Below are 115,343 nucleotides of genomic sequence, written 5' to 3' on the forward strand. Positions count from 1 at the left end.
CTGGCATCTGCTGATCGGCGACGAAACCGCGCTGCCCGCGATCAGCCGTCGTCTGGAAGAGTTGCCGGCCGGCACACGTGTCGCAGCCGTGCTGGAAGTGCGCGATCCGTCGGCGCGCATCGAGCTCGCGACGCAGGCCGATCTTTACACCGTGTGGTGTTATCCGGACGACGGCGAAAGCACACTGCTGAACGCGGTGCGCGAAACGTTCCTGCCGGAAGGCGAAGGCTACGTGTGGGCAGCCGGCGAATCGGCGACGATCCGCGCGGTGCGCCAGCACCTCACCACTGCATGTGGCGTCGACAGATCGCGCATCCGTGCGGCCAGCTACTGGAAGCGCGGCGCGGTGGCCGTCCACGAAGCGATCGACGACTGACGATTCGCGCCGCGGGTCATATCGACGGCTACGGCACGAACGGCTGGGCGGCCGTCGCGCCCGTGCTGGTGGCCTTCGCGTGGATCAGCCGCGTGAAAGCCGTCGATGAGCCGGTTTCACCGGCCAGTCTGGAGCGCGCCGGCGTGCAGGCGAACCGGTAGACGTTAGCCGGTAGCGGGTCCGGGACGCAACGTGGAGACGCCCGGCCAGCCGGCCAACGATCAACCCGCGTCCCGATCCGTGCGATACAGCTTGATCACCGCCGAGAAGTCCAGCCGGCCCGCGCCCCTCATGCTCATCGTCTGATAAAGCTGCTGCGCGAGTGCGCCGAGATAGACAGGCTGGCGGGCGAATTTCGCGGCGTCGGTGGCGAGGCCCAGGTCCTTGAGCATCAGATCGGTGCCGAAGCCGCCGGTATAGCCACGCGACGAAGGTGCCGTTTCGATCAAACCCGGGAACGGGTTATAGGTATCCGAACTCCAGCAGCGCCCTGTCGATGTATTGATGATGCCGCCCAGCACCTTCGGATCGATGCCAAGCGCCTCGCCGAGCGACATCGCTTCCGCGACGCCGGCCATCGTGATGCCGAGCACGAGGTTGTTGCAGATCTTCGCGACCTGCCCCGTGCCCGTGTCGCCGCAATGCACGATGTTCTTGCCCATCGCCGAGAGCACGGGCTTGACGTGTTCGTACGAAGCGGCGCTGCCCCCCACCATGAACGTCAGCGTGCCCGCCGCCGCGCCGCCCGTTCCACCCGACACCGGCGCATCGACGAACGTGTTGCCGTGTTTCGCGGCGATTTCGGCGCAGGCCTTGACGGTCGCGGGATCGATCGTGCTCGAATCGATGATCGTCACGCCTTTCGGGATGCCCGCGAGCACGCCGTCCTCGGCGGTGAGCACGCTGCGCACGTGGGCGGCGGCCGGCAGCATCGTGACGACGCATTCGACGCCGCTCGCGGCCGCTTTCGCCGAAGCCGCCGCGCTGGCGCCCGCGTCGACGAGCGACTGCACCGCCTGTGCGTTCAGGTCGAACACGTTGACGGTGTGGCCTGCCTTCAGCAGATTGAGCGCCATCGGCGCGCCCATATTGCCGAGTCCGATGAAACCGATTTTCATGATGCTGTCTCCGTTGCCTGCATTCGGGATCGCGGCCTAGCGCAGGCTGATCGTCGTGTTGACGCCGTCGTGTACGGTGGCGTCGTCGAACCAGCGCGCGATGACGGTTTTGGTCTGCGTATAGAACTGCACGACCTGCTTGCCGTACGGCCCGAGATCGCCAAGCTTCGAGCCGCGCGAACCCGTAAAGCTGAACGCCGGCACGGGCACCGGAATCGGAATGTTGATGCCGACCTGGCCGATGTCGATGTCGCTCTGAAACTTGCGCGCCGCCGCGCCGCTCTGCGTGAAGAGCCCCACGCCGTTGCCAAACGGATTGCGGTTGACGAGTTCGATCGCCTCGTCGAGCGTCGGCACGGTCACGATGGACAGCACCGGTCCGAAGATTTCAGTGCGGTAGATTTTCATATCGGTCGTGACGCCGCTAAAGATCGTCGGGCCGATGAAGTTGCCTTTCTCGTAGCCCGGCACCTTGACGCCGCGGCCATCCAGCGCGAGCGTCGCGCCTTCCTTCACGCCGGCTTCGATCAACCCGAGAATGCGCTCCTTCGCCGCGCGCGAAACCACCGGGCCGATGTCCGTATCCGGCTCGCTGCCCGCGTTGACCTTCAATGTCTTCGCTTTTTCGACGAGATCGGGCAACCACTGCGCGGACGCGCCGACCAGCACGACCACCGACGTCGCCATGCAGCGCTGCCCCGCCGCGCCAAAGCCCGCGCCTGCCAGTGCATTGAGCGTCTGTTCGCGGTTCGCATCGGGCAACACGACGGCGTGATTCTTCGCGCCCATCATCGACTGCACGCGCTTGCCATGTTCGCTGCCGAGGCGATACACGTGCGTGCCGACCGCCGTCGAACCGACGAACGAAATCGCCTTGACGAGTTCATGCGTACACAGCGCATCGACGACATCCTTGCCGCCGTGTACGACGTTCAGCACGCCCTTCGGCACGCCGGCTTCGAGCGCGAGTTCGACGAGTTCCATCGTCGACATCGGGTCCTGCTCCGAAGGCTTCAGCACGAACGTGTTGCCGCAGACGAGCGCCATCGGGAACATCCACAGCGGAATCATCGCCGGGAAGTTGAACGGCGTGATGCCCACGCACACGCCGAGCGGTTGACGCAGCGTATACGTATCGACGCTGCCCGCGACGTTCTCCGCGAATTCGCCCTGCTGCAGGGTACCGATCGAACAGGCGTGCTCGACGACTTCGAGCCCGCGAAAGATATCGCCTTCCGCATCGGGAAGCGTCTTGCCCTGCTCCGCGCTCAGCGTCTTCGCAATGCGCGGCATATGCTCGCGAATCAGCGCCTGATACTTCAGCATGATCCGCATGCGCGCGCCGATCGGCGTGTTCTTCCATGTCTTGAACGCGTCGTGCGCGGCGCGGATCGCGGCGTCAACTTCGCTGGCCGTGGCGAACGGCACGCGTGCGAGCACGTCCTGCGTCGCCGGGTTGACGATATCGCGCCATTCAGTGGATTTCGATTCGACGAATTCGCCGTTGATCAGCAGTTTGACGGTCGCCACGCCGGATGCCTTGCTGGCGAGGGTGGATGGATTGGCACTCATCTGGATTCTCCTTTACGTTTGGCCGCTCGCGCAGCCGCACGGCAATGCAAACAATGAACGATGTAATCAGGTCGCAATATGTATCGTGTCTAGCGTTTCGGAACGGATTCACGCAGATCGGGGAAATCCTCTTCCCAGTACTCGCCAGGCAGGCGCGCGGGTTCCGCGGCGCGCTCCAGTTCGCGCCGTCGCAACTCGACGCGGCGGATCTTGCCCGAGATGGTCTTAGGCAATTCGCTGAACTGCAGCCGGCGAATCCGCTTGTAGGGCGCGAGCTTTTCGCGCGAAAACGCGAACACCGCGCGCGCCAGTTCCGGACCTGCTTCGTAACCCTGGCGCACCGTGACAAACGCTTTCGGCACCGACAGACGCAGTTCATCGGCGCTCGGCACAACCGCCGCTTCGGCGATGGCCTCATGTTCGATCAGCACGCTTTCGAGTTCGAACGGGCTCAGGCGATAGTCGGACGACTTGAACACGTCGTCCGCGCGGCCGACATAAACGTAGTAACCGTCGTCGCGTCGCATCGCGACATCGGACGTGTGATAAAGGCCGTTGCGCATCGCCTGAACCGTGGCCTTCTCGTTGTTCGCATAGCCGGTCATCAGGCCAAGCGGGCGCCGATCCAGCGGCAACGCGATTTCGCCCTCGGTGGCCGGTTGATCGTCGGCATCGACGAGTTCGATCCGGTAGCCCGGCAACGGTCGTCCCATCGATCCCGCCACGACCGGCTGGCCCGGCGAATTGCCGATCTGGCAGGTGGTTTCCGTCTGGCCGAAGCCATCGCGAATGGTCACGCTCCACGCATGACGCACGCGCTCGATAACCTCGGGATTGAGCGGCTCGCCCGCGCCGACAATCTCGCGCAGCTTGACCGGATATGACGCGAGCGGCTCCTGCACGAGCATGCGCCAGACAGTCGGCGGCGCGCACAGCGTGGTGACGTTAAAGCGCACGAGCGCGTTGAGGGTTTCCTTCGGCTCGAAGCGCGGCGTGTTGAAGATGAACACGCACGCACCCGCATTCCACGGTGCAAAAAAGCAGCTCCACGCGTGCTTGGCCCACCCCGGCGAGCTGATGTTCCAGTGAACGTCGCCGGGTTGAAGACCGATCCAGTACATCGTCGACAGATGGCCCACCGGATAGCTTTGATGCGTATGCTCGACGAGCTTCGGCTTCGACGTGGTGCCGGAAGTGAAGTACAGCAGCATCGGATCGGTCGCGTGTGTCCGACCATCGGGTTCGAATGACGGCGATGCGTCAGCGGCGCGCGCAAGATCGATCCAGCCTTCACGTGGCGTGCCAACCGAAATGCGCGTGACGCTGGCATCGATCGCGTCGAACTTCGCCAGCTCGCCGCTATCGACCACGACATACTGCGCGCCGCCGATCTGCACGCGATCGCACACGTCGTCCGGTGACAGTTGTGTGGTCGCGGGCAGCACGATCGCGCCGAGCTTCATTGCAGCAAGCATCACGTCCCACAGTTCGACGCGATTCGGCAGCATCAGCAGCAGACGATCGCCGCGCCCGACGCCGGTTTCACGCAGGAAATTCGCCGTGCGCGCCGAGCGCTCCGACATCTGCGCATACGTGTAGCGCGTGCCTTCGCTCGCCGCGCCGTCGACGATCATGAGCGCCGGCTGGTTGTTATTCCGCGCGAATGCGTCGAAATAGTCGAGCGCCCAGTTGAATTCGCCGAGCGTGGGCCACGTGAACTCGCGATACGCACTGTCGTAATCCGTGCGATGGCGAAACAACAGGTCGCGCGCCGCCAGAAAGCTGTTCGCTGCAGTCATCGTTGTCTCCTGATTGGCGCATGCGCGCTCTGTATCGGATTATTTTGCGCTCAAACGTACCGCGCGATCACCATTCTTTGTACCTCGCTGGTTCCTTCGTAAATCTGCGTGATGCGGGCATCGCGATAGTGACGCTCCACCGCGTAGTCTTCCAGGTAGCCGTAGCCGCCGTGAATCTGGATCGCTTTCGAGCATATGTCTTCGGCGATTTCGGATGCGTACAGTTTCGCCTGCGATGCCTCCGACAGGCACGGCAGCCCCTCGGTGCGCAACCGCGCCGCGTGATGCACGAGCAGGCGCGCCGCGTTCAGGCGCGTCGTCATGTCGGCGAGCATGTTCGCGATCGTCTGATGGTCCTTCAACGCCTTGCCGAACTGGACGCGCTCGTTCGCGTACGCACGCGCCGCGTCGAACGCCGCGCGCGCGATGCCGACGGCCTGCGCCGCGATGCCGATGCGCCCACCTTCCAGGTTCGACAGTGCGATGCGCAGACCCTCTCCGGACTGGCCGAGCAGATTGGCCTCGGGCACCGCGCAGTTGTCGAACGAAATCGGGCAAGTATCTGACGCGCGGATGCCAAGCTTCTTTTCCGGCTTGCCGACGTTGAACCCCGGCGTGGTGGTCGGCACGATAAACGCTGAAAGACCGCGCTTGCCGCGATCCGGATCGGTGACGGCGAACACGATTGCAATATCGGCGCGCGAACCGTTCGTCACGAACTGCTTGCTGCCGTTGATGATCCACTGGCCGTCGCGCAACACCGCGCGGGTGCGCAGGTTGTGCGCCTCGGAGCCGGCCTGCGGCTCGGTCAGGCAGAACGCCCCGATGCGTTTTCCCGTTGCCAGATCGTGCAGATACTGGTCTTTCTGCGCATCGGTGCCGAAGTTCAGAATGGGACCGCAGCCGACGGAGTTATGCACGCTCATCAGCGTCGCGCACGCCGCGCAGCCCGCGGCGATTTCTTCGATGGCGAGCGCATAAGCCACATAATCGCTGTAGGAACCGCTCCACTCCGCCGGCACGATCATGCCCAGAAAGCCGAGTTCGCCCATCTGCGTGACGATTTCCGGCGGCAATGCGCCCGCGCGGTCCCACTCGCCCGCATGCGGTGCGAGACTATGGGTCGCGAAGTCGCGTGCCGCGTCGCGGATCATCCGTTGTTCGTCGGTGTAGAAATCGTGCATGGAGTCCGCCTTGCCTTATGAGCGAATGGGGCGCATGGGTTCGCGCATGTTACGTTCGGTCTGTGCCATGCGCGGCCGTGATGTCGCGCATGGCGCGCCGGGACGGGCTGGCCGGCTTTGCGCCGCGTTGTTGCGGCGCAGCGTCACGACGCACGCGCGGCGGCACCTGATCAGAAAAGTGTAGGCAGTCCACAGTCCAGGTTCGATGCTCAGCCCGCTCAATCTCGGTGAGCGCATTTGCCATAGTCAGGATGAAAAGCGAAAAAGGCACCATTTCCGTCAGTCTCGTCGAGGAAACACTCGCCCTCGCCCGTGTACGCGGGCTCGACGTGCAACCCGTTATCGAAGCGGCCGGCATTGCGCCACAGGTGCTGGCTTCGCCGAAAAGCCGCGTGACGTCGGCGCAATACGGCGCGCTGTGGGCCGGCATCGCCCGCGCGCTCGACGACGAATTCTTCGGTCAGGACTCGCATCCGATGAAAAGCGGCAGCTTCGTCGCGATGACGCACGCGGCGCTCACCGCGCGCACCGGCGCGCATGCGCTTGCGCGCGCGGTCGGTTTCATGCGGCTCGTGCTGGACGACCTGCACGTGCGAATCGTGAAGGACGCCACGCGCGTGAGGCTCGAATTCACGCATCGCGAAGGCACGCCCGCACCCACCATGTTCGCCTGTGCGACGTATTTCATCCTCGTCTACGGCCTCGTGTGCTGGCTGGTCGGGCGACGCATCCCGCTCCTGCAGGCGCGTTTTCGCTGCACGGCGCCGCCGGCGGCGCACGAGTACCGGCTGATGTTCTGCGACGACATGGCGTTCGACCAGGATGCGTCCTTCGTCGATCTCGCACCGGCGTTCCTCGATCTGCCGGTCGTGCAGACCGCGAAATCGGCAAGAACCTTCCTGCGCGACGCGCCCGGCAATTTCGTCGTGAAGTACCGCAATGCCGGCTCGCTGGCCGCGCGCGTGCGCAAGCTGCTGCGGGCGCTGCCGATGTCCGCGTGGCCCGGCTCCGACGACATGGCGCGGCGCCTGCACGTCGCCGAAGCGACGATGCGCCGCCACCTGAAGCTGGAAGGCTATACATACCAGTCGATCAAGGACGACCTGCGGCGCGACATCGCCATCGGTGAGCTGCAGGACACCGACCGTGCGGTCGCCGACATCGCGGCAAGCGTCGGTTTCGCCGAACCCAGCGCGTTTTATCGTGCGTTTCGCAAATGGACGGGCATGCGCCCGACCGATTACCGCGTCACGTCGCTCACACAGCCCGCGGAAGCGGACTAAGCTATAGCTATCAGGCCAGTCCTTTCCGTCCGGCGCTTGCCGACAAGGTGTGCCGGCTGTCCGCGATGAGAACGTACTCGTTCCTCCTGCTCCGGCAGTCTGGTCCGCGCCGTCATGTACCCCGTGGCGGCCTTGCGGCCCGGTGTTTGAAGGTTCTGCGCGGCGCGGCCGCGTCGGGACTGCTGATGGCATTCGCGGCCCTTCTGCCACATTCCCCGTCATTCGCGGCGCCGGCCTCGAGAAGCGTCGTCGTGATTCCGGTCAACGGCGCAATCGGCCCGGCAAGCGCGGATTTCATCGTTCGCGGCCTCGCGCTGGCGGCGAGAGATCACGCGCAACTGGCCGTCATCCAGCTCGATACGCCTGGCGGGCTCGATACCTCGATGCGGCAGATCATCAAGGCGATCCTCGCTTCCCCCGTGCCTGTCGCCACGTTTATCGCGCCAGGCGGGGCGCGGGCCGCGAGCGCCGGCACCTATATCGTGTACGCGAGCCACATCGCGGCGATGGCACCGGGCACCAATCTCGGCGCGGCCACGCCGATTCAGTTGGGGATCGGCGGCGCTGCGCCGCAACAACCGGGCGCGTTGCCGGCACCGGGCGACGGGAAAGCCGCTTCGTCATCCGGCGCGGCGTCTGAGCCAGGCGCACTCGATACGCAGTCGACCGAGATCCGCAAGCAGGTACACGACGCAGCCGCCTATATCCGCGGACTCGCGCAACTGCGCGGACGCAATCAGGACTGGGCCGAACGTGCCGTGCGCGAAGCCGTCAGCCTGTCGGCGCGCGAGGCGCTCGACCAGCATGTGGTCGACCTGATCGCGCGCGACGTTCCCGACCTGCTGCACCAGCTCGACGGCCGCACGGTCAACACCATGGCGGGCGACCAGCACCTCATGACAAACGGGGCGTCTGTCGTGACGCTCGAGCCCGACTGGCGCAACCGTTTTCTTGCGGTCATCGCCGACCCGAACGTCGCGCTGATCCTGATGATGATCGGCATATACGGCCTTTTCTTCGAATTCGCCAATCCGGGTTTCGTGCTGCCGGGCGTCGCGGGCGCGATCAGCCTGCTCGTCGGACTCTTCGCGCTGCAACTGCTGCCGGTGAACTTCGTCGGGCTCGGGTTGATCTTTCTTGGCATCGCGTTCCTGATCGCCGAGGTTTATCTGCCGACCTTCGGCACGCTTGGCTTTGGCGGAATCGTCGCGTTCGTGATCGGCGCGTTGATGCTGATCGACACCGACGTGCCCGGCTACGGTGTGCCGGTTCCGCTTATCGTCTCGCTCACGGTTTTCAGTGCGCTCTTTATCTTCACGGTGTCGAGCGTGGCGATGCGCGCGCGGCGGCGGCCGGTCGTAACGGGCAGCGAGGCGATGCTGGGCAGCATCGGCATCGTGCTGGACGACGGCGTCATGCCGCCGGATGGCACGACCGCGAACGAAGCCTGGGCGCGCGTGCATGGCGAGCGCTGGCGCGTGACGAGCGCGGAGCCGCTTGCCGCGGGCCACGAAGTGCGCGTCACCGGGCGACGCGGCCTGCTGCTGACGGTCGTGCCGCTCGTGCGCCATCCGTCACCCCTATCACAACAGGGAGAACACTCATGATCGGTTTCACGTTCGGCTTTAGCAGCATCCTGCTCCTGGTGGTGATCGTGCTGATTGCGTCGTCGGTGCGCATTTTTCGCGAGTACGAACGCGGCGTGGTGTTCATGCTCGGACGCTTCTGGAAGGTCAAGGGGCCGGGACTCGTGCTGATCATTCCAGTCGTGCAGCAGGTGGTGCGCATGGATCTGCGCACGATCGTGTTCGACGTGCCGCCGCAGGACGTCATCACGCGCGACAACGTCTCCGTCAAGGTGAACGCGGTGATCTATTTTCGCGTCGTCGATCCGGAGCGGGCCGTGATCCAGGTGGCGCGCTATTTCGAGGCCACCAGCCAGCTTTCGCAGACGACGCTGCGCTCCGTGCTCGGCAAGCACGAACTCGACGACCTGCTGGCCGAACGCGAACAGCTCAACGCCGACATCCAGAAGGTGCTCGACGCGCAGACCGACGCGTGGGGCATCAAGGTCTCGAACGTCGAGATCAAGCACGTCGATATCAACGAAACGATGATCCGCGCGATCGCGCGTCAGGCGGAAGCCGAGCGCGAACGACGCGCCAAGGTGATTCATGCGCAGGGCGAGCTGCAGGCGGCCGCGCATCTGCTGGAGGCGGCGCAGACACTCGCGCGCCAGCCGCAGGCCATGCAGCTGCGTTACCTGCAGACGCTCACCACCATCGCCGCCGACAAGAACTCGACGATCGTTTTCCCGCTGCCCATCGACCTGCTGACCGCCGTGGTCGACCGGATGGGGAAAGCGTCGAATGTCTGACATGCAAGGGTCTTGAAGGCAGGAACCAGGCGGATTCATCGCATTGCGCGCAACAATGCATTGCCAGATGACGTCTTCCGGTTCGCCGGTCACACATCTAGAATGTAAGGGTTATCCCTTATAAAATCACCGCTACCATGAACATCCTTTCCCGTATCGCTGCCGGCGCACTGCTCGGCACGCTGCTCGTGCCGGCTGTATTCGCCCAGACTGCGGCGCAGACATATGATCCTTCCGCGCCGAAAACCCGCGCCGAAGTGAAAGCCGATCTCGCCGCCTGGCGCGCGGCCGGTTACGACCCGCTCGACTGGATCAACTATCCGGCGAACGCGCAGCAGGCCAGCAAAATTGTCGCGGCGCGGCGCGCGCAGTCGGCAGCCAGCGTGCAATAACCTGATAACAGGCCCCATCCTGTCGCATCGATCGCGCTATCCTGAGTCGGGTATCATCACGCCCCTTCGACTCCGGAAGCCGACACGATGCAAATCTGGGTAGACGCGGACGCCTGTCCGGTCGTCATCAAGGACATGCTGTTTCGCGCCGCACGGCGCGTCAGCGTGACCGTCACGCTGGTCGCGAACCAGTTCCTGCGTGTTCCCCCTTCCCCGTTGATCCGCACGATCCAGGTGCCGGCCGGCTTCGACGCCGCCGATGACCTGATCGCCGAACGCGTGGTCGCCGGCGACCTCGTGATCACCGCCGACATCCCGCTCGCCGCCGCCGTGCTGCAAAAAAACGCGCACGCGCTCGATCCGCGCGGCAACTGGTACAGCCCCGGCACGATCGAAGAACGCCTGCGCATGCGCGCGATGCTCGACCAGTTGCGCGGCAGCGGCGTCGACACGGGCGGCCCGTCCGCCTTCAGCGCGCGCGATACGAAGACCTTCGCGGGAGAGCTCGACCGGTGGCTCGCGCGTCATGCGCCGCGCACCGTTGCGCCTGGCTCCCTGCCGGCCGGTACGTCCACGCCCGACGGCGACCCGCAAGGTCCGCACGAAGGCTGAAGCGCGTCAACCGGTGTTGCACCGCCTCCACGAAGCACGCGACGAACTGCTACTTCACGATCAATCGTGTTTACAATCCGCCCGTGGCATGCGGTCGTGGCTGGCCCGCGTCCGGTTTCGTTTGCCTTGCAGCCGGAACGCGGCGCCCGCCCATTACAAGAAACCATCAGCACACAACGAGAGACGCACTCATGGACTCCGTAAAACGCTATTTCGGCTTCGACGAAGCCGGCACCAATCTGCGCACCGAAGTGCTGGCAGGCGTGACCACGTTCCTGACGATGGCCTACATCATCTTCGTGAATCCGGCGATTCTCGGCGATGCGGGCATGCCGAAAGAATCCGTGTTCGTCGCCACCTGTCTTGTGTCCGCACTCGCCACGCTCATCATGGGGCTGTACGCGAACTACCCGATCGCCTGCGCGCCGGGCATGGGGCTCAATGCGTATTTCGCGTACACGGTCGTGAAAGGCATGGGGTTCACGTGGCAGGCCGCACTGGGCGCCGTGTTCATTTCCGGGTGCCTGTTCCTGATCGTGACGCTGTTCCGGGTACGCGAAGTCATCGTGAACGGCATCCCGCATTCGATCCGTATCGCCATCACGGGCGGCATCGGCCTCTTTCTCGCGATCATCTCGCTCAAGTCGGCGGGTATCGTGGTGGCCGATCCGGCGACGCTCGTCACGCTCGGCAACCTGCACGACGCGCATGTGGTGCTCGCGATCGTCGGCTTTTTCACGATCGCGACGCTCGACTTCCTGCGCGTGCGCGGCGCGATCCTGATCGGCATCGTCGGCGTGACCGTGCTCAGCTTTTTCTTCGGCGGCAATCATTTCAACGGTATTGTGTCCGCGCCGCCTTCGATCGACGCGACGCTCTTTCACCTCGATATCCGCGCTGCGCTGTCGGGTGGGGTGCTCAACGTGATTCTCGTGTTCTTCCTCGTCGAACTGTTCGACGCGACCGGGACCCTGATGGGCGTCGCGAACCGCGCCGGCCTGCTCGTCAAGGGCAAGATGCATCGCCTGAACAGGGCGCTGCTCGCCGACAGCACCGCGATTCTGGCGGGCTCCATGCTCGGCACGTCGTCGACGACGGCGTATATCGAAAGCGCGTCTGGCGTGCAGGCCGGTGGCCGCACGGGCGTGACGGCGATTACCGTCGGCGTGCTGTTCCTCGCTGCGCTGTTTTTCGCGCCGCTCGCGGGCGTCGTGCCGGGATACGCCACCGCGCCGGCGCTTCTCTACGTGTCTTGCCTGATGCTGCGCGAAATGGCCGACCTGCCGTGGGACGACGCCACGGAAGTCGTGCCGGCCGCCCTCACCACGCTGCTGATGCCGTTCACGTATTCGATCGCAAACGGCGTGGCGTTCGGCTTTATCTCGTACGCCGGGCTGAAACTGCTGACGGGTCAGGCACGCCAGGTCAAGCCTGTTGTGTGGATCATCGCGGCCGTTTTTCTGTTCCGCTATTTCTATCTGGGCGCCGAATAGGCGCTTGCTGACCCAACCTCAGGGACATCGCCACGTGCAAAACTCCACCTCACAGGACCGCTATTCGAAGCCTGCCGTGTTCTTTCACTGGGCAATCTTCCTGCTGGTTGCGCTCGCGTATCTGGCCATCGAGATTCGCGGCCCGAAGGGCAGCGATAGCCGCATTTTCTGGAGCGACGTGCATTACTGGGCCGGCACGCTCGTGCTCACGTTCGCGGTTTTCCGGCTGGTGTGGCGCCTGTGGCGCGGCGCGCCCGATGAAATAGAAGTCAACGCCGTGCTGACTTTTTTCGCGCGACTCGCTCACCTCGCGCTGTATCTGTTCATTTTCGTGCAGCCGCTGCTTGGCATTCTGACGATCAATACGGGTGGGCATCCGCTGACGCTGGCCGGATTGAACGTCGACATCACGCTGGTGGGAAAAGACACGATTGCGCGATCCGCCATCAAAACCGCGCATGAGTGGATTGGCAATGCGTTTTACTTCGTGATCGGACTGCACGCACTGGGCGCGCTCACGCATCACATCGTATTCAGGGATCGCACGCTGCGTCGCATGCTTTGAGCGCGTCACGGACGTAGTCCGTCGACGCAGACTTGACAGTATCCGCCTTCATCGCGGCGAACGTCGGGGCGAACTTCAGCGCCGCCATATCCGGTGGCGGCGGTCACGCCGGTCCGCTCGCGCGTCACGCGCCCGATACCCCACAACCTAGTTGCGCAGGTTCGCCTCGTAGAAACGCACGTAACCGCTGCGCAGCACGAGGCACTGCGCCCGTGTTTCCGACAGCAGCCTGCGCGTCGCGGCCTCGATGTGTTCACGGTGCGTGGAAAATGCGCCGACCATGTCCTCGAGACGCGTCGATGCGGCCCCGTAGTGGTCTTCCAGCGTTTCGGCGGTAATCATGCACTCCACCCTCTCGCCATCGACCATTACCGGGAATGCCAGGGTAAGTTCTTGTCCCGAGTATTCAGGGGTTTCGTTCAGGAAAATGATCTGCATGGGAATCGCCTTTCGGGTGACGAACAATCAATCGGGGCCACACATGTCTGCTAAAAGCGCCTCCTGACCGGTTACATGCGCGGATGACAGCCGCACGTCCGTAACGTGACACGCCGGGCGGCTGATTTTATTCACTGTAGACGACTTCTGCCGGGCTGCAAGTTTTCCATTTCGCGCTCACCGTCGCGGTGCGATTCATTTGTAGCGCCGGCCCGCGCCGGCCGTGGATTCCCGGCTTTTCTCGGGCATTTCCCGGCCGGGTGCGTCGCGGCAGGTGGCGAAACGTCGTCACCTGTCGCGCCCCCCGTTTTCTCCCGCATGTGAAGACCTGGACGCATCTTGTATGATGGAGAATCTATCCGCCTTCATGCTGCAGTGCGCCATGAACAGCGATGGCGATTCGCGAGGCTACGCATCTCGCGGGCGCGTTCGGAAAGAACCGGAGACATGCATTGACGCAACGCTATTCGACGCCGCCCGCAACGGCGCTTCCGGATGTCATCGCAACGGCCCACGCGCGCTCGTTGAGCGTCGGGCTGCGCGCAGCCGAAGCACCCGATTTCCATCCGCTGCGTCGCCCCGCTTTGCGCGAACTCGTCGAGAGCAATCACGCGCTGTGTACCCATGCGTTGCCGGTGATGGAAACGCTCTATGCGCAGATCGTCGATACGCAGAGCATGGTGCTGCTCACCGATAACGAAGGCGTCATCCTGCACACCTTTGGCGACAGCGACTTCGTCGAAAAAGCGAATCGTGTCGCGCTGTGCGCGGGTGTGTCGTGGGCCGAATCGGATCGCGGCACGAATGCAATCGGCACCGCACTCGTCGACGGACAGCCGACGGTCGTTCATGCCGACGAGCATTTTCTTCACGCGAACCGGATTCTCACCTGCTCCTGCGCACCGATTGCCGACCCGTTCGGGCGCACGATCGGCGCGCTCGACGTAAGCGGCGACACACGCGGCTTTTACAAGCACACGCTGGCGCTCGTGCGGATGTCCGCGCAGATGATCGAAAACGTGATCTTCACGAACCAGTTCACCGACGCCATCCGCATTCATTTCCACGCGCGCGCCGAATTCATCGGCACGCTGTTCGAAGGACTCGCCGCATTCGCACCGGACGGCCGGTTTCTCGCCGCGAATCGCAGCGCGCTGTTCCAGTTTGGACGCCCGCTCACGACCCTGCAAACGCAGACCTTTCCCGAACTGCTGGGCATGACGCTGCCGGCGCTGCTGAACCACGCGATGCACCGGCCCGGCGAATGCATGACGCTCACGCTGCCAAGCGGCGTGCGCGTCATCGCGCGCGGCGAATATGCAGCCGGCGCGCGACAGGTGTTTCGCGCGCCGGCCGATGAAGGTTTCGAAGCGGGCGCGCGGTCGATGCGTCCCGCACGCCCGGCAAACGCGCCGGCCGAGAACGTGACGTTCGCGACGCTCGATACCGGCGACGAGCAGATGTCGGCGGTCCTTCGGCGTGTCGAGAAAGTGCGCGGCCGGGACATTCCGATTCTCGTGCTCGGGCACACCGGCACCGGCAAGGAATGGCTTGCGCGTGCGATCCATAACGGTTCGCCGCGTCGCGATGCGCCGTTTGTCGCGGTGAACTGCGCGTCGCTACCCGATACGTTGATCGAAGCCGAACTGTTCGGCTACGAAGATGGCGCGTTTACCGGTGCAAAAAAACGCGGCAACGTCGGCAAGATTGTTCAGGCAGACGGCGGCACGCTTTTTCTCGATGAAATCGGCGACATGCCGCTCGCACAGCAGGTTCGGCTGATGCGCGTGCTGCAGGAGCGCAACGTCGTGCCGCTTGGCGGAACCCGTGCGATTCCGGTCGACCTGCGTGTGGTCTGCGCGACGCATCGCAACCTGCGCGCGATGATCGAAGCCGGCACGTTTCGCGGTGACCTGTATTACCGCATCAACGGGCTTGTCGTCACGTTGCCGGCGCTGGGTGAACGAACGGATCTCGCCGCGCTGGTCGCACGCATGCTCGATCTGCAACGCGACAGCGACGCCGCTCCAGCGCGTGTTTCGAATGCCGTGCTCGAACGCTTCCAGCGTTGCCGCTGGCCAGGAAACCTGCGGCAAATGGCGAACGTGCTGCGTACGGCGGCCATCATGGCGGAAGGCGAGGACGAGATCGGGCTCGAGCATCTGCCGGACGATTTCCTGCAGGACTGCGACGCCGTACCCAGCAAAAGCCATGTGTCGCTGTCGATGTCGACACTGCGAGACGCCAGCGCGATGCCGGGGAACATGCAGGACTGGCAGGCGACGCTGATCGAACAGACGCTGGGGCGCAACGCAGGCAACGTATCGGCGACGGCGCGTGAGCTCGGGCTCGCGCGAAATACGGTTTACCGTTATCTGCGGCAGCGGCGCGCGCACTAAAACCAGCGGCGCACACAACGCAGACCCGATTCACATGACGCGGCGGCTTAAGCTAAGCTTGCGCGTTCTCGACACCTTCCCGTGATTGCCGGGCAAACCCGTCATGGCCTGCCGACCCTTTTCCGAACCTGATTCAAGCGCCAGCGTTGATAACGACAACGACGCGCGAACGTTCCTAGTGCGCATCGAGCCGTTGGGAAAAACATTTGATGCGCCGGATTCGCTGACCGTGCTCGAAGCCGCCGGCTTCGCCGGCTTGCGGCTACCGAGATCGTGCCGCAACGGCACATGCAGAACGTGCATGTGCCAGCTGAAGGAAGGCCGGGTGCGATACACGATCGAATGGCCCGGCCTGACCCAGGAAGAAAAGGCCGAAGGCCTGATCCTGCCCTGCGTGGCGATTGCCGCGTCGGATCTGGTGATCGACGTGCCTGATATGGTCGACGCAGTCGAACTCCAGCAATCCTGAGCGCGAACTTACATGCGCGAACCCAGTGCGCGCTCGATCTTCTGATCGGTCTTGTACTGGCTCAGTGCGTACACCGACCAGATTGCAGCCGGAATCCAGCCGATCAGCGTGATCTGCAGGATCAGACAGATGATCCCGGCGAACGGACGTCCGATCGTGAAAAACTGGAACCACGGCAGGATGATGGCAAGCAATAGACGCATGTCTGTTTCTCTTTCTGCAAGTCGCGCGCTTTCGACACGCGGTTAATCAATCGATCGGCGTAAACCGCGAAACGGTCATGCCTTCGTGTTCGACAGGCTCGAAAAACACCGAAGCCGGACGGGTCCAGATCGTACCATTCGCCGCGCGGTAGACGATCATCGTCACGCCCGGGTCCGATTCCAGCGTCGCCTCGCAGACCAGTTCATAGATGCCGCCCTTGTAGTGCCGGTAGCGCACGGATTCACTCCTCTTCAGATCGTTGCAGCAGCATATAACGCACGGGTTCAGCTCGCGTTTTCCTTCATCTGCTTCAGATGTTTGTAGACGGTCGCGCGTCCCATGCCGAGCACGGCGGCCACATAGTTCGCCGAACTCCTGCCACGGAACGCGCCTTCGGCATGGAGCGCCTCGACCAGTTCGCGCCGGTGGTCGCGCGTGAGCGCATTCAGGCCGATCTGCCGCTCGCGCAGCCAGCCATGCAAAAACGTGTTGATGCGATCCTGCCAGTCGTCGCGAAACAGTTCGTCCGGCTGCGCGACGATGCCCGCGCCCTTGATGAACAGATCGAGCGTGGAGCGCACGTCTTCGAATACCGCGATATTGAAATTGATGCACATCATGCCCGCTGGCTTGCCAGCGTCGTCGAACAGCACGTTGCTCACGCAACGCATGCGGCGACCGTCCCAGTTCAGCTTTTCATACGGGCCGATCACCCGTTCGCGCGCCGAGTGGTCGACTTCCTCGAGCGCCGAATCGTCGCCGATTTCGCGTCTCGACAGGTTGTTCGCGAGGTACAGCACCGTCTGGTCGCGCAGATCGTGGATGACCACTTCGGCGTACGGGAAAAAGAGCGTCGCGATACCGTCCGCGAGCGGGGCGTAACGGGTAAGCAGCAGGTCTTTGACAGGTGACGACTTTTTCTTGCGCATGGGTTCTGTAAGCACGTGGGGCGGATCGGAACGCACTGCCATGTTCCGGCAGTGCTGGCGGGCGCGGAGGAATCGTCGCCACCCGGAACGTTTCTGTCAAGCGTCGCGCGGCGCGCGCAGATGCTGCAGCAGTCCGTACGCAATCGCCACGTCTTCCAGCCCGAGACCGATCGAGCGGAAAAACACGGGCTTTTCGTACGTCGGGACCGGACACGCGCCGCAGAGCAGTTCCGGCAGGTCACCCACCACGCGTTGCGCGGACCAGCCATGCCGCGCGGCGGCCAGCATCATTTCACCCGCGCTGCCTGGCGTCGTGCGGCGGTAATCGCAATACACGTCCATATCCGGCAGCCACGCGGGATCGATCTCGTGCGCGTTCGCGACGTTCGTGCTGATCGACGTGACGAGCGCGGGCCGCGTGAGCGCGCCTTCGGGCAGCACAGGTGTGCCCGACGACGTGCAGAGCATCACGACGTCCGCATCGCGCACACAGTCCTCGACGTTCGCGCTGAACGTCGCGCGCGCGTCGATTGCGCGGATCGCGGCCTGCTTCGCCGGATCGCGCGGCAGGTCGGGCGAAAACACACGGATCGATTCCCATGGCCGCAGCCGCGCGACGTGCCGCAGATGCGCCTGCGCGATTGCGCCAGAACCGACGATCGCCAGATGCCGCGCACCCGCGACAGCGAGATGCCCCACCGCGAGCCCCGTTGTTCCGGCGGTGCGTTCGGTCGTCAGCAATCCGGCGTCGCACCACATCAGCGGCTGGCCCGTTTCCATCGACATCAGCGCGGTCCACGCCGTCACGACCGGCCGGCCGCCCGTCACGATATAGGGCGAAAGCTTGGCGCCGAACACCTTCGCCTGCGCCATGACGCCGAGGTACGTGATGAAGTCGCCGGCCTGAGCGGGAAAGAGCGTGAGCGTCTGCGGCGGCTGCACGGCGTTGTCCTCGCCCAGCGCACGAAACATCGCGGCGAGCGCGCCCGCTACATCCAGCGCGGGTAACGCGCGCCGCACGGTGTCTTCATCGACGATCAGCGGCATCGCCTGTTCATTTCTGCTCATACGTATTTCTCCAGATCGGGGCGCCCGCGAAAAGCGGGTTGCACAGCTTAAATTGTAGACATAGAGTCTACTCTAGACTATTTGAAGCCAATTCAATGAAATCCCTTATAGTCCACAATAGACTTTCAGTCTATATTCGATCCACGGATTCGCCGTTTTCACCCTGACCCGCAGTTCCACCCACCGTCCAGGAACCGTCCATGAAACTCAAGCTCTCACTTTGCCTTGCAGTCGCCTTTGCCGGACTCGCAGGCACCGCCCATGCCGCCGACACGCTGCGCTTCGGTGTCGAAGCCGCCTACCCGCCGTTCGAAAGCAAAAGCCCGTCGGGCGAACTGCAGGGCTTCGACATCGACGTCGGCAACGCTGTCTGCAAGAAAATGAACGTGAAATGCGTGTGGGTCGAAAACTCGTTCGACGGCCTGATTCCCGCGTTGCAGGCGCGCAAGTTCGACGTGATCAACTCGGCCATGAACATCACCAGCAAGCGCAAGCAGAGCATCGATTTCACGCCGCCGGTCTATGTCGTGCCGATCGTGATGGTCGCAAAACGCGATTCGAAACTGCTGCCCGACGTGAAGAGCCTGCAGGGCAAGCGGGTGGGCGTGCTGCAGGGCTCGTCGCAGGAAGATTTCCTGAAACAGCACTGGGCGACGGCGGGTGTTTCCATCGTGTCGTATCAGGACCAGGACCAGGTCTACGCGGACCTCGTCGCCGGCCGGCTGGACGCGGCCGTGCAGGAAGCACAGACCGTGCAGGACGGTTTTCTCGACAAACCGGAAGCGCGCGACTTCGCGATTCTCGGCGCGCCGCTGAGCGACCCGGCAACCCTAGGCGAAGGCACGGGGCTCGGCCTGCGCAAGGGCGACCAGGCGTTGAAGTCGAAAGTGGTCGCCGCGCTCGATTCGTTGAAGAAAGACGGCACGTTGAGCGCGCTCTCGCAGAAGTACTTCAAACGCGACATCATTGCGAAATAAGCCAGTCCTGATCAGAGTCGACAGCTTCGAGCCGCGCCCCGTGCGACTCGAAGCAGGAACTGGCGGCGCGTGATCGCGCGGACGGAACGCGCGCCGCACGTCTGCCGTTTCCCCCACTCCCATTTTCAGGCGCACAAGCGGAGCCTATGGATTTCGACGTCATCGTTCTCGGAGCCGGCATTGTCGGCGTGTCTTCAGCGCTGCATCTGCAGGATCGCGGCAGGCGCGTCGCGCTGGTCGACCGCCGCGGCCCCGGCGAGGAAACGAGCTTCGGCAACGCCGGGTTGATCGAGCGGTCTTCGATCGTGCCGTACGGCTTTCCGCGCAACCTCGGCACGTTGCTGCGCTACGCGCGCAACGCCTCGACCGATCTCTACTGGGACTACAAGGCGATTCCGTCGTACGCGTCGTGGCTCGCGCGTTTCTGGTGGGAATCCTCACCGGCGCGGCTGGCGGGCGCCGCGCGCGACATGCTGCCGCTGATCCAGCGTTGCGTGACGGAACACGACGCGCTGATCGCACGCGCGGGCATGGACGCGCTCGTCCACGACGGCGGCTGGATCGAGGCCTTTCGCACGCAGTCGGCATTCGACAGCGAAGCACCGGCTGCCGAAGTTGCTGCCCGTGAAAACGGCCTGCGCGTCGTCGCGCTCGACGCCGCCGCACTCCGGGCGCGCGAACCCGGTCTCGCGGAAGGATTCCGCGGCGCGCTGCACTGGCTGGACCCGAAAAGCGTCGCCAGTCCGGGGGCGTTGACGAAAGGCTATGCCCGCCTGTTCGAGGCGAGTGGCGGCGCGATCCTGACGGGCGACGCAACCTCGCTGCGCGCCGAAGATGACGCCTGGACGGTGCAGACCGCAGCCGGCCGGATCAGCGCGAAGGAAGTCGTCCTCGCGCTCGGCCCCTGGTCGGACACGGTGTTCGGTCCGCTCGGCTACCGCATTCCGCTGCGCGTGAAGCGCGGCTATCACATGCACTACGAGCCGGCGCGGCAGATTCTGTCGGTGCCGGTTGTCGATTCGGAAAAGGGCTACGTGGTCGCGCCGATGCAGGGCCGGCTGCGGCTCACGACAGGCGTCGAAATCGCGCGGCGTAACGCGCCGCCGACAGGCGTGCAGCTCGAGCGCGCGGAACGGATCGCGAAGCCGGTGTTCGGCCTCGGCGCACGTACCGATGCGGCGCCGTGGCTCGGCATGCGCCCATGCACGCCCGACATGCGGCCGGTCATCGGGCCTGCGCCGCGCCATCGCGGGCTGTGGTTCGCATTCGGCCACAACCATCACGGCTTGACGCTCGGCCCCGTCACCGGGCGCCTGCTCGCGGAAATGATGACGGGCGCGCCGCCCTTCACCGATCCACGTCCATACCGCGCGGAACGATTCGACTAGAACGGGCGCAACATGGATCTCGCGGCGCTCCGGGACGTTTCGCCGGATGGCCGCAGGAACGCCGGCCGTAGAACGTCCTTGTGCCGCAACCCGCCAGTGCGGGAAACTTTTTGCTATCCAAGCCGTCGCATTTAGTGCATCATATTGGAATAGCTGTACTTCGAATTTGCAGTACAGGCAGTATCGATCGGCACCAACCGGCGTCTCCGCAATACCCCCGACAGTTCGACCGCCGCCCGTCGGCGATCCCGTCACTCCGGCAATGCGCTTGTCGCACTCATGGCGCATTCGCTGTCGCGAGTCGTGCTTTTTCATGCGCCCAGTGCCCACGCGGCATCGGCGTGTTTCTTCTCCATCGAATCCGCGAATCAGCGCGGTTGAGCGCAAGTCTCGTTGAAGCGGGCTGGCGCGATTCTTTTTTCGTGCGGCGCGCCGTCAGGCTGCGCCGCCAGACCGGTCGTTCCCGTGCGTCACGCGCGGGACATGCGGGTCACGTATTACAGGACATAGCGTTTTATGACTCAAGCTGTCAGGACCTACAAAGGCTTTGAAATTCACCCGCTCGTGTATCCGCGTCGTCATTCCGACGAGCAGACGCGACGCAACCCCGACGCCGGCTACGAAGCGTCGGTGCGCATCTGCCGCGTTGGCGCGAACCCGTCGGCCGATGGCCGCGTGTTCCGGCTGCCGCATCTGTGGCCGTTCGAAGGCACGGGCAAGGCGCGTCTCGCGTGCATGGCGCACGCCGAGCAGCTGATCGACGGCCGCGTGGACGGCCAGACGGTCGCCGATCTTTAAGCGGCATCGTCGTACACATCTGGCATTGATTGACGGGCGCGCCACGACGCTGCCTTTTACCGCATCACACGCTTCGCCGGCATCCGGTCGAAGCGGCCCAAACTCATTGATCAGGAGCTATGCATGGCGAAAGAAGAACTGCTTGAACTGGACGGTATCGTCGACGAAGTACTTCCGGATAGCCGTTACCGCGTGACGCTCGACAATGGCGTCGTGGTAGGCGCATATGCGTCCGGACGCATGCGCAAGAATCACATCCGTATTCTCGCGGGCGACCGCGTGACGCTGGAACTGTCGGTCTATGACCTGACGAAAGGCCGTATCAACTTCCGCCACAAGGACGAACGCGCCAGCGGCGGCGGTGGCGCCCGCAACTCGCAATTCCGTCGGCGCTAGGCCGGCCGTGGCGGCCCCTTTGAGGCAATCGGGGTAGCCGCTGTATCTCTCGTTCGTGGGTCCGTCGGGCGCATCCGCTATTCGCTGAACAGCGCGCCCGGATTGCTGCCGGATTGCAGGCGGACCTGCTGAACGACACGCTCCTCAAGGTCTTCGAGGTGAACCCGCATCGCATCCAGCGCGGCATGCAGCCTGCCTGCATCGAGCGCCGCGATGATCTGCGCGTGTTCATCGGCGGAGCAGGTCGATCCTTTCGATGGATCGTACAGCGCCTTGTATAACTCGGTCTTTCCGACCAGTTGCATCACCAGCCCCAGCAATTCCGTGCCGCCGGCGAGTTCCGTCAACAGGACGTGAAACTGGCCCGCAAGACGCACCGTTTCATCGACGCGGCCCGCGTGCTGCGCTTTCTCTTCCTGACGCACATGCGCGGTGAGGCGACGCTTCTGCTGCGCCGTCAATGCGCCGCATAGCGCGGCGACCACGCCCGCCTCCACGATCTGCCGCGCGCGATACACCTGCCGGATGTCTTCTTCGGAAGGCGCCGGCACGAACGCGCCGCGATGCGCTTCCTGCACCAGCTTTCCCTCGAAGCCAAGCCGCGCCAGCACCTTGCGCAATGCGCCGCGCGTACAGCCGAACGCCGCCGCCAGATCCCGCTCGACGAGCTGTGTGCCCGGGCGCAGCTTGCCTTGCAGCAACGCAGCGGTAATCGACGCGTAAATGCGTTCTTCGACGCTGATCGGCTCAGGTGCGTCGCCGACAGCGGGCGACGCGGTTTCGGCAGTTGAAGATAAACGTCGGGCGCGTGTGGTCATGGGGAGGTGAATAGCGGCAGGCAAAGTCTGGCGGCATTGTAGCGACACACACGGCTCCCAGGCCATCGACTGCGGCACACCCGGAACCCGGAATACCAGACATAGCGATCTGGTTAACCATTTTACCGTAAAATGGTTAACCATTACACAACACAGAAGCACGCCTGCGCGTGCGGTGTGTCCCGTCTGCAAGGTCGCCACTTGCCCTTTCCACTCATTCCGACAAAGGTTCCGTGAGTCAATCTCCCACCACTGTCCGCCCGTGCGCGGACACGCCCCGCCCCTCTCCCGCCGTGCAGGCGCTGACCTGGCGCGACACCGTGTGGTTGTGCGCGATCGTCGTTGTGGGCGTGAACCTGCGGCCGCTTCTGAGCTCGATCAGTCCGCTCATGGCGGCGATTCGCGAGGCAACCGGCCTCAGTTTTTATGGCGCGTCGCTGTTGACGAGCCTGCCGGTCGTCGCCATGGGGATCGGCGCGTTCGGTGCTGGCGCGCTCACGCGCACCGTCGGCGAAACGCGCGGCGTTGCGCTCGGTCTTCTTGCGATCGGGCTTGCGTGCGCCGCGCGCTGGACGGCGCAAACCGGCGCCATGCTGCTGTTCACGGCGGCACTGGCGGGAATCGGCGTCGCGTCGATCCAGGCGCTGCTGCCGGGCGTGATCAAACAGCGTTTCGGCATGCGCGTGCCGCTGGTGATGGGCGTGTTCTCGGCGTCGATCATGGGCGGCGGCGGGCTGGGCGCGGGGCTCAGTCCGTGGATCGCGCAGCTTGCCGGTTCATGGCACGCCGCGCTTGCCGTCTGGGCGTTTCCCGCGCTCGTGGCGCTCATCTGCTGGCTTTGGCTGAACCGCCGGCGTGCCGTAAATCCTGCATGCCTTTCGTCCGCCTCGCGCCACGATTCGCCACGGCCTTGCGTCAGTCTTGTGCGCAACCGCCGCGCGTGGGCACTAGGGCTGTACTTCGGGCTCGTCAACGGCGGCTATACGAGCCTCGTCGCATGGTTGCCCGCGTATTACCTGCAGCACGGCGCCGATGTCGCCACCAGCGGTTCGCTGCTGGCCGGCATGACCGTGTTTCAGGCCGCCGCCGCGCTGTTGCTGCCGCTCGCCGCGGCGTCGTTCCGCGACCGGCGGCCGTGGCTTGTCGCGGGTCTTGCCGCGCAGCTTGCGGGCATCGTGGGGCTCACCGCGTGGCCCGAAGCGGCACCCCTGCTGTGGGTCGCCCTCATGGGCGCGGGTCTCGGCGGCACGTTCGCGCTTACGCTTGTCACCACGCTCGATCACTCCGGCGACCACCGGGTCGCCGCGCGGCTCGTCGCCTTTGTACAGGGCATCGGTTTTATCGTCGCGGCAGCGGCGCCCATGCTGGCCGGCTTCGTGCGCGATCTGACGGGGACTTTCACAGCCGCGTGGATCATGCTGGCAGTGACCATCTCGGCGATGATTGCGCTGACGCTTGTGTTTTCTCCGCGAAGTTATGAGCGGGCGATGGCGCGAAGCGCGGCCCTTGAAACACTCTTATAGATTCGCTCAAAGATTCGCCAAATGATCCGCCATAAACAATATAAATACTTGTAAATAAACAGTTTTAATTAGTTTTATATCGATGATAAGATTCGCCATGTGATCCGCCAAAAGGTCCGCCATGGCACAGTCTTCTTCGAAATATCCGTATTACGCCGTCCATCAGATGCATCCGCTTCTGCCCTCGGAGCCGAGGCTGGACGGGCTGCGCCCGCTCGCCGCCCAGGTGATTGGCGACGCCAAGGATCTCGCTGCCCACGGCATGCCGCATCTGCGCGATCTGCTGCGCGATGCGCTGCGCCCGATGAACTCGTACTACACGAACAAGATCGAGGGCCAGCACACGGAGCCGCTTCTGATCGAACAGGCGATGCAGCAGGACTTTTCAAGCAAGCCCGCGGAAGCCCGCAAGCAGCGCATTGCAGTGGCGCATATCGCCACCGAGCAATGGGGCGAACAGACCTTTCCCGCTTTCGATTCGAGCGTCTTTTTCGAGGGCGCCGTGGTGCAGGCGATCCATCGCCATCTGCACGACCAGCTCTCACCCGCCGACCTGACCCAGATCGACGACGAAGGCCGCGAAGAAACCATCGTTCCGGGTGCGTGGCGCACGCGCGGCGTCAAGGTGGGCGCGCATATTCCGCCCGACCCCGCCACCGTACCCGCATTCATGGACGAATGGCAGCGCGGCTATCGTCACGCACGCGCCGGCGAAACCGCTGTCATCGCGCTGATGGCGGCGCATCACAGGCTCGCGTGGATTCACCCGTTTCTCGACGGCAATGGCCGCACCGCGCGTCTGCACACTCATCTCGGGCTTTCGGCGCTCGGTCTCACGCAGGGATTGTGGTCGCCCATGCGCGGGCTCGCACGCGAACAGTCGAGCTATTACGCATATCTGATCGCCGCGGACCAGCCACGTCAGGGTGACTACGATGGTCGTGGAGTTCTCTCCGAAAAAGGCCTCGTCGACTTTATCGAGTTCGGCATGAATATCTGTCTCGACCAGGTTCGCTTCATGAATGGCATGCTGGACATGCGCGCGTTCGAAGCAAGACTGGCCCAGATGCTCGCCGCCGAAGGCACACGCGAAGCCACGCGCTATCTGCGCGCCGAGGCCGCGCAGCCGCTGGCGTGGCTGGGCACGGTAAGCGGAATGGACCGGGCGCGCTTCAAGGGCATGATGGGGCTCGCCGCACGCACCGCCGATCGCGTGCTCGCCGATCTGCTGACGCTTGGCATCGTGCGCTCCAGAACGCCGAAAGGGCCGATTGAACTGGCGCTGCCGCTCAATCTTTTCCGCTATCTGTTTCCGCGTTTGTGGCCCGAGGCCGAATCGAATACCGCCTGAACCCCCATGAAATCCGTGGGCGCTCCCCACGCGTCACGAACGAACCACAAACGGTCCACGAACGCGCCGACCCGCGCCAAGTCTGTGCGACGACGCGGGCGACGCACTGCTGCGGTGCAATATACGATCCGTGGCCCTTTCCCCAAAACCCGCACCCAGCAAGGCTTTGCGCCGATGCGGCAAGATGGCATGGCTGTTGCTAAATAGCTATCGCACCTTGCAACGGCGCAGGGATGCATGAACCGGACACCGCGCGGCACACGCTACGCGGACCACGCAGCGAAACGGCACAGCGTGCCGTTCATCGGTCGGGCAATGGCGTTCGACGTTTGTCGTATCCGGCACATCATCCGGATGCGATCCGACGACGGAACTATCATGGACCGCAGCTTCTGGCGTAACGGCCACACCCCCACGCTGTTTTCCGCATTCCTCTATTTCGATCTGAGCTTCATGGTCTGGTATCTCCTCGGACCGCTGCAGATCCAGATTGCCCACACACTGTCGCTCACTACCCAGCAACGCGGTTTGATGGTCGCCACGCCGATTCTGGCCGGCGCGATCCTGCGTGTGTTCATGGGCATGCTCGCCGATCGCATCGGCGCGAAGCGTGCGGGCCTGATCGGCCAGGTGCTCGTGATCGCGAGCCTTCTCGTCGCGTGGCGCACCGGTGTGCATTCGATGGGCCAGGTGCTGCTGTTCGGCGCGGCGCTGGGTGTTGCGGGCGCATCGTTCGCCGTGGCGTTGCCGCTCGCCTCGCGCTGGTATCCGCCGCATCAGCAAGGCACCGCGATGGGCATCGCCGGTGCGGGCAATTCCGGCACCGTGCTCGCCGCGCTGTTCGCGCCGGTGCTGGCCGTCGCGTTCGGCTGGCAGAACGTGTTCGGCATCGCGTGCATTCCACTCGTCGCCGTGCTGGTGTTCTATACGCTCAAGGCGAAGGATGCGCCGGGCGTCGTCGCGCACAAGCATCTGCGTGACTACGCTCGCATGCTCGCCAGTCGCGACGCGTGGTGGTTCATGTTCTTCTACTCGCTGACGTTCGGCGGTTTCTCGGGTTTTGCCAGCGCGCTGCCGGGCTACTTCCACGACCAGTTCGGTTTCGATCCGAAGCTGGCCGGCTGGGCCACCGCCGCCTGCGTGTTCGCGGGCTCGGTGATGCGTCCGTTCGGCGGGCTGATGGCCGATCGCATCGGCGGCACGCGTTCGCTGCTCAACGTGTTCGCGGCGGTTGCGGTGCTGATCGGTCTCGCGGGCTTTGGCGCAGGCGGTCCGCTCGTCACGCTGCCGCTCTTCATCGCGGCGATGCTGTGTCTCGGCGCGGGCAACGGCGCCGTGTTCCAGCTCGTGCCGCAGCGCTTCGCGAAGGATATCGGCGTGATGACTGGCCTGATCGGCATGGCGGGCGGCGTAGGCGGCTTTGCGCTGGCCGCGAGCCTCGGCTCGATCAAGCAGGCCACCGGCGACTATTCAATGGGTCTGTGGCTTTTCGCCGCCCTGGCCGCGCTCGGCTGGGCCGGCATGAGCAATGTGAAGCGCCGCTGGCGCAGTGCGTGGTCGGTTGCAGCCGCACGCGTCTGAACGGGAATCCCTCATCATGAACAAACCTCGCCTCGTTGTAATCGGCAACGGCATGGCCGGCATTCGTACGATCGAAGAACTGCTGACGATCGCACCGGGCCATTACGACATCACCGTATTCGGCTCGGAACCGCATCCGAACTACAACCGCATTCTGCTTTCGCCGGTGCTCGCCGGTGAGCAGGCATTCGGCGACATCATCCTCAATTCGATCGAGTGGTATCAGGAAAACGACATCACGCTCCATCTCGGCAAGACGATCGAACGGATCGACCGCGTGAAGCGCGTGGTAGTTGCCGGCGACGGCACCGAAGCGCCCTATGACCGTCTGCTGGTCGCAACCGGCTCCACGCCGTTTATCCTGCCCGTGCCGGGCAAGGATCTGAAAGGCGTGATCACGTATCGCGACATCCGCGACACGCAGATGATGATCGATACGGCCGCGGTGAAGCGTCACGCGGTCGTGATCGGCGGCGGCCTGCTTGGCCTCGAGGCCGCGAACGGACTGAAGCTGCGCGGCATGGACGTGACCGTCGTGCATCTGGCCGACACGCTGCTTGAGCGTCAGCTCGATTCGACCGCGGGCAAGCTGCTGCAACGCTCGCTCGAAGAACGTGGCCTCGCGTTTTTGCTGGGCAAATCGACGTCGGAGATCGTGGGTAACGAAGCGGGCGAAGTCAGCGCGGTCCGCTTCAAGGATGGCGAGACGATATCCGCGGATCTCGTCGTGATGGCCGCCGGCATCCGTCCGAATACGACGCTTGCCGAAGCGGCCGGCCTGTACTGCAATCGCGGCATCGTCGTGAGCGATTCGCTGCAAACTTACGATCCGCGTATCTATGCGGTGGGCGAATGCGTGAACCATCGCGGCATTGCGTATGGTCTCGTCGCACCGCTCTTCGAGCAGGCGAAAGTCTGCGCGAACCATCTCGCGCTGCTCGGTATCGGCAGCTACAAGGGCTCGGTCCTGTCGACGAAACTCAAGGTCACCGGCATCGACCTGTTTTCCGCCGGCGATTTCATGGGCAGCGAAGGCACCGAGGAAATCGTGCTGTCCGATCCTTCGGGTGGCGTCTACAAGAAGCTCGTCATCAAGGATGATCAACTCGTCGGCGCGTGCCTTTATGGCGACACCGCCGATGGTGCGTGGTATTTCAAGCTGCTGCGTGAAGGCCGCAAGCTCGGTGAACTGCGCGACCACATCATGTTCGGCGAATCGAACGTTGGCGATTCGGGCGTGCAGGGTCAAAGCCGCGCCGCCGCGATGGCCGACAGCGACGAAGTGTGCGGCTGCAATGGCGTATGCAAGGGCACGATCGTCAAGGCGATCACGGAGAAGGGCCTCTTCACGCTCGACGAAGTGCGCAAGCACACCAAGGCGTCCAGCTCGTGCGGTTCGTGTACGGGCCTTGTCGAACAGATCCTGATGAGCACGGTCGGCTCCGACTTTCAGGAGACGCCAAAGACCAAGGCGATCTGTCATTGCACCGATCGCAATCACGGCGACGTGCGCAAGGCGATCCGCGACCATCGTCTGGTCACGCATCGCGAGGTGTATGACTTCCTCGAATGGCGCACGCCGAACGGCTGCGCGACCTGCCGCCCCGCCGTCAACTATTACCTGCTTTCCACGTGGCCGCGCGAGGCCGTCGACGATCCGCAAAGCCGCTTCGTGAATGAGCGCGTGCATGCGAACGTCCAGAAAGACAATACGTTCTCGGTGATTCCGCAGATGAAGGGTGGCGTGACGAACGCGGCCGAACTGCGCCGCATCGCGGATGTCGCCGACAAATACAACGTGCCGATGGTCAAGGTCACGGGCGGCCAGCGGATCGACCTGCTGGGTATCAGGAAGGAAGACCTGCCCAATGTATGGAAAGACCTCGGCATGAAGTCGGGCCATGCCTACGGCAAATCGATCCGTACCGTGAAAACCTGCGTGGGCAGCGAGTTCTGCCGCTTCGGCACGCAGAACAGCACGCAGATGGGCATCGATCTCGAGACGATGCTCGCGAACATGTGGTCGCCGCACAAGGTAAAGCTCGCCGTATCCGGCTGCCCGCGCAACTGCGCGGAAGCGGGTATCAAGGACGTCGGCGTGATCGCGGTGGATAGCGGCTGGGAACTGTATGTGGGCGGCAACGGCGGCATCAAGACGGAAGTCGCGCAATTTCTCGTCAAGGTGAAAACGTCGGACGAGGTCAAGGAATATTCGGGCGCGTTCCTTCAACTGTATCGTGAGGAAGCATGGTATCTCGACCGTACCGTGCATTACATCGAACGCGTGGGACTCGACTACATCAAGAAGAAGGTCGTCGACGACGCGGCAAACCGCAAGGCGCTGTACGAACGGCTGCTGTATTCGCTGGAAGGCTTGCCTGATCCATGGGACGCACGCATTGCCGGCAAGCAGAAGCATGAATACATCCCGCTCAAAGTCGTGGCCTGAGGACGACACCATGGACATGAAAGTGACTCAAGAATGGACCCGTATCTGCCTGGTCGAGGATATTCCGCCGCTTGGCAGCCGCGTGCTCGAACGCGAAAGCGGCAACGTGGCGATTTTTCGCACCGCGCATGACAAGGTGTTCGCGCTGCTCGACCACTGCCCGCACAAGGGCGGCTCGCTCTCGCTTGGCATCGTGCATGGCGAAAGCGTGACCTGCCCGCTCCACGCATGGAATATCGACCTTGCGAGCGGACAGGCGCGCGCGCCGGATGAAGGCTGCGCGCGGCATTTCCCGGTGCGCGTCGACGCGGATGGTTCGATCTATCTCGGCCTGGGCTGATCCGGCGCGGAGATCCGATGAAAACCGTTACCCGTTCCACCTGCTGCTACTGCGGCGTCGGCTGCGGCGTGCTGATCGAAGCGGAAAATGGACGCATCACTGGCGTTCAGGGCGACCCCGATCATCCGGCGAATTTCGGCAGGCTCTGCACGAAAGGGATGTCGCTCGCGCTGACCGCGCAAAGCGAAACGGGTCGCGCGACCATGCCGGAAATGCGCCTGCAACGCGACATGCCGCGCGAACAGGTCGAATGGTCCACTGCACTCGACACCGTCGCGGCACGCTTTGCCGGGATCGTCGAGCAGCACGGCCCGGATGCGGTCGCGTTCTATGTGTCGGGCCAGTTGCTGACAGAAGACTATTACGTCTTCAACAAGCTGGCGAAAGGCCTGATCGGCACGAACAACATCGATACGAATTCGCGCCTGTGCATGTCGAGCGCGGTCACGGCGTACAAGATGGCGCTCGGCGCCGACGGTCCGCCCACCTGCTACGACGACCTGGAGCGCGCGAAAACCGTGTTGTTCGCGGGCAGCAACATGGCGTGGGCGCATCCGGTGCTGTTTCGCCGCCTCGAAGAAGCGAAAGCGGCCGATCCGTCGATCCGCTGGATCGTGGTCGACCCGCGCCGCACCGATACGGCGGCAATGGCCGACCTGCATCTGCCGATCCAGCCAGGCAGCGACGTCGCGCTCTTCAACGGCATGCTGCATCACCTGATCTGGGAAGGGCTCGTCGATCGTGATTTCATCGAGCAACACACAGCGGATTTCGACGCGCTGAAAGCACTGGTGCGCGATTTCACGCCGCGCATGGTCGCGGGGATTTGCGGTATCACCGAGCGCGAAATCATGCAGGCGGCCGAATGGTTCGGTGCGAGCGATGCGGCGCTGTCGCTGTACTGCATGGGACTCAACCAGTCGAGCCACGGCACCGACAAGAATCTCGCCCTGATCAACCTGCATCTCGCTACGGCCCAGATCGGCCGCGCGGGTGCGGGACCGTTTTCGCTGACAGGCCAGCCCAATGCCATGGGCGGGCGTGAAGTCGGCGGCATGGCGACGATGCTCGCGGCGCACCGCGACATCGGTAACGCCGCGCATCGTGAAGAAGTGGCGCGGCTATGGGGCGTCTCGCAGCTGTCCGGGCGCCCCGGCCTGCCCGCGGTCGACATGTTCGAAGCGCTGCACGCCGGCAGGATCAAGGCAATCTGGATCGCCTGCACAAACCCGGCTCATTCGATGCCGGATATTCCGCGCGTTCGCGAAGCGCTGGCAAAAGCGGAGTTCGTCGTCGTGCAGGAAGCGTTCATGCTGACCGACACGGTGCCGTTCGCCGACGTCGTGCTGCCTGCCGCGACATGGGGAGAAAAATCCGGCACGGTCACCAATTCGGAGCGCCGCATTTCGCGCGTGCGTGCCGCCGTCGCGGCGCCCGGTGAGGCGAAGGCCGACTGGTGGATCGTCAACGAAGTCGCAAAGCGGATTGAAGCGCGCAACGGGGCATCCAGGACACTGTTTGGATTCGAGGGTCCCGAAGACGTGTTCAACGAACATCGCACGCTGACCGAGGGGCGCGACCTCGATATTGGCGGACTGAGCTACGCGGTGCTCGAGGAAAACGGCCCACAGCAATGGCCGTTTCGTGCAAAGACCATGCAGGGCGAGGCGCGCCGCTATACCGATGGCGTCTTCGCAACGCAGGACGGTCGCGCGCGTTTTCACGCAACCCCGTGGCTACCTGTTGCAGAAGCAACCAGTGCGCGCTTTCCGTTCCATCTGCTGACCGGGCGCCTGCGCGATCAGTGGCATGGCATGAGCCGCACGGGCCGTGTCGGCAAACTGTTTTCGCACACGCCGGCGCCCGCGCTCAGCATGCAGCGCGGCGATGCCGCACGTCGCGGCTTCATCGAAGGCGACCTTGTGCGTGTGTCGAGCCGGCGCGGCAACCTCGTGCTGCCGGTGCAACTGACAGACGACGTGCAGTCGGGCACCGTATTCGCGCCGATGCACTGGAGCGCGCAATTCCTCGCAAGCGGCGGCATCAACGAGACGACGATACCCGCCGTCGACCCTGCGTCGTTTCAACCGGAACTGAAGCACGCGGCGGTGCGTATCGAGCCGGTCGAACTGCCGTGGCGGCTGGTCGCTGCCCGGCGCGGCGACGTACACGCGCTCCAGGCCGCCGTACAGCCGCTGCTGAAGGAATGCAGCTACGCCGCGATCAGTATCGAAGAGGACGGCCTGATCGTGTTGCGTGCGGCGCATGACGATGAGCCTGCGGACTGGCTGCCGCGTCTTTACGAAGCGCTTGACCTTCCCGTCGGTGAAGACACCCTCGAATACCGGGATGCACGGCGCGGCCTTGACAAGCGCGTCGTATGGCGCGAAAACATCGTCGACGGCTTTGTTTTCGCCGGGGACGTGGCGAACGCGGACGCCCTGCTCGCGCGCCTTCGCGACGCCACACCGTGGTCCGGGCCGCGCTTCGCGGTATTCTCGAAGCAAAAGCAGACAAACGTCGCACGCGAGCGTGTAGTGTGCAACTGCATGCAGGTGGGCGAATCGCGCATTCGGGAAGCGATCGCGGCTGGCGCCACCCTGCCGGAACTGAAAACGAAGCTCGGCTGCGGCACTGTCTGCGGCTCGTGTGTCCCTGAACTGAAAAGGATGTGCGAGGCGACTGCCGTTGCAACCTGAGCGCACTGAAACGGCCGATAACAACAGGCGAAAGATGCTGCGTGTACTGCTCGTCACCGACACCGACAAACCCATCGGCGACCTGCGCGATGCCCTCGCGCGGCTCGGCTATGACATGCTTGCCGGAACCGCAACGCCGGAAGCGTTGCATCGTGTCGTCCAGAGCGAGCGGCCCGACGTGATCATCATCGATACCGAATCGCCGTCACGCGACACGCTCGAACAGCTCGCCGTGATGAACGCGACGGCGCCGCGCCCCGTCCTGATGTTCAGCGCCGATGCAAACCAGCAGTTGATCCGCGACGCGGTTGGCGCAGGCGTGACGGCGTATCTGGTCGAAGGTCTCGCAACCGAACGTCTCGCGCCGATTCTCGAAGTGGCGCTCGCCCGCTTCGCACAGGAATCGCAATTGCGCGAACGTCTTGCGCAGGCGGAAAACGAACTCGCTGAACGCAAGCTGATCGACCGCGCCAAACGCCTGCTGATGGATCAGCAGAAAATGACTGAAAACGCCGCTTACGCCACGCTGCGCAAGCGTGCGATGAACCAGGGCGTGAAACTCGCCGAGGTGGCGCGTCAGTTGATCGCGTCGGCGGAATCGTCCCAATGATGGCTCGCTCATGAACGCACCCACTCAACACGCCAGTCCCGATGCACCGGAACGGCTCGAGAAAACCCATCTTCGGCTTGGTTTTGTCGCACTAAGCGACGCAGCGCCGCTTGTCGCGGCCAAGCTGCTCGAATTCGGTCACGCCCATGGCCTGACGCTCGAGCTCTGCCGACAGCCTTCGTGGGCCGCCGTGCGCGACAAGCTGCTCTCCGGTGACCTGGACGCGGCGCACGCGCTTTACGGGCTCGTCTACGGCGTCCAGCTCGGGCTTGGCGGTCCGCAAACGGATATGTCCGTGCTGATGGTGCTCAACCGCAACGGCCAGGCGATCACCGTGTCGAACCGGCTTGCCGCCGCGCTCGACGAACACGGCACACTGCCCGCCGCGCTGCGCACGCTCGGCCGCAAACCGGTTTTCGCGCAGACGTTCCCCACCGGCACGCACGCAATGTGGCTGTATTACTGGCTGGCCGCGCAAGGCGTCCATCCGCTGCGCGATATCGAAAGCGTCGTTATCCCGCCGCCCCAGATGGTCGGCGCGCTGGCGGAAGAACGACTCGACGGCCTGTGCGTGGGCGACCCGTGGAACGCTGTTGCAGAAGCGCAAGGTGTGGGCCAGACCGCCGCGTACAGCAGCGAAGTCTGGCCGGATCATCCGGAGAAAGTGCTCGCGTGCAGGCGCGATTTTGTCAGCGCGCATCCCAACACCGCCCGCGCGCTCGTGCAGACGATGCTTGAAGCGTGCCGCTGGCTGGACGATTCCGGACATCGCGTTGAAATCGCGCGGCGGCTGGCACAACCCGGGTTTCTGGGCGTGCCAGAGGAACTGATTGCATCGAGATTGCGAAACGAAGCAGCCAGTGCCGTCCGGTTGCCCGTTCGCTTCTTTGAGGGAGGTGCGGTGAACTATCCGCGACCGTCTGACGGTGTCTGGTTCATGACGCAATACCGGCGATGGGGCATGATCGACCATATCGATGACTGCACAACCATCGCCGCGGCGATCAACGCGACGGCGCTTTATCGCGAGGCGGCGCGGAACATGGGCATTCCGGTGCCGGCGGAAAGCGCGCCACAGGTATTGATCGACGGTCGCGTATGGGATGGGAATCATGCCGATGCGTACGTAGACGGCTTCACGATACGCGCGTGACCTGCGTACGCCCAGTCAGTCACGCAATACGGGCCGCCGGAAAATGCACGCTGACAACGAGTCCGCCGCCCACTGCATCGTCGAGTGTGATCCGCGCATCGTGCACGCGTGCGATCTCCCGCACGATCGACAACCCCAGCCCGCTACCCTCGACCGCCGGCGTCGCCGCGCCCCGATGGAACCGCTCGAACACCGCGTCACGTTCTTCCGCCGCGATGCCCGGACCGTTGTCCGTGACCTGCAGTAGCGCGCCACCGGCAACATACGCCACGCGCACGGTAATGACCGCTTCGTCACCTGCATGGCGTATCGCGTTGTCGATCAGGTTGCCGGTCAGCTCGGCTAGCAGTTCCGCCTGTCCGCTGACCTCGACGCGTGCGTCCTGCTCGAAGCCCAGGTCGATGCCACGCGATCGCGCGACCGGCGACCAGTCGAGCGTGACACTGCGCGCCACCTTGTGCAGTTGCACGGCCCCCCGCACGAACGTATAGCCACTGTCGGCATCGAGTCTCGACAGCGACAACAGCTGCTGCACGATCTGCGCCGCCTGCCGGACCGCACGGTTCAGACGACGCAGATGCACGCCTTCGCGACCACCCTCGCCGTCACGCAACGCGAGTTCGGACTCGGCCTGAATCACCGCTAGCGGTGTCTTCAACTGATGTGCGGCGTCCGCGAAAAAGCGCCGTCGCGACAACTGCATGCGCTGCGTGCGTCCAATGTATTGATTGATCGAATCGACGAGCGGCACGACTTCACTGGGCAGGCCGACGGCATCGAGCGACGTGGGATCGTCGTCCGCGCGCGCGGCTACGCGTGCGGAAAGCCGGTTGAGGGGTCGCAGGCCACGTCCCACGCCGAGCCAGACAATGCCGAGCGCGAGCACGACCAGAAGCCCCTCCTGCTGCACCGAACCCGTCAGTATCTGGCGCGCCAGCGCCTGACGCGCCTCGATCGTTTCGCCGACCATGACCCACACGACGCGCGTCTGCGCGCTCGGTACGTCATGCACGGGCAGGCGTAGTGCCGCCACGCGCAGCGGCTGGTCGCGAAACGTCGTGTCATAAAAATGCGTCGCATACGGCTCCGCGGTCTTGTTCAAAGGCAGCAGCAGGTCGGCATAACCGGTCACCGGGTGGCCGTTTTCTTCACGAATCAAATAGTAGATCTTGCCGCCGTCGTTCGATTCGAGCATCTCCAGCGCGAGATAGGGCAAATCGACTTCGATCTCACCATCGTGCAACCGGATCCCTTCACGAATCGACTTCAGCGAGAACTCGAGCGTGCGGTCGAACGCGACATGCGCCGCGCTCATGGCGCGTTGATAGGTCAGCCAGGAATCGAAGGCCAGCAGCGCGAGGAATGGCAGCAGCAACCACAACGCCAGCTGCATGCGCAGGTTGAGACGCTTCACGCTCATTGCGGCTTTGCTTCAAGCAGATAACCCAGGCCGCGCAGCGTCACAATGGCCACCGCATGGTGTTCAAGTTTCCTGCGCAACCGGTACACGTAGATTTCGATCGCATCGGCATTCACGGATTCGTCGAGCCCGAAGATCTTCTGCGACAGCGTTTCCTTGTTGATCGCACGACCGTTGCGAAGGATCAGGACTTCGAGCACCGCCCGCTCGCGTGGCGTCAGCGCAAGGGGTTCGCCATCGATGCTGAATCCGCGGTCCACGCTGTCGTATGCAAGCGGGCCACATTGCGCCCGCAACGGTTCATGCCCGTGACTGCGACGAATCAGTGCGCGGGCGCGCGCTTCAAGCTCGGTCAGTTCGAACGGTTTCGCGAGATAGTCGTCGGCGCCGAGATCGAGGCCTTTCACGCGGTCTTCGACAGAACCGTGCGCCGTGAGGATCAGCACGGGAACCAGGTTGCGTCGCGCACGCAGGCGTCGCAGCACTTCGAGACCGTCGAGCCTCGGCAGGCCGAGATCGAGAATCACCAGCGCGTAGTCCTGCGTGCGCAGGACGTGATCGGCGGCTTCCCCGTCATACATGCAATCGACCGTCAGACGCGCGCCCGTGAGCGCATCAGTGAGGGAGCGGGAAAGAATCGGATTGTCTTCAACCAGCAGAACGCGCATGACAGTAACCCAGGGAAATCCATAAGGCGAAACCGGTATTTTCCTTCAATTTCCCCACAAATTGAAAGCGTTCAGAAAGCACGCAACCCTTACCATCCGCTTTCACAAAACAATCAATGTTTTCTGGAGGAAGACGTGCAGACATCACTGAAGTGCCTTGCCGCAGCCATCATGTTCGCCACCGGTGCCGCGTGGGCGCAGGTTCCAGAGGGCTATCCGGGTAACTACCAGGCCGTTATCGACGGCGCGAAAAAGGAAGGCAAGCTGATCGTCTATTCGGTCACTGACACGGCCCTGGTGCGACCGCTTATCAAGGATTTTGAAAGCGAGTACGGCGTGAAGGTCGAATATAACGACATGAACAGCACCGAGCTCTACAACCGCTTCATCAGCGAAAACGCCGCGAGCAGCACGAGCGCCGACGTGCTCTGGAGCTCGGCGATGGACCTGCAGGTCAAGCTCGTCAACGACGGACTCATGGCCACCTACGAATCGCCGGAAACGTCGCATCTGCCGCAATGGGCGCAGTACCAGAAGCAGGCATACGGCACCACGTACGAACCGCTCGCGATCGTCTACAACAAACGCCTCGTCCCCGCCGGTGAAGTGCCGCAAACGCGCGCTGACCTGATCAGGTTGCTGCAGACGCAGACCGACAGGTTCAAGGGCAAGGTCACGACCTACGACATCGAAAAATCGGGTGTCGGCTTCAACTATCTGACACAGGACGTGCGGGTGAATCCGCAGGTCACCTGGGATCTGGTGAGGACCATGGGCGCAACCGGTCCGAAGCTGCAGTCGAGCACCGGTGCGATGATGGAGCGCATCTCGTCCGGCGAAAACCTGATCGGCTACAACATCCTCGGCTCGTATGCGTTTGCGAAGGCAAAGAAAGATCCGTCGATTGGCTACGTGTATCCGAAGGATTACACGCAGGTCGTGAGCCGCCTCGTGACGATCTCGAAGAAGGCGCAGAACCCGAACGCGGCGAAACTGTGGGTCGACTATCTGCTGTCGAAACGCGGGCAGACGCTCCTCGCGAACCAGGCGAACCTGTTCTCGATTCGCGCCGACGTCGATGGCGAAACGTCGATGGCCGGCCTCACCAGACAGCTGGGCGATTCGCTCAAGCCGATTCCGATCGGCGCGGGCCTGCTCGTCTATCTCGACCAGTCGAAACGCCTCGAATTCCTGAAGCAATGGCAGCAGTCGATCAAGCGCTGATGTAACACACGCGCTCCGGCGCGCCCATGCCATATCAGCGTGGGCGCCCTTCCTTTCGCTCATCACCTGTCGATATGCGGCTGCAACGCCGCAGGGGAACACTCATGCTTTCTACTGGCGCAAACGGGCGTCGCGGCGGCCAGCCACTGCCATTCAAAGGCACCCTGCCCGCGCTGCCCACGGGCGGCTTGTGGCCGCTCGCGGGGCTGCTGCGCTGGGTCGTTGTCGCGGTATTGACCATCGCGGTGGCCCTGCCGCTCGGCTTCATTCTTTTCCAGAGCCTGCTGAATGCACCGTTCTTCGACGCCAACCGCACGATCGGCGTCACGGGCTTCACGTTCATTTTCAATGATCCGGATTTCTGGTCGGCCGTAAAGAACTCTTTCATCATCGCGGGCGGGATGCTGTTCATCTCGATCCCGCTCGGCGGCGTGCTGGCATTCCTGATGGTGCGCACGGACCTGCCGGGACGTCGCTGGCTCGAACCGTTGCTGCTCATGCCGGTGTTCATTTCCCCCATGGTGCTCGCGTTTGGCTATGTGGTCGCGGCGGGTCCGGTCGGTTTTTATTCGGTGTGGTTCAAGGATCTCTTCGGTGCAGCAGATGCGCCGTGGACCGTCTATTCGATTTTCGCCATCACGATCATCGTCGGTCTCACGCATGTGCCGCACGTCTATCTGTATTCGTCGGCGGCGCTGCGCAACCTGGGCTCCGATGTCGAAGAAGCGGCGCGCGTCGCCGGTGCGCGTCTGTTTCGCGTCGCGCTCGATGTCAGCCTGCCCATGACCATGCCCGCCCTGCTCTTCGCGGGCGTGCTCGTGTTTTTCCTCGGTTTTGAAGTATTCGGCCTGCCGCTCGTGCTCGGCGATCCCGAAGGCCATCTCGTCCTCGCGACGTATCTGTACAAGCTCACCAACAAGCTCGGCACGCCGTCGTATCACCTGATGGCCGCGGTCGCCGTGTGCATCATCGCGATCACGTTTCCGCTCGTGCTGCTGCAGCGGCGCCTCCTGAAAAGCGCGAACCGCTTCGTGACGGTCAAGGGCAAGGCGGGACGTCAAACCGTATTGCCGCTCGGCGCATGGCGCTGGGTCGCGCTGGCGATCGTCGCGGTCTGGCTGTTGCTGACGGTATTCGTGCCGCTGTCGGGCATCGTGCTGCGTGCCTTCGTCACGAACTGGGGTGAAGGCGTGAACCTCGCCGAAGTGCTGACGCTCGCGAACTTCACCGATCTGTTCGAACAGGACAATCTCGTCCGCGCGATTCTCAACACGCTCGGTATCGGCGTGTTCGGTGGCGCGCTCGCGGTGGGTTTCTATTCGCTCGTCGCATTCGCCGGCCATCGCCGCAACGACTGGGCCACGCGCCTGCTCGACTATCTCGTGCTGCTGCCGCGAGCGGTCCCCGGGTTGCTCGCGGGCCTCGCGTTCCTGTGGATTTTTCTGTTCGTGCCGGGCCTGAAGGAACTCAAGAACTCGATGTGGAGCATCTGGATCGCGTACACGGTGGTGTGGCTCGCGTACGGCATGCGCCTTATCCAGAGCGCGCTGCTTCAGGTCGGCCCCGAGCTCGAAGAAGCGGGACGCAGCGTCGGCGGGACACGCGCGCGCGTCAGTCTCGACGTCACGTTGCCGCTCGTGCGCTTCGGTCTGCTCGCTGCGTGGCTGCTGATTTTCATGATCTTCGAGCGCGAATATTCGACCGCTGTCTATCTGCTGTCGCCCGGCACCGAAGTGATCGGCGCGCTACTGGTGTCCTTGTGGGCAACCGGCGCGGTCGATCAGGTCGCGGCGCTTTCTGTCATCAACATTGCGATGGTCGGCGTCGGACTCGGCGTGGCCCTGCGCTTCGGAGTCAAACTTCATGGATAAGCTTTCTGTCGACAATCTGTTCCTGAGTTATGGCAGCAACCCGATCCTGAAGGGTGTGTCGTTCGAACTCAAGGCCGGCGAAGTGGTCTGCCTGCTCGGCGCTTCAGGCAGCGGCAAGACCACGTTGCTGCGCGCCGTCGCCGGGCTCGAACAGCCTTCCGAAGGTCGCATTCAACTCGACAATCAGGTGTTTTTCGATGGCGCTTCCGGCGTCGACCTGCCCGTCGAGCAGCGTTCGCTTGGACTCGTGTTCCAGTCGTACGCGTTATGGCCGCATCGCACTGTCGCTGACAACGTCGGTTATGGCCTGAAGCTGCGACGCGTCTCGCGTGCCGAACAGAAACAGCGCGTGCAGGATGCGCTCGACCAACTCGGTCTCGGCCATCTTGCCGCACGTTATCCCTATCAACTTTCAGGCGGCCAGCAGCAGCGCGTCGCAATTGCACGTGCGCTCGTCTATAACCCGCCCGTCATTCTCCTCGACGAACCGTTGTCGAATCTCGACGCGAAGCTGCGTGAAGAGGCACGCGCATGGCTGCGCGAACTGATCGTTTCGCTGGGTCTTTCCGCGCTGTGTGTCACGCACGACCAGACCGAGGCCATGGCGATGTCGGATCGCATCCTGCTTCTGCGCAACGGCCGCATCGAACAGGAGGGCACACCCGCCGAACTCTACGGCGCGCCCCGCTCGCTCTACACCGCCGAATTCATGGGCAGCAACAACCGCATCGATGCGCGCGTCGCGGCCGTGGATGGCGAGCGCGTCACGCTTGCCGGCGACGGCTGGCAACTGCAGGCCGTCGCGCGGGAGGCCATGCAGGAAGGCCAGGCCGCACAGGCCGTGATCCGCCTCGAGCGCGTGCAGGTCGCCGATGGCCCGGGCGCCAACCGCCTGCAGGCCGATCTCGTGACATCGATGTATCTCGGCGATCGCTGGGAATACCTGTTCCATTGCGGGGCGCTGCGCCTGCGTGCGTTCGGCAACGTGCCGCGCGCCGCCGGCAGGCACTGGATCGAGTTTCCGGCCAGCGACTGCTGGGCATTCGCGCAGGCGAACTGAAGCGCGTTTCTCGGGCAGTCGCGGTACCGGGGTTGGCAGCAAAAAGTTAGCGGTCAGTAAAACAATGAAACCACAGGAGAAGATGATGAAGTCGAGTATGGCAAGGTTGGCGTTTGGCGCGTCGTGTGTGGGTCTGGCCGGCATGGCACAGGCGCAGTCGAGCGTGACGATGTACGGCATCGTCGACGCGGGCGTCGAATACGTGAATCACGCGAGCAGCGACGGTGGCGCGGCGCGGCTCGTGTCGGGCGGCAAGAATACCTCGCGCTGGGGCCTGCGTGGCGTCGAGGATCTGGGTGGTGGATTGAAGGCGGTCTTCCAGCTGGAAAGCGGCATTAACGTCGCAAATGGTTCGCTGGACGACGGCCCTGGCGCGCTCTTCGACCGCCGTGCAACGGTCGGGTTGAAAAGCCGCTTCGGTCAGTTGACGCTCGGTCGTACGTTCACGGTCACGTATGACTACATGCTGCCGTTCGATCCGATGGCGTATGCGCCGAACTACTCGTGGGCGACGTCGTCGAACGCGACGGGCGGCCGCAAGGACGGCCTGTTCTCGCGCTCCGCTAACGCAGTGCGTTACGACGGCACATTCGCGGGCTTCAAACTGGGCGCGTTGTATGGCTTCGGAAACGTGCCTGGCAGCATGAAGAGCAGCTCGAAATACGATTTCGCGGTCGGCTATGGCAACGGTCCGTTCGCGGCAGTCGTCACGTTCGATCGTCAAAACGGCGCAAGCGACAGCGTGACGCCGGCGGATACAACGAACTATATCCAGGGCATTCACGCGGGCCTGAGCTACGATTTTGGCGCTGCCAAGGCAATGGCCGGCTACCGCAACTACCGTCGCACGTTCACCAACGCGTCGCCGACGCTGTTGAGCGACATGTACTGGATTGGTGGCTCCTACGATTTCACGCCGTATTTCACGCTCTATGGCGCGGTCTATCATCAGAACATCAAGGGCGGGAGCGATGCCGATCCGACGCTGTTCTCGCTGCGCGGCCAGTACGCGCTGTCGAAGCGCACGGTGCTGTACCTGTCGGGCGGCTATGCGATGGCAAAGCATGACAGCAAGGTCAGCCTGTCGCGCGACCTGACCGGCGCGGCCGACACGCAGGCAGGGGTGACGGCCGGCATTCAACACCGGTTCTAAGGCAGACGGGGGCGCCCGAAAGAGCGCCCTCCTGTTTCAATCTGCTTCAATACGCAAACTTCAGATAGCTCTCGCCATCGGCGAGCACGCCTGCGTCGTCCACCTGAGGCATGCTGCGCAACAGGCGTTTCGCGCGCGGACTCAACGACTGGAACACATCGCGCGGCACATCGATATGTACCTCCGGCCGGAAATACCAGCTACGGCTATAGCCGATGACAACCATCGGACGCGGCAACGGCGTGCGGTTCGGTGTACCGCGATGCAGCGCCCGCACGTCGCGGATCATCACGTCGCCGAGTTTCATCGGCACGGCAACCAGCGGATACTCGCCCCGCCCGTATGCGGCCATCGCTTCTTCCTTGTTAACCCTGTGCGTGCCCAGCGTCGTTTCGAACGGCCCGTTTTCCGCGGTCACGTCGCATAGCGGAAAATTGACCGCCAGCTGGAACGAGGGTGTTTCCGCTTCGCCCTCGAAAAGTTCGGGTGTGTCGCGATGCACGTCCTGGTAAGTGGAACCGGCAAGCGGCGTGTCGGTGGCAAGCTGGCACATCACCGGATCGAGCCCGGCCACCCGCTCGACGATGGCGAGCACGTCGGGATCGCAGAAAATACTTTCGTCGGCAAACGTGCCGACGAAAGGGAGCGTGACGTAGTGACGGTTTTCGCCGCGCACCGCCGTGGCCTTCGCGTCGATTTTTGCCTGCAGCAACGGTGCAAACGCGTGTTGCCATGCAGCGAGCGTTCCCTGCGGAAAATGGTTGCGCAATACAACCATGCCGTCGCGTTCGAAATCGCGCGCAAACGCAGCGTGCTCCACGGCGGTGTATCGACTCACGGTCGTCTCCGTTATCCGTTCATGTACATGCCGCGCTGAATGGCAGTCGCCGGATCTGCCGAAGCGCGGTCGCATTCGTGATGCAGTCACGCGGCAACTTGAGGCTCACGCCTGAACCGTCAAGCGTTCAGGCGTATTGCCATACCGTCAGAAGTTGAAGTTGTCGATATTGCTTGAGTCAAACGTCGTCGGCGGTCCAAGGATGATTTCGCCCTTCGGGCCGATCGTGCGCTTGCCGAGCTTGCCCGCTTCGAACGATTCGCCTTCCTTGCCCGTGATCGTTCCCGACGCGAGGTTCGCAGCAGCATAAGCGGCGAGATAGCCGAGTTGACCCGGATCCCACAACTGGAACGCCTTCACGGTGCCGTTCTTGACGAACGCGCGCATCTGGTTCGGTGTGCCGAGCCCCGTCACGGCAACCTTGCCCTTGCTCGACGAAGTCGAGATATAGCGTGCGGCCGCCGCAATGCCGACCGACGTCGGTGCGACGATCGCCTTCAGGTTGGGATACGCCTGCAGGAGACCTTGCGTCTCGACGAACGATTTCTGGTCGTCGTCATTGCCGTACGCGATTTTCACCAGCTTGAGCTTCGCATACTCCGGCTTTTTCAGCTCCTCCTGCATCCATTTGATCCAGGTGTTCTGATTGGTCGCGTTCGGCGTCGCCGACAGGATCGCGAATTCACCCTCGCCGCCCATCAGCTTCGACACGAGCTGAATCTGGCCGCGCCCGATGCTTTCCGCGTTAGCCTGGTTCACGAAAAGCTGACGTCCATCAGGCGCGGTGTCGGAGTCGAATGTCACGACCTTGATGCCGTCCGACATGGCTTTCTTCAGATACGGCACGACCGCGTTCGCATCGTTCGCGGCGATCACGATCGCGTCCTGCTTCTGCGTGATCAGCGTGTTGATGTACTGCACCTGCGACGAGGCACCCGCGTCCGAAGGACCGACCACCTTGCCTACGCCGTGAAATTCCTTGATGCCGGCCATGCCGCCGTCATCGGCGATGACTTCGTACGGGTTATTGATCTGCTTGGGCAGAAAGGCGATCTTCAGCCCGCTTTTGAGCTCGGCCGCGCCCGCCGCACAGCTCAGGCCTAGCAGTGCTGCACACAGCGCTGCCGCGCCCGCGCAACGAAGTGGTCTTCTCATGGCATGTCTCCTGGTTATAGTGTCGGGCTTTTTATACCCGGGGTTGTTAATCGTCCTGACGTCCAGCCTCTGCTGTGTTATCCAGCTACTGCCCGGTCAACCCGATCGGGCAATGAAGCGCCGGTCGCGTATCGCGCGCCAGCGTGCAACCAGATTCGGAATCAGCACCGATGCGAGCAACAGCACACCCGTCACGATAGTCAGCGTTTCGCTGGACACGTCGTCGAGCGTCAACGCATTCTTCAGCACACCGACAATCAGCAGCGACAGCAGCACGCCGTACATCGAGCCGCGTCCGCCAAAAATGCTCACGCCGCCAAACAGCACCGCCGCGATCACCGACAGTTCGAAACCTTCGCCGTTGTCGCCGCGCGCGCTCGTAAAGCGCAGCGTGTACACGATGCCCGCAAGCGCGCTAAGCACACCCGATGTCACGAACAGACGCAGGCGGATCCTGGCCACATCGATGCCAGAAAACGAAGCCGCCGTGGAATTGGCACCAATTGCGTAAAGACTGCGTCCAAAGGCCGTTGCCTGCAGCACCACGGTGAAGACCACCGCGCAGACGATCACGATAATAAAGGGCAGCGGAATAAAGCTCGACCACAGCGTGTCCATGCCGAACGCCGTATATCCGGCGGGAAAGTCGGCCACTGCCTGGTCCCCGAGCAGCACATACGCGAGGCCGCGAAACAGTGCGAGCGTGCCGATCGTCACCGCAAGCGAAGGCAGGTTCAGCTTCACGACCACGAGACCATTGAGCAAGCCGGCCAGCGCGCCGAACACCAGCACCAGCACGATGACGACCGGCATCGGCAGTCCCATGTGCCAGAGCACGCCCATCAGCGCGCTAGATGCGCCCAGCACCGAGGCCACGGAAAGATCGATTTCCGCCGCCACGATGATGAGCGTCATCGGCAGCGCCATCAGCGCGATTTCAGTGAGATCGGCAAGCACGTTGCCCAGATTGCCGGCGCTCAGGAATACCGGCGACAGCACGCGCCCAAGAATCAAGGCCAGAATCAATACGACGACAAGCAGCGCTTCCCATTGCAGCGGCGTTTCGCGCCGGCGGGTCAGCAAGGCGGAATCGGGTTTAGCCATGGTCGCGTTTCCTCATCATGCGTTTGGCGACGGAGCGCGCGAGCAGCGTATCGGCGGCGATCGCCACGACGATCAGCGCGCCTTCGATGGCCTGCTCCCAGAACGGCGACACATGCAGCACAACGAGCGCGATGCTGATCACACCCAGCACCAGCGCGCCCAGCGTTGCGCCAAGAATTGTTCCGACGCCGCCCGTGATCGCCACACTCCCCACGACCGCTGCCGCCACGACCTGCAATTCGATGCCCTTGGCCGTGCTTGCGTCGACGGTGCCGAACCGCGCAAGCCACAGCGCACCGGAAAAACCCGCAATCGCGCCGCTAATCAGAAAGCCCCTTATCACACACCGCTCGACGCTGACGCCGGCAAGCCGCGCGGCCTCCGGATTCGAGCCGACCGCATAGTGCTCACGCCCGCCGCGAAACTGCTTCAGGTAGACCGACAAACCGACCAGCACGACAACCGCAATCAGCGCAAGCGACGGCACGCCGAACACCTCACCCGTCGCGAGCCGTGAGAACGATTCGGGCAAGCTTGTCGCGTTGATCTGTCCGCCATGCACCCATGCGTAATCGGCGCCGCGAAAGATATAGAGCGTCGAGAGCGTCGCCACCAGTGAAGGCACGCGGCCCACGGCCACGAGCAGCGCGTTGATGCCGCCCGCGACAAGACCGATCACGAGCCCCGCGGCAAGCGCGACAACCACGGGCATGTGCGGAAACGCGACGAAGAGACTGCCCACCGCATAGGCGCTCACACCCACCGTCGACCCCACCGAGAGATCGATGTGTCGCATCAGGATCACGACGGTCATGCCCGCCGTCAGCAGGCTGACGATCGACACGTTCAGCAGGACGTCACGCAGATTCTGCAGATTGAGGAACTGGGGTCTGGCGAGTGCGGTCCCCACCACCAGCAGGATCAGCACGACAAATAGCGTCGTCTCGCGACTCTTTGCGATCGTGCCGAACAGGCCGCCGGCACCAGATGTCCGGCGTTTCGCCCCGGTGGATTGCATGGGCGCCGCGCGCGGAGGAGTTGTCGAATGGCGCATCATGCCGCGTGCCCCAGGTTCACCGTGGACTGGCCCAGCGCCGCGCCCATGATCCGTTCCTCGTTCGCCTCGGCGCGCGGGATGTCGGCGCTGATGCGCCCTTCGTGCATCACGAGTACACGGTCAGCCATGCCGAGCACTTCTGGCAGTTCACTTGAAATCATCAGCACCGCCATGCCGTCGCGCACCAGTTCCGCGAGCGCGCCATACACTTCCGCCTTCGCGCCGACGTCGATGCCGCGTGTGGGTTCGTCGATGATCAACACTTTCGGATTCGTCGCGAGCCATTTTCCGAGCACCACTTTCTGCTGGTTGCCGCCCGAGAGCGTGCCGACCGGCGCGGACGGGTCACCCGCTTTCAGATGCAGCCGCGTGCCCCACTGCGTGGCAAGCGCGCGTTCGCTCTTCGTGGAAACAAGTCCGTGCCTGACGAGCCGGTTGAGTACGGTCATCGACGCGTTACGCGCGATGCTCAGTTCGAGCGCGAGGCCCTGCTGCCTGCGATCTTCCGGCACGAGCGCAAGGCCCGCCTGCACGGCCGCCGCAGGACGGCCTGGTTTGAGCGGCTTGCCTGCGATACGGATTTCCCCAGCGTCGAGCGGATCAATGCCGAAGATCGCGCGCGCCACCTCGCTTCGCCCGGCACCGACGAGCCCGGCCAGCGCGACGATTTCTCCCGCGCGCACGTCGAACGAGACGTCCTTGAAGACCCCCGTACGCGTCAGACCACGCACGGACAGCCGCACTTCGCCGGGTCTCACGTCTGCCTTCGGATAGAAACTTTCCAGATCCCGGCCCACCATCTTCGCGACGATCGAAGCGGTGTCCAGTTCGGACGTTGGCGCGTCGAACACCTTCGCGCCGTCGCGCATGATCGTCACGCGCTGCGTCAACGCGAAAACTTCGTCCAGCCGGTGGGTGATGAAAAGAATCGCGACGTCGCGCTCACGCAGACGCCGCACGATCGTAAAGAGCCGCTCGACTTCCGGCAACGACAACGCCGCCGTGGGTTCATCCATGATCAGCACGTTCGCGTTCAACGACAGCGCCTTGGCAATTTCAATGACCTGCTGATCGGCAATCGACAGCCCGCGCACCAGTTGATCGGCGCGCAGGTCGACGCCCAGCGACGCGAGCAGGTCGCGCACTTCGCGATGCATCGCATCGTATTGAATGCGACCGACGCGGTCCACCGGCTGGCGGCCCATGAAAATATTCTCGGCGATCGAAAGATCGAAGAACAGTGTCGGTTCCTGATAGATCACCGCGAGGCCCGCATCGCGTGCTTCAGCGGGCGTCGCGAACTGACGGAGAACGCCGTCCACCCGCAGTTCGCCTGAATCCGGTCGATGGACACCGGCGAGAATCTTGACGAGTGTCGACTTGCCCGCGCCGTTTTCGCCGAGCAACGCGTGTACTTCGCCAGGCCATAGCGCAAGCCCGGCATCGGAAAGCGCCCGCACACGGCCGAATGACTTGCTCGCATGCGTCAATTCAAGCCGCGGTACGCCGGAAGGTTGTTGCTGCACTACGTGTCTCCTCCATCAGGCGACGCCCGTCTGGCGTCGCGGTAATTCAGGCCAGGCAATCGCGCTAGATACGATAGACGCGTTCGGCGTTACGCCTGAAGAGCGCGTCTTTCTCCTCCATGCTGGCGCCTTCCACGATCGCGGCATACGCGTTCCACAAATCCGTATAAGAGCCGAATAGCCGGTCGACCGGGAAGTTGGATGCGAACATCGCGCGCGCAGTCCCGAACGCATCGATCGTTTCGAGCACGTAAGGACGCAGGCTTTCCACCGTCCAGCGATGATCGAACATCGCAAGACCGCTGATCTTGACCGCGACGTTCTCGCACGTGGCGAGATGACGCATGCCGTCGCGCCACGCACGAAAACCCTCGACACTGCTGCGGTCCACGAACATGCCCGCATGATTGACGATGAACTGCGTGCCCGGATGGGCTTGCGCGAGCGCCGCGGCTTCCGTCATCTGCGACGGGTAGAGCTGCAGGTCGAACGACATGCCGTGGCGTCGCAGCAGCGAAAAATTCTCGCGCCAGAGCGGGTCACGCATCAGATGCCGGCCGATATAGTCATAGAGCGGATTCGCATGAACGTTGAGAATCTGCCGCACGCCACGGGTGTTCGCGAACGCCGCGTGGCCTTCGAGTACCTGCGCGGCGTTCGGCGCGCCCAGGTCCACCGCCGCGACAATGCCCTGCGGCATGCCGCGTGAGCCGCCTGCATCGGCAACCGCCTGCAGCCAGCGCGTCTCTTCGACCGGATCGGCCGGATCGTGATTCGCCTCGACATGCACGACCTTTAGCACTTCGATATCGCGCGCATCCGCGTGCAGGTCCTCGACCAGATAATCGTGTTTCAGCTCACGTGCGTCGCCGACAAACGACACGCCCGGGTTGGCAAGCCACGGGTAATGATGCGTTTTCAGGTCCCACAGATGAATGTGCGGGTCGACCACTTGCATGGGACACCCTCCGCCCGTTGAAGGTTTAAAGATCGTTCAGGGAAGATGAAACACCGGCACGAGCGATTGCTGCAACGGCGTGTGATCGGGCGCCGTCTGCATGATGTCTGCCATGTGATCCCACCATTTGCGCATGATCTCAAGTGCAGGCAGCTGGTCCATCGTGTGACCGGCGGGACGACTGAGTATGGCGAACAGATGGTGCGTTTCTTCATCGAGGAAGATCCGGTAATCGCGCACGCCTGCGTTGTGCAGTGCGTCAACGAGCGCCGGCCAGATCTCCCGGTGCCGGCGTTCGCATTCTTCGCGCATGCCGGGGTTGAGCATCATCCGGAAAGCCACTGTCTCCATTCCCTCGCGTCTCCATTTGTGTTCCGCGCTTTCTCGGGCGAAGCGTCTGGAACGACTATAATTCCGGCGTCGATAGCATCTCAATCCGAAGTTGGGATTGGGCGATACTGAAACCGAATCGCACAGGTCCATGAACCATAACGCTGCCACGGTCGCCCTCGTCAACAGGCTCAAGTTCAAGCACCTTGCGCTTCTCGTTGCGCTCGACGACGCGCGCAACGTCCATCAGGCCGCCGAAGCCATCAACGTCGCGCAGCCGAGCGCGAGCCGCATGCTTGGCGACATCGAGGAAGCGTTCGGCTTCCTGCTCTTCGAGCGCAACGCCCGCGGCATGCAACCGACGCCGCTCGGTGTCGTCACGCTGGCCTACGCGCGCCGCGCACTCGCGGAACTCACCCGCTTCGCCGAAGACCTCGACGTCAAGCGCAGAGGCGGCCACGGCCAGCTGACCGTCGGCGCGATCATGGGTGCGGCGCCCGACCTGCTTGCGATGGCCGTCTCCGCGCTCAAGACCGAACGACCGCTGCTCAACATACGCATACTCGGCGAAACCAGCGACCAGGTCGTGCAGTTGCTGCATCGCCGCGAAATCGATCTTGCGCTTGGACGGCTGACGAGCCCCTTGCAACACAACGACTTCAACTTCGAAATGCTCGCCCGCGAGCCGCTGCTGCTCGTCGTTCGCAGCGCGCATCCGCTTGCCGGCTGTCAATCGATCACGCTTCGCGAACTGATCGACTGGCCCTGGGTCGCACAACCGGTTTCGAGCCCTGCCCGCGTGCTCTTTGAAGAAGAGCTCGCGCGCGCCGGGCTCGCGACACCCGTGAACCTGACCGAATGCGCGTCGATCTTCGCGACGCTCCAGCTCCTCGGAAACTACAACGCCGTTGCGATGCTGCCGGAGTCCGTCGTGCGCGATCACGTGCGCGGCAAGCTGCTCGTCGCGCTGCCCGCGGAAATCGGCAAAAGCCTGCCGGGCTTCGGCATTCTCACTCGCAAAGGCGAACCGCTTGCCGAGCCGGCGGAGCATTTTGTCGATCTGCTGCGCGGCGTTTCAAGTTCGCTTGCGCGTGAGGACGTTGAAGCCGCACCGCAACCCGCGCATTGATACTCACTGCAGGTTGACGAAAAGGCCACCGTCCACGAGCAACGCGGCGCCTGTCACATAACGGGCGCGATCGGAAGCAAGAAAAACGACGCAATCCGCGACATCTTCCGGTCGCCCCAGCCTGCCAAGCGGAATGCGTTTTTCGAAGTACGCCTTCTTGGTTTCGTCGGCGAGATCTTCCGCGTTCAGATCGGTGGCGATCGTGCCCGGCATCACCGAATTGCAGCGGATACCGTAAGGTCCCAATGCGATCGCACATGACTGCATCAACGAATGCACACCCGCCTTTGTCGGCGTGTAATGCGTCTGCATGCCGCCGCCTACCAGCGCGCTGATCGAACTCGTCGCCACGATCGCGCCGCCCGTGCCCTGCTCTTTCATTTGCCGCGCCGCTGCCTGCGTGACATAGAACGCGCCGTTCAGGTTCACGCCGACAGTCGCTTCGAGCACCGCTGCGGGCATGTCGAGAAACGCGTGGAACGGACAGATGCCTGCGTTGCTCGCGAGCACGTCGACCTTGCCGAACGCATCGACGGTGCGGCGCACGAGTTCCGTGCCGGTTTCAGCCAGCGCGACGTTGCCCTCGACCGCGATCACGCGACGCCCCAGCGCCCCGATTTCGCCGACCACCTCTTCGACCGCCGAACGGCGTCCATACGACGCGTCGTTGTCGCCCCAGAAGTTGATCGCCACATCGGCGCCTTCAGTTGCGCACGCAACGGCAATCGCACGGCCAATGCCACGCGAACCGCCTGTGACGATCACTACCTTGTCCTTGAGCAGCACTTCTTTACCTCCACTTTCTGGCTATAAGCGATCGACGCGTTCAATGCCGTCAGTGCGTATAAGGCCGCGCGAGCGCGCATTCAGGGTTCAGGCGCACGCCAAAGCCCGGCGTTTCAGGTACTTTCATGCGGCCGTTCACGGGCACCGGTTCGTCCAGCAGCAATGGCGTAAACATGGGCACGACCTGATCCGCTTTCGGCGCCATCATCAGGAATTCCGCAAACGGCGAGTTATGGCGCGTCACGACAAAGTGATAGCTGTACACCGATGAACCGTGCGGCACGACCATCACGTTGTGCGCATCGGCAAGCGCCGAGATCTTGACCAGTTCCGTCATGCCGCCACACCAGCCTACGTCCGGCTGGATCAGGTCGCAACATTCCATCTCGAGCAGCATGCGAAAACCCCAGCGCGTCGCCTCGTGCTCACCGGTCGACACCATCATGCCGCGTGGCACGTTGCGGCGCAGTTCAGCGTAACCCCAGTAGTCATCCGGCGGCAAACATTCTTCGAGCCATTTCAGACCGTGTTCATGCGCAGCCTGCGCGAGACGTGTCGCATAGGGCACGTCGAGGCTCATCCAGCAATCGAACATCAGCCAGAAATCGTCGCCCACTTTCGAACGCATGTCGGCCAGCTTTGCGATGTTCTTCTTGAGCCCTTCTTCGCCTTCCGCGGGACCGTGCTGCAACGGCATCTTTCCACCGATAAAGCCCATCTGCTTCGCGAGGTCGGGACGCGCGCCCGTCGCGTAGAACACGAGTTCGTCGCGCACCGGTCCGCCCAGTAACTGGTACACCGGTTCCTTGCGCACCTTGGCAAGCAGATCCCACAACGCGAGATCGACGCCGGAAATCGTGTTCAGCACGACGCCTTTGCGCCCGTAATAGAGCGTGGCGAAATACATCTGGTCCCACATCTTCTCGATGTCGGTCACGCGTTGCCCTTCCAGGAAGCGCGCGAGATGCTTTTCGACGATGAACGCGCCGATCTCGCCGCCCGTCGTTACCGCAAATCCGACCGTGCCATCACTTGCCTCGATTTCGACGACGAGCGTGCCCAGCACGTTGATCCCGAACGACTGGCGGCTCTGCCGGTATTCCGGGTAACGCGCCATCGGCGTCGAGATGTGATCGTCGATCCAGTGGCCGTCAGGCTGATCGTGATAATCGGCGCCGCCGCCGCGAACGATGAAGGCACGCACGTGCCGGATGGTGGGCATGGCCATGAGGATGGGCTCCGTAGTGTCCGTATCTGAAGTGCCGCCTGGCGCGTCGATGCGTGCCGGCCTGCGTTAGCGGGAGTGATGAACCGGGTGCTGAAAGAGCGACGTCGAACTGTCTTTTCCGTGGCGAAAGAGCGTCGCGATCAGAAGCGCCGCGAGTACGCTCGCCGCGCCGAGCACGATGAGCCCTGCCTGTGTCGACGGAAACGCCAGATCGGCCTGCGTGCGCAGGGTCGGCGCGATAAAGCCGCCGATGCTGCCAAGCGAATTGATCAGCGCGATGCCGCCCGCGGCGGCCGCGCCTGTCAGATAGCGCGTCGGAAAGGTCCAGAAAAGCGGCTGCGCGGCGATAAAGCCGCTTGCGGCGCAGCACAGTGCAACGAGCGCAAGCACCGGGCTATGCAGCAACCCGGACAGACCGATGCCGCAACCCGCCACCACCAGCAGCAGCACAGCCCAGCGGCGATGCCCGCCGGTGCGGTCCGCGCGGCGCGGCACATACCACGTGACCGCGACCGCACAGAGCCAGGGCAACGCCATCACGAGCCCGACGCGCAGCCCCACTTTCGTGCCGAGCAACGCTGCGACCTGTTGCGGCAGATAGAAAATCACGCCGTACACGCTGGTCTGGATCAGCAGATAGATAAACGAAAGCGCCAGCACACGGCGATCGCACAGCGCGGCAAGCACGCTGTGCGGGCCATGCGCGGCGGCTTCGCGAGCGTCTTCATCGAGCGCCGCCGCGAGCAGGCTGCGCTGCCGGTCGTCGAGCCACGTGGCTTCCGCGGGACGGTTGTCGAGATACCAGAACGCCCACACGCCGACCGCCGAGGCGAGAACGCCTTCGATCAGAAAGAGCCACTGCCAGCCCGCGAGACCGAACGCGCCATGCAGGTCGAGCAGCAGGCCCGACAGCGGACTACCGAAAATAAACGCAAGCGGCGCGCCAAAATAGAACACGCCAACCGCACGCGCGCGCGCCGATTGAGGAAACCAGTGCGTGAGGTAATAGATGATGCCGGGAAAGAAACCCGCCTCGGCGACGCCAAGCAGGAAGCGCAACGTATAGAACGCAAATGGCGTGTGTACCATCGACATGCCCGCGGAGACGATGCCCCACGTGACCATGATGCGGCACATCCACAGGCGCGCGCCGACGCGATGCAGCAAGAGATTGCTCGGCACTTCAAAAAGCGCATAGCCCACGAAGAACACGCCGGCGCCAAACGCAAACGCGGCATCGGAAAGTCCTGTGTCGTGCTGCAACGCCTTTTGTGCGAAGCCGATGTTCGCGCGATCGAGAAAGGCCAGCACGTACATCAGCAGCAGGAACGGCAAGAGCCGCCACATGACCTTGCCGATGACTGCCCCGGTCGAGGAAGTCGTGTTCATCGCGTCTCCTGATTCGTCCAGCTTCGTGGCCGGCTTGACTGGCACTGGCGTGTTCCGGTGTTCGTGTCCGACGGGTTCAGACGCGCATCAGTACGTCGCGCGACCACCGGACAGATCGAACACCGAGCCTGTGCTGAACGCGCAGTCTTCGGAAGACAGCCAGAGAATCAGCGATGCCGCTTCTTCGGGCAGTAAAAAGCGGTTCATCGGAATCTTCGAGAGCATGTAGTCGATGTGTTCCTGCGCCATCGAATCGAAGATTTCGGTTTTTGCCGCAGCGGGCGTGACCGCGTTGACGAGAATATTGCTGGTGGCGAGTTCCTTGCCGAGCGACTTCGTGAGCCCGATAAGGCCGGCCTTCGAAGCGCTGTAGTGCGACGCGTTCGGGTTGCCCTCCTTGCCCGCGACCGATGCAATATTGACGATGCGCCCGTACCCCTGCTTCAGCATCTGCGGAACCACGGCACGGCTGGTCAGATAGGGGCCGATCAGGTTCACGTCGATCACGCGCCGCCATACGTCGGGCTCGAGTTCCCACGTTTTGCCGTTGCCGCCCGTGATGCCCGCGCAGTTGATCAGCACATGAATCGCACCGTGCTGCTCGACGGTTCGGGTGGTTGCCTGCGCAACGGATGCTTCGCTGGTCAGCTCGACGACTTCGGCGGTGACCTTGCCGTGTTCGGCCAGTTCGCGCTGGCTGCGCACGAGACGATCGGCATCGACGTCCCAGAGGGCGACGGATGCGCCCGACTGCAGCGCCCGCTGCGCCACCGCGTAGCCGATACCGCGCGCCCCACCGGTGATGACGACGACGCGGTTGTCCAGATCGATACGGTTCATTGCTGTCTCCTGCAATTGGCTTGACTGTTTATGTCGCCAATATACGGGCAGGGCGATAGCGCAACAATTCGACTATTGGATGCGGTGATAACAAAAACGGATTGAGGCTGCGGGTGAGCGTAGCAGCGACATGGTTCATCGTGCGATGAATCGAAAGCCCTGGGCGTTCCTCATGCAAGTGGCGTTTTCTGGTCGCCAGCAGAGCGCCACGGACCATGACGGGTGAGGTTGCCGCTGAAGTACGGCAGCACAAACAGGTAGAGCCCCGTGAGCAGCAGGAGGGCCAGCGGCAGCAGCGGCGCGTAGGTGACCCAGGGCGGCGGCGGGTGATTTCCCAGGGCCATGGCAACGAAGTTGGCGATAACCGTCAGCGTGAAGATGACGGATACCCAGCGGTGAAACTGGCGAATCCAGCTACCGGCGTTCATGTCGCGCTCCCCGCGGCCTGGATCATCTTCCAGCCGTTGCCGGCGGGATCGCGAAAGCCGGCATCGACGCTGCCGAAGCGGTCAACCGGCTCCTGGGTGAATTCCACGCCGCGGGCTTTCAGCTGCGCGTAGCTGGCGCGACAGTCAGTCACGGAAAGGACGAGAGGTGGCATGGCCCCCTTGGCGACCATGGCGCGCAGCGTTTGCGCCGTGGCCTCGTCGTGAATGGGCGGGCCGGGTGCGAAGAGACCAAGCTGGAACGAGGGCTGATCCGGATGTTGCACCGTGAGCCAGCGGTAGAGACCGTTGCGCACATCCGTGTGTACACGAAACCCGAGCTTGTCGACGTAGAAAGCGAGCGCTTCGTCCTGGTTGTCGACGTACACGCCCACTACATTGATACCTTGATTCATTGCGCCTCCGTGGTTGGTGGACGGAATGTATCTCCGGCCACGCGGCGGCGCTTCTCCAAAACTGCGATGGTGAGATCGGGACGCTGCGCGGCCTTCAGAATGCAGGCGGGTACGCGGTCGATCTGAGGCATGCTGGCCTGGAGTTCGACACGCATCGCGCTGGGGCTTTGGCCCGTGATGTCGCGGAAGATGCGGCCGAAGGTGCCCAGGCTCTCCCAGCCGGTAGCAAAGGCAATTTCCGTGATGCTGAGCTGGGTGTCGCGCAGCAGGGTGGTGGCCTGCTCGATGCGCCGTGTCAGCAGGTAGCGGTGCGGCGGAACGCCGAAGGCCCGCTTGAAGGAGTGCGCGAAATGGGCTTCCGAGACGCCGCTGATCTCGGCCAGACGCCTGACGGGCCAGGCCTCATGCGAGGCGGCGTCCATGCGGTCTTTGGCCCGTAGCAGGCGGCGCAGTAAAGCCGGGGCTTGCAACGCGTCCGCGCCGACCGGGACAGGGGACGGGCAAGGCGGCCTGGCATGATGATCTTCGCGAGGGGGCATGATTTCCTGAGGGCTGGCGGGATACGGTTAGTTCAGGCTCAACACTGTACCCGCGACGACAATCAGGCCGCCGCGCCCACGGCATGCGCGCGGCGCAGACGTTCGCGGCTGTTGCTCAGATGCATCCGCATCGCGGCACGCGCGTCGTCGGCATCCTGGCGCTCGATCGCGCGATAGATCTGCTCGTGCTCGTTCAGCACGTTGCGCAGATGCTCGATGTGATCCAGTTCGGCGATCTCCGCGGACCCGAGCCGTGTGCGCGGACTCACCGCGCGGCCCAGCTGGCTCAGCACGTCGAAGAAGTAGCGATTCCCGCTTGCCCGCGCGATCTGCAAATGAAATTCGATGTCGTGCGCGAGCACGTCGGTGCTGCCACGTTCCAGCTCGGAGCCGAAGCGATCAAGCGCGCTGCGAATCTGCTGCAGATGCTGCGCCGTGCGCCGGGCCGCCGCCAGCGCAGCCGCAGCCGCCTCGACGTCGATCCGGAACTCGATGATGGCCATCACGTCGAGCATGCTCGAAAGATCCGCCACCGGAATGCGCATCTGCTCTTCCTTCTCCGGCTCGCGCACGAACGTGCCGATGCCGTGGCGTGTCTCGACCACATGGGCCGCCTGCAGCCGCGAGATCGCCTCGCGCACCACGGACCGGCTCACGGAGAGCTGCTTCATCATTTCCACCTCGGTGGGAATCCTGTCGCCGGGCCTCAGGGCGCCGCGACGGATCTCCTCGGAGAGGGTGGCCACTACCTTTTCAGTCAGGCTGCTCATCGATGGTTTGCTGGGTAATCAACAGGAAAGACGGGTGTCGGCCGGGCGAAAGATGTCATCTGACGTCTCGGCGCCCTGCCATCATAGCGCCAGCGCGGCGCAATGACGATGCCCCAGGCGCAATTCACCCCCCATTGAGAGCTGCAACCGCTTCGGCGTCGGCCCTGCCAGAATCACATATTGGCATCGTTGTCGGACAACGTATAATCAAAACATAATAGCGAAAACGACAGCGCATCTATCAGGAGTGTTTGCATGGCAGTGTCCCCAATTCCGCCCCCACCCCCGGCACCCCAACGCGTGCGCGGCAGCCTTGCGGATCTGGTGGTGAACTACGTCAGGGAACAGGTTGCGTCGCACGCGCTGAAGCCGGGCGACCAGTTGCCGACCGAAACCGCCTTGATGTCCCTGCTCGGCGTCAGCCGTACGGTTGTGCGTGAAGCCATTTCGCGCCTTCAGGCAAGCGCCGTGATCGAGACGCGGCACGGCATCGGCAGCTTCGTGCTAGAACCGCGTCACCAGCCGCTCGGCCTCGACGTGGTCCCCGCGACGACGCTGGCCGATCTTTTGTCGGTGCTGGAACTGCGCATCAGCCTCGAAACGGAATGCGCGGGTCTCGCCGCGCAGCGCGCGACAGAGCAGGACATCGCGAACATCCGCACCGCCCTCGAAGAAACGGGCCGCACGGGCGGCGACAGCACGGCCGCGGATTTGCGGTTCCACATCTCGGTGGCGCGCGCGACAGGCAACCGGTATTTCGTCGACATCCTCACGCAAATGGGCGCGGCGCTGATTCCGCGTCACCGTATCGATTCGCCGGGTATCGCGCACAGCGATCCGGCCGCGTACATGGCACGTGTGAACATCGAACACGAAAGCATCCTCGACGCGATCACCCGACGCGACCCGGAAGGCGCGCGCGCCGCGATGCGGATGCATCTGTCGGGCAGTCGCGAACGCCTGCGCCGCGCAAGCCAGACGCCCGAAGAGAATGCTGAAGGCCTTGCCTGAGGCATCTGGCAATCCAGCAGAAAAGCGGCCGACGGCCGCTTTTTTTACGCGTGGCCGCAGCCGCGGTTGCGCCGCTCGCCCTCGCCGTTCCTGTTCAAACGAACCGCAACACGCCCCGCTTCCGGGTCAATCGCCGGTAACGGCGGCCTGCGCACCCGCCGGGCCATCGCGGCATCACGGTTTTTTGTAAAAAAATTCAACATCGGTCATCAGATCACGAACCATCACCCGGCCCTGAATCGCCATCCATGAAATCCAGAAAATCCTGTATTAAAGGCATTCAGCGCCATAAATCAGGGTAAACACTGCGTTGGAAAACGTCATCCCGGAAGAGTAGACTGTCGTCCGACAACATACAACAAACACGCTTACGGACGATCACCCACAGTCCCGCCGGCGCCGCGTTGTTTTCGACCAGGCCAACACGCTGGCCAATACTGGAGACATCTTGACCTCTACTCTCACCACCGCGACCGGCCCGCTCGATTCAGCGGTCTCCAAGGTCAAGCGGCATGTGCTGCCGCTCTTTCTCGTGATGTTTATCGCGAACTACATCGACCGCGTCAACATCGGTTTCGTGAACACCCATCTGCAGACGGACCTGGGCCTCGGCGCCGCCGCCTACGGATTCGGCAGCGGCCTCTTCTTCATCGGCTATGCGCTCTTCGAGGTGCCGTCGAATGTGTTGATGCAGAAGTACGGCGCACGCGCCTGGCTCACGCGCATCATGGGCACGTGGGGCATCGTGGCCGCATCGATGGTGTTCGTGCGCAACGACACGTCGTTCTATGTGCTGCGATTCCTGCTGGGCGTCGCCGAGGCCGGGTTCTTCCCTGGCGTCGTTTACTACTTCACGCAATGGCTGCCGCAAAAAGAGCGCGGCAAGGCCATCGCGGTTTTCCTCTCAGGGTCGGCGCTCGCCTCCGTGCTTTCCGGCCCGATCAGCGGCGCCCTGCTTTCGATCAAGGGTGCCGGGCTTCACGGCTGGCAGTGGATGTTTCTCATCGAGGGCGGCTTTTCGGTCGTGCTGTGCGGCGCGAGCTGGCTGCTGCTGAAGTCCCGCATCAGCGACGCCACGTGGCTCACGGCTGAGGAGCAACGGGCGCTCACGTCGTCCATCGCCGCCGAGCAGGCCGCGCGCGACGCCCAGGGCGCCGCGCGCCTGCCGACGATCAAGCTGCTGAAAGATCCACAGATCCTGCTGTTCTGCTTCCTGTACTTCGCGATTCAACTCACGATTTACGCCGCCACCTTCTGGCTTCCGACGATCATCAGAAAGATGGGCGGCCTCTCGGACTTCCAGGTGGGTCTTCTCAACTCCATCCCCTGGCTGATTGCGATGGTCGCGATGTACTGTTTTGCGGTACTTTCTGCAAAGTGGCGCCATCAGCAGGCCTGGCTTGCCGTCGCGCTCGTGATCGCCGCATGCGGACTGTTCGCCTCGACGTCGGGAAATCCGGTCCTGTCGTTTGTCGCCATCTGCTTTTCCGCCATCGGGTTCAAGGCCGCCTCGTCGCTCTTCTGGCCGATTCCCCAGGGCTATCTCGATGCCCGTGTGGCGGCTGCGGTGATCGCGCTCATCAACTCCGTCGGAAATCTTGGAGGGTTCTTTGCACCTGCCGCGTTTGGTTACCTCCAGCAGCACACCGGCTCGATTTCCGGTGGCCTGTATGCGCTGGGCGTGGCATCGCTCATCGCGGCGGCAGCCGGCTTTTTTACCCGCAGCCGTCTCGTGAATCGCGACCCGCTGGTAGAGGCCGCCCAAAGCAAGGCTCACTGACCGCCCCCGGCGGATGTTCAACCCAAAGCAAATCGACTCACGCCAGCCGGGGTCTCAAACATACAAGGTTCAATGCTCATGTCCACTCCTACCCTGCAATCGAACGCCACGCCAACGGTCATCGAACTGCGCGTCGTGCCAGTCGCCGGCCGCGACAGCATGCTGCTGAACCTGAGCGGCGCGCATGGTCCGTTCTTCACGCGTAACGTGGTGATCCTGCGCGACAGCGCCGGCAATACCGGCGTGGGTGAGGTGCCCGGCGGCGAGAGCATCCGCAAGACCATCGACGACGCACGCGGGCTGGTCGTCGGCCAGTCGATCGGCAATCTTCAGGCCGTGCTCAACAAGGTGCGCACGCAGTTCGCCGACCGCGACGCGGGGGGACGCGGGCTGCAGACGTTCGACCTGCGCACGACCATTCACGCGGTAACGGCGCTCGAAGCCGCGCTGCTCGACCTGCTCGGACAACATCTGGGCGTGCCGGTCGCCGCGCTGCTGGGCGAAGGCCAGCAACGCGACGAAGTCGAAATGCTCGGATATCTGTTCTATGTCGGCGACCGCAAAAAAACCGACCTGCCGTATGCAAGCGGCGCGGAAGGCCGCGACGACTGGGAGCGCGTGCGCACCGAGGAAGCGATGACGCCCGAAGCCGTGGTGCGTCTCGCCGAAGCCGCCCAGGCGCGCTATGGCTTTAACGACTTCAAGCTGAAAGGCGGCGTGCTTGCCGGCGACGCCGAAATCGAAGCGGTGACCGCTCTCGCGGAGCGCTTTCCGAACGCCCGCGTGACGCTTGATCCGAACGGCGCGTGGTCGCTGGCGGAGGCGATCCGCCTGTGCCGCGACAAGCACGACGTGCTCGCCTATGCGGAAGATCCGTGCGGCGCGGAGAACGGCTACTCGGGCCGCGAGGTGATGGCTGAATTCCGTCGTGCAACCGGTCTGCCGACCGCCACCAACATGATCGCCACGGACTGGCGCCAGATGGGTCACGCGATCCAGCTGCAATCCGTCGACATTCCGCTCGCCGATCCGCACTTCTGGACGATGCAGGGCTCGGTGCGTGTCGCGCAGATGTGCAACGAGTGGGGCCTGACCTGGGGTTCGCATTCGAACAACCACTTCGACATTTCGCTCGCGATGTTCACGCAGGTCGCGGCGGCCGCGCCCGGCAAGATCACCGCCATCGACACGCACTGGATCTGGCAGGACGGGCAGTCCCTGACGCGCGAGCCGCTGCAGATTGTCGGCGGCAAGGTGAAGGTGCCGGAAAAGGCGGGCCTCGGCGTCGAACTCGATATGGATGCGCTCGACAAAGCCCACGCGCTGTATCAACAGCATGGCCTCGGCGCCCGCGATGACGGCGTCGCGATGCAATATCTGATCCCGAACTGGAAGTTCGACAACAAGCGGCCCTGCCTCGTGCGCGGGGCCTGACACTCACCTGGCAGCGGGAACCGGATCACGCGCCGCCAGCAGTTGGTGCGCGCGGAAGAACAGCCGGGCAACGCCTCGCGCGATGTCCGGCAATTCATCAAATTGCCCGCGGAATCCGCTTCGTTTCGATGGATTGAATCGATGTCCTCGCGCCTACACTTGTTTTCATGGGGCGAATCATTGCACCATCGACGCGGTCCCCTCCGCGTTGCGTTGAACCGTACCGTTGACCGTTTTTCACGTAGTGGTTGTAGACGTAGCAGCACATGCAGTACATGGATGAAGCACCTTCAAATAAATGTATCTGGGGTTTGCTGCAGGTAACAAAAGAAGGACCGGATGTTGGTAACACGCAGTCAAGGTAGTAACAACCGCGTTGTAGATGATGGCGATACGTCGGCGGGCTTCCACGGGTCCGCTCGACTTTCCATCCTGTCAGGCCCTGTTCCCTCGTGGAACGGGGCTTTTTTTTCGTCTTCGGATGGCGTGCACAGCGGACGCATCCGCGCGCCATGTGCTTTAAGCCTGCCTTAATTGTCGGCGATCATGATGCCTGCACGGACTCTGGTCCGAGACCCCCGGTTCCGTTTTCAACGCGTGACGGGCGGCGCCCTGCGTTACCGAAGAAGGTTCAAATCATCATGTCTGCAAAATCGCACACCCGCAAACACACCCAGTCCGCCATGTCGCCGCTGCTGCGCGCGCTCACGTTCAGCCGGGCCGCGCACGAGCCCGTGACGCGGGCCATGCTGCTGCAGTGTTATACCGGTCTCGATGCATTCCGCCGTGGTCATGGCTCGCGTGAACTGTTCACGACGCTTGGCCGGCAGCTGCTGGTCGCCGGGGAGCTTTGCCACCTCGGTTATGAAAGCAGCGACCGGATGGCGATTGAGGAAGCGCACGCCGCGATGATGCAGATCGATACCGTCGCGCGCGAAAGCGGCATCTGGGCGATGAGCGACATCGACTACGCGTGGCTCTGTTTCGCGCTGGACGTCTTTGCGCGCCAGCTCGCGGCCGCGTCGCTCGAAGACATTGCGATGGCCGAAACGAAGATGATCAAAGGGTTGCTCACGGCCGGACGTATCCCCGCGCCCGCGGACGCGTCGTCGTAACGACGCGTTCCGCCAACCGGCGCGTTCTCCGGCGTGGTTTGCGCCTAGTGACCGGACGTGCCGGTTTCCAGCGGCGCCGGCGCGGCCAGCTCGGGGCGTGACGCCTGCTTGATCAGCAGCGCGACGCATGCAATCACGCCAGCCAGCGCGATCATGGCGAAAATACCCGCGAACGAGAAATGCCGGCGGGCCAGTTCCGCAACGAGGAAGGATCCTGCGATGCCGCCAAAGCGGCCTATGCCAAGCATCCACGCGACGCCGGTGCCACGACCCTGGGTCGGATAAAACGCGGCGGCCAGCGCGGGCATCGACGATTGCGCGGTGTTCATCAATACGCCCGCCACGAACACCGTCAGCACCAGCAAGCCGACGTTACCCACCGCCTGCCCGATACAGTAGACGCTCACTGCCGTGAGCGCGTAGCACACGGCAATGATCCGGTTCGCGTTGAAGCGATCCATCAACACGCCGCACACCACCGCGCCCACGCCACCGAGCGGGAACAGCGCGGAGATCAGCGTCGCGCGTTGCGGGCTCAGGCCGGCTTCCTTCAGCAGGATCGGCATCCAGTTGATCGACGCATAGAAAATCACGAGGCCCATGAAGTACGTGAGCCACAGCATCACCGTGCCGACGATATAGGAACGCGACAGCACGAGCCCGGCGCCGCTCTTCCCCGCGACCTGCGGCGCCTGCTCGGTCATCACAAACGATCCCGCCTGTGCCGCCGCACTGGAAATACGCGCCAGCACCGCGCAGATCTTTTCGGCGGGATGGTTCTTCGCGACCATGTAACGCACGGATTCCGGCAACTTGAGCAGCAACGCCAGCACGAGCAGCAAGGGCGTGATGCCGCCGAGCATCAGCACGGCGCGCCACCCGAAATGCGGAATCAGCCATGCCGCGAGAAAGCCGCCACACGCCGCGCCTAGCGGAAAGCCACAGAACATCAGGTTGATGACCGTCGCGCGCCGGCGATCAGGACAGAATTCGCCCATCATCGTGACCGCATTGGGCATCGCGGCGCCAAGGCCGATTCCAGTGATGAAGCGCAGAACAGTCAGGTGCCCGATGGTCGTCGAGAAAGCCGAACCGAGACACGCCACGCCAAAGAGCATGACCGAGCCGATCAACAACAGACGCCGTCCAAGCCGGTCGGAAAGCGGCCCTGACACGAGCGCGCCGCACGCGAGGCCGAACAGCGCGGCGCTCAAGACCGGCGCGAGATCCGGCTTGCTGACGTTCCACTCCGTGATCAGCGAAGGCGCGATAAAGCCGATCGCCGCGGTGTCGAAACCGTCCAGCAGCACGATCACAAAGCACATGAAGAAAATGAGCCACTGAAACCCCGAGAACGGGTGCTCATTGATAAACGTCTGCACGTTGACGGCAGTGTTTCGATTCACGTTTCTTCCCCTGACAGCGGACGGCGCGGTGGCGCCATCCACGTTACGATCCTGCGCGGCCGCAAGCGTCAATCCCTATCCGCACCGACTGCAAACTGGTTATCAGACCTTCACCAGTTTCCGGGTGACTGGACTCGAAGCAGCACGTTCAGCCGGTTGATATGCGCGGATTTGTTCGCCTTTAGAACACGAATTCTTTTATTGAACAACGGCCGATTGTAAGGAGCCGCTTCGCTGACGGTCAACACGGGATAACCCGATTGATTGTCTTGAACGTCCCCTCGAATGTCCCCTCGATGGCACTAGCCCCGTTCACCGCGTTCGAATGCGGCACGGCCCGCGCTTACTTACTGGCAAAGCGAAAACGCCTCGCGCGCCGCGATGTCGCCGTTACCGTAAATGCCCGCGACGGTGCAATCGCCCGCGACGCATTCGAACGTCGAATCGCCAAACGTCAGCACGAAGTGCCGCAGGCCACCTTCAAGCGAATACTCCGGTCCCCACGAATCCTCGACCAGCGATGAGCGCATGACCTCGTGCGCGCTATATCCGCGCAGGCCTTTTGAAGTCAGAAAATAAGCGGGCAGATCCGCGTCGCGCGGCGGTCCGAACTGGTGAAACGCGGCCGACATGAATGCGATCACGCAAAACGGATCGTCGTCGCTAAACGGACCGAAGCGCTCGAAGTCCGCCTCCGCGATGCGATAGACAATCGCGACCAGCCTTTCATTGGCCAGCACGAACGGCGCGCTGGTGTCGCGATCGGGATGGGGGATGTCGTCCATCAGGACGACCTGGTCCTGCTCGCTGGATTGCGGTGCGTGGCTCATCGGTGGGTTCGGCGCTCCGTGACGGGTTCATGCAGTCCATCGCCGGGGCGCGGACAACGCCGCCAGGAAACGCTGCGCCGTAGAGTGTAATGGAATCCCGGCACGTGGCGCCTGCACACCAGGCCTGCCCGTGAGTCCGCTTGCGGCATGAAACGACACGCTGGAAATGCCGTCGTCGAGATCGCCGATCGACGTGTGCTGCCAGATCAGTTGCGCCTGCGGCTCGATGCTCAAGACCGTCGACTGAGCAATGGGCACGCTGCCTTCGAGCGACCCACCGACCGTATGACCGTATGACCGTGCGTCGTCGCGCCGATGCCCTGGTTCGACGACGGATCGATCGTGAGCGTGCTACCCCGTGGACCAAAAAAAATGCCCCGGCACCGTTACCGGCGTCGGGGCAAATCCCATGTCAAAGAAGATGTCATAGAGGAGACGGAATCATCGTACCTGCGTGCGGCAGACCCGCCAACCAACGGTTTCGTATATCCATATCGCGCGGCGCCATACGCCATGGCTAAACGGAACGCACCGTGTTTTCAGGCATATCGTTAGAACAAAAAACACGTTCGCAATGGCGCCCCGGGTCACTAACATGGCGGATCAGTCCGGCTTGCCCCGCCTGCACGCGCAGCCCCGCCGTGCAGCGCCCGTGGCCGCAACGCAAGAAGGAGCATCGCATTGACCGGTTTCAATCACATCCGCACGCCGCTCGTCGTGGGTATCGGCGGCACGACGCGCGACGGATCGTCGACCGAACGCGCCCTGCGCGTCGCGCTGAATGGCGCTGAAAGCGCCGGCGCGCGTACGCATCTGTTTGGCGGTGCGTTTTTGCACAGCCTGCCGCACTACGCGCCGGAAAGCGCGTCGCTCACCGAAGCGCAGCGCGAACTGATCGAAGCCGTGCGCGAGGCCGACGCCGTCATCATCGCGACGCCGGGCTATCACGGCGGCGTCTCCGGGCTCGTCAAGAATGCACTCGATACGCTCGAGGCGTTGCGCGCCGACGCGCGTCCCTACCTGGACGGCCGCGCGGTCGGCTGCATCGTCACGGCGTATGGCTGGCAGGCGACGGGCACGGTGCTGGGTTCGCTGCGCTCGATCGTCCACGCGTTGCGCGGCTGGCCGACGCCGCTCGGCGCCGGCATCAATACGCTCGAAACCCGCTTCGAAACAGAAAACACGTGCTCCGATCCGAAAGCCGCCGAACAGCTCACCACTGTGGGCAACCAGGCTGCGACGTTCGCGCTGACGTTCGGCGCGGGACGATCGACGGCGCCAGTGTCGCGCACAGCGCTCGCGGAACAGGAAAGCGCCGCGCCCCGGCCATCGCGCGCCGCAAAAGTACTGTCGCTTGCGAGCTGACTGGCGCGGGTTTCCACGCAGAGCAGGCCGGTATCCGCGCGTCCACCCGCATAGCCACAGCCGCGCGCAGCGTGTGCCAGCGCACACAGCGCGCACGGCCGGTCGGGCCGTGCGTATGCCATGCAACATACGGAAAGCGCGTGGACGCCGGATAGTGTGACCACGCGCATACGACACCGCCACATCCTGATCATCGATGACCGTTCAAGGCCACCCCTGATTTGCTTGCGACGAAAGATTGGTTCACTCGCCACGCGGCACGGCCTACGCTTGTCCCTGCCCGCTCGTTGACCGATCGTCGCACTTCGCGTGAACTGAAAACGCAAGCGGGCGCGATCATCGGCACGACCATGAACCGACTCATTCACTACAAGGGCTACGAGGTTGCGACAGCAGCACAGCCCCTTCCCAACGGCCTCTTCGCAGCCAATCTGACCATCGAGAAAGCCACGGTGACACCGAGGCGCGCATATTCGTTCGATGCCCTCGATTACTTTTTCGACGAAGAGCACGCGCTGGCCTATGCGTTCCGATGGGGACGCCTGTGGATCGACAATCACCGGTAGACGTTGCCCGGGACGAGCGGACCACTGGCGTTGACTGCGCCGACGCCGCGTTTTGGGGGTTGTGACAGAATAAGCGACATGTCCGCCCGCTCCTCGTTGCCATGTCCGGTACGCTGACGCATGCTCCCGAAGATCGCGCACAGCGCCACTGGACCTTCCTTGTCGTGGCGGCGCAAATCATGACATTCTCTGCGCGTTAGGGCGATCGCGTTCAGGCTCGTGTGGAATCGCGTCGCGATCGCGAACGGCGTAGCGCACGATCCGGATTTCCTCGCGTCTAACGATGACACGCCCGGTAAAAAGCTGGGCATGCGCGGCTTGTCCGGCCAGTCTTCGTGCCGCCGCAAGCCGCGAACGCCGCCACAATCCTGGAGACAGCATGACATGGACGGTCGATGAACAACTCGCGCTGACGGCCACGGAGGCCGTCGCCGCCATCCAGCAGGGGCGCCTCGCCGCCACCGATTACGTCGCGACGTTGCTGGCGCGGGCGGCCGCACTGTCGACGCTGAACGCGCTCACGGTGCTCAACATGGAAGGCGCGCTCGAAGCGGCAAAACGCATCGACGCGCTGTCCACCGCTGAAAAAGCGCGCCTGCCGCTTGCCGGCCTGCCGGTCGTCGTCAAGGACAACATCAACACGGTGGGGCTGCAGACATCGGCGGCCACGCCCGCGCTCGAGAATTTCATTCCGTCTTCCAGCGCGCCCTCCGTGCAGCGGCTTGTCGATGCCGGCGCGATCGTGCTCGGCAAGGCCAACATGCACGAACTGGCGTTCGGCATCACCAGCACTAATCTGGCTTCGCACGCCGGACCAGTGCGCAATCCGTACGATCCATCGCTGATTCCCGGCGGCTCTTCGGGCGGCACCGCCGCCGCCATCGCCGCACGCATCGTGCCCGCCGGCCTCGGCACCGACACCGGCGGCTCAACGCGCATTCCCGCCGCGCTGACCGGCACTGCGGGCTTTCGTCCTTCGGTGGGCAACGGCGGCCCCGCGCGCCGCTATCACGACCCGCACGCCGTCGTGCCGATCAGCCGCACGCGCGACACCGTCGGACCAATGGCGCGCACCGTCGCCGATATCGCGCTGCTCGACGGCGTCATCACGAGCGACGCCACGTTGCCCGCCGTTTCGCTTGCGGGCCTGCGCATCGGGCTGCCCGCGCCGCTCTGGGAAGGCCTGGAACGCGCGCTCGAAGGCGTCGCGCGCGCGGCCGTGGCGCGCCTCGCGGCAGCGGGCGTGGTCTTCGTCGAACTCGACATGCCCGGGCTCATCGAGTTGAACGACAAGGTCAGCTCGCCCGTGGCGCTGCACGAGCCCGTCGACGATGTCCCCGCGTGGCTCGTCGCCAACGACGCGCCCGTGAAAACCGTGGTGGATATCGCGGCGCGCATCGCGTGCCCGGACGTGCGCAGCGCGTACGACGCGATCATCGCCGACGTGTTCGCCAGTCAATACGACGCGGCGATGCACACGTGGCGTCCGCAGCTTCAACACCTGTATGACGCGACCTTCAACACGCACCGGATCGACGCGTTGCTGTTCCCCACCACGATCCTCGCCGCCGTGCCCATCGACGAGATGAATGGCTCGTCGACAGTGACGATCGACGGCGGCGAAACGCTCGATGAAATGGCGGCGTTCCTGCGCAATACCGACCCGGCCAGCAACGCCGGCATTCCGGGCCTTTCGCTGCCCGCGGGCATGACGCGGGACGGCCGCCCCGTCGGCATCGAACTGGACGGGCCGACCGGCAGCGACCGGCGCCTGCTCGCGATCGGCGTCGCGTTCGAACAGGTGCTGGGCTCGCTCGCGGCGCCCGCCTTGTAGCCGCCCGGCGTGTGCCGGAACCTTCGCATGTGGACGCTATAATCGCTGCGTTGCGGCGAAGGCGGTCCTGCCTCGCGTCCATATCGCGAAGCGGGCCGCGTCGCCGCCTGTCGCCACGTCCACCGAAACCATGCAATTTCGCCCGATCCCGACGTTCACCCGCAAGCGCCTCTCCGATGTCGTGTCGGACCAGATCAAGGCGTTGATCTCGGAAGGCGCGCTCGGCCCGGGTGACCGTCTGCCTGCCGAACGCGAGCTCGCGACGCAGCTCGGCGTGTCGCGCCCTTCGCTGCGCGAAGCGCTGGTTCGACTCGAAGCCGACGGTTACATCGAAATGACCGGTCGCGGCGGCTTCGTGGTGACCGACATGACAGCCGCGGTCATTTCAAAGCCGCTCGCCGAACTGCTGCTGCAAAACGCGCGCACGCGCTCCGATATCCTGGAGCTCAGACAGGGCCTTGAATCGATCGCAACGGTGTACGCAGCCGAGCGCGCGACGCCCGGGGATCTCGCCGCGATCCGCACGGCGTTTGAGTCGTTAAAGACCTGTGCATTGTCATCCGACCGCACGCATCTTGCCGATCTCGACGCCGCATTTCATCTTGCGATTGCCGATTCGACCCACAACGTCGCACTCGCGCACGTGATGCATGGCATCCACACACTGATCCGCGAATCGATGCGTCAATCGCACCGGCTCATCGATTACGACGACGCGATGGAACAGCAGCTTCTCGAGCAGCACCAGGCCATCTACGATGCGATCATGGCACGCGACGCGCACAAGGCGCGCAGCGCGGCCGAGCAGCATCTGACATACGTACGGGCGCTTTACGAGCGACACGCGGCGCAGCCACACCCGGTCACGCGGGATCGCGCAACATAACGGAACGGACGCCCCATGCGCCTCGCGCTTTACACTTTCATCAGCGTCGTGCTCGCCGCCACCAGCAGTGGCTGCGCGACGCTCGCCGCGGCGGATTCGAACGCGCTATGGCGCATCGTCGACGGGCAGTGCGTGATGTCGATGCAATCATCAGGGACGCCGGGGTTCTGCACCCGTGTCGATCTGCAGGCCCATTACGCGATTCTCAAGGACATCAACGGTTCGTCGCAGTACCTGCTGATTCCGACCGATCGCGTGACTGGCATCGAAAGCCCCCAGATTCTCGCTGACGATGCGCCGCCGTACTGGTCCGACGCATGGAACGCCCGCACGTACGTTCAAAAGGCCGTCAAACAGGAACTCGGCGACGAACAACTCGGGCTGGAAATCAACTCCCCGTATCGCCGTTCGCAGTCGCAACTGCACATCCATATCGACTGCCTGCGTAAAGACGTGATCGATGTGCTCGCGCGATATCGTCGTGACGCGCCGGGCAAATGGCATTGGGACACGATCGACGGAAACCGCTACCGTGTCATGCGCGTCGCCTCGATTGACGGAGCCGACGATCCGTTCAGGGTCGTTGCGCGCGATCTGCCGAACGACACGACGATGGCGTCGCAAACGATTCTCGTGACTGGCGCGGGTCCTTCCGCGAAAAGCGACGGATGGCTGATTGTCAACAGCAGCCTGGATCTCGACGAAGGCAGTGGTTCAGCGGAACCGCTGATGGATCACGCGTGCAAGCTCGCGCGGAAAAGCTGACAACTCACATTTCCTTCATTGCGCTGGAACAGGCTTTCCCGTATTTCGGCACATGCTTTGCGCAAGAAATTGGTTCTGTCATCCGACACGGGCCTTTAGGATCGGCTTCAATGGGCGTGCCGTCTAACCACGTCGCGCAGTATCAGCAGCCTTTCTAACTGTGCGAAGCAGCCTGTGGCGAACTATCTCGACGACACCCAGCGCCGTACCCTGGCCCGCCTCGCCACCACGCTGACGTGGCGTACAGAATGGCCGACGTGGCTGTTGATCGCGACGATTTACGCATCCTGGTTCGGCGTTGCGATTCACGTTCGCGCGCTCGGTGTGCCCGTTGCCGCGATTCTTCTCGCTTTCCTCAGCGCGTGGTACATGTCCCTTCAGCACGAACTGATGCACGGTCATCCGACGCGCTCGCGTCTGTTGAACGGACTGTTTGGATTCGCGCCGCTTGCGGTGTGGTTTCCGTATGGCATCTATCGCGACCTGCATCTTCAGCATCACAACGATCCGCATTTGACGCATCCTGCACTCGACCCGGAAAGCTATTTTGTGACACATCACGCGTGGCAACGGACGGGGGTCTTGATGCGCGCGCTGCTCATGGTTCGCAACACGTTTATCGGGCGTCTTCTGCTCGGACCTGCGTTTTCAATCGCGACGACGGCGAACGAAGCGGTTCGCAAGATCACCGGTGGTGACTTGCGCGATGTGCCCGCGTGGCTCATGCATTGCATCGCGCTCGTTGCGTTGACGTACTGGCTGGACGTGGCGTGCGGCCTGCCGGCATGGGTTTTTATTGTCGGTGTCGGCTATGGGGCACTGTCTGTCGGGTCGGTGCGCTCGTTTCATGAACATCGTACTGCGAGTTCCGGTCAGCATCGGTCGGTCATCAACGAGGCCGCGTTCTTCTGGCGGCTTCTTTTTCTGAACAATAACTATCATGCGGTGCATCATGATCTGCCGCATGTGCCGTGGTTCGCGCTTCGGGAAGTGTATGAAGCGTCTCGCCAGCAATATATAGAACGTTCAGGGGGCTTTCTCGTATACGGTTACAGCGAGTGGTTGAGGCTGTATGCATTCGGTCCGGTTGCGCATCCGGTGCATGGCAATCTGTCCGGCTTCATCGACAGGAATTCGCCTGCTTCCACCCGTTTCGCAGGTACATTGCGAGGGAAACTCATGGTAGTTGTCGACCGGGGAGAACTATCATGAAGCTCGCCCATGCGTTCCGCAAGAACCCCGCAGATGCGCACGGCGCTAGCCTGGATGTCCGTCTCGAACCGCATTTCAATCACGTGGACGTCGGCACTTTACTCACAAGCTGCGCCTGGCGCGCGAGGTCATGGGTGGCGTCGAAAGGCCTCTATCGAGCCGGACGCTGATCCCACCGCAAAATGGCGCTTTACCGGAAGATCTGGGGCGCGCACACAGGATTGCGGGCAAGCATGCTTCAGGATCTCGAGAAAGGTCGTGATACGGAAATCAACTACATCAACGGCCTCATATGCCAGAAAGGGCGCGAGCGTGATGTCGCCACGCCCTTCAACGACAAGCTCGTCGAGCTGGTCACCGAGGCTCAAAAGAGACGTGGAGTCAATAATTCTGGCTATCTGAGCCGGTTTGACGCGCTGCTGAAGATCCATGCGCCCGACCTTCCCGGTCAGGTTGCATGGTAAGTGACGGGCCGGCAGCCGCTGGATGCCGCAGGCCTGTCACGGGCGCGTGTCCACCATCGGGGCGAGTGGCCAGCCGTTCCACCGGCCCATGTGCCAGTTGATACGGGTTCAGGCCTGAAACTCTGATCTCAGTGCCCCATACAGGCGCCGATAGCGTGCGAGCCGTATTTCCAGCATGGACTGACTGACCGCCTCAGGCTCATATCGCTCGAGCACGGGCGGCGCCACGCACACCCCGGACAAGTCCTCCCCGCCGTGAGCCAGCCGCGCCAGCCGCGCGGCGCCAAGCGCAGCACTCATCTCGCTTCCTTCATGACGGTTCAGCTGGAAGCCCAGCACCGACGCGCAAAGCCGGCCCCAAAACGCGCTCCGCGAGCCGCCACCAATGAACGCGGCGGCGTCGAGTGTCGTGCCCGCACCCTGTAGCGCCGCGTAACCATCCGCCATCGCAAATGCGACGCCTTCCATGACGCTATACGCGAGGTGCGCCGCACTGTGTGTCGCGGTCATTCCGTAGAAGACGCCTCTCGCGGCCGCATCGTTGTGAGGTGTTCGCTCACCGTTCAGATACGGCAAAAAGATCGGCGCGGTTTCGCTCTGCCCCGCCGGCGCAATATCGACCACATCCGCAACGCTGATTTTCAGCAGGCTTGCCAGCCAATGCAGGCTTGCAGCTGCAGACAGGATGACGCTCATCTGATGCCACTGCCGTGGCACGCAATGACAGAACGCATGCACTGCCTGTGTGGGGTTCGGAGCATGGCGGGCGGTAGCGGCAAACAGCACGCCTGACGTTCCGAGCGACAGCAACGCGTCGCCACGTCTGGCGACGCCGACGCCGATCGCGCTCGCCGCGTTGTCTCCTGCTCCACCGCACACGGTGACGCTCCGGTCGATCCCCCATTCACGCCGAAATTCTTCCCGCAACGTCGCCGCGGCCTCGCTGCCCTCCACGAGCCGCGGCATGTTCGCCCGCGACAGACCCGTTGCCGCCAGCATGCGCCCGGACCAGTCCCGCTTGCCGACGTCGAGCCACAAGGTGCCAGACGCATCGGACATATCGGAGACGAATTCGCCAGTCAGGCGCCACGCGATGTAGTCCTTCGGCAGCAACACCTTCTGCACCGCGCGAAACACCGCCGGCTCGTACTTCGACAGCCACAGCAGCTTGGGCGCCGTGAAGCCTGGCATCGCCAGGTTACCGGTTATCGCGCGAGAGTCCGGTACGAGCGTTTCGAGTTCAATGCATTCGGCGTACGCCCGCGTATCGTTCCAAAGGATAGCGGGCCGCAGCACGTTGCCGCTGCGATCGAGCAGCGTCGCACCGTGCATCTGCCCGGACAGGCCAATGCCGCGCAGCGCCTTGAATGCGCGTGGCTGCGCGTTGCGCACCGTCGCGATCGCATCGAGCGTTGCGTTCCACCAGTCCTGCGGACTTTGCTCCGACCATTGTGGATGAAGATTGTCGACGACCAGTTTCGCGCCGCTGCTGGCAATGATGTCCGATTCTGCATCGGTGAGCACTACTTTTACCTCGGACGTCCCGAGGTCAATTCCCAGATAACTCAAAATGAAATCCCGTAGATGAGCAAACGGCAGCCTGGTCTCAGATTGCCTCAGGCCGCCGCTTTGTGGTCGTGTGACGAGGCATCATTAAGTCGATGCAGCGCACGAAATCTCGACGGCGGAATACCTTTTTGCGCGAGAAACTGCCGGTTGAAGTTCGACACGTTGTTAAAGCCAACGCGATAGCAGATATCGGTTACGCTGAGGTCCGAGCACATCAGCAATTCACACGCCTGGTTAAGACGAAGGCGGTTCTGATACTGGATGAAGGTGCAGCCTGTATGTCGCTTGAAGAAGCGGGTAAAGGTACTTACGCTCATGCTGGACATGTCGGCAACGTCGACTTCCCGCAGGTTGACAGCGAGATTTTGCTGGATATACGACAGTACCTGGTTGATGGTCGACGACATGTAGCGCTGTGCTTTCACGTTGTACGCGGGTCCGGCCAGCAGCTTTTTGTCGACACAGGCAGTGAGCTGATCCAGGATCGACATCAGCAGCGCGACGCGGCGCGCGCCATGTGCATCGGAGAGCTCCTGCATGATCGATGCGATTGCAAGACCAAGATTGTCTGGAAACTGGATTCCCCGCGACGCCAGATCGATGAGCGAGAGCACCGGACTCAGTTCGGCAAACGCCGCGACCATTCTTTCCATCGCGTCGCGCGAGAACTGGAGCACGAGGTCTCGCGACGGCACGCCGGCGCCGTTCTCGCTGCCCGTGACCCAGTTGTGGGGCAAGTTGGGGCCCGTCAACACGAGATTGCCCGGGCTGAAATCTCCAATGTAATCGCCGACGAAGAACTTGCCCGATGACGCCCGGATCACGTGAATCTCGTATTCGGGATGAAAGTGCCACTTCGCGACCGTATGCGGATAGTCATGCACCCATGCCCGGAACGATTCATCCTGCCGGGTATGTACCAGTTCGAGATCCGGATTCATTTGCTGTCTCCTTGGTGGCGCTGCCTTCGATCCCTTTCATGCGCGTTCGCGCTAATGTACGCCCAAGCCCGTCTTCGCGTGTTCGATAGCGTCCTGAATCCCATGGACCGCCACATCGCCAGGCGCATCGAGCGACACGTTTTCCCCGGTCTTCGCGTCGAAAATGTGGAGGTCACGTTCGCTAAATGCGAGCGTCACCTTTTCGTCCGTGCGCGGCGCGGCGCTCGACGGGACCAGCGCCGCAATCCGCTCGCCTGAGCAATCGACGGTGACGAGCGCTTCGGCACCCAGCATCTCGACCAGTTCCACGGTGCCATTCAGAATGAGGCTGTCGTCGACGCGCCCATTGTCCGCGAGGCGCAGGTAGTTCGGCCGGATCGCAAGCGTCACCGCCTGACCATCGCGCAGCCGGTCAAAGCGGTTTCCACGCAGTTGCCAGCAACCCGTTGCCGAAGTGGCGGACACCGTACCGGCTGCACGCTGGACGGAGCCAGTCAGGAAGTTCATTGCCGGCGTGCCGATGAAACCCGCCGCGAAGAACGTGCGCGGATACTGGTAGAGCTCGGTCGGCGTGCCCTCCTGCTCGATCCGGCCGCCACGCATCAGGATCACCCGGTCGGCGAGCGTCATTGCTTCGAGCTGGTCGTGGGTCACGTAGACCGTGGTCGTTTTCAGGCGCTGGTGCAAACGCTTGATGTCGGTGCGCAACTGCGCCCGCAGTTTCGCGTCGAGGTTCGACAGCGGTTCGTCGAAGAGAAACACCGAGGGTGTCTTGATCATCGCCCGGGCGATCGCCGCACGCTGCTGCTGCCCACCTGACATCGCGCGAGGCTTGCGGTCGAGCAACCCGTCGAGATTGAGCATCGCCGCCACCTCGCGCACCCGCCGGTCAATCTCCACCTTCGGCGTCCTGAGACGACGTAGTCCAAACGCGATGTTGTCGTAGACGCTCATGTGCGGATAGAGCGCGTAGTTCTGGAACACCATCGCGACATTGCGCTCCCGCGCCGGCACCTCGTTGACCACGGTACCGCCGATCGACAGGTCGCCCCCGGAAATCTCCTCGAGCCCGGCGATCATGCGCAGCATCGTCGACTTCCCGCAGCCCGATGGTCCAAGCAGCACGACGAACTCGCCCTCATCGATATGCATATCCAGCGGATGCAACACCGGTGGCCCGCCATCGTACTGCTTGGTCAGCCCCCTGCAAGTGATATTGGCCATGGCTCAGTCCATCTCGATCTGGATCTTGACGTCTTCCGGGTGACCCGCAGCCGCTTCCTCGAACGCCTTCACGCCCTGCGAAAACGCGAATTTGCGGGAGATGAACGGATTGACGTCGATCATCCCCGAGCTGATCAGCGCCAGTGCGCGCGGAAAAATATTCGCGTAACGAAACACGGACTCAAGTCGCACTTCCTTCGCCTGCATCGCGACCACGTCGAGCGCGACCGGCCCGGGCGGCATGCCCACCAGCACCGCGCAGCCGCCGGGGCAGACGAGGTCAAGCAGCGTCTCGAACACGTTCGCATTGCCCGACGCCTCGAACACCACATCGGCACCCCAGTCCTGCGTCACCTGCCGAACCACGTCGACGAGCGACTGCTCGCCCGCGTGTACCGTGACGACGGCCGGGTTGCTGGCAAAGTGACGCAGCTTCTCCTTGACCACGTCGGCGAGGATCACGCGCGACGCCCCGCCTGCGAGCGCTGCCAGCGTCGTCATCGCACCGATGGTCCCCGCGCCGATCACGACCGCCACGTCGCCGGGCTTCATGGCCGCCTTCTTGGCTGCCTGCAGTCCGATCGACAGCGGCTCGACGATCGCACCTTCGGCGAACGACACGTTGTCCGGGAGCCGGTAGGTAAACGCGGCCGGATGCACCACGTACGGCGTCAGGCAGCCGTGAACCGGTGGCGTCGCCCAGAAGCGCACCGCCGGGTCAAGGTTGTACAGACCGCGCATCGTGGCCGGCGAGTCGAATTGAGGCACGCCCGGTTCCATGCAGACGCGGTCGCCGACTTTCAGGTGACTGACCTCACCACCTGCTTCGACGATTGTGCCCGATGCCTCATGGCCCAGCACCATCGGTTTTTCGACCTTGAACGGTCCAATGCGGCCATGCGTGAAATAGTGAACATCGCTGCCGCACACACCGACCGTATGGATCCGGATCTTCACGTCGCGTGGACCGACCGTCATCGACAGATCGATGTCGCGCAGGCTAAGGCGTCGTGCTTCTTCGAGTACAAGTGCCTTCACAACAATCTCCTCACTTTCCCTTGAGCATTGAGTTCAACAGGCGGCTTAGCGCGCCCACGAAAATAATCGGCGGCAGCGCAAGCAGCACCGTCGATGCGTTAATCACGCCCCACGGCACTTCCTGCCCTAGCGACGTGAAAGCGGACGCCACAACTGGCAGGGTCGCGCCGCGCGACGAAGTCAGTGCAAGCCCGATCATCAGTTCGTTCCAGACCAGCACGAAGCTGAAGATGACGCCGCCCATCAGCGTGCTGCCGCAGGTTGGCAAAGCGATGCGCCAGAACACCTCGTAAGGTCCGTAGCCGTCCAGCGTGGCCGCTTCTTCAATTTCGCGCGGCATGCGCTGGAACACCGGAATCGAGAGCCAGGTGATGGTCGACAGCGTCGTCAGCAGGTACGTGACGATCATCGAGAACCGCGTGTCGTACAGACCGAGGGCGACCCAGATCGCGATCAGTGGAATCGCGATCGCAACCGGCGGCAGGAAGCGCAACGACAACAGGAAGAACTGGATGTCGCGCTTGGCCGGCACATGGAAGCGCGCAATCACGTATGCGGCCGGCACGCCCAGCACCGTGCCCAGCACGACCGCCGTGCCGACGATGACCGAACTGTTCTCCAGTGCAATCAGCACTTCCGGGCTCGAGATGACCTGCCGGTAGTTGTCGAGCGTCGGGGTGAAGAAGAAACGTGGCGTCGGGGTGACGATGTCGAGCAGGTTCTTCAGCGAATTGAGGACGGCCCAGAAGATCGGGAAAATCGCCACCAGCGCGAGCGCGATGGCGAACAGCAGGACCGTGCCGCGGGAGATCAGTCTTCCCATTTGTTCACCCGCTTCCAGATAAAGGTGAAGATCACGGTCGTCGCGAGCATCATCAGAACGGCCATGCTCGAGGCGTACGAAACCTTTCCCGACAAGCCGATGCCCTGCGAATACGCATACATGTCCAGCGTTTCCGTGGCGACACCCGGGCCGCCCTTGGTCATCACGTAAATCAGGTCGAACGAACGCAGCGATTCGACCATCTTGATGAACACGAGGCTCATGATCGGCGCCTTGAGCATCGGCAACGCGATGTATGCATACACTTGCCAGGTCTTCGCGTAATCAAGCCGTGCCGCTTCCAGTGGCTCCGGCGGCAGCGTTTCGAGCAATTTCAGAACCACCACCGAGAAGAAGAGTCCCCATTGCCAGACGTCGACCAGTGCGACCGCATAGAGCGCAAGCCCCGGATCGGAAAGAAACGCGGTGTTGGTCATGCCGAAAAGGCCGAGCAACCAGCTGAGGATGCCCGTCAGCGGCGAATACATGAACTTCCAGATGAACGCCGCCGACACGCGCGGCAGCAGGACCGGTGTGATCAGCAACACGCCGATCGCGTTGCGAAGCCGGCCATGTACGTTCTCGAACAGGTAGATCGCGATCGCGACGCCGATCGCGACGGCGCCCAGGACCGTGACAATCTCCCAGATCGCGGAGACCTCGATCGAGTTGATAAAGCGCCGGTCGGCCGTGAGGCGTACGAAATTGCGAAACCACACGTACTCGCTGTCCGGATACCGAAGCACGCGGTTCTTGAGCGCAAGGTTGATTGCCGCGACCGTCGGCACGAAGCCCAGTACCGCCATCACGACGAGCGGTGGCACCAGAAACACGAACGGCAGGCTGGTCTTTCCACGATTGAACATTCGGCACTCCAACAGCCATCGATCCGGGAGCGCGCACAGCAGCTCCCGCCTGTAACAGGGCGCTGCGCCCGCCACGGCGGCCACAGCCCGTTTCGTTACTTGCGCGCATGCTCCATGGCGTCCTGTGCATACTGGACGGAGTCATTCAACGCACCAGGGATATCCTTTTGCGTGCCAGTAAAAATTTCTTCGAGCGAGACGCCGAGGTTGTCGCCAATATCGGGCCATTGCGGGCTCGGCCAGAACGTGACCTTTGATACTGGCGTCGTATCCTTAAGCCCCGCGAGGATCTGCGGCTTCACGTGCTTCTGGAAGTACTCGCTCTCGACCGTGCTGGTGCGGTTGTAGTCGCTGAACACGTTGTCTCGCAGGCGTGCCTGCTCCTGCTCCTTGCTGGTCGCCCATGCGATGAATTTGCCAGCGGCCTGGCGAGTGCATTCATCCTTCGCACCGACCGCTGAAATCGCCAGACCGTGACCATAGGCAGCGGAGGGCAACGGTGCGGGCGGCCGCGCATAGCCAACCTTACCGGCAACGCTCGACTTGGTCGGATCCTCCATCCAGTCGGCAAACGGCGTCGACTCGATCATGAACGCCACCTTGCCGGAGCGGAACGCTTCGAGTGCATTGCTCCAGTCATAGGTGGCCGAGCCCGGCGGCGCATATTTGAAGAGCTCTGTGTACAGTTGGGTGGCCTTCACGGCGGCCGGCGAATTGAATGCTGGCTGCTGGTCCTTGTTCGTCCACGTCCCGCCTTCTGCGAGCATGAACGGCGCCCAGCGCCAGACGTTCATACCGGAGCCGCGCTGACCGCGCGCTACCCAGCCGTACAGGTTCGGCGGCGCGTTCAGCTTTTTGATGTCCGCAACCAGCTCGTCAAGCGTACGCGGCACCGGCATGTGCGCTTTCTCGAGGATGTCGCGGCGGTAGAACAGGAAGTCGGACCCACCGATCAGCGGCGCGAAATAGGCTACCCCCTTGTAGCTGGCTACAGCGCGGCGGCCCGGCAGGAAGTCGTCGTAGTCGGCCTCCTTCGGGTAATACTTGAGCAACGGCACGATCCAGCCGGCGGTCGCGAATTCGGACACATTCGCTTCGTCGACGTAGTAGACCTGATACGAGCCAGCGCCGGTCGACGCATCGAGGCGTGATTTCGCGCGCCGGTCGTTTTCGCCGAAGTAGCTTATCTCGATCTTCGTGCCGCTCTTCTTTTCGTAGTCTGGCAGGGATTTCTCCATCACCGTGAGGCCGAGGCTCTTCTGCGCCAGCACCTTGATGACGGGGACACTGCACGATTGTGCGAAAGACGCGACAGGCAGGGTCGCGCCAAGCAGCGCGCACAGTGCGGAATAGTGGAACCTGTTCACTGCTGTCTCCTGATAGGTTTTGATTCGAATAGTTGTTATCGCCGGGTGTTATACGCATTCCGGTAGATAGCGTACGTAAGTTAACACGCGGTTTACTGTGTCATCCACGCCAAAACGGAGCAGCTCTTCTATACTTTTTGCTCAGTTTTTGTGTGCAGCGCAAAATTTTGTGTCGATGCTGGCTGGGTTTGGACGGACTGCCACGTTTCAGGCGGGGAACTCGTTGGCGAGGCGGCCGCGCAAATCTGGACAGTCGGATAAGTGGAGCGCTCGGGGCCTGAGCCAGCGATAATGCCGACAAAAGAATCTTGAAGATGACGAAGAAAACCCGACGGACGCACTCAGCCGCGTCCAAAGCGAAAGTGGCGATGGTACCCACTTGTGAACATTGGAGGCTTTCGACAGGCAGAGGCCTGGTCAGTCCTCCGCTGGTCGTCGCGATTCCACCCGCTGACAGAGCACGGCAAGCCCGTCAGTCTCCTGGCCATCGCTATCGCGCGCGAACTGGCCGCGCGCATCCGGGCGCGTCTTTCAAAGCAAAAGCAACGAAGCAATCTTGTCCAACGTCACCGAGGGCACATAATCCTTGTCCTGATACACCTTGGCCAAATCTGTTTCCGGTATTTCGCGAGCGCCCGCTGGCAGTGACGTATCTGCTTTTGCGAATGCGGCCTCCCACATGGCCGCAAGGTACCGGGCGCCGGCTCCCATCAGCTTTGCTGTATCAGTTCCGAAGGCATTCCACAGACCGTCGACCACGCTCGCGGAACTGCCGCCACCGAGTCGGATGTATTCGTCGATGAGCGTCGCCGGAGGAAGAATGTCCGCCGCCTGACCCATCAGCGTCACCGTGGCGAACGCCGCATCTCGCCCATCAGCAATAGCAGGAATCGCCCCCTTGAATTCCCGCGCTTGCGGAAGAATTTGCGGCAGCAGGTCAGCCGAATGCCGGTCCACCATCTTGTCTTCATAGGTCGAATGAACGCCCTTGCCGGGCCACTTTTTGCCTGTAGCATCCGGGGCATCCCTGTACCCATCCGAATGATATGAACCATGAAGCGGCTGACAGGCATCCCCAACGTAGTGGGCTAGCACGCCTGCTGCGCAGAGGAATCGGGTATCGTCTCGCGCCTTGAGCTGTCGGACCATTTCGTCGAAGATCTGCCACACGCGAAACGGCAGCAGGCCCTCTGAGCGGCTATTCGTCTGTCCCTCATCCGCATACCATTTCGACCACACGGCAACACTCATGTTTTCGATACTGCTTAACGTGACATCGCGCAGGGTCTTACCGTCTGTATCGGGCTGGTCAATGTCGGCGTAGTGGTTGGGATGCTCCGGGCCGGCGTTCTGCGCATAGTCCCGTCCACCAGGCACGCGGGCCGACGTTTTCTTCCACACAAGGTCCGGCACATCAGCCAGCTCGACGAATTCGCCGTTGGCCAGTTTTTCTCGAATCTGCTCCGGCGTCAGTTCATCCGGGCGAAAGCTGATGCGCTCGATGTTCGCCTTAAGGAAGTCATGCAAGGGCCCATTTTCCACGGACTCAATCGCAGCGGTCGCGATGCTGTAATGACCTGTTTGCCCCCAGTAGGGATTGGCGCCCGTGTTGTGGTCCCGAACCAGGTCGACGTCAAGCAGTTGGCAAGCGGTGCTGAGCCCCGTGGCCAGCGCGTAGTTCAGAGGCCGGTCGCCGTCGAGAAGCGACTGGCCGCCCCATTCCACCGCCAACGGATGCAGCGTGGGATTTTCTGCGTCGCCCGACTTCAGATACCACACCGTGCCCGAGTCGCCCGCCTGGGTTTGCGTCGAGCCCACTGCCGGAGCGATGAGAAACTGTGAAACGTAGTCGTAGCCCGCCAGCGATTTGTGTCGATAGAAGAGCGTCTTGATCGTGCCTTCGAGCAATCCGGAAGCACTGCCGAATGCCGTCACGGGCTGGTCGATAAACTGAAGGCTCAGGCTCAGTTCGTTCAGGTCCGCGATTTCACCCGGTTTGCCTTTGATTCCAAAGGGCTGGCTCGACCAGTTGTTGACGTCGTGGACTTCGACCAGACCGATATCAAGCGTGAGATAACTGCGGCTCCCGGGAAACGCCGGAAAGACTGAAGTGAACGGTTCACGCGTCAGCTGCCGCTCAGACGCGATGCCAACTTCAGCGACTGCACCACGCAGTCGCGCCTTGACAGGACTGCCGGGTTCACCGCAAACGTGTCGGTTCGTGAGCGCATACGTTGTATGGCCATCCGTGACGAGACATCCCACGCTTGCCGACCGTTCGACGCCCTGCGCCTGCGCAAGCAGCGGACATCCGCCGCCGATATAAGTCGAGGGCCAGCGGGTATCTGCCGGGGCCGCGCTCGACGCCTCGGTCACCTGCACCGCAACCACGCAGACGGGAACTGCGCGGCCGTCCGGCATATAAAGCGTGCGCGGCACCATGTGGTCCGGGTCGAGCTTGCCATGACCGAATTCCGTCGCATCCACCCAGTCCCGTACGAGCACGATGACTGCGGGCCACGAATACGGGCGCACTTCGGAGTTGTCGAATGTCCGGATGCCCTTCCCGCGAGGCGAGCTGCTCTCATCGGATGCCGCACGGTCACGGGGCCATGGGTCATTTTTCCGGATCAGGTACAGCCCGACAGCAGTGCCTACGACGTTCGCCTTGTTGGACAGATGCCAGTGATACAAGTCTCTGGCTTCGAGCAAATCCTTCAATGAGAGACTCTGGAAGTTCTGCTGTGCGGACAGTGGGCTCATCTCGTCACCTTGGGGAGTTCGACCGGGAGTGGCCGTAAGCCGGGCGTCGCCAGTCGGGAAACTGTCGGCTCAGCGCTTTCGCATCCAAGGTTGTACGAGTCATGTGACAGATTTGCGAACCCCGTTGCAGGCATGGGCGTTTTATCTTCCAGCGAAAACTGAACGAAGCGGAAAGATTACCGGCTGCGAAGACACCGCACTAAAGCTCGCGATCTATACGCCGGTTAGCATCAGCAGCGGGTAAGTTCACGGGCGCGAAAAACGACCGGTGGTCCACGTAACGGCAGTCGCAAGGCGTGTTATCCATGAGGCCAGCAGCAATTCGTGCAACTGGCTCCGTACGCCGGCATTCTGCCAGTCGCCGGGTCGCCGCCAGCAGGTTGTACCTGGGCCGCAGACGACGATCTGTTCCCAAATGTCTTTTACAGCCCCCCTTAACCCGGCAAACCCTATAAATTTTCGCGGATCATCGCGAACACATCGGCGGATTGTCCCTGCAGCATGGCCTTCGCGGAATACAGGACCATTCCGTACGCAGCCCCCCACTCGATCTTCGGCGGCATCACGAGCGTCATCGTGTCGACCTTGACGTTCAGAAGTGCGGGGCCAGGCTCGTTCAACCACGTAACGACGGCATCTTCGAGTTCATCGGCTTTCGCCACCGTGCGCCCCCACATTCCGATCGCCTCGGCGACCTTGCCGAAGTCCGGGTTTTGCAGGCCCGTATAAAGCGGGAGCATGCCTTCTGACTTCTGCTCGATGTCGATAAATCCCAGCTTGCCGTTGTCGAACACGACCACCTTGACGGGCAGCTTCTCCTGCACGAGCGTCATGAGCTCGCCGAACAGCATGGCGAGACCTCCGTCGCCGGACATGGAAATCACCTGGCGTCCCGGCTGGCACTTCTGCAGCCCCATTGACATCGGCAGGGCCGCCGCCATCGTGCCGTGGAGCAGGCTCGAAAACACCCGGCGTTTTCCGTTAGTTTCAATATGGCGGTAAAGCCAGACAGTGGGCGTCCCGTCGTCGGCGCAGAAGAGTGCATCGCTCGCGGCGTGCCGGTTGAGCAGCTCGGTCAGATAGATAGGTGGAATCGTTCCGCGGTCCGACGCGACGGCCCTGGACCGGTGGGTTTCCACCGCGCGGGCATGCCGCTCGACGAGCTTGTCGCGGAACCCGGTTGACGTGCGCGGTTCAAGGCGCGGCAACAACGCCTCCATCGTGGACTTGATATCTCCAACCAGCCCTAACGTCACCGGATGCCGCCGGCCGAGATGGTCGGGTGCCATGTCGATCTGAACGATTCTGGCCTTCTCCGGGTAGAACTGCCGCCATGCGAAATCGGCGCCCAGCAGCAGCAAGGTCTCGCATTCGGATACCGCCAGATAGCCCGCTTCGCCGCCGATAATGCCGGTCATGCCGACGTTGTACGGGTTGTCATGTTCCAGCGCGTCTTTTGCGCGGGACGTGTGCGCAATCGGTGCCTTGAGCCGCTCGGCTACGGCAAGGATTTCGGCGTGGGCGCCACGGCATCCCGAACCGCCATAGATGGCGATCTTCTCTCCTGAATTGAGGATTTCGGCGACACGGTCGAGATCTGCGTCGCTCGGCCGGACCACGGGCACATTCGTGTGGACCGAATACGGGACGTTATCGCTCGCATCAGCATGGGCGATGTCGACCGGAACGATCAGCACGGCGACGCCACCCTTTGCAATGGCGGTCTGACAGGCAATCACGGTTTTGCGCCGCGCCTGCTCCGGCGTAATGATCATGTCGCAGAACACGCTGCACGATCCGTAGATCGCCTTGAAGTCGACTTCCTGCGGAAAGTTAAAGCCGAGTTCCTCGCTCGCCACCTGGGTTGCGATCAGGACAACCGGTGCCCGGTTGCGGTTGGCGTCCACCAGGCCGTTGATGAAGTGAAGGCTGCCAGGGCCGCAGCTTCCCGCAACGGCCGTGAGGTTGCCGGTCAACATGGCTTCGGCTTCGGCGGCGAACGCACCCGCCTCCTCATGGCGCACATGGACCCACTCGATGTCGCTCTCGTTGATGTGGTGAGCGATGAGATTCAGCGTGTCACCCACGATCCCGTAGCAATGCCTGACGCCAGCCGAGGCGAGCGTGTCCACAATGATTTCGGCAACTTTTTTGCTCATGTCGGCTCTCCTGAAGGCGCCCGATACAAGAAATGATCCGTCGCCGTTGTGAACCGCAGGCCCGGAGTTCGTCTCTGCCGGTCGCGCAGATTCCATCGGCGGGACGATTCACTTATCTTGCATGGACTCCCTGTTGCCCGATATCACCCTGAGGGGGGATCGGCGCCGCGATGGCTCCCCCATGCCTCACGCTTGAAGCATGTATCAGCTCGTTGACAGAGCGAGCAGACGTCGGCCGATATGAGCGCCGCGCGGCAAGGAATTCGACAGCCGCCCGAGCGTCGAAGTGAAAAGGCGCTGTTGTACATCCGCCTGTCCGGCATCACCGCGGGCCTCGTGAATCGCTGCCGCCGTGCGGTGAAGCCGCCAGTCCGCCAGCGGGGTTTCGAATCCCGCGGTAGCCGCGAACGCGGAGTTGATATGGTCGAGTGCAATGGCCGGATCGCCGCTCGCGAGCGCCTCGCGCGCAACGACTTCCCAGGCGAGCGCCTGCCACGTCCGGTCTTCGGTTGCGAGGGCGAGCTTCAGGAACGCCCTGGCGCACGATCGGGCGGTGCGATGGTCGCCCGTCATCATCGCTGCCTCGGAGGTGCCCCATCCGGTTGCCAGTCGCCAGTACCAGTCGAACATGACGGGCGTGGCGTCCATCTGCCGTCGCGCTTCGGCAAACAGCGACGCGGCGCGTACGCCGTCCTCCAAACCTATGTACGCGAGGCCCGCGAGCACGATGCACGCACGGTGTTGCACGGGCAGCAGTGCGCCGGGGTCGGCCTCGACCGCCTGATCGGTCGAAGCCGGGACGAGCCGTTCGTACATTTCAATGACTGGCTCGTAGTCCATCGTGTGTACGAGCAACCAACCTCTGTAGACCTCGAGTGTGCGGGCCGCAAAATAGTCGCCGTTCTCGCGGAACGAAGTCATGCCCTGGTCGAACGATTCCAGCGCCTCGCCTGGCTCGCCAAGGAAAAGCTGGGCCCACGGCGTGCCCAGCCGGAGCATCCACGTCGCCCTCGCGAGGTCGAAGCCGGGATGTTCCACCGCATGCTCAAAAAGGATCTGGTAATTCGCCCGCACAGTGCCGAGCGCTTCGCGATACCGGGTGGAAATGATGCACAGCATCGCGTATTCCATGTTCGCCCGGGCGATCAGCAATGGATCCCCCGTCTCGCGCAATGCACGAATCGCAGTCTCGCACTCGGTCAGATCGGCATGCGACCAGCCGTTGGTCCAGATACGCCGTACGTATGCACTCACGCGGACCAGCGCACTGACACGCATGTCGGGATGCGACGCACTGAGCACAAGCGCTTCGTTTAGCACCTCAATGCAACGTTGCCTGTCGCTCCAGCTCAAGACATAGGCGAGGCCCAGCATCGCGCGCAATTGCGCGTCGAGCCGGCCAATCGTGCGTGCCTGTTGCTCGAGCTCGACCCAGGCGGCCCCGGCGCGTGGATCATGCGCCGCAGCGTAAAGCGACGCGCGTGCCTCGGCAAACTCAAAGCTTTTAAGCGGACGCAAGTCAGCCGGCAACTTTGCGGTGAGTGAAGCGGCAAAGTCGAGAATCGACTGCGCCTCGCGATACGCAAAGCGAACCTTTGCGGTTTGCAGCGCAATGCGCAGATAGTCGACTGCCTTGAGCCAGTCTCTCGCGTCAGCGAAATGTTGTCCGAGCTCGTATGCCACCTCCGCTCTCTGGTCGCGGGCATAGATCGCCTCGAGCCGCTCCGCGATTTGCCGATGCAAACGGGAACGGCGAGTCAGTCCTTGACGTCCATAGAACGCGTGGCGAATGAGAGCATGGTCGAAACAGAACATGGCGACCGCTCCCCCGTCCGGTAAGCGTTTCACTCCGCAACGTTGAATCAGGCGCTGATTGCGTGCCAGTGTCTCGCACAGATCGTCGAACTGCTCCGTAGACAGACCCGCGGCGCCGGCCACGGTCGCGGATGAAAAAGAGAGCCCTGCAACGCTAGCGGCTTCAAGCAGATTCCGTTCGTCGGCGGGGAAGCGCCGGATTCGATTCTCGAGCGCCTGGGTTATCGTGTGTGGCGCTGTCTCGCCGATCGTCCCCAATGGCACCAGGGGCCGCCAGCCGGTCGCCGTCTTGCGGAGCATGTTGCGCTCCACGAGATCTGCGAGAATCGCCCGCATGAACAGCGGATTGCCGCCGCAACGTTGTGCGATGAGGTAAGACAGTTCTTCCCCGGCAGGGTCGCCATGATCGCGGTCTGTCAGCCATGCAACGACCGCGTCGCGAGGCATTGGGCCAAGCGCCAGATCCCGGCATAGCCCCCTTAACGAAAGCTCGTGATGCAATTGCTCGATGGGGTGTTCGGCCCGTGCCGCCTCGTCCGGCCGGTAAGTGGCGACGACCATCAGGCGCAGAGCTGCCGGCTGGCGCGCAATCACCGCCAGCAAATCGATGGTTGAATAGTCGGCCCAATGAAGGTCTTCGAATATCAGAAGCAGCGGTTGCGTCTGCGTCAGCAAGCTCAGCAAGCCGCTGATCTCCCGCAGCATGCGTTCGCGCGACCCGCCGGAAATTTGCCGATGCAGGGACTCGCGCACATGACTCGCCACCTGGCCCGGAAGCTGCCATGCCCACGTGGGCGCCAGCGTCACCAGCGCTTTCACGACCTCGCCGCCGCCGGTTCCCTGGCAAAGTTGCCCGAGCGCCTGCAGAACCGGATAAAACGGCTCCGTGCCGCCATAGCCCTCGACACAACGCCCTTCAGCAACCCACACGTCATCATGTTCGAACCTTTGGGCGGCAACGAACTGCTTGAGCAACGCTGTCTTGCCGATGCCTGGCTCACCGGCAACCATCACGACCTGGCTGTTTCCGGATCTGGCCCGGTCCATGGCGGCACCCAGTTGCTGCAGTTCGCCCGTGCGCCCGACAAAGCGACCGAAGCGCTCCTCGCCCGCGACCGGCAGGGATTCCGTTGCCGGAGCCTCCACCGGCGCGACGAAACGATAGCCGCGTCCGCGCAGCGTTTCGATGTAGCGAGGGTGTTGCACGCTATCGCCAAGCCGTGCCCGGATCGTTTGTATGTGGGCCTTCACGACTTCGGGCTGCACATGCACGTTGGGCCACACCGCTTCGAGCAACGCGTCATGGGTAATCAGCGCACCGCGATTCTCGATCAAAAACCGCAAAACGCCGAAGGTCTTGCGCGTCAGGTCTATCCGCTCGGGCGTCGTGTCGGAATCCAGCCGCCAAAGGCACTCGTTCGCCGTATCCAGACGAAAGCCCGCGAAACTGACCGAAGAGAGCATGCTCGATCGCGCCTTCATGCCAACCTTGCTCCTCACGCCTCTATGAGGCTCACATTGCGACTGTCTGATCGCTATTGATCTGTACAACTGCCCGCATAATTACAATCTCATAACTGGAGACCAATACAACCATCATTGAGCGGCCTGGCCCGGGCAGGGCTGGTGACGATCCGAGGCGTTTTATTTTCGGGCGCCACTCGTGCCGCGTGCCGGTCGTGAACGGCTGGAGCACCGGGATGGTCAACGCGGTCGCAAGCCTCATGTTGCAGCCGGTTATCCGCAGTATAAAATCGCGACAACCAACGATGTGAAACACATCGTCGCGACACGGCGCCACTGCAATGCCCATTCGTCAGCCGATTCTGAACGCGTGGCGCTATCAGCCTCGGCGCGCGAGCGCGGACAGGCACTGCCACGGCTCGTTCGTCGGCCGCAGGCCGCAACGGGACCGGTTGAAGACGCTGTTCGACGAGGCTCGCCATCGCGCATCGCGCATCGTATTCGTGGCGGGCGAACCGGGCATCGGCAAGACGACGGTCGTCAACCGGTTCCCGGACTCGCTCGCCGCGACGCTACCGTCGGGTCATCACGTTCGAAACAGGCTAGTCGCCCGCGTGTACACATCCAGATAGCCGGATGAGACCCAGACGGCTCGCCAGCGTCACCGCTTCGATCCGGTTCCTCACCGACAGCTTCGCGTACAGATGCTTTACGTGCGACTTCACGGTCTCGGGCGCGATGCCCAGCCGGACCGCGATCTGCTTGTTGGTCAGCCCGCCACCCATCAGCCCGATGATCGCGCGTTCACGTTCGCTGAGGCCCATGGCGGCTACGGATCGCGCTGTGTCCCGCACCGTATCGCGCCCTGGTTGCACGTCAGCCGCGGCACGTCGGCGTCGCAATATCAATGCGCCTGCGAAGGGCAACAGTTCGCGGACGTCGACGACGGGCACGATCGAACCCCGCACGATCCCGTCGATCAGCTTCGCAACGCGCTCGCTGCAGTCGATGAGCGTCTGATGCAGTCCCGCCGAAGCCGCCTGCTTCAGCAGCGTGACGAGCGCCTCGACCGCTTCATCGCGCAGCCCGGTGACCAGCAACGCTTCGACCAGCAACAGCGCAATCGTCACCGCGCCGTATCGATCGCGTCTCAGAACGGTATCGCAGTGGAGCTGCCGCAGCGCCGCGAGATCGACCGCGGCGGGTGCCTGCGCGGATGCTCCGGAATGCGCCTGCGCGAGCGCGAGCCGCGCCTGCGCGAGCACGCGGTAGCGCGCGATCTCGAAGCGCGCGCTGCTGCTCGCCGCGCCGCATTGCCCGTCCAGCACGGCAAGCCGTTGTGCGCAGAGCGCCGCCTGGTCGATGCGATCCGCGGCCACGTGCATCTCGACCTGCTGCGCGAGGCTGGCGGCGCGCAGCCGCGGCCAGTTGCGCTTCGTCCCGAGCACATCCGCCTCGGCCAGCAGCAAGAGCCCTTGACCCGGTTGCCGCCGGTTCGCGGCGATGCGGGCGAGCAGTCCGTAGCCGCGCAGCGCGCCTTCGATCGTGCCGCCCTGCCGGATTCCCGGCAGCCGTGCCGCGACCAGCGCCTCGCTCTCGTCGATGCTGCCCTCCTCGTACAGCACCTGCGCCATCACGCAGGCGGGCAGCGCGTCGATCGCCGCCGGGCCGGCGCCGCAGCGGCGCGCGATGTCGAGGGCGTCGTCGGCCAGCAAACGCGCAGCGTTGAAATGCATCTGACCGAACTCGATCGCGGCGTCGAACGCAAGGTCGAACATCGTGGTGACCGCGTGCAGCCGGCCCCGCTGCCCGCCAGGCTCGCGGCGTTCCACCGCGTAGAAACTATCGGGATCGCCGAGGCGCCAGTACACGCAGCGACACACCGTCAGCGCGACATGCGCGGTGGGCGTTGCGGCGTCGAGCCGCAGTGCGCAAAGCGCAGCGGCCAATGCCGCCCCCGCGTCGTCCTGCAGCACGAGCGCCGCAGCCCGCACGGCCGCGATCTCACAGCGCACCGCGAGCGCGACCGGCCCCGGCAACGGGCCGATCTGCCGTTCAATCCGCTGCGCGATCAGTAGCGCTTCGGCGCCCCGGAGCCGGATCAGCATCTGCCACGCGCGCGCCAGGTGCAGGTGGATGCGCGCCACGCTCGCCGCCGGCCGTTCCCGGCCGGCGCGCCCCGACGACAGAACCTCGTGAACGTACACCGGCGCGGGCGGCGTGACGTGAAGCCCCCGCATCGCGAGAACTTCATGCGTCGTCGGCGGCGCCGCGCAGGGAAGACGATGCCCCGCGTCCTGATCAATTTCGTAGACAAACGCCTCGTTCATTCCACGCTCCGTCAGACACCCGATCGTCGCAATCGCTTGACGAACACAGTGTCATCCAGACTAGACATGACCGTCCGGAAAAGCGTGATGATTCGGTTCTTTTTTGGTAAAGGATGCGTTGTCACCCGGTCTTGCGCGGTCTTGCGCGGTCTAGCGCGGTCTTGCCCCCGGTGTTGCCGGCGTCGCAACCGAAACGAAAGCGATCGATACCGGGATTTGTAATGCAGCCAGTCATCAGCCGGGCGACACGCGCTCGACCTCGGACGCCAGCATCATCGCGGCCGCGTTGACGGGACGCGGCCGCCCCGGGCGCGGACGATAGATCGCGTCGCCGGCGCTGATCGGCGCATCCGACAGCGCACACCGACCACGCCGCTTCGCGATACCCACCTTCCACACCTGATCGCCGTAACGGCAGGACGTAGCGTCGCACCAGCACACGACCACGCTCCCCGCCGACACGCGCTCGACCACATGCACCACGTGTTCGTGGCGCGCGCTGGCTTGTGCGACAGGTACCGCTGCTGCTTCGCGGCGCGGCGCCGGGCGGCTCGTGGCGCACTCGCACGAGCCGCCGTCGAGCAGGCGCAGCGCGGCGCGCCAGCATTCGTCATCCGCCAGTTTGGCCCGCATGATCACGCTCCGGCGTCGCCGCGATGCGCGGTAGCAGGCACGGCCGGCTCCACGATCGCCCCCTCGCCGCGCACGCGGGTCCGCCAGCGGATGGGCGGCTCGCCGACCATCCGCCCGAAGACGGTCGTGAAGTGCGCATGCGACCCGAAGCCACAACTGAGCGCGACGTCGAGCACGCTGAGTGCCGACGAGCGCAGCAGCATCTGGGCATGCCCGATCCTGCGCCGCAGCAGATACGCGTGCGGCGAATAGCCGGTCGTCGAGCGGAACTGCGCGGCGAAATGCATGCGGGTGAGACCAGCGCTTGCTGCGACGTCGGCAAGCCCGATCGGCTGCGCGAGATTCGCTTCGATGAAGTCGAGCGCGCGCTGCAGACGCCATTTCGGCAGCGACGCCGCGCGCTGCGCGGTCGGCGGCATGCGTTCGGCGGCGCGGGCGAGCAGGCGCGCGGCCATCGCGTCGCAGAGGCTGTCCGCGTACAACTGGCCGAAAGCGTCTTTCTCGACCGGCACGTCCGGATCGTCGACCGCCATCCCATTGTCGGCGGCGAAGCCTGCCGCCTCGTTGCCGCGCGCTGTATTCGATGTCTGCGTGATCATGTGCGCCTTCGCTGTCGGCCGGAGTGAGCGCTTCAGTTGCCGACCAGCGTTCGCGTGCCGGCTGGAGTGAGCGCCTTGGCGCTTGCTCCATGGCGCGCTACCAGGGCCCATGCAGAGCACTTGCTCCGATCCCATGCAGGATGGTTGCTGTCGATGCCGGCGACGTGCCCGTGCCGAAAGCCGGACGGCTTCGTGGGGCAGATCTCGACGGCCCCCATCTTGCGCAGTCTGGCGGCGGCGCGACATCCCCTCGTCGGGTGAGCGTGCCGGGCGCGGTGTCCCTCGTTCGTGCGCTCAGCCCGGGTTGCCGCGACGCGGCTTGATGGCGCCCGCGGGATGGCGCTTCGCGATCGACGAGCGCAGCGCGGAATAGGCCGGCGCGACCATCGGGTAGTCAGCGGGCAGACCCCACTTCGCGCGGTATTCGTCGGGGGTCATCGCGAAGTGGCGCTGCAGGTAGCGCTTGAGCGACTTCAGCTTGCGTCCGTCTTCGAGACAGACGAGATAGTCATCGTGCAACGATTCCTCGATCGGCACCGCGGCCCGCTGCTGCGTAGCCGGTGCCGACGCCGTGCGCAATGCGGCCAGCGCGGCGTAGGTGCTCGAGATGAACGCCGGCAGATCGGCCACCGGCAACGAATTACACGACACGAAGCTCGCCACGATTGCGGCGGTGAGCCCGATCAGATCGATGTCCTCCGTCACGCCCCGCGTCGACGACCCGACCGTTCCGTGGGGGAACAGCAACGTCGCACGACGGGGCGTGCGAACGCCCGAAGCATCATGATTCTTCATGACTCGGCTCCCTGGCAGGCGGCGCATTGGTCACGTCAGGGTCGGCAGACAGGGCGATCAATCCCCCGAACGGGGGGCGTCACGCTCGCACGGACCACCGGCAGCAGCAACGGACCCGGCGCGCTCGCCGTTTAGCGCACCTTCGTGCCTGCCGGGTCCCCCGGCAGGTCGTCGCTGCGATAGCCGCCACCGAGCGCCCTGGTCAGCACGATGCCCGCCTCGATCTCGTCGCCGGTAAGCTGCACGAGCCCGAGGTGCCCTTCGATGACCGGCGCCTTCGCCTGCATCGCGCTCATCCTGTCGCCGAGGCCGGTCTGGTAGCTCGCCTCGGCACTGTCGCTCGCGAAGCGCAACGCGTCGATCCGGTCGCGCTGCAGATGCACGCGATGGTCGAGGTCGTCGATCTCGCTGCCGCTCTGCGCGACGTCGCGCACCGCATCGAGCACCGCCTGGTCGTACTGCTCGATCAGCGTGTTGCTGGCCGTGCGCGCGCCGTGCAGGTTCGCGTTCAGGCGGCCGCCGTCGAAGATCGGCAGCGAGAGGCCAGGAATGAGGTTGATCTGCTGGCTCGAATGCAAGAACAGGTCGCGCATTCGCAGCGCGTTGAAACCGAAGAACGCGGTGATATCGAAACTCGGATAGAACGCCGCTTTCGCAGCATCGATCCTGTCGAACGACGCCTGTACCAGCCAGCGCATCGCCTGCAGATCCGGGCGCCGCGCGAGCAGCTCGTACGACAGCGTCGAGGGCAGCGAAGCCGCTGGCGCCGGCAGCGGCACCGGCGCGATCGCCGGCAGGTCGCCGGGACCGACGCCCGCCAGCGCGCGCAGTGCCTCGCGCGCGTGGACGACCTGCTCTTCGGTCGACGCGATCTGCTGGTCGACCGCGAGCAACTGCGCGCGCGCGCCAGCGGTCTGGGTCAGCGCTTCGAGGCCACGTTCGTGCCGTGCCGAGCGCGTGTCGAGCTCGAACGCGCGCACTTCGCGAAGCTGCCGCAACAGATCGAGGCTCGCGTAGGTGATCTGGATGCTGTAGTAGAGCTGCGCGACGCCGGCCGACAACTCGAGCTCGGCCTGCGCCGCCTCCGCGCGCCGCGCGTTCTGCTCGCCGAGCGCCGCGCGCACGAGGTCACGCTGCTTGCCCCAGATGTCGATGTCGTAGTGAGCGCCGACGCCCACCAGCGCGGTCCAGTACCAGGGCCCATCCGCGCCGATCGCCGGATCGTGCGACGCATACGCGCTGAGGAAACCGTGACCCGAGACCCGCTCGCGATCGGCATCGGCCAGCGCGGACATCTGCAGACCGGACCCCGCGCGAATCAGTTCGACCTGCGCGTGGGCCTGCGAGACGTGCTCGCGCGCAATGGCGAGCGTCGGCGCATGGGCGAGCGCCAGGTCGACGAGCGTATCGAGCTGCGGATCGCGATACTGCTCCCACCAGCGCGCCGACGGCCAGCCTTCGTTCGCGAGATGGATGTCGTCGGCGAGGCGGATCTGCTGTGGCGCGATCAGCGCGGCGGGCGGACTGTCGTGGTGAATGAGCGCGCACGAGGCAAGCAACGGCAGCACGAGAGACGCGAGCCAGTACACGGCCAGTCGTGCAGCCGGTCGTGTGGCCGGTCGTGTGACCAGTAAGCGCGGCAAGCGGCGCAGGATGCAGGCGAAGCGCGTCATCGCAGATCACCCCGCACTCGCGAATTCGCCGGATCCATGCTCGCCGGCCAGCCAGCGCGGCAACCCGGCGAGCGCCGCATCGATCCGTTGCGCGTGCCGTTCAAGCGCTTCCTCGAATGCCGTGCCCGCTGCCCCTGCCGGCGCGGCGCGCAGTCCACCCAGGTCGAGCCGCGCCGGAGTCGTCGCGGCCGGTGGCTCGGTAGCGAGCTGTGACGCGTATCGCTCCAGCGCATCCGCGACATCCGACTGGAACTTCCCTGCGCGCTCCATTGACGCGCCCGCTGACGCCCCGGTCATCGCCGCGTGGTGAAACGCTTCGATCGCGATGAGCGCCGCACGGCTCTGCGCGAGCACCGTCTGCGACAGCAGCGTAATCCGCGCGGTCTCGCCCTCGCGCCAGTCGGGTTCGAGCGAGACGCGCGCCAGCATCGTCTCGCAGTCCGCGAGCATGGCCCACGTTGCGACCACCGCCGGCGAATCCGCCGCGCGCAGGCCGGTGAGCACCGCCCTTGCCTCGAGGCGCGCCAGCGCCGCGATCTCGCGCAGCACCGAGGCCAGTTGCGCGCGCAGCGCATCGGCTTCGCCTTCTGGCCACATCGACATCTGGATGAAGGTTGCCACGCCGACGCCGAGCAGGATGCCGACGATCCGGTCGCGGATTTCGGTGAGACCGGAAGGCGGCGAGAACGATTCGAGCAACGCCAGCGCAAACGTAAACATGATCTGGATCCCGGCATAGCTGATCCGCTCTGAACCCGCCGACACCCAGGCACCGAGCGCGATCACGGGCAGGCTCATCAGCAGCAGCCCCGCCACGCTCTCCAGTTGCGGAATCACGAACGCGACCATGAACAGCGCCAGCGCGCTGCCAACCAGTGCGCCGCCGATCCGCAGCACGCCATGGCGGTTCGACGCACCAAGGCTCGGCAGCGCGACCACGAGACATGTCAGCATGATCGTGTGGATGCCCGGCCAGTTCACCGCGTTGTAGAACACGTAGCGGATCAGTACCGACAGCAGCGTACGCAGCGAAAAGCGTGCGTAGCGCGGATTCGCGAAGACGTCCGGTTCGAGCAGCGCAGAGCGCGCCGCCGCTTTCGCCGCTTTCTCCGATCCCGCCGCTGCGCCGCCGGCGACCACATCGTCCGGCGGCGTCGGCGCGGGGCTCCGCGTCGCATCGGCGAGCGCGTTGAGCGCGCGCTGGATCGCGTCGAGGGCCGGTATCGACGTCGATACCGGCGCCTGGCGCGATGCGCTCCAGTGCAGCCATTGCGCGTCGTCGCCAAGCGCGTGGCCGAGCGACCCGAGTTCGTCCCGCACTGCGCGGATGGCATCGATCTGCCCGGCGCCGTGCGCGACGGCATCGCCCGGCAGCACCGCCGCAGCCTCGAAGATGCGCGATACCGCGGTCACGCAGGCCAGCATCGCCGACTCGTCCTCCTTGCTGTAGCGGTGACGCATTGTCGAGAAGCGCAACAGCTTCTGCAACGACAGCGCGCCCCGCTCGAGATCGAGCGAGCCGATCTGCACGGCCGGCGCATGCGCGTCGATCACGGCGGCGAGCCGCGCATGCACCGTCGCGACTTGCCGTTGCATCGCGGCACGCAGCTGCCGCTCCGGAACGGCCGGCAGAAACAGCGTGTTGATGACCAGCGACAACGCAACGGCGTAGTTGACCGCCGACCACACCCACAGACAGTTTCGCACCAGTGCTTCTGCGTTGTCGGTCAGGTCGCCAAAGCTCTGCGCGTAAATCACGATCAGCGAGACGAGAAAGAAAACGAGCCCGAACTTCGTCACGGCCCGCATCAGATAGGTGCTGCAAAAAAAGATGGCACTCGCGACGATGATGCGCAACAGCGGATAGTCGAACGTCAGTGCGTAGAGACCGATCGTGCAGGCGATCGCGCACGTCGTGCCGATCACGAGATTCAATGCGACCACGCGGGTCAGCACGATGTTCGACTGCGTGACGAAGAACACCACCATCAACGACAACGCCAGCTCGGGTACCTGCAAGGTCATCGACACGACGATCACGATCGCGCTGCCGAGCACGCAGCGCATCGTCACGTTGCCGCGCCCCGGAAACGCGGCGAGCTCGTCGCGCAGGAAGGCTGCGAGCTCCGCAAGCGGCCGCGGCCATGCGAGACGGCGCCCGACGCCGTCGAGCCCGCTCATGACGGCGCTCCATTGGGCGTCGCGCGGTTGTCGCGACGTTCGGGCCGCAGCACGGCGACGGCGGACGTACCGATCCGGAACAGTTGCGGATCAGGATGATCGACCTGGATCTTCACCGGAAAGCGCTGCGCGACGTGTACCCAGTTGATGCTGCGCTGGATGTTCGGCAGACCGTTCGCGGTGCCTCCGCCGTCCTGCGGATCGACACCGAAGCCGATCGAGTCGACCGAGCCGCTGAAACGGATATGGGTGTTGCTCATCAGGTATACGGTCGCGCGGGTGCCGGGCCGGATGTTGCCGAGCTCGTTCTCGCGGAAATTGGCGATCACGTACCAGTGCCGCGTGTCGATCAGCGTGAAGACGGGTTTTTGCGCGGACACGAATTGCCCGACGGACGTGCGCAGCTCGACGACGCGGCCGTCGAACGGTGCGCGCACGGTCGCATATTCGAGGTTGAGTTGCGCCGTCGCGATTTCGGCGAGCAGCACCGCGCGCTGCGCGACGAGCGCGGCGACGCTGCTGACCGCCGCCTGCGCCTCGCGGGCACGCGATTGCACGGCCGCGAGCTCGGCCAGCGCGGCGCGTTCCGCGGTGCGCGCGCGGTCCAGGTCTTCGGCGGAGATGTAGCCCTTCGCGACCAGCGGCTCCGTTCTCGCGAGCGTGTCCTGCGCCTGCTTCGCTGCGGCCTGCGCGCGCACGACCGCCGACTTTGCCGCGTCGGCGCTGAATCCCTGCGCATTGACGGTGCGCTGGGTCAGCGGAATCTGCGCATCGAGTTGCGCGAGCGCCGCCTCTGCACGCTGCAACGCAAACTGATATGGCCGCGGGTCGATCTCGAACAGCAGATCGCCCTGCTTCACCGCCTGGTTGTTGCGCACCGCCAGCGTCACGATCTTGCCACTGACTTCAGGCGAGACGCCGATCGTGTCGGCGTACGCATAGGCGTCGTCGGTGCGCGGTGCTGTATCCACGCGCCAGACCACGGCAATGATCGCGATCACGGCCAGCACGATCAGCAGCAAGGCGGGCCAGGTTCGCGGGCGCTGCTTTCCTGCGTCCGTGCTGTGGGCAGCGGTCATGGTCACACGGTCGGTTGAAGGTTAAAGGGGTTAAAGGTTGAAGCCCGCTACCCAAAGCGCGACTGAAAACAGCACCGTCAGCGCCGGGTAGACGATCGCGGGCGGTGCGAGCCAGGCGCCGCGGCCGCTGCGCGAGAGCAGCACATGCACGCACGCGACCAGCAGCACGCCGCCCGCGATGCAGAACAGCCAGTCTGGAAAATACGCGCCCAGCACGCCGACCGACGGTGCGGCGCTACAGGCAGTCAGGGTCGCGCACGAGATCAGGATCGCCCATGCATGGCGCCCAGGGCGCAAACCACTCGACATCGCCGTCTCCCCTTGATGGCAGGCAATCAAGCAACACGGTTCAGCGCGTCAGGTTCACTTTCGCGAGATCGATCAGCGCGCTGCCGCGCCCGTCCATCACCGCCTTCGTGCCGGCGGCTTCGGACCAGCTGCCACCATGGTGGCGCGGCTCGTCCGGGCGTGCTTTAGGATTCGCACGGTAACGTATCGAAATCGCGCGAACCGGCGCGTTATATCGAAAGGAAATATCGGAAGGAACGCGTGCCCGTCGGAGATACCGTGACATACCTACCGTCACGGTCGGCGATCTTGTACAGAGCTGTACGGAGTTTGAGGTAGCAAAGCGCGAATTCGCTTTAGCTACTTAACCTGCGCAGGTTTTGCCGGGTCAATACATCACGCAAGGGTCGACCAGCGAGGTCGCCACGCCTGATCTGTCCGGCTTCATCGAAAGAAATCCGCTTGCCTCCCCTCGTTTTTCACAAGAAAAGACAGCGAACGCAAGGCCGGACACACCATCAAGCTACTTTCGCAGCGCCGCCTCGATCTCGTCGAGAACCTTGTCCTTACCAATGCCAGTGAGAAAGGCAAGTCCTTTGATCACTGGCTTAGTCACTGAACCAGAGATCGGCGTCGTTGATACAATGAAGTCGACATTGTCGGCAAGAGACGGAACCTCCGTCGCTTTAGCCTGCTGGGCGTTGAAGGTTAATCCCCTCTTTTTCATTTCTTCCGTCACCGCCGCATTCACTACCGTAGACGTCGCAACACCGGTGCCGCACGCAAATAGAATCGTCTTGATCCTGGCCATTTTCGTTCTGCTCCATTATCCAAACACCAATTTGACTTCTTCCAGCGTCCTGGCGCACTTCAAAGCCCTTATCGCGGACGCGTCCTGAATAGTCGCGATAATCGTCTGCAAGGTCTCAATCTGCCTGTCTTTGTCGTTAATCGCGAGCAGAAAAACGACATCGACGCTAACGCTCTCCTCGGGATCTTCCATATTGGCGAACGTAATAGAATTCTTTAGCGTCGCCATCGCGACCCCGGCCTTAAGAACATGACAAGGATCGGTATGTGGAACAGCGACATTGCCCTCGCCTTCCATTTTCAGCCCGGTTGGCAACGACCGTTCGCGCTCTATCACGGCATTGGCAAAACCCGGCTTCACATAGCCAAGCCGTTCGAGTTCCCGGGCAAGTATGAGGACGATCTCTTCGTTTGTCTTCGCTTCGCTCTGAAGCACGATCGCGTCCGGCTCGAGAATCGCCATCAGGCTATTTACCACCGCACTCTCCTTGAATGATCCTTGCCGCAGGATACATATTCATCGTCAACACCTGCGGCAGCACGACGGGCCATCACGCAGCAGTCTGTTCCGACTGCGCATCAACCTGTTCCAGCTGCTCGTCCTCAGCGCCTGCAGCCCGTTCCCAGCCGGCCGTATTGCGTCGGTATAACCAGAAAAGAGCGGCAACGACCAGAACAAGAAGAACAATACCGGCAACGCCGAGCCATTGAACAGCCTTGATAACGACATAAGGCACCCACAGGAAACCGTCGACCACCGAAGTGATCTGCAACGCGCCTGCCGGCAGTTTGAAACCCGACGCCACCGCTGCGTGCGTGAAGAGCGGCGCCAGTGCATTCGCGACATAGAAGCCGATGGCAAGCGTCACCGTGCCGACCACGACCATGCGGAAAACATTGCCCTTCAGGAGCGGTGCAGTCAATGCGACGATAAAGGGAATCACCGCGAGATCGGCAAACAGGATCACATGATTGCCGGGCAGGATGATCGACAGGATGATGGCGATCGGCACCAGAATCAGCGACGATGAAATGGCTGCAGGATGGCCAATCAGAATTGCCGAATCGAGCCCGACGAGCAATTCGCGATCACCCGTGCGCTTGCGAACGAACGCCTGTGCTGCATCGGAAACGGGCAGCAGGCCTTCCATCAGGATTTTCACCATTCGCGGCAGGAGCAGCATGACCGCGGCAAGTGTCATGCCCGTGCTGAGTACCTTGGCGAGTACGACTTCCAGTTTGCCGGCGTTGTAGAAGGCGATCAGGCCGAGCACAAGCCCAAGGATCAGACCGAGCACAACCGGCTCCCCGAAAACGCCGAAGCGACGCTCGATGGTTTCAGTGCTGATGTTGATCTTCTTGACGCCCGGAATGCGATCCATGACCCAGTTCAGCACAATCGCAATGGGCAGGATCTGCGCCGAAGCAAGGTGCGGAACGGAAATGCCCGGCACGCCGTAAAACTGCTGCACCGCGCGAGCCGACCAGTCCGCGAAAAGCAGCGAAAGCGCCGCGACGATCGCCGCGACGGCAATGCCATAGGCAAGATTGTCGGTTGCCGCAACCACCAGCGAACCGACGAAGGCGAAGTGCCAGAAATTCCACACGTCCACATTCAGCGTGCGTGTCCAGCGCATCAGCAGAAAGACGATATTCACCAGAATGCCGACCGGAATGACCCACAGTCCAACTGAGGAGCCAAATGCGATTGCAGCAGCCGAAGGCCAGCCCACATCGATGATGTCGCGCTTGATGCCGGTGTTGGTCACGATAGCCTGTGCCACCTGCCCAATGGACGTGAACATCAGGCCAAGCACCAGGTTGATACCGATGAAAGCCACGCCAATGGTGACGGCCGCGCGAAAAGCTTTGCCCAGCTTCGCGCCCAGGACGACCGCAATGAAGAAGATCACGATGGGCATCAGTACTGTTGGACCCAAGGCGTCTATTGCCGCTTTTACTCCAGTCAGGATTGCGTACATGCTCTCATCTCCTCCATTTTTGCCTGTGGCCGTCCCTGAACGGTCAAACCAGTCGGGCATGGGTCAAATTATTTTTCGCGACGTGTTATGTACATTTGTTTCTTACGATATCCCTTTGTCCGCTTCGGACACAAGCAGTCGAGGCTGAAAAAGTTCGCATCCAGGGTTAGTCCCGATGCCGGAGCGAGGAACGAGCGGGGACATGACCTTCTGTTGCCCGAAGCGTGGGTTAGCGGGTTGATGCCACGTCGGGCCACGCAAGCGAAAGACGCCGGCCATCTTGAGCGCTCGATGCGTCACGACGGCGACCCGGCCGATATGCCAGAATCGGCGGCATGAACTGGATCGCCTCGCTTCCGATGTACAACGTGACGCCCGCGCTTGCGGCGGACTGGCGCGCGTTTCTCGCCGACGTGCTACGTGAGGCAGCGCCGCTGACACGTATCGTCGAAGCCGATGAATCGCTGGACGCATTCTGGCGCCGCGCGGATCTCCTGATTTCGCAGACCTGCGGCTACCCGCTGATGCATGGACTGCACGAACACGTGCAACTGATCGCGACACCAGAATTCGATGCGCCGGGTTGTGTGGGTCCGAACTATTCCAGCGTGATCGTGACGCGTGCCGACGGACCCGTTCATTCGCTTGACGCGTCACGCGGGCTGCGTGTGGCATTTAACCAGCCCGACTCAAATAGCGGAATGAATGCACTGCGGCACGCAATCGCACCGCTTTCACGCGATGGTTCGTACTTTGGCGAAGCGGTTGTTACCGGCTCACACGTCGGCTCACTGATGGCAATCGCCGAAAACCGGGCGGATATTGCGGCAATCGATTGCGTGACGATGGCGTTCGTGCGGGACGGATTACCTCGACTCGCACGGGCAGTGCGCGAGGTTGCATGGACGCAGGCGTCGCCGGGACTGCCACTGGTCGCCAGCAACAACGTTGACGCATCGACCGTCGAGGCACTTCGAAGCGCGCTGGACAATGCGCTGCACGCCAATCCCGTTCGCACAAAACGTCTGCGCCTGAAGGGCTTTTCCAGGCTGTCACTGACGGACTACGCGCGCATTGAACAGCTTGAAAACGAGGCGCTAACCTTCGGCTATACACGCCTCGCCTGAACCTGCACACGAAGTCAGCTCACTTCCATCACCAGAAGCTGTGCGCCATCGGCCACCTGATCGCCCACCGCGTACAACACTTCCGCGACCGTGCCCGCCGCCGGTGCGCCGATGGTGTGCTCCATCTTCATCGCTTCCATCACGATGAGCGGCGTACCCTTTTCCACCACCGTCCCCGGTTCGACCAGCACCGCGATCACCTTGCCCGGCATCGGCGCGGTCAGCCGGCCTTCGCCGTGCTCGGCATCGGCCGCGTGGGCAAGCAGGTTCTGCCACTCGAATGCAAGCGCGAAACCGCGGCAAAACACGTGGAAAACGTCGCCATCGATAAACACGCGACCTGTCACGCGCGAATCGCCGATCGTCGCGCCGAACTCATGTGCGTTTTCGCCACGCCACCACGTGAAGCTCTCGCACTGGCCGGCATGATCGAGCGTCTGCGTTTCGCCGTCGCGGGCGAACGTGGCTGAAAACGCCGTTTCGCTGGTGACATCGCGCCATGAAAGCGTTTGCGTATAGCCGCCGTTCAGGCGCCAGTGCGACAGCGCATCCCATGGCGACGCGCCGTGGGCGGTACCGCCTTCGCGCGTCAGCAATGCACCGCACGCCAGCGCGAGCGCTTCCTTAAAAGGCTTTTGCAGCGGCGCAAAGAGCGCTTCGTGATGACGCTCGATCAGCCCCGTGTCGAGATCCGCCGATGAAAACGGCTCGCTCGTCACGATCCGTTGCAGGAACTCGACGTTCGTGTACGGCCCAACCACCTCGCATTCGCGCAATGCGCGGTTCATCCGGGCCAGCGCTTCCGCGCGTGTCGCGCCATGCACGATCAGCTTGGCGATCATCGGATCGTAGAACGGCGTAATCGTGTCGCCTTCACGCACGCCGCTATCGATGCGCACCGGCGCGCGGCCGTTCGCCGTCTCGCCGGTCGTGAACTCGACGCCCTCCGGCATTCGCAGATGCTTGAGCGTACCCGTCGAAGGCAGGAAGCCGCGCGCGGGATTTTCCGCATAGATGCGCGCCTCGATCGCATGACCGTCGACGCGCAATTCGTCCTGCGTCAGCGGCAACGGCTCACCTGAGGCCACGCGCAGTTGCCACTCGACAAGATCGAGGCCCGTCACCATCTCCGTGACCGGATGTTCGACCTGCAGGCGCGTGTTCATTTCCATGAAATAGAACGCGTCGCCGGTCATGATGAATTCGACGGTGCCCGCGCCGACGTAATTCACCGCGCGCGCAGCGGCCACCGCCGCTTCGCCCATCGCGACACGCAACGATGTATCAAGACCTGGCGCGGGCGCTTCTTCCAGCACTTTCTGGTGACGGCGCTGCACCGAGCAGTCGCGATCGAACAGCCACACAGCGCCGCCCTGCGTATCCGCAAAGACCTGCACTTCGACGTGCCGTGGCCGCGTCAGATACTTTTCGATCAGCACGCGATCGTTGCCGAAGCTGCTCGCTGCCTCGCGCTTGCATGACGCGAGCGCCGCCGCGAAATCCTCGCTGCGTTCGACCACCCGCATGCCTTTTCCGCCACCGCCCGCGCTCGCCTTCAGCAGCACCGGATAGCCGATCGAATCGGCTTCGCGATGCAGCAGCACCGTGTCCTGATCGTCGCCGTGATAACCCGGCACGAGCGGCACGGCGGCTGAATGCATCAACGCCTTGGCCGCCGCCTTAGAACCCATCGCGGCAATCGCGCTAACCGGCGGCCCGATAAATACGATGCCGGCCTTCTCGCACGCATGCGCGAAATCCTCGTTTTCCGACAGGAAGCCGTAGCCCGGATGCACCGCCTGCGCGCCCGTCGCTCGCGCGGCCTCGATGATGCGTTCGATGCGCAGATAGCTTTCCGCCACCGTCGACCCACCGATATGAACCGCCTCGTCGCACGCGAAAACGTGCTTTGCATTCGCGTCCGCATCGGAATACACCGCGACACTCGTGATGCCAAGACGCTTGCAGGTGGCCGCCACGCGGCATGCAATCTCGCCCCGGTTTGCAATCAGGATCTTGTTGAACATGAGGTGTCTCGCTCCCGGGCTGTTCTTTATGCTGGGCATCGCGCACGCGACGCATGCGTTCGTTGCATCAGATACGCCATGCAGGCGCGCGCTTTTCAAGGAACGACGCAACACCTTCGCGGCCTTCCTCGCTCGCCCGTATGCGCGCAATTCGCGCTGCGGTGTCTTCGATCAATGCGGTATCGAGTGTGCGGCCCGCCACGTCCTGCACGAGCCGTTTGCACTCGCGTACCGCATGCGGGCTGTTTGCAACCAGCGTTTCCACGAGCTGCTGTACGGTTGCATCAAGCCGCTCTGCGGCAACCATTTCGCTCACCAGACCGAGCCGCAACGCGGTCGCGCAATCGAACTGCTCGGCCGTCGTGAAGTAACGGCGCGAAGCCTGCTCGCCAAGCGCGCGGATCACATACGGCGCGATCGTCGCGGGAATCAGGCCAAGACGCGCCTCGGACAGGCAGAAGCGTGCCGTATCGACCGCCACCACGATGTCGCACGCGGCGATCAGCCCCATGCCGCCCGCGTATGCGTCGCCACTCACGCGCGCGATCACAGGTTGGGGGCAGCGGTAGATCGCACTGAGCATGTTCGCGAGGCGCATTGCGTCGGCACGGTTCTCGTCATCCGAGAAACCCGCCATCTTCTTCATCCAGTTCAGGTCCGCGCCCGCGCAAAACGCCTTGCCGTTCGCGGCCAGTACAACCGCGCGCACGTCCTGCCGTTCGCCCATCGATTCGAACACGCCGGTCAGTTCGGCGATCATCGCTTCGTTGAACGCGTTGCGCACGTCGGGGCGATTCAGCGTCACGGTCGCCACCTGAGCGGAAAACGCGACGTCCACATGATCGTATTGCATGCTGCCGGGCTCCTTCGCGTGTGTCACATTCTGAACACGCCGAAACGCGTGTCCCCGATCGGCGCATTCATCGAAGCTGACAGCCCCAGACCCAGCACGTCGCGCGTCTGCGCCGGATCGATCACACCGTCGTCCCACAGGCGCGCGCTCGCGTAATACGGGTGCCCCTGATGCTCGTATTGCTCGCGGATCGGTTGCTTGAACGCTTCTTCCTGTTCCGCCGTCCACGTGCCGCCCTTGCCTTCGATGCCATCGCGCTTGACCGTTGCGAGAACCGACGCCGCCTGCTCGCCGCCCATCACGGAAATGCGCGCGTTGGGCCACATCCACAGAAAACGCGGCGAATACGCGCGGCCACACATGCCGTAATTCCCCGCGCCGAACGAGCCGCCGATGATCACCGTGAACTTCGGCACCTTCGCGGTTGCCACAGCCGTTACCATCTTCGCGCCGTTGCGCGCGATGCCCTCGTTCTCGTACTTGCGGCCCACCATGAAGCCCGTGATGTTCTGCAGGAACACGAGCGGAATCCTGCGCTGGCAGCACAGTTCGATGAAATGCGCGCCCTTGAGCGCGGATTCGGAAAACAGGATGCCGTTGTTCGCGATGATGCCGACCGGGTGTCCCCAGATATGCGCGAAGCCGCAAACGAGCGTCGTGCCATAGCGGGCCTTGAATTCGTCGAACGCGGAATCGTCGACGACACGCGCGATCACCTCGCGGATATCGAACGGCTTGCGCGTGTCGACGGGAATCACGCCATACATGCTCTTGACGTCATAACGCGGCGGCGTTGGCTCGCGCAGCGCGACAGGTGGCTGCTTCACACAGTTCAGGTTGCCGACGATGTTGCGCGCAATCGCAAGCGCGTGCGCGTCGTTTTGCGCAAGATGATCGACGACACCGGACAGGCGCGTATGCACGTCGCCACCGCCCAGATCCTCGGCGCTGACCACTTCGCCGGTTGCGGCCTTCACCAGCGGCGGCCCGCCGAGAAAAATCGTGCCCTGGTTCCTGACGATGATCGACTCGTCGCTCATCGCGGGCACATAGGCGCCGCCCGCCGTACACGAGCCCATCACGACCGCGATCTGCGGAATGCCTTCAGCCGAAAGATTCGCCTGGTTGTAGAAAATGCGACCGAAGTGATCGCGATCCGGAAACACGTCGTCCTGGTTCGGCAGATTCGCGCCACCCGAATCGACCAGATACACGCACGGCAAGCGGTTTTCCGCGGCGATTTCCTGCGCGCGCACGTGTTTCTTGACCGTGACCGGATAGTACGTGCCGCCCTTCACCGTCGCGTCGTTGCAGACGATCACGCACTCCTGCCCGGCAATGCGCCCGATGCCCGTGATGACACCGGCACCCGGCGCATCGTTGTTGTACATGCCGAACGCCGCGAGTTGCGACAGTTCGAGAAACGGCGTGCCTGGATCGAGCAGTTGCGCAATGCGCTCGCGCGGCAGCAACTTGCCGCGCGAGACGTGCTTCTCACGCGCGGCTGCGCCCCCGCCCAGCGAGAGCGCGGCGATCCTGGCCTTCAGATCGGCAACCAGCGCCTCCAGCGCGGCCGCGTTTGCGCGGAAATCGTCCGAGCGCGGATTCAGTTTTGTTTCTATGATCGGCATCGCGTGGCTCTCCGTTTCGGCGCGTGGGCGGACTTACATCGTCTCCGCGAACAGCTCGCGGCCAATCAGCATGCGACGGATCTCGCTCGTGCCGGCACCGATTTCATAGAGCTTCGCATCGCGCCACAGACGCCCCACCGGATATTCGTTGATGTAGCCGTTGCCGCCCAGAATCTGGATCGCCTCGCCGGCCATCCACGTCGCCTTTTCAGCCGTGTACAGAATCACGCCCGCGCAATCCTTGCGCACCTGGCGCACGTGTTCCGAGCCGATCGTGTCGAGCTGACGGCCCACCGCGTACAGATACGCGCGGCACGCCTGCAACGTGGTGTACAGATCCGCGACCTTGCCCTGGATCAGCTGGAATTCTCCGATCGACTGACCGAACTGCTTGCGATCGTGGATATACGGCACGACCGAATCCATCACCGCGACCATGATGCCCGTCGGGCCGCCCGCCAGCACCGCACGCTCGTAGTCGAGCCCGCTCATCAGCACCTTCACACCGCCGTTCAACTGGCCCAGGATGTTTTCTTCCGGCACTTCGACGTTTTCGAACACGAGTTCGCCGGTGTGCGAGCCACGCATGCCGAGCTTGTCGAGCTTCTGCGCAACCGAAAAGCCCTTCATGCCCTTCTCGACGATAAACGCAGTGATGCCGCGCGAGCCCGCTTCGACATCGGTCTTTGCGTAGACCACAAGCGTGTCGCAATCGGGGCCGTTGGTGATCCACATCTTCGTGCCGTTCAGCACATAGCGGTCGCCTTTCTTTTCGGCGCGCAGTTTCATGCTGACCACGTCCGAACCCGCGTTCGGCTCGCTCATCGCGAGCGCGCCGACGTGTTCGCCGGATAGCAGCTTCGGCAGGTATGTGCGCTTTTGCGCTTCGGTGCCGTTGCGGTGAATCTGGTTCACGCAGAGGTTGGAGTGCGCGCCATACGAAAGGCCCACCGAAGCCGACGCACGCGAGATCTCCTCCATCGCGACCATATGAGCCGTATAGCCCATGTTCGCGCCGCCGTATTCCTCGGAGACCGTCATGCCCAGCACGCCGAGATCGCCGAATTTGCGCCACAGGTCCATCGGGAATTGGTCGGTGCGGTCGATTTCCGCCGCACGCGGAGCGATTTCTTTAGCGGCGAACCCTGCAATGCTGTCGCGCAGCATTTCAATTTCCTCACCTAGCGGAAACTGCAAACCGGGCAGATGCGTCATGGATGTCTCCTGGAATTCCGTGGCGGCCGCCCTGGCTGGGCGTGCCGGATTTCTGAGCGGGGCTCAGCGATCCTCTCTGGCCGCTCTCATGATGATCCATGCGTCGCGGCCGCTCAAGGCGAATTTCACGCCACATTTACGTATACGTCAATATGTTTTTTTGAGTATTGCTCAATTATGACGAATCCGCCTTGTATACGCATACTGTCGTGCTAACATGGATTTCATCGTGCGCATCGAGCGCTTGAAATTGAACCGGACTCATATCATGGCCGTCCCGAAGGCCAAATTGCCTCCATCGCGCCGCCTGCCGGCCGGGCGCAAGTCACAACAGCGTGTGAAGGAAATCCTTCAGACAGGGCGCGACGTTTTCTCCGAAAAGGGCTACGAGCGCGCCACCACGTCCGAAATCGCGCAGCGTCTCGGCATTTCCGAGGCCACCGTGTTCAGTTATTTCCGCGGCAAACGCGAACTGTGCGCGCGCGTGATCGGCGACTGGTATGACGAGATCATCGACGCCATCGAATCGGGCCTGCCCCGCGACGGCACGGTGCGCCAGCAGTTCGCATTCATCGTGCGGATGCACCTTCGCCTGATGCTGGTGAACGGCACCGGCCTGTGCTCGCTCGTGCTATCGGAAGGGCGCGCGCGTCAGCACGAACTCAGCGAGGCGCTGGTTGAACTGCAACGCCGTTACACGGCACCGCTCATGCGGGTGCTGGCGCTGGGGCAGGAAACCGGCCAGATCCGCCAGGATGTGCCGCTGCGACTGTTGCGCTCGATGGTGTTCGGACCGATGGAACACGTGCTCTGGGACGCGACGCTGGTCAATCGCCGGATCGATATCGACGCGACCGCCGACCGCCTGATCGACGTGCTGTGGTCGGCGCTGCAACCGCCGGACGCATCGCTTGGCGCGCTGCTGCAGTTTCGCCACGTGGTGGGCGAGGCAACGCGCCAACTCGAGGCGGCCGAAGCAGCGCACAAGGCGGGACATCCCGACAAAACCGCGACCATGACCCGGCGCACGCGCAAGGAAACAGGCACGGGCACGGCCTGAAAGCGAACACAAGCCACGCGCACGCTTCGCACAAAATGCGTATCCTGACCGAAGTCCCTGCGCCGCCTCGCGGCATGCCCTGACGGAAGGAGCTCACTTTGACAGATCATCCCAACTCACCCACGGCGTCACAACCCTCGACCGAAATCGACCCTGATCTCGTCGAAGTGGCGCGCGAAGTCTTCGATCTCGCACGACGCGGCGACGCCGCCACGCTCGCCGTTGTGATCAGGAAAGGCGTGCCGCCCAATCTTCGCAACGAGAAAGGCGACAGCCTGCTGATGCTCGCGGCGTATCACGGGCACGTCGACGCAGTGCGAACGCTTGCGGAACATGGTGCGGATCCCGACCTGCGCAACAACAATGGCCAGACGCCGATTGCCGGGGCTGCGTTTAAAGGATTCAAGAGCGTGATTGAAACATTGCTCGCGCATGGCGCGGATGTCGAAGGTGCGTCACCCGATGGCCGCACCGCGCTCATGATCGCCGCGATGTTCAATCGCACGGAGATCGTCGAGCTGCTGATCGCGAACGGCGCCAACAGCCAGGCGCGCGACTCGGGTGGATTTACGCCACTGGATGCAGCAAACAGAATGGGCGCGCCGGATACGCCGGCGATTCTTGCGAAAGCGAAATCGTGAGGATCCGGGCGACGTTTGCGGGCACGTCCATACGGAACTGCCGGCACACTTCGGCACATGGTTTTTTCGTGCATCCTGAACACGCTGGATGCAATCGAGGCACAATCATCACGTGCCTGCACAATGCAGGCTAACGCTTTTGCTGGTGTACCGATGACCACTCAACTCACTTCTGCTATCGCATCGAAATTCGCAACGCTGGCGCTCGATCACCTGACGCGCGAGTATCCGAACAAGCTGACCCATTCGCTGGCCGGTCCACAGGATGTGCAGGGGCCGCGCGCACTTCACCCGGTTTTCTATGGCAGCTACGACTGGCATTCGTGCGTACACGGTTACTGGCTCGTGCTGAAACTGATCGACCGCTTTCCTGACCTGCCCGAAGCGAAGCGCATCATTGCAATCGTCGATGCGCATTTCACCGCGGCGAACGTGGCGGGTGAGATGGCCTATCTGGACCTGCCGCACAACCGCGGTTTCGAGCGTCCGTATGGCTGGGGCTGGCTGCTGGCACTCGCGGCGCAGGTGCAGTCCATGAGCTTGCCGCAGGCTTCAACCTGGGCCGCGACGATCGCGCCACTCACCCAGGCGTTTGTCGAACGCTTCGAGGAATTTCTGCCGAAGTCGACGTATCCTTTGCGTGTCGGCACGCATTTCAACACGGCGTTTGCACTTTCGCTTGCACTCGATTTCGCACGGCAGACGGGCCATCGGCCGCTCGCCGCCCTGATCGCCGACACGTCGAAGCGATGGTATCTGGAAGACGCCGCGTGCCAGGCGTGGGAGCCGTCGGGTGACGAATTCCTGTCGCCGTCGCTGATGGAAGCCGCATTGATGCAGCGCGTGTTGTCCCCGGAGGAATTCATCGCGTGGTTCACGCGCTTCCTGCCGGAGATTGCCGCGCGCAAACCCGCGACGCTCTTCATACCGGCCACGGTGACAGACCGCACGGACGGAAAGATCGCGCACCTCGACGGTTTGAATCTCAGCCGCGCGTGGTGCCAACGCTCGATCGCGCGGGCACTGCCTGCGGGCGATGCGCGCGCCACCGTGCTTCTCGAAGCCGCCGATACGCATCTGGCGGCCGCGCTGGATCACGTCGCAGGCGACTACATGGGCGAACACTGGCTCGCTACGTTCGCGTTGCTGGCGCTGGAGGCGTAAGGCTTGAGGGCACCACGTGCCACGTGGACGATCCCTCCCGGGATCGTCCCGTTCAGCGCGAAATGGCTTCAAGCGCACGACCCTTCGTGCGTGGTCCCATCAATCCAATCGCCGCCATGACGATCAGCATCGCGCCGGCGATCAACACGAACACCCCTGTCGAACCAAACTGCCGCAACGCGGCAGCAATCACGAACGCGGTAAAGATCGCGGAGAACCGGCTCCACGAATAGACAAAACCAACCGCGCGCGCACGGATGCTCGTCGGGAACAGCTCGGTCTGGTACGCGTGATAGCTGTACGACATGATGTTGCTTGCGAGCGTCAGGCACACGCCGAGCCCTACGAGCAGCAATGCATTCGACACCTGGCTGAACCACAATCCGCACACCATGATCGCCCCCGCCGTCGCGACGATCACGCTCTTGCGCTCGAAACGGTCCGCAATCGCCAGCCCGATCACGGGTCCGAGCGGTGCAGCCAGCGCGATGATGCTCGAATACAGCAGGCTCGTCGTGATCGTGATGCCCTGTTTGATCAGCAGCGTCGGCACCCAGTTGGCGAAGCCATAGAACCCCACCGTCTGGAACACGTTGAAGATCACCATCATCAACGTGCGCGAACGGTACGGCGGCACCCACATGTCGCGAAACCGGCCGCGTTCCGGCGTCGCCGCGACCGGCTCCGGCGGCGGCAACGGCCGGCCGTATTCGGCCTCCACCCGGGTTTCGACCGCGGTCATCACACGGTCGGCTTCGTCGAGACGCCCCTGCTGCGCGAGCCATCGCGGGCTCTCGGGCAACGCGCGGCGAATCCACCACACAAAGAGCGCGCCGTGCGCGCCGATCAGCACCACCCAGCGCCAGCCGTCGAGCCCAAAGAAAGCATGCGGCACCAGCAGATACGCGAGAAACGCCACGATCGGTACGGCCGTAAAGCCGACCGCCTGCTCGCAGGCGAACGCCCGGCCGCGAATCTGCCTCGGCACCAGTTCCGCGATGTACGTGCCGATCGTCACGAGTTCGACGCCAATGCCCACACCCGCGATGAAACGCCAGACGTTCAACCCGAGCGCCGTCTCCTGGAACGCCATGATGACGTTGGCCACCGTGTACCAGAGAAGCGACCAGGTGAAGATTGCGCGGCGCCCAAAACGGTCGGCAAGAAAGCCGCAGGCGATCGTGCCGATAAAGAGGCCCGCGAACAGCGCGGCGATAAAACTTGCGATACCGGTTGTGCCAAAGAGACCGTGCGTCGTGGCGGTCAGCAGGCCGCTCCTGACGAGCCCGGGGGCCACGTAGCCGCTATAAAGCAGATCGTACAGTTCAAAGAAAAAGCCGAGGCTTAGCAGAACGACGAGCTTCCAGATCGAACGCGTCGCGGGCAGCCGGTCAAGACGCGCGGAAATGGTGCCGGCGTCGATCGCGAGGGTGGCGGATTCACGGGAGGCCGTCGCGTGTGCAGCGGCCCGGTCCTGTTCAGGGGTTGCCATTCTTGTCTCCAGAGTGAGGCCGGTCTTGCGCCGGCTTTTCACTCCGCACGCGTGCGATGAGCGCATGCACCGCCGGGCGCAAGGTCCGGCAGCATTCTAGCGGCGAGCGCCCCTGAACGGTTCGAACATCGTGATTTTCCCCACAAACATGGCCCCCGTGACCGCGGATCAGGCTTGCACGATCACTTCGAAGCCGCCGAAAATCGCCCGCTTGCCGTCGAACGGCATCGGATTCGTCTCGGGCCGCAATCGCGGGTCCGCCATGACGGCCTGCATGCCCTTGTCGCGCACCTGGCGGGAGGGCCAGAGAATCCACGAAAAGACAACGGTCTCGTCATCCTTGCGTTTAACGGCCATCGGAAACGAGGTCAGCGTTCCTTCCGGTACGTCGTCGCCCCAGCATTCGACCACCTGCAAGGCCCCCTGCTCCCTGAAGACCACCGCGGCGGCCTCGGCGTGTTGCCTGAACGCTTCACGGCTGGCTGTCGGTACCGCTGCAACAAAACCGTCGATGTAGGTCATGAACGTGCTCCTTCTTCGATTGAAATGGAATGAGGGCGGGAAGGCGCATCGCTGCGGCGCAGCCCATTGTCAGCCTTCTCTCCCTTCACATACGACGAACGGCGCAGCAGGAAATCGACAACGCCGCGGGCGCGCAGACAGTAAAATCGCCCCGAGAGATGCGTACCCAAAGGCGATCGTTTGACTGAGCAACATCAAGGCTTTCTTCTGACCCGACACTGGCGCGATACGGCTACCGGCACGGAGGTCGAGTTCTGGCTCGCAACCGATGAGGGCCCGCGTCACATCCGGCTGCGCCCGCAGGCGTCGGTGGCGTTCATCCCCTCGGAGCAGCGCGAGCGCGCCGAGACGGTATTGCGTCGCGAATCGCAAGTCGAGTTGCGTCCGCTGGAGCTCATCGATTTTCATCATCGTCCCGTATTGGGGATGTATTGCCAGCACTATCGCCAGCTCGGCGCGCTGGAAAAGCGGCTAAGGCAAGGTGGTGTCGATGTCTATGAGGCGGACATCTTCCCGCCCGAGCGCTACATGATGGAGCGATTCATCACGGCACCTGTCACGTTTAGCGGCGAGGCAACCGAAGACGGCATGCTCGTGAACGCCGAGATGAAGCCTTCTCCAGCGTACCGCCCGCAACTCAGGCTGGTGTCGCTCGATATCGAAACCAGTGCGCATGGCGATCTGTATTCGATCGCGCTGGAAGGTTGCGGTCAGCGCCAGGTGTATATGCTCGGTCCCGCGAATGGCGACGCAAGCCTCGTCGACTTTCAGTTTGAATATTGCGAAAGCCGGCTGCGGATGCTGGAAAAGCTCAATGAATGGTTCGCCGTTCACGATCCCGATGCGATTATTGGCTGGAATCTCGTCCAGTTCGATCTGCGCGTGTTGCACGAACACGCCGAACGTTATCGCGTTCCGCTCAGACTCGGACGCGGCGCAAGCGTCATGGAATGGCGCGAGCACGGTCATCAGAAGAACCATTTCTTTGCGGGTGCCGCCGGACGCCTGATCATCGACGGCATCGAGGCGCTCAGGTCGGCAACATGGAGCTTTCCGTCGTTCAGTCTTGAATACGTCGCGCAGTCCGTGCTCGGCGAAGGCAAATCCATCGACAATCCGTATCAGCGCATGGAGGAAATCCAGCGGCGCTTTGACGAAGACAAACCGGCGCTTGCGAAGTACAACCTCAAGGATTGCGAGCTGGTCACGCGCATCTTCGCCCGAACGGAACTGCTGACGTTCCTGCTGGAACGCGCCACCGTCACGGGGCTGGCCGCGGATCGCAGCGGCGGGTCCGTCGCGGCGTTCACGCATCTCTACATGCCGCGGATGCATCGCCTCGGGTTCGTCGCGCCCAACCCGGGCGACGTGGCCGGGCAAGCGAGCCCCGGCGGGCTCGTCATGGATTCGCGCCCGGGCCTCTACGATTCCGTGCTCGTGCTGGATTACAAGAGTCTTTATCCATCGATCATCCGTACGTTTCTGATCGATCCGGTCGGGTTGGTGGAAGGCATGCAACACCCGGATGACGCCGATTCCGTGCCGGGCTTCCTTGGCGCCCGCTTTTCGCGCAGCAAGCACTGTCTGCCGTCTGTCGTCAGTCAGGTCTGGGAAGGACGCGAAGTCGCGAGACGCGAGCAGAACAAGCCGCTCTCGCAGGCGCTGAAAATCATCATGAACGCGTTCTATGGCGTGCTGGGGTCGACGGGTTGCCGCTTCTTCGATCCGCGTCTTGCGTCGTCGATCACGATGCGCGGCCACGAAATCATGCGCAAAACGCGCGAGCTGATCGAGGCGGAAGGTTACGAAGTCATCTACGGCGATACCGATTCGATGTTCGTATGGCTCAGGCACGCCCATCCCGAGGACGAAGCCGCGCAGATCGGTCGCGCGCTGGTCACGCACATCACCCAGTGGTGGCAACAACACGTAAAGGCGCGCTTTGGACTCGAAAGCGCGCTCGAGCTTCAGTTCGAGCGGCACTACCGGCGCTTTTTCATGCCCACGGTCCGCGGCACGGAGGAAGGCAGCAAGAAGCGCTATGCGGGTTTGACCATACTGGCGGATGGCTCCGAAGACGTCATCTATAAAGGGCTCGAAACGGTGCGCACCGACTGGACGCCACTCGCGCAGCGCTTTCAGCAGCAGCTTTATCTGCGTATTTTCAAGCAGCAGCCCTACCGGGATTACATCCACGACTACGTTCAGCGAACACTACGCGGTGAGTTCGACGATCAACTGGTGTATCGCAAGCGACTGCGTCGTCCACTCGAAGACTATCAGCGCAACGTTCCGCCGCACGTGCGCGCCGCGCGCCTCGCCGACGAACTCAATCGCGAGCGAGGTCGACCGCTGCAATACCAGAGCGGCGGCTGGATCAGTTACGTGATGACAGGCGCGGGCCCCGAGCCGCTGGAAACGTTACGCTCGGCAATCGACTACAACCACTATCTCACGCGCCAGCTGCAGCCTGTGGCCGACGCGATTCTTCCGCTGCTCGGCGACGACTTCGAGACGCTGATGTCGGGCCAGAAAGCCTTGTTCTGACGATCGATGGCGGCTCGCACCGTGCCGCAGGCTCAGAAACCGAACAACCTGCGCGGCGTCTGCCACAGCACGCGTCGGCGCGCGTCCGGATCGGGAATCAGTTGCCGCGCGAGCGTCAACTGCGGCGCGTAATCCATCCGCACCGGCGAGCGCAGGAACGGCCAGTCCGAACCCCAGACACATTGATCCGGGCCGAACGCGCGAAGGAGGTGTCGCGCGAAGACCTGCGCGTCTTCATACGGATGCGCAAGCTGCGAAAACTTTTGCAGCCCGGAAATCTTGACGACGACGCGACCGGTGTCCGCAAGACGCAGCAACGCCTGGAAGCCGGCCTGATTCGTGCCGGCCGCGATCTCGGGACGGCCGCAATGGTCGATGAGTATCCGCGTTGCGGTCCGCGCGATCAGAGGCTGGAGCGCGACCAGTTGATCGCCGGTGACCTGGATCTGCGCGAACATGTCGAGGTCGGCCAGCGTATCGAAGAGCGCGCCTGCATCGCTCATCACGTCCACGCCCTCCATCGCCGGATTGAAGGCAACGCCCACGACGCCCGCCGCCTTCATCTCCACCAGTTCCGCTCGGCTCACGTCGTTGTCCATCACCGCGATGCCCTTGAAGCGACCGTTGCCGTTCGCAATCGCATCGAGCATGCAGCGGTTGTCGGTGCGGTAACCACTCGTCGGCCCGACGAGCAGCGCATGGCGCACGCCACAGGCGTCCATCACATGGGCAAACTGCGCCGCCGTGCCGATCTCCTGCATCGACGGCCGGTACGCGGTGTCGACGCGATACGGAAAACGCGCGGGATCGAAAACATGGTTGTGGCAGTCGATCTTGTCTTCGTCGAAGATGTTCATCATCAAGACTCTATGTGAATTCCGTTGCTACGGCGCGCGCCCGATATATCGCCCTCCCGCCTGTCAGATCGAACGTGAAGCCGGTCGTGAAGCTGCATTCCGGACTAACCATCGCACCGACCTCGTCGACCTGAATGAAGCCAGGTTGACAGCGCCAGCCCAAGCCTCCTTCGGGTCAACCCCTATTGTACAGGTGCATATGCGTATTTATCTTTCTACATCATACGTATGATCTAGAGAGAATGATGGCCACATTGCACAGACAGGTTCTGAACCAGATGGGCGAGCAGATCTGCTCAGGCAAATTCATGCCGGGCGACATTCTGCCGGCGGAGCCTGTTCTCGCGGAGCAGATGCAGGTGAGCCGGATCGTCATCCGCGAGACAATGAAATCGCTGTCCGCCAAGGGCATGCTCGAGGTGCGCCGCCGGTATGGCACGGTCGTGCTGCCGCGCGCTCAATGGCAACTGTTCGATCCTGACGTGATCACCTGGCGCGCGCGCGCGGAAGCGGTCGACGACGGCCTGATCCAGGACCTGATGGAACTGCGGATGATCATCGAGCCGAACGCCGCAAAGCTCGCCGCAAAGCGCGCGACGGAAGACGATCGACGCGCGGTGCGACGTGCCTTCAAGGCGATGGAGCGAGCGGTCGCCGGTCACGGCGAATACGTTCCCGCCGACCTCGCGTTTCACGGAGCGATCCTGACCGCGTGTCACAACCAGTTCATCCAGCAGATGCAGAACGCGCTGTCGGCGATTCTGCGCACGAGCTTCGAGCTCAGCTCCGAGATCGCCGGTGGTCCGGCCCGCTCGCTGCCGATGCACGAGGCGCTGTGCGTCGCGATCGAGAAAGGTGATCCGCAGGGGGCGGAAGCCGCTGTCCTCACGCTC

The 115,343-nt window shown here is 63.2% G+C and carries 104 protein-coding genes and 1 pseudogene (2 of these 105 running past the window's edge); 46 read left to right on the plus strand and 59 right to left on the minus strand.

All coding sequences use genetic code 11. The annotated features are described in order from the left end of the window. On the plus strand, window positions 1–376 hold the 3' end of the coding sequence (locus tag BLV45_RS14620; RefSeq protein WP_090534198.1) for a siderophore-interacting protein. The gene continues 434 nt to the left of window position 1, outside the view; only the last 376 of its 810 coding nucleotides appear in the window; its start codon lies off the left edge, out of view; the stop codon is at window positions 374–376. Between the two features lie 221 nt (window positions 377–597). Here the strand turns inward: BLV45_RS14620 and mmsB are convergent, their stop codons facing one another. From mmsB to BLV45_RS14640, 4 genes are all read right to left on the minus strand, one after another. Continuing rightward, complete coding sequence (gene mmsB, locus BLV45_RS14625; protein WP_090534200.1) at window positions 598–1,494, minus strand: 3-hydroxyisobutyrate dehydrogenase; 897 nt, start codon at window positions 1,492–1,494, stop codon at window positions 598–600. Window positions 1,495–1,530: 36 nt separating this feature from the next. Next, window positions 1,531–3,066 (minus strand): CoA-acylating methylmalonate-semialdehyde dehydrogenase, encoded by a 1,536-nt coding sequence (locus tag BLV45_RS14630; RefSeq protein ID WP_090534203.1) that lies wholly within the window; start codon window positions 3,064–3,066, stop codon window positions 1,531–1,533. A gap of 89 nt (window positions 3,067–3,155) precedes the next feature. After that, window positions 3,156–4,865, minus strand: coding sequence for an AMP-binding protein (locus BLV45_RS14635; protein WP_090534206.1), 1,710 nt, complete (start codon window positions 4,863–4,865; stop codon window positions 3,156–3,158). Window positions 4,866–4,915: 50 nt separating this feature from the next. Next, complete coding sequence (locus BLV45_RS14640; RefSeq protein WP_090534208.1) at window positions 4,916–6,049, minus strand: acyl-CoA dehydrogenase family protein; 1,134 nt, start codon at window positions 6,047–6,049, stop codon at window positions 4,916–4,918. 251 nt (window positions 6,050–6,300) lie between these two features. Between BLV45_RS14640 and BLV45_RS14645 the strand changes: the two genes are divergently transcribed. From BLV45_RS14645 to BLV45_RS14675, 7 genes are all read left to right on the plus strand, one after another. After that, window positions 6,301–7,332, plus strand: coding sequence for an AraC family transcriptional regulator (locus BLV45_RS14645; RefSeq protein WP_090534210.1), 1,032 nt, complete (start codon window positions 6,301–6,303; stop codon window positions 7,330–7,332). Between the two features lie 65 nt (window positions 7,333–7,397). After that, window positions 7,398–8,939: an NfeD family protein gene (locus tag BLV45_RS14650; protein ID WP_090534212.1), complete on the plus strand. Its 1,542-nt coding sequence runs from the start codon at window positions 7,398–7,400 to the stop codon at window positions 8,937–8,939. Then, window positions 8,936–9,709 carry a slipin family protein gene (locus BLV45_RS14655; protein ID WP_090534214.1) on the plus strand — a complete coding sequence of 258 codons (774 nt, stop codon included), beginning with the start codon at window positions 8,936–8,938 and terminating at the stop codon, window positions 9,707–9,709. The genes BLV45_RS14650 and BLV45_RS14655 overlap by 4 nt, the downstream gene beginning before the upstream one ends. Window positions 9,710–9,846: 137 nt before the next feature. After that, window positions 9,847–10,101, plus strand: coding sequence for a DUF4148 domain-containing protein (locus tag BLV45_RS14660; protein ID WP_090534216.1), 255 nt, complete (start codon window positions 9,847–9,849; stop codon window positions 10,099–10,101). Window positions 10,102–10,188: 87 nt separating this feature from the next. Then, the gene (locus BLV45_RS14665) at window positions 10,189–10,713 is read left to right on the plus strand and encodes a YaiI/YqxD family protein (protein WP_090534219.1); all 525 of its coding nucleotides are present in this window, start codon (window positions 10,189–10,191) and stop codon (window positions 10,711–10,713) included. Window positions 10,714–10,904: 191 nt separating this feature from the next. Beyond that, entirely contained in the window at window positions 10,905–12,206 is a 1,302-nt protein-coding gene (locus BLV45_RS14670; RefSeq protein WP_090534221.1) for an NCS2 family permease, read from the plus strand. 34 nt (window positions 12,207–12,240) lie between these two features. Next, a complete protein-coding gene (locus BLV45_RS14675) occupies window positions 12,241–12,771 on the plus strand; it encodes a cytochrome b (RefSeq protein WP_245753274.1) in 531 nt (176 codons plus the stop codon). Window positions 12,772–12,918: 147 nt separating this feature from the next. Here BLV45_RS14675 and BLV45_RS14680 read toward each other — a convergent pair whose 3' ends face one another. Then, window positions 12,919–13,209: a DUF1488 family protein gene (locus tag BLV45_RS14680; RefSeq protein ID WP_090534223.1), complete on the minus strand. Its 291-nt coding sequence runs from the start codon at window positions 13,207–13,209 to the stop codon at window positions 12,919–12,921. A 452-nt stretch (window positions 13,210–13,661) separates the two neighbouring features. On the opposite strand from BLV45_RS14680, the gene BLV45_RS14685 reads away from it, so the two are divergent. Both BLV45_RS14685 and BLV45_RS14690 read left to right on the plus strand, forming a co-directional pair. Then, window positions 13,662–15,608 (plus strand): sigma-54-dependent Fis family transcriptional regulator, encoded by a 1,947-nt coding sequence (locus BLV45_RS14685; protein WP_090534678.1) that lies wholly within the window; start codon window positions 13,662–13,664, stop codon window positions 15,606–15,608. A gap of 85 nt (window positions 15,609–15,693) precedes the next feature. Further along, window positions 15,694–16,077, plus strand: a complete 384-nt coding sequence (locus tag BLV45_RS14690; protein ID WP_245753276.1) for a 2Fe-2S iron-sulfur cluster-binding protein — start codon at window positions 15,694–15,696, stop codon at window positions 16,075–16,077. Between the two features lie 8 nt (window positions 16,078–16,085). Here the strand turns inward: BLV45_RS14690 and BLV45_RS14695 are convergent, their stop codons facing one another. The 4 genes from BLV45_RS14695 to BLV45_RS14710 are packed head-to-tail and all read right to left on the minus strand — an operon-like array spanning window position 16,086 to window position 18,278. Then, window positions 16,086–16,280: a YqaE/Pmp3 family membrane protein gene (locus BLV45_RS14695; protein WP_090534227.1), complete on the minus strand. Its 195-nt coding sequence runs from the start codon at window positions 16,278–16,280 to the stop codon at window positions 16,086–16,088. Window positions 16,281–16,326: 46 nt separating this feature from the next. Further along, window positions 16,327–16,518 (minus strand): DUF1653 domain-containing protein, encoded by a 192-nt coding sequence (locus BLV45_RS14700; RefSeq protein WP_090534229.1) that lies wholly within the window; start codon window positions 16,516–16,518, stop codon window positions 16,327–16,329. A 47-nt stretch (window positions 16,519–16,565) separates the two neighbouring features. Further along, window positions 16,566–17,252, minus strand: a complete 687-nt coding sequence (locus BLV45_RS14705; protein WP_281246315.1) for a helix-turn-helix transcriptional regulator — start codon at window positions 17,250–17,252, stop codon at window positions 16,566–16,568. Window positions 17,253–17,306: 54 nt separating this feature from the next. Beyond that, window positions 17,307–18,278, minus strand: a complete 972-nt coding sequence (locus BLV45_RS14710; protein WP_090534231.1) for an ornithine cyclodeaminase family protein — start codon at window positions 18,276–18,278, stop codon at window positions 17,307–17,309. A gap of 200 nt (window positions 18,279–18,478) precedes the next feature. Here BLV45_RS14710 and BLV45_RS14715 point away from each other — a divergent pair, with 200 nt between their 5' ends. From BLV45_RS14715 to infA, 4 genes are all read left to right on the plus strand, one after another. Then, entirely contained in the window at window positions 18,479–19,255 is a 777-nt protein-coding gene (locus BLV45_RS14715) for an ABC transporter substrate-binding protein (protein WP_090534232.1), read from the plus strand. Between the two features lie 146 nt (window positions 19,256–19,401). Further along, window positions 19,402–20,643 (plus strand): NAD(P)/FAD-dependent oxidoreductase, encoded by a 1,242-nt coding sequence (locus BLV45_RS14720; protein WP_090534234.1) that lies wholly within the window; start codon window positions 19,402–19,404, stop codon window positions 20,641–20,643. Window positions 20,644–21,159: 516 nt separating this feature from the next. Further along, window positions 21,160–21,441, plus strand: coding sequence for a hypothetical protein (locus tag BLV45_RS14725; RefSeq protein ID WP_090534236.1), 282 nt, complete (start codon window positions 21,160–21,162; stop codon window positions 21,439–21,441). A gap of 123 nt (window positions 21,442–21,564) precedes the next feature. Further along, entirely contained in the window at window positions 21,565–21,837 is a 273-nt protein-coding gene (infA, locus tag BLV45_RS14730) for a translation initiation factor IF-1 (protein ID WP_090534238.1), read from the plus strand. Window positions 21,838–21,914: 77 nt separating this feature from the next. Here the strand turns inward: infA and BLV45_RS14735 are convergent, their stop codons facing one another. Next, window positions 21,915–22,655, minus strand: a complete 741-nt coding sequence (locus BLV45_RS14735; protein ID WP_090534240.1) for a GntR family transcriptional regulator — start codon at window positions 22,653–22,655, stop codon at window positions 21,915–21,917. Window positions 22,656–22,888: 233 nt separating this feature from the next. Here BLV45_RS14735 and BLV45_RS14740 point away from each other — a divergent pair, with 233 nt between their 5' ends. From BLV45_RS14740 to BLV45_RS14775, 8 genes are all read left to right on the plus strand, one after another. After that, window positions 22,889–24,178, plus strand: a complete 1,290-nt coding sequence (locus tag BLV45_RS14740) for a cyanate transporter (protein WP_407671017.1) — start codon at window positions 22,889–22,891, stop codon at window positions 24,176–24,178. A 121-nt stretch (window positions 24,179–24,299) separates the two neighbouring features. After that, a complete protein-coding gene (locus tag BLV45_RS14745; protein WP_090534245.1) occupies window positions 24,300–25,529 on the plus strand; it encodes a Fic family protein in 1,230 nt (409 codons plus the stop codon). A 378-nt stretch (window positions 25,530–25,907) separates the two neighbouring features. Beyond that, entirely contained in the window at window positions 25,908–27,110 is a 1,203-nt protein-coding gene (locus BLV45_RS14750; RefSeq protein ID WP_090534247.1) for a nitrate/nitrite transporter, read from the plus strand. Window positions 27,111–27,126: 16 nt separating this feature from the next. Beyond that, a complete protein-coding gene (nirB, locus tag BLV45_RS14755; RefSeq protein ID WP_090534249.1) occupies window positions 27,127–29,559 on the plus strand; it encodes a nitrite reductase large subunit NirB in 2,433 nt (810 codons plus the stop codon). Between the two features lie 16 nt (window positions 29,560–29,575). Then, on the plus strand, window positions 29,576–29,899 hold the full coding sequence (gene nirD, locus BLV45_RS14760) for a nitrite reductase small subunit NirD (protein ID WP_090534681.1): 324 nt from the start codon (window positions 29,576–29,578) through the stop codon (window positions 29,897–29,899). A gap of 17 nt (window positions 29,900–29,916) precedes the next feature. Beyond that, window positions 29,917–32,598 (plus strand): nitrate reductase, encoded by a 2,682-nt coding sequence (locus BLV45_RS14765; RefSeq protein ID WP_090534251.1) that lies wholly within the window; start codon window positions 29,917–29,919, stop codon window positions 32,596–32,598. 34 nt (window positions 32,599–32,632) lie between these two features. Further along, complete coding sequence (locus tag BLV45_RS14770; protein WP_090534254.1) at window positions 32,633–33,208, plus strand: ANTAR domain-containing response regulator; 576 nt, start codon at window positions 32,633–32,635, stop codon at window positions 33,206–33,208. Between the two features lie 10 nt (window positions 33,209–33,218). Then, on the plus strand, window positions 33,219–34,361 hold the full coding sequence (locus BLV45_RS14775; protein WP_090534256.1) for a CmpA/NrtA family ABC transporter substrate-binding protein: 1,143 nt from the start codon (window positions 33,219–33,221) through the stop codon (window positions 34,359–34,361). A gap of 19 nt (window positions 34,362–34,380) precedes the next feature. Here the strand turns inward: BLV45_RS14775 and BLV45_RS14780 are convergent, their stop codons facing one another. Further along, window positions 34,381–35,775, minus strand: coding sequence for a sensor histidine kinase (locus tag BLV45_RS14780; RefSeq protein ID WP_090534684.1), 1,395 nt, complete (start codon window positions 35,773–35,775; stop codon window positions 34,381–34,383). Window positions 35,776–35,777: 2 nt separating this feature from the next. Continuing rightward, window positions 35,778–36,449 (minus strand): response regulator, encoded by a 672-nt coding sequence (locus BLV45_RS14785; protein ID WP_090534258.1) that lies wholly within the window; start codon window positions 36,447–36,449, stop codon window positions 35,778–35,780. 171 nt (window positions 36,450–36,620) lie between these two features. Here BLV45_RS14785 and BLV45_RS14790 point away from each other — a divergent pair, with 171 nt between their 5' ends. The 4 genes from BLV45_RS14790 to BLV45_RS14805 all read left to right on the plus strand — a co-directional run bounded on the left by BLV45_RS14790 (window position 36,621) and on the right by BLV45_RS14805 (window position 41,757). Continuing rightward, window positions 36,621–37,673 (plus strand): ABC transporter substrate-binding protein, encoded by a 1,053-nt coding sequence (locus tag BLV45_RS14790; protein WP_090534686.1) that lies wholly within the window; start codon window positions 36,621–36,623, stop codon window positions 37,671–37,673. A gap of 104 nt (window positions 37,674–37,777) precedes the next feature. Continuing rightward, window positions 37,778–39,544, plus strand: coding sequence for an ABC transporter permease (locus BLV45_RS14795; RefSeq protein ID WP_090534260.1), 1,767 nt, complete (start codon window positions 37,778–37,780; stop codon window positions 39,542–39,544). Further along, window positions 39,537–40,604 (plus strand): ABC transporter ATP-binding protein, encoded by a 1,068-nt coding sequence (locus tag BLV45_RS14800; protein WP_090534262.1) that lies wholly within the window; start codon window positions 39,537–39,539, stop codon window positions 40,602–40,604. Before BLV45_RS14795 ends, BLV45_RS14800 begins: the two co-directional genes overlap by 8 nt. An 85-nt stretch (window positions 40,605–40,689) precedes the next feature. Further along, window positions 40,690–41,757 (plus strand): porin, encoded by a 1,068-nt coding sequence (locus BLV45_RS14805; RefSeq protein WP_090534264.1) that lies wholly within the window; start codon window positions 40,690–40,692, stop codon window positions 41,755–41,757. Between the two features lie 46 nt (window positions 41,758–41,803). Here BLV45_RS14805 and BLV45_RS14810 read toward each other — a convergent pair whose 3' ends face one another. From BLV45_RS14810 to BLV45_RS14840, 7 genes are all read right to left on the minus strand, one after another. Then, window positions 41,804–42,595 (minus strand): phytanoyl-CoA dioxygenase family protein, encoded by a 792-nt coding sequence (locus BLV45_RS14810; protein ID WP_245753278.1) that lies wholly within the window; start codon window positions 42,593–42,595, stop codon window positions 41,804–41,806. Between the two features lie 147 nt (window positions 42,596–42,742). Then, window positions 42,743–43,750: a rhamnose ABC transporter substrate-binding protein gene (gene rhaS / locus BLV45_RS14815; protein WP_090534268.1), complete on the minus strand. Its 1,008-nt coding sequence runs from the start codon at window positions 43,748–43,750 to the stop codon at window positions 42,743–42,745. 96 nt (window positions 43,751–43,846) lie between these two features. Further along, on the minus strand, window positions 43,847–44,854 hold the full coding sequence (locus BLV45_RS14820; RefSeq protein ID WP_090534270.1) for an ABC transporter permease: 1,008 nt from the start codon (window positions 44,852–44,854) through the stop codon (window positions 43,847–43,849). Beyond that, window positions 44,847–45,911: an ABC transporter permease gene (locus BLV45_RS14825; RefSeq protein WP_090534271.1), complete on the minus strand. Its 1,065-nt coding sequence runs from the start codon at window positions 45,909–45,911 to the stop codon at window positions 44,847–44,849. Before BLV45_RS14825 ends, BLV45_RS14820 begins: the two co-directional genes overlap by 8 nt. After that, on the minus strand, window positions 45,908–47,437 hold the full coding sequence (locus tag BLV45_RS14830) for a sugar ABC transporter ATP-binding protein (protein WP_090534273.1): 1,530 nt from the start codon (window positions 47,435–47,437) through the stop codon (window positions 45,908–45,910). The genes BLV45_RS14825 and BLV45_RS14830 overlap by 4 nt, the downstream gene beginning before the upstream one ends. A gap of 64 nt (window positions 47,438–47,501) precedes the next feature. Then, on the minus strand, window positions 47,502–48,395 hold the full coding sequence (locus BLV45_RS14835) for an amidohydrolase family protein (RefSeq protein WP_090534275.1): 894 nt from the start codon (window positions 48,393–48,395) through the stop codon (window positions 47,502–47,504). Between the two features lie 36 nt (window positions 48,396–48,431). Then, window positions 48,432–48,746 (minus strand): L-rhamnose mutarotase, encoded by a 315-nt coding sequence (locus tag BLV45_RS14840; RefSeq protein WP_090534277.1) that lies wholly within the window; start codon window positions 48,744–48,746, stop codon window positions 48,432–48,434. 130 nt (window positions 48,747–48,876) lie between these two features. Between BLV45_RS14840 and BLV45_RS14845 the strand changes: the two genes are divergently transcribed. Continuing rightward, the gene (locus BLV45_RS14845) at window positions 48,877–49,854 is read left to right on the plus strand and encodes a LysR family transcriptional regulator (protein ID WP_090534279.1); all 978 of its coding nucleotides are present in this window, start codon (window positions 48,877–48,879) and stop codon (window positions 49,852–49,854) included. A gap of 3 nt (window positions 49,855–49,857) precedes the next feature. On the opposite strand, the gene BLV45_RS14850 is transcribed toward BLV45_RS14845, so the two are convergent. From BLV45_RS14850 to BLV45_RS14885, 8 genes are all read right to left on the minus strand, one after another. Further along, on the minus strand, window positions 49,858–50,640 hold the full coding sequence (locus BLV45_RS14850) for an SDR family NAD(P)-dependent oxidoreductase (RefSeq protein ID WP_090534281.1): 783 nt from the start codon (window positions 50,638–50,640) through the stop codon (window positions 49,858–49,860). A gap of 49 nt (window positions 50,641–50,689) precedes the next feature. Beyond that, complete coding sequence (gene rhmD / locus BLV45_RS14855; protein WP_090534283.1) at window positions 50,690–51,868, minus strand: L-rhamnonate dehydratase; 1,179 nt, start codon at window positions 51,866–51,868, stop codon at window positions 50,690–50,692. Between the two features lie 66 nt (window positions 51,869–51,934). Beyond that, on the minus strand, window positions 51,935–53,257 hold the full coding sequence (locus tag BLV45_RS14860) for an MFS transporter (RefSeq protein ID WP_090534285.1): 1,323 nt from the start codon (window positions 53,255–53,257) through the stop codon (window positions 51,935–51,937). Window positions 53,258–53,344: 87 nt separating this feature from the next. Further along, window positions 53,345–54,097 (minus strand): SDR family NAD(P)-dependent oxidoreductase, encoded by a 753-nt coding sequence (locus tag BLV45_RS14865; RefSeq protein WP_090534287.1) that lies wholly within the window; start codon window positions 54,095–54,097, stop codon window positions 53,345–53,347. Between the two features lie 170 nt (window positions 54,098–54,267). Further along, window positions 54,268–54,525: a hypothetical protein gene (locus BLV45_RS14870; RefSeq protein ID WP_090534289.1), complete on the minus strand. Its 258-nt coding sequence runs from the start codon at window positions 54,523–54,525 to the stop codon at window positions 54,268–54,270. Continuing rightward, window positions 54,522–54,938 carry a VOC family protein gene (locus BLV45_RS14875; protein WP_090534291.1) on the minus strand — a complete coding sequence of 139 codons (417 nt, stop codon included), beginning with the start codon at window positions 54,936–54,938 and terminating at the stop codon, window positions 54,522–54,524. The genes BLV45_RS14870 and BLV45_RS14875 overlap by 4 nt, the downstream gene beginning before the upstream one ends. Further along, complete coding sequence (locus BLV45_RS14880) at window positions 54,935–55,477, minus strand: helix-turn-helix transcriptional regulator (protein WP_090534292.1); 543 nt, start codon at window positions 55,475–55,477, stop codon at window positions 54,935–54,937. Before BLV45_RS14880 ends, BLV45_RS14875 begins: the two co-directional genes overlap by 4 nt. 62 nt (window positions 55,478–55,539) lie before the next feature. After that, window positions 55,540–56,247 carry a FadR/GntR family transcriptional regulator gene (locus tag BLV45_RS14885; RefSeq protein ID WP_090534294.1) on the minus strand — a complete coding sequence of 236 codons (708 nt, stop codon included), beginning with the start codon at window positions 56,245–56,247 and terminating at the stop codon, window positions 55,540–55,542. 255 nt (window positions 56,248–56,502) lie between these two features. Here BLV45_RS14885 and BLV45_RS14890 point away from each other — a divergent pair, with 255 nt between their 5' ends. The 4 genes from BLV45_RS14890 to BLV45_RS14905 all read left to right on the plus strand — a co-directional run bounded on the left by BLV45_RS14890 (window position 56,503) and on the right by BLV45_RS14905 (window position 61,587). Further along, a complete protein-coding gene (locus BLV45_RS14890; RefSeq protein ID WP_090534295.1) occupies window positions 56,503–57,258 on the plus strand; it encodes a FadR/GntR family transcriptional regulator in 756 nt (251 codons plus the stop codon). Window positions 57,259–57,706: 448 nt separating this feature from the next. Next, window positions 57,707–59,038, plus strand: coding sequence for an MFS transporter (locus BLV45_RS14895; protein ID WP_090534296.1), 1,332 nt, complete (start codon window positions 57,707–57,709; stop codon window positions 59,036–59,038). A gap of 78 nt (window positions 59,039–59,116) precedes the next feature. Further along, the gene (gene gudD, locus BLV45_RS14900) at window positions 59,117–60,472 is read left to right on the plus strand and encodes a glucarate dehydratase (protein ID WP_090534688.1); all 1,356 of its coding nucleotides are present in this window, start codon (window positions 59,117–59,119) and stop codon (window positions 60,470–60,472) included. Window positions 60,473–61,113: 641 nt separating this feature from the next. Further along, a complete protein-coding gene (locus tag BLV45_RS14905; protein WP_090534298.1) occupies window positions 61,114–61,587 on the plus strand; it encodes a hypothetical protein in 474 nt (157 codons plus the stop codon). A gap of 44 nt (window positions 61,588–61,631) precedes the next feature. On the opposite strand, the gene BLV45_RS14910 is transcribed toward BLV45_RS14905, so the two are convergent. The 3 genes and pseudogenes from BLV45_RS14910 to BLV45_RS14920 form a co-directional block, all read right to left on the minus strand. Continuing rightward, complete coding sequence (locus BLV45_RS14910) at window positions 61,632–62,993, minus strand: MFS transporter (protein WP_090534300.1); 1,362 nt, start codon at window positions 62,991–62,993, stop codon at window positions 61,632–61,634. Window positions 62,994–63,340: 347 nt separating this feature from the next. After that, entirely contained in the window at window positions 63,341–63,823 is a 483-nt protein-coding gene (locus BLV45_RS14915) for a hypothetical protein (RefSeq protein ID WP_090534302.1), read from the minus strand. A 27-nt stretch (window positions 63,824–63,850) separates the two neighbouring features. Then, a pseudogene (locus tag BLV45_RS14920) lies at window positions 63,851–64,153 on the minus strand (autotransporter domain-containing protein); the annotation flags it as partial. A gap of 351 nt (window positions 64,154–64,504) precedes the next feature. On the opposite strand from BLV45_RS14920, the gene BLV45_RS14925 reads away from it, so the two are divergent. The 7 genes from BLV45_RS14925 to BLV45_RS14955 all read left to right on the plus strand — a co-directional run bounded on the left by BLV45_RS14925 (window position 64,505) and on the right by BLV45_RS14955 (window position 70,915). Then, window positions 64,505–65,188, plus strand: coding sequence for an NADPH-dependent FMN reductase (locus BLV45_RS14925; protein WP_090534306.1), 684 nt, complete (start codon window positions 64,505–64,507; stop codon window positions 65,186–65,188). A 350-nt stretch (window positions 65,189–65,538) separates the two neighbouring features. Beyond that, the gene (locus BLV45_RS14930; RefSeq protein WP_090534690.1) at window positions 65,539–65,754 is read left to right on the plus strand and encodes a transcriptional regulator; all 216 of its coding nucleotides are present in this window, start codon (window positions 65,539–65,541) and stop codon (window positions 65,752–65,754) included. 379 nt (window positions 65,755–66,133) lie between these two features. Beyond that, complete coding sequence (gene iaaH, locus BLV45_RS14935; RefSeq protein ID WP_090534308.1) at window positions 66,134–67,588, plus strand: indoleacetamide hydrolase; 1,455 nt, start codon at window positions 66,134–66,136, stop codon at window positions 67,586–67,588. Between the two features lie 130 nt (window positions 67,589–67,718). Then, on the plus strand, window positions 67,719–68,474 hold the full coding sequence (locus tag BLV45_RS14940; protein ID WP_090534310.1) for a FadR/GntR family transcriptional regulator: 756 nt from the start codon (window positions 67,719–67,721) through the stop codon (window positions 68,472–68,474). 15 nt (window positions 68,475–68,489) lie between these two features. Then, complete coding sequence (locus BLV45_RS14945) at window positions 68,490–69,239, plus strand: CDP-diacylglycerol diphosphatase (protein ID WP_090534312.1); 750 nt, start codon at window positions 68,490–68,492, stop codon at window positions 69,237–69,239. Between the two features lie 174 nt (window positions 69,240–69,413). Beyond that, the gene (locus tag BLV45_RS14950) at window positions 69,414–70,451 is read left to right on the plus strand and encodes a fatty acid desaturase (protein ID WP_090534314.1); all 1,038 of its coding nucleotides are present in this window, start codon (window positions 69,414–69,416) and stop codon (window positions 70,449–70,451) included. Window positions 70,452–70,684: 233 nt separating this feature from the next. Then, window positions 70,685–70,915, plus strand: coding sequence for a ketopantoate reductase family protein (locus BLV45_RS14955; protein WP_245753281.1), 231 nt, complete (start codon window positions 70,685–70,687; stop codon window positions 70,913–70,915). A 108-nt stretch (window positions 70,916–71,023) separates the two neighbouring features. On the opposite strand, the gene xylB is transcribed toward BLV45_RS14955, so the two are convergent. From xylB to BLV45_RS15005, 10 genes are all read right to left on the minus strand, one after another. Then, complete coding sequence (gene xylB, locus BLV45_RS14960; protein ID WP_090534318.1) at window positions 71,024–72,484, minus strand: xylulokinase; 1,461 nt, start codon at window positions 72,482–72,484, stop codon at window positions 71,024–71,026. 47 nt (window positions 72,485–72,531) lie between these two features. Then, complete coding sequence (locus BLV45_RS14965) at window positions 72,532–73,425, minus strand: AraC family transcriptional regulator (RefSeq protein WP_090534320.1); 894 nt, start codon at window positions 73,423–73,425, stop codon at window positions 72,532–72,534. Between the two features lie 51 nt (window positions 73,426–73,476). After that, complete coding sequence (locus tag BLV45_RS14970) at window positions 73,477–74,649, minus strand: ABC transporter ATP-binding protein (RefSeq protein ID WP_090534322.1); 1,173 nt, start codon at window positions 74,647–74,649, stop codon at window positions 73,477–73,479. A 3-nt stretch (window positions 74,650–74,652) separates the two neighbouring features. Then, window positions 74,653–75,687, minus strand: coding sequence for an NAD(P)-dependent alcohol dehydrogenase (locus BLV45_RS14975; RefSeq protein WP_090534324.1), 1,035 nt, complete (start codon window positions 75,685–75,687; stop codon window positions 74,653–74,655). 10 nt (window positions 75,688–75,697) lie between these two features. After that, entirely contained in the window at window positions 75,698–76,510 is an 813-nt protein-coding gene (locus BLV45_RS14980; protein ID WP_090534326.1) for a carbohydrate ABC transporter permease, read from the minus strand. Next, window positions 76,498–77,376, minus strand: a complete 879-nt coding sequence (locus BLV45_RS14985; RefSeq protein WP_090534328.1) for a carbohydrate ABC transporter permease — start codon at window positions 77,374–77,376, stop codon at window positions 76,498–76,500. The genes BLV45_RS14980 and BLV45_RS14985 overlap by 13 nt, the downstream gene beginning before the upstream one ends. Before the next feature lie 95 nt (window positions 77,377–77,471). Further along, on the minus strand, window positions 77,472–78,743 hold the full coding sequence (locus BLV45_RS14990; RefSeq protein WP_090534331.1) for an ABC transporter substrate-binding protein: 1,272 nt from the start codon (window positions 78,741–78,743) through the stop codon (window positions 77,472–77,474). 531 nt (window positions 78,744–79,274) lie between these two features. Continuing rightward, window positions 79,275–81,506, minus strand: a complete 2,232-nt coding sequence (locus BLV45_RS14995; protein WP_090534333.1) for a phospholipase C/P1 nuclease family protein — start codon at window positions 81,504–81,506, stop codon at window positions 79,275–79,277. Between the two features lie 449 nt (window positions 81,507–81,955). After that, a complete protein-coding gene (locus tag BLV45_RS15000; RefSeq protein WP_245753283.1) occupies window positions 81,956–83,761 on the minus strand; it encodes a thiamine pyrophosphate-dependent enzyme in 1,806 nt (601 codons plus the stop codon). Window positions 83,762–83,869: 108 nt separating this feature from the next. Next, entirely contained in the window at window positions 83,870–86,962 is a 3,093-nt protein-coding gene (locus BLV45_RS15005) for an ATP-binding protein (protein ID WP_090534337.1), read from the minus strand. Between the two features lie 323 nt (window positions 86,963–87,285). Between BLV45_RS15005 and BLV45_RS15010 the strand changes: the two genes are divergently transcribed. After that, entirely contained in the window at window positions 87,286–87,576 is a 291-nt protein-coding gene (locus BLV45_RS15010) for an ATP-binding protein (protein ID WP_090534340.1), read from the plus strand. Here BLV45_RS15010 and BLV45_RS15015 read toward each other — a convergent pair. The 12 genes from BLV45_RS15015 to BLV45_RS15075 form a co-directional block, all read right to left on the minus strand. Beyond that, entirely contained in the window at window positions 87,547–89,274 is a 1,728-nt protein-coding gene (locus BLV45_RS15015; protein WP_090534342.1) for a helix-turn-helix transcriptional regulator, read from the minus strand. The genes BLV45_RS15010 and BLV45_RS15015 overlap by 30 nt on opposite strands. A gap of 234 nt (window positions 89,275–89,508) precedes the next feature. Continuing rightward, window positions 89,509–89,907: a DUF3331 domain-containing protein gene (locus BLV45_RS15020; RefSeq protein ID WP_090534344.1), complete on the minus strand. Its 399-nt coding sequence runs from the start codon at window positions 89,905–89,907 to the stop codon at window positions 89,509–89,511. Window positions 89,908–89,909: 2 nt separating this feature from the next. Continuing rightward, a complete protein-coding gene (locus tag BLV45_RS15025; protein ID WP_245753285.1) occupies window positions 89,910–90,506 on the minus strand; it encodes a helix-turn-helix domain-containing protein in 597 nt (198 codons plus the stop codon). Window positions 90,507–90,800: 294 nt separating this feature from the next. Beyond that, a complete protein-coding gene (locus BLV45_RS15030; RefSeq protein WP_090534348.1) occupies window positions 90,801–91,301 on the minus strand; it encodes a MucR family transcriptional regulator in 501 nt (166 codons plus the stop codon). A gap of 131 nt (window positions 91,302–91,432) precedes the next feature. Continuing rightward, window positions 91,433–92,974, minus strand: a complete 1,542-nt coding sequence (locus BLV45_RS15035) for an MdtP family multidrug efflux transporter outer membrane subunit (RefSeq protein WP_090534350.1) — start codon at window positions 92,972–92,974, stop codon at window positions 91,433–91,435. Window positions 92,975–92,980: 6 nt separating this feature from the next. Beyond that, window positions 92,981–95,155 (minus strand): FUSC family protein, encoded by a 2,175-nt coding sequence (locus tag BLV45_RS15040; RefSeq protein WP_090534352.1) that lies wholly within the window; start codon window positions 95,153–95,155, stop codon window positions 92,981–92,983. Beyond that, window positions 95,152–96,234, minus strand: coding sequence for a multidrug transporter subunit MdtN (gene mdtN, locus BLV45_RS15045; RefSeq protein WP_090534354.1), 1,083 nt, complete (start codon window positions 96,232–96,234; stop codon window positions 95,152–95,154). Before mdtN ends, BLV45_RS15040 begins: the two co-directional genes overlap by 4 nt. Window positions 96,235–96,264: 30 nt before the next feature. Continuing rightward, window positions 96,265–96,543 (minus strand): YtcA family lipoprotein, encoded by a 279-nt coding sequence (locus BLV45_RS15050; RefSeq protein ID WP_090534356.1) that lies wholly within the window; start codon window positions 96,541–96,543, stop codon window positions 96,265–96,267. Window positions 96,544–96,583: 40 nt separating this feature from the next. After that, window positions 96,584–96,808 carry a hypothetical protein gene (locus BLV45_RS27565; protein WP_090534358.1) on the minus strand — a complete coding sequence of 75 codons (225 nt, stop codon included), beginning with the start codon at window positions 96,806–96,808 and terminating at the stop codon, window positions 96,584–96,586. A 237-nt stretch (window positions 96,809–97,045) separates the two neighbouring features. Next, the gene (locus BLV45_RS15065; protein WP_090534361.1) at window positions 97,046–97,333 is read right to left on the minus strand and encodes a PTS sugar transporter subunit IIB; all 288 of its coding nucleotides are present in this window, start codon (window positions 97,331–97,333) and stop codon (window positions 97,046–97,048) included. A 15-nt stretch (window positions 97,334–97,348) separates the two neighbouring features. Beyond that, complete coding sequence (locus tag BLV45_RS15070) at window positions 97,349–97,810, minus strand: PTS sugar transporter subunit IIA (protein WP_090534363.1); 462 nt, start codon at window positions 97,808–97,810, stop codon at window positions 97,349–97,351. A 73-nt stretch (window positions 97,811–97,883) separates the two neighbouring features. Beyond that, on the minus strand, window positions 97,884–99,374 hold the full coding sequence (locus BLV45_RS15075; protein ID WP_245753287.1) for a PTS galactitol transporter subunit IIC: 1,491 nt from the start codon (window positions 99,372–99,374) through the stop codon (window positions 97,884–97,886). A gap of 275 nt (window positions 99,375–99,649) precedes the next feature. On the opposite strand from BLV45_RS15075, the gene BLV45_RS15080 reads away from it, so the two are divergent. After that, window positions 99,650–100,441 (plus strand): phosphate/phosphite/phosphonate ABC transporter substrate-binding protein, encoded by a 792-nt coding sequence (locus BLV45_RS15080; protein ID WP_090534367.1) that lies wholly within the window; start codon window positions 99,650–99,652, stop codon window positions 100,439–100,441. A gap of 14 nt (window positions 100,442–100,455) precedes the next feature. Here BLV45_RS15080 and BLV45_RS15085 read toward each other — a convergent pair whose 3' ends face one another. From BLV45_RS15085 to BLV45_RS15100, 4 genes are all read right to left on the minus strand, one after another. Further along, window positions 100,456–102,468 (minus strand): acetyl/propionyl/methylcrotonyl-CoA carboxylase subunit alpha, encoded by a 2,013-nt coding sequence (locus tag BLV45_RS15085; protein ID WP_090534369.1) that lies wholly within the window; start codon window positions 102,466–102,468, stop codon window positions 100,456–100,458. Between the two features lie 67 nt (window positions 102,469–102,535). Further along, the gene (locus BLV45_RS15090) at window positions 102,536–103,321 is read right to left on the minus strand and encodes an enoyl-CoA hydratase/isomerase family protein (protein WP_090534371.1); all 786 of its coding nucleotides are present in this window, start codon (window positions 103,319–103,321) and stop codon (window positions 102,536–102,538) included. Window positions 103,322–103,344: 23 nt separating this feature from the next. Further along, on the minus strand, window positions 103,345–104,952 hold the full coding sequence (locus BLV45_RS15095) for a carboxyl transferase domain-containing protein (RefSeq protein WP_090534373.1): 1,608 nt from the start codon (window positions 104,950–104,952) through the stop codon (window positions 103,345–103,347). Between the two features lie 33 nt (window positions 104,953–104,985). Beyond that, window positions 104,986–106,167, minus strand: coding sequence for an isovaleryl-CoA dehydrogenase (locus BLV45_RS15100; protein ID WP_090534375.1), 1,182 nt, complete (start codon window positions 106,165–106,167; stop codon window positions 104,986–104,988). Here BLV45_RS15100 and BLV45_RS27110 point away from each other — a divergent pair. The 4 genes from BLV45_RS27110 to BLV45_RS15115 all read left to right on the plus strand — a co-directional run bounded on the left by BLV45_RS27110 (window position 106,166) and on the right by BLV45_RS15115 (window position 109,032). After that, entirely contained in the window at window positions 106,166–106,348 is a 183-nt protein-coding gene (locus tag BLV45_RS27110; protein ID WP_143130431.1) for a hypothetical protein, read from the plus strand. The genes BLV45_RS15100 and BLV45_RS27110 overlap by 2 nt on opposite strands. A gap of 87 nt (window positions 106,349–106,435) precedes the next feature. After that, window positions 106,436–107,227, plus strand: coding sequence for a TetR/AcrR family transcriptional regulator (locus BLV45_RS15105; protein ID WP_176954170.1), 792 nt, complete (start codon window positions 106,436–106,438; stop codon window positions 107,225–107,227). Window positions 107,228–107,325: 98 nt separating this feature from the next. Further along, the gene (locus tag BLV45_RS15110) at window positions 107,326–107,868 is read left to right on the plus strand and encodes an ankyrin repeat domain-containing protein (RefSeq protein ID WP_090534377.1); all 543 of its coding nucleotides are present in this window, start codon (window positions 107,326–107,328) and stop codon (window positions 107,866–107,868) included. Between the two features lie 153 nt (window positions 107,869–108,021). Continuing rightward, window positions 108,022–109,032: a DUF2891 domain-containing protein gene (locus BLV45_RS15115; RefSeq protein WP_090534379.1), complete on the plus strand. Its 1,011-nt coding sequence runs from the start codon at window positions 108,022–108,024 to the stop codon at window positions 109,030–109,032. Window positions 109,033–109,084: 52 nt separating this feature from the next. Here the strand turns inward: BLV45_RS15115 and BLV45_RS15120 are convergent, their stop codons facing one another. Both BLV45_RS15120 and BLV45_RS15125 read right to left on the minus strand, forming a co-directional pair. Next, window positions 109,085–110,524 carry an MFS transporter gene (locus tag BLV45_RS15120; RefSeq protein WP_090534381.1) on the minus strand — a complete coding sequence of 480 codons (1,440 nt, stop codon included), beginning with the start codon at window positions 110,522–110,524 and terminating at the stop codon, window positions 109,085–109,087. Window positions 110,525–110,692: 168 nt separating this feature from the next. Beyond that, entirely contained in the window at window positions 110,693–111,046 is a 354-nt protein-coding gene (locus BLV45_RS15125; protein ID WP_090534383.1) for a DUF1428 domain-containing protein, read from the minus strand. A 180-nt stretch (window positions 111,047–111,226) separates the two neighbouring features. Here BLV45_RS15125 and BLV45_RS15130 point away from each other — a divergent pair, with 180 nt between their 5' ends. After that, the gene (locus BLV45_RS15130; RefSeq protein WP_090534386.1) at window positions 111,227–113,593 is read left to right on the plus strand and encodes a DNA polymerase II; all 2,367 of its coding nucleotides are present in this window, start codon (window positions 111,227–111,229) and stop codon (window positions 113,591–113,593) included. Window positions 113,594–113,625: 32 nt separating this feature from the next. Here the strand turns inward: BLV45_RS15130 and BLV45_RS15135 are convergent, their stop codons facing one another. Continuing rightward, a complete protein-coding gene (locus tag BLV45_RS15135) occupies window positions 113,626–114,450 on the minus strand; it encodes an amidohydrolase family protein (RefSeq protein ID WP_090534695.1) in 825 nt (274 codons plus the stop codon). 245 nt (window positions 114,451–114,695) lie between these two features. Here BLV45_RS15135 and BLV45_RS15140 point away from each other — a divergent pair, with 245 nt between their 5' ends. Beyond that, a protein-coding gene (locus tag BLV45_RS15140; RefSeq protein WP_090534388.1) for a FadR/GntR family transcriptional regulator crosses the window boundary here: on the plus strand, window positions 114,696–115,343 show its 5' portion. 72 nt of this gene lie beyond the right edge of the window; 648 of the gene's 720 nt are visible here — the first part of the coding sequence; its start codon is at window positions 114,696–114,698; the stop codon falls past the right edge of the window.

The organism is Paraburkholderia sartisoli, assembly GCF_900107685.1.
In the GTDB taxonomy this organism is placed as follows: Bacteria; Pseudomonadota; Gammaproteobacteria; order Burkholderiales; family Burkholderiaceae; genus Paraburkholderia; species Paraburkholderia sartisoli.

Bases quoted from the DNA above. Each gene is read 5' to 3' on its own strand.
- BLV45_RS14715 (WP_090534232.1), top strand. From the start codon at position 18,479: ATGAAACTCAAGCTCTCACTTTGCCTTGCAGTCGCCTTTGCCGGACTC.
- BLV45_RS14695 (WP_090534227.1), bottom strand. From the start codon at position 16,280: ATGCGTCTATTGCTTGCCATCATCCTGCCGTGGTTCCAGTTTTTCACG.
- BLV45_RS14930 (WP_090534690.1), top strand. From the start codon at position 65,539: ATGAACCGACTCATTCACTACAAGGGCTACGAGGTTGCGACAGCAGCA.
- BLV45_RS27565 (WP_090534358.1), bottom strand. From the start codon at position 96,808: ATGTCACGGTATCTCCGACGGGCACGCGTTCCTTCCGATATTTCCTTT.
- BLV45_RS14770 (WP_090534254.1), top strand. From the start codon at position 32,633: ATGCTGCGTGTACTGCTCGTCACCGACACCGACAAACCCATCGGCGAC.
- mdtN (WP_090534354.1), bottom strand. From the start codon at position 96,234: ATGACCGCTGCCCACAGCACGGACGCAGGAAAGCAGCGCCCGCGAACC.
- BLV45_RS15095 (WP_090534373.1), bottom strand. From the start codon at position 104,952: ATGCCGATCATAGAAACAAAACTGAATCCGCGCTCGGACGATTTCCGC.
- BLV45_RS14785 (WP_090534258.1), bottom strand. From the start codon at position 36,449: ATGCGCGTTCTGCTGGTTGAAGACAATCCGATTCTTTCCCGCTCCCTC.
- BLV45_RS14650 (WP_090534212.1), top strand. From the start codon at position 7,398: ATGAGAACGTACTCGTTCCTCCTGCTCCGGCAGTCTGGTCCGCGCCGT.
- BLV45_RS14800 (WP_090534262.1), top strand. From the start codon at position 39,537: ATGGATAAGCTTTCTGTCGACAATCTGTTCCTGAGTTATGGCAGCAAC.
- BLV45_RS14710 (WP_090534231.1), bottom strand. From the start codon at position 18,278: ATGAGCAGAAATGAACAGGCGATGCCGCTGATCGTCGATGAAGACACC.
- BLV45_RS15065 (WP_090534361.1), bottom strand. From the start codon at position 97,333: ATGGCCAGGATCAAGACGATTCTATTTGCGTGCGGCACCGGTGTTGCG.
- BLV45_RS14765 (WP_090534251.1), top strand. From the start codon at position 29,917: ATGAAAACCGTTACCCGTTCCACCTGCTGCTACTGCGGCGTCGGCTGC.
- BLV45_RS14880 (WP_090534292.1), bottom strand. From the start codon at position 55,477: ATGCCCCCTCGCGAAGATCATCATGCCAGGCCGCCTTGCCCGTCCCCT.
- BLV45_RS14835 (WP_090534275.1), bottom strand. From the start codon at position 48,395: ATGCAAGTGGTCGACCCGCACATTCATCTGTGGGACCTGAAAACGCAT.
- nirD (WP_090534681.1), top strand. From the start codon at position 29,576: ATGAAAGTGACTCAAGAATGGACCCGTATCTGCCTGGTCGAGGATATT.
- BLV45_RS14680 (WP_090534223.1), bottom strand. From the start codon at position 13,209: ATGCAGATCATTTTCCTGAACGAAACCCCTGAATACTCGGGACAAGAA.
- BLV45_RS15020 (WP_090534344.1), bottom strand. From the start codon at position 89,907: ATGCGGGCCAAACTGGCGGATGACGAATGCTGGCGCGCCGCGCTGCGC.
- BLV45_RS15000 (WP_245753283.1), bottom strand. From the start codon at position 83,761: ATGGAATCTGCGCGACCGGCAGAGACGAACTCCGGGCCTGCGGTTCAC.
- BLV45_RS15090 (WP_090534371.1), bottom strand. From the start codon at position 103,321: ATGCAATACGATCATGTGGACGTCGCGTTTTCCGCTCAGGTGGCGACC.
- BLV45_RS14865 (WP_090534287.1), bottom strand. From the start codon at position 54,097: ATGAACCGTATCGATCTGGACAACCGCGTCGTCGTCATCACCGGTGGG.
- rhmD (WP_090534283.1), bottom strand. From the start codon at position 51,868: ATGGCCATGCCCACCATCCGGCACGTGCGTGCCTTCATCGTTCGCGGC.
- infA (WP_090534238.1), top strand. From the start codon at position 21,565: ATGGCGAAAGAAGAACTGCTTGAACTGGACGGTATCGTCGACGAAGTA.
- BLV45_RS15135 (WP_090534695.1), bottom strand. From the start codon at position 114,450: ATGAACATCTTCGACGAAGACAAGATCGACTGCCACAACCATGTTTTC.
- BLV45_RS14660 (WP_090534216.1), top strand. From the start codon at position 9,847: ATGAACATCCTTTCCCGTATCGCTGCCGGCGCACTGCTCGGCACGCTG.
- BLV45_RS14750 (WP_090534247.1), top strand. From the start codon at position 25,908: ATGGACCGCAGCTTCTGGCGTAACGGCCACACCCCCACGCTGTTTTCC.
- BLV45_RS14945 (WP_090534312.1), top strand. From the start codon at position 68,490: ATGCGCCTCGCGCTTTACACTTTCATCAGCGTCGTGCTCGCCGCCACC.
- BLV45_RS14805 (WP_090534264.1), top strand. From the start codon at position 40,690: ATGAAGTCGAGTATGGCAAGGTTGGCGTTTGGCGCGTCGTGTGTGGGT.
- BLV45_RS15005 (WP_090534337.1), bottom strand. From the start codon at position 86,962: ATGAAGGCGCGATCGAGCATGCTCTCTTCGGTCAGTTTCGCGGGCTTT.
- BLV45_RS27110 (WP_143130431.1), top strand. From the start codon at position 106,166: ATGGATGTCTCCTGGAATTCCGTGGCGGCCGCCCTGGCTGGGCGTGCC.
- BLV45_RS14670 (WP_090534221.1), top strand. From the start codon at position 10,905: ATGGACTCCGTAAAACGCTATTTCGGCTTCGACGAAGCCGGCACCAAT.
- BLV45_RS14720 (WP_090534234.1), top strand. From the start codon at position 19,402: ATGGATTTCGACGTCATCGTTCTCGGAGCCGGCATTGTCGGCGTGTCT.
- BLV45_RS14825 (WP_090534271.1), bottom strand. From the start codon at position 45,911: ATGATGCGCCATTCGACAACTCCTCCGCGCGCGGCGCCCATGCAATCC.
- BLV45_RS15035 (WP_090534350.1), bottom strand. From the start codon at position 92,974: ATGACGCGCTTCGCCTGCATCCTGCGCCGCTTGCCGCGCTTACTGGTC.
- BLV45_RS14635 (WP_090534206.1), bottom strand. From the start codon at position 4,865: ATGACTGCAGCGAACAGCTTTCTGGCGGCGCGCGACCTGTTGTTTCGC.
- BLV45_RS14795 (WP_090534260.1), top strand. From the start codon at position 37,778: ATGCTTTCTACTGGCGCAAACGGGCGTCGCGGCGGCCAGCCACTGCCA.
- BLV45_RS14890 (WP_090534295.1), top strand. From the start codon at position 56,503: ATGGCAGTGTCCCCAATTCCGCCCCCACCCCCGGCACCCCAACGCGTG.
- BLV45_RS14640 (WP_090534208.1), bottom strand. From the start codon at position 6,049: ATGCACGATTTCTACACCGACGAACAACGGATGATCCGCGACGCGGCA.
- BLV45_RS15125 (WP_090534383.1), bottom strand. From the start codon at position 111,046: ATGACCTACATCGACGGTTTTGTTGCAGCGGTACCGACAGCCAGCCGT.
- BLV45_RS14775 (WP_090534256.1), top strand. From the start codon at position 33,219: ATGAACGCACCCACTCAACACGCCAGTCCCGATGCACCGGAACGGCTC.
- BLV45_RS15085 (WP_090534369.1), bottom strand. From the start codon at position 102,468: ATGTTCAACAAGATCCTGATTGCAAACCGGGGCGAGATTGCATGCCGC.
- BLV45_RS14705 (WP_281246315.1), bottom strand. From the start codon at position 17,252: ATGGCAGTGCGTTCCGATCCGCCCCACGTGCTTACAGAACCCATGCGC.
- BLV45_RS15030 (WP_090534348.1), bottom strand. From the start codon at position 91,301: ATGAAGAATCATGATGCTTCGGGCGTTCGCACGCCCCGTCGTGCGACG.
- BLV45_RS14965 (WP_090534320.1), bottom strand. From the start codon at position 73,425: ATGAATCCGGATCTCGAACTGGTACATACCCGGCAGGATGAATCGTTC.
- BLV45_RS15100 (WP_090534375.1), bottom strand. From the start codon at position 106,167: ATGACGCATCTGCCCGGTTTGCAGTTTCCGCTAGGTGAGGAAATTGAA.
- BLV45_RS15040 (WP_090534352.1), bottom strand. From the start codon at position 95,155: ATGAGCGGGCTCGACGGCGTCGGGCGCCGTCTCGCATGGCCGCGGCCG.
- nirB (WP_090534249.1), top strand. From the start codon at position 27,127: ATGAACAAACCTCGCCTCGTTGTAATCGGCAACGGCATGGCCGGCATT.
- BLV45_RS14875 (WP_090534291.1), bottom strand. From the start codon at position 54,938: ATGAATCAAGGTATCAATGTAGTGGGCGTGTACGTCGACAACCAGGAC.
- BLV45_RS15120 (WP_090534381.1), bottom strand. From the start codon at position 110,524: ATGGCAACCCCTGAACAGGACCGGGCCGCTGCACACGCGACGGCCTCC.
- BLV45_RS15025 (WP_245753285.1), bottom strand. From the start codon at position 90,506: ATGATCACGCAGACATCGAATACAGCGCGCGGCAACGAGGCGGCAGGC.
- BLV45_RS14915 (WP_090534302.1), bottom strand. From the start codon at position 63,823: ATGAGCCACGCACCGCAATCCAGCGAGCAGGACCAGGTCGTCCTGATG.
- BLV45_RS14885 (WP_090534294.1), bottom strand. From the start codon at position 56,247: ATGAGCAGCCTGACTGAAAAGGTAGTGGCCACCCTCTCCGAGGAGATC.
- BLV45_RS15080 (WP_090534367.1), top strand. From the start codon at position 99,650: ATGAACTGGATCGCCTCGCTTCCGATGTACAACGTGACGCCCGCGCTT.
- mmsB (WP_090534200.1), bottom strand. From the start codon at position 1,494: ATGAAAATCGGTTTCATCGGACTCGGCAATATGGGCGCGCCGATGGCG.
- BLV45_RS15115 (WP_090534379.1), top strand. From the start codon at position 108,022: ATGACCACTCAACTCACTTCTGCTATCGCATCGAAATTCGCAACGCTG.
- gudD (WP_090534688.1), top strand. From the start codon at position 59,117: ATGTCCACTCCTACCCTGCAATCGAACGCCACGCCAACGGTCATCGAA.
- BLV45_RS14645 (WP_090534210.1), top strand. From the start codon at position 6,301: ATGAAAAGCGAAAAAGGCACCATTTCCGTCAGTCTCGTCGAGGAAACA.
- iaaH (WP_090534308.1), top strand. From the start codon at position 66,134: ATGACATGGACGGTCGATGAACAACTCGCGCTGACGGCCACGGAGGCC.
- BLV45_RS14940 (WP_090534310.1), top strand. From the start codon at position 67,719: ATGCAATTTCGCCCGATCCCGACGTTCACCCGCAAGCGCCTCTCCGAT.
- BLV45_RS14845 (WP_090534279.1), top strand. From the start codon at position 48,877: ATGAACCATAACGCTGCCACGGTCGCCCTCGTCAACAGGCTCAAGTTC.
- BLV45_RS14995 (WP_090534333.1), bottom strand. From the start codon at position 81,506: ATGAGCCCACTGTCCGCACAGCAGAACTTCCAGAGTCTCTCATTGAAG.
- BLV45_RS15010 (WP_090534340.1), top strand. From the start codon at position 87,286: ATGCCCATTCGTCAGCCGATTCTGAACGCGTGGCGCTATCAGCCTCGG.
- BLV45_RS14905 (WP_090534298.1), top strand. From the start codon at position 61,114: ATGTCTGCAAAATCGCACACCCGCAAACACACCCAGTCCGCCATGTCG.
- BLV45_RS14725 (WP_090534236.1), top strand. From the start codon at position 21,160: ATGACTCAAGCTGTCAGGACCTACAAAGGCTTTGAAATTCACCCGCTC.
- BLV45_RS14980 (WP_090534326.1), bottom strand. From the start codon at position 76,510: ATGGGAAGACTGATCTCCCGCGGCACGGTCCTGCTGTTCGCCATCGCG.
- BLV45_RS15105 (WP_176954170.1), top strand. From the start codon at position 106,436: ATGGCCGTCCCGAAGGCCAAATTGCCTCCATCGCGCCGCCTGCCGGCC.
- BLV45_RS14970 (WP_090534322.1), bottom strand. From the start codon at position 74,649: ATGGCCAATATCACTTGCAGGGGGCTGACCAAGCAGTACGATGGCGGG.
- BLV45_RS14790 (WP_090534686.1), top strand. From the start codon at position 36,621: ATGTTCGCCACCGGTGCCGCGTGGGCGCAGGTTCCAGAGGGCTATCCG.
- BLV45_RS14860 (WP_090534285.1), bottom strand. From the start codon at position 53,257: ATGAACACGACTTCCTCGACCGGGGCAGTCATCGGCAAGGTCATGTGG.
- BLV45_RS15050 (WP_090534356.1), bottom strand. From the start codon at position 96,543: ATGTCGAGTGGTTTGCGCCCTGGGCGCCATGCATGGGCGATCCTGATC.
- BLV45_RS14840 (WP_090534277.1), bottom strand. From the start codon at position 48,746: ATGGAGACAGTGGCTTTCCGGATGATGCTCAACCCCGGCATGCGCGAA.
- rhaS (WP_090534268.1), bottom strand. From the start codon at position 43,750: ATGAGAAGACCACTTCGTTGCGCGGGCGCGGCAGCGCTGTGTGCAGCA.
- BLV45_RS14985 (WP_090534328.1), bottom strand. From the start codon at position 77,376: ATGTTCAATCGTGGAAAGACCAGCCTGCCGTTCGTGTTTCTGGTGCCA.
- BLV45_RS14735 (WP_090534240.1), bottom strand. From the start codon at position 22,655: ATGACCACACGCGCCCGACGTTTATCTTCAACTGCCGAAACCGCGTCG.
- BLV45_RS15075 (WP_245753287.1), bottom strand. From the start codon at position 99,374: ATGCCCGACTGGTTTGACCGTTCAGGGACGGCCACAGGCAAAAATGGA.
- BLV45_RS14870 (WP_090534289.1), bottom strand. From the start codon at position 54,525: ATGAACGCCGGTAGCTGGATTCGCCAGTTTCACCGCTGGGTATCCGTC.
- BLV45_RS14655 (WP_090534214.1), top strand. From the start codon at position 8,936: ATGATCGGTTTCACGTTCGGCTTTAGCAGCATCCTGCTCCTGGTGGTG.
- BLV45_RS14955 (WP_245753281.1), top strand. From the start codon at position 70,685: ATGCTTCAGGATCTCGAGAAAGGTCGTGATACGGAAATCAACTACATC.
- BLV45_RS15015 (WP_090534342.1), bottom strand. From the start codon at position 89,274: ATGAACGAGGCGTTTGTCTACGAAATTGATCAGGACGCGGGGCATCGT.
- BLV45_RS14630 (WP_090534203.1), bottom strand. From the start codon at position 3,066: ATGAGTGCCAATCCATCCACCCTCGCCAGCAAGGCATCCGGCGTGGCG.
- BLV45_RS14745 (WP_090534245.1), top strand. From the start codon at position 24,300: ATGGCACAGTCTTCTTCGAAATATCCGTATTACGCCGTCCATCAGATG.
- BLV45_RS14665 (WP_090534219.1), top strand. From the start codon at position 10,189: ATGCAAATCTGGGTAGACGCGGACGCCTGTCCGGTCGTCATCAAGGAC.
- BLV45_RS14820 (WP_090534270.1), bottom strand. From the start codon at position 44,854: ATGGCTAAACCCGATTCCGCCTTGCTGACCCGCCGGCGCGAAACGCCG.